Below are 106,673 nucleotides of genomic sequence, written 5' to 3'. Positions count from 1 at the left end.
GCGTCGGGCCGGAGTTCGTCGCGAAGCCCGATGATGCCGATCGGCCGGTGGTCGGCGGCCGCGAACAACAACAGCTTCCCCTCTGCGGAGAGCCGGTCCACGACGGCATCGAAGGTGGAAAAGCCGATGCCGTGATGGTCCTCCAGAAAGTGCCGGCTGCCGATCAAAACCTCTTTCGTGTCCACCGTCGTCTTCAGGCCGTGGGCGAGCTCCACGTCGATGTCGCCATGGCTGATGTGGCCCACGTGGCGGCGATGGGCTTCCTCCACGATCGCCCTGGCGATCGGATGGCGGGTGTGCTCCTCGACCGAGGCGGCGAGCGTGAACAGCCGCTCTTCCGGCCAGTCGTCGGGGCTCAGCGGCACCATGTCGGTAACGGTGAGGGTGCCGCGCGTGAGCGTGCCGGTCTTGTCGAACACGAAGGTGTCGGCCTTCGAAAGCTGTTCGATGCTGGGACCGCCCTTGATCAGGACGCCGCGCTTGGCGCCCTGGGCCATCGTGGAGCGGATCGCCACCGGTGCGCTCAGCTTGATGGCGCAGGCGTAATCGATCAGGAACACCGACACGAGACGGTTGATATCGCGGGTCAGGAGAAAGGTGATCACACCGAGCCCGACGGTGAAGGCGACGCGCTTGTCGGCATATTTCTCCGCGACGCGCTCCGTTTCCGTCGAGGCGGTGAGGGAGTCGCGGATGAAGGAGGCGATGCGAGCCGTGGTCGTCGCATCGCCGACCTGCTCGGCTTTGAGCCGTAGCCGTCCGCTCTCCAGCACGCTGCCGGCAATCACCTGTGCGCCGGCTTCCTTGCGGACGGGGACGCTTTCGCCGGTGACGGAAGCCTGATTGACCAGCGCGGTGCCGTCGAGGACCGTTCCGTCGACCGCGACCAGTTCACCCGCTGTGACCAGCACGACGTCGCCCTCCGCCACCGTTTCGAACGGCACCTCGCAGGCGCTTCCGTCCCGTTCGACCCAGACGGCATGTGGATGCGGGGTAAGCAGATCCTCCAGGATCTCTTCGGAGTGGCGCTCCGTGGTCGCCTCGAGATATTCGCCGCCGCCCATCAAAGTGTCGGTCATCACCGCCGTGACGGCCTGTCCGCGGGCGGCGCCGAGGCCGACGGCAAGCGCGTCCAGAACCTCCACGGTCAGGCCCCTGGTCACCAACGCGTGCGCGCCGCGCAGGACCCGTGGGCCGACCGTCACCCAGGTGAGTGCGAGGCGCAGCGGTGGCGGCAGTACCACCAGCGCTGCCAGGATCGCTGGTCGCATTGCCAGGGCGACCAGGCCTTTCGGCCCGGCGCGGGTGGATTGGCGCGCGGGCAGCGTGGCGTCGTCGAACCGGCTAAGGCGATCCAGGATTGTCTGCCGTGTTGCCGCCCGGCCGTCGTGCTCGATCGCAACGCTGGCCGCCTTTGCGTTGATACGAACGGAGCGCACGCCGTCGATCGCCGACAGGGCGCGCTCGAGCGGTGTTGTGTCCACGGCGTGCCGACGGAGAGCTGGAAGCTTGACGCGGAGGCGGCGCGGCAACTCGTGCGCGACAGTGACGGGAGACGGGGCAGGATCAGGACTCATCAGCGTCTATTGTCGCGGTCTTTAGCGGACTTGGCTACTCCGATATCGGCGGGGCGCGATGGCGATTAAGCTTTTGAATCGCTACAGTCGCGCGCCCGGTGACCCGAAGCTCCAACCTCGGTCGCCGGCCAATCAGAACGCACCAATGATAAAGGCAGAGGCTTATGAAGCTCGTTTCGTACAGCTGGAAGGGAAGATCCGGCTACGGCATCGTGAAGGAGGATGCGATCATTGACCTTGCCAGTCGCGTCGACGATGCGCCGACCCTGAAGGCGCTGCTGGCGACCGACGGCCTGGATCCGATCACCACGGTTGCCGAATACGCCTCGCCCGACGTGCGGCTCTCCGACGTCAGCTTCGAGCCGGTGATCACCGATCCGGGCAAGATCATCTGCGTCGGTCTTAACTATCACGACCACGTGGCGGAGACCGGCCGTAGCGTGACCGCCCATCCCACGCTGTTCACGCGCTATCCGGAAAGCCAGATCGGCCACGGCGAGCCGTTGGTGAAGCCACGGGAATCCGACAAGTTCGACTATGAGGGCGAACTCGCCGTTATCATCGGCAAGGCCGGCCGCCGGATCGCGGAGGCCGATGCGCTAAGCCATGTCGCCGGCTATTCCTGCTACAATGACGGCAGCATCCGCGATTGGCAGGGCCACACCAGCCAGTTCTTCCCGGGCAAGAATTTCGTCGCGACCGGCGGCTTCGGGCCGTGGATGGTGACGGCCGACGAGATCCCCGATCCCGCCGCGCTCACGCTCACGACCCGGCTCAACGGGACCGTCATGCAGCAGGCGACGACGGACCTTCTGATCACTCCGATTCCGGCGCTGATCTCCTATATCTCCACCGTGCTGCCGCTGGAGCCCGGCGACGTCATCGTGACCGGTACGCCGGGCGGCGTCGGCTTCAAGCGCCAACCGCCGGTCTATATGAAGGACGGCGACGTCGTGGAGGTCGAGATCTCCGGCGTCGGAACGCTGCGCAATCCGGTGGTTGCCGAAGCGTAGAGGCATCTTGGAGAGGACTGGGACAAAAAGCCGATTCCCATTCGTCTGGCGGAGCTGCACGGGGTGCGAGCGGGCGTGAGCGCGAAATCCTTCCCGTGAACCCGCTCACAGCGCCCGGTAGCCACGGTCCAGATAGAGCAGGGCAGGAGTCTCGCCGCCGAAATGCAGCGCGATGACCTGCCCGAAGAACACGCGGTGGGTGCCGGAATCGATCCGGTCGACGACTTTGCAATCGAGGGTCACGCGGGAACCGTGCAAGACCGGCGCGCCGGTTCCCTCGATGTGATCGCACCACTCGCCCTGGGCGAAGCGCTCCTCGATGGCGTAGCCATGCCGCCCCGCAAAGGCGTTCGACAGCGTTTCGCTGCCGGCGCCCAGCACGTTGACGGCGAACACGCTATTCCGGGTCAGGATCTCGCAGGTCCGGGCGTTTTGGTTGATGCAGGTCAGCACGATCGGCGGATGGTCGGAGACCGATGTCACCGACGAGACCGTGAGGCCGCAGCGCCCCGCCGGCCCGTCGGTCGTCACGATCGAGACAGCCGCGCCGAGCCGGCTCATCGCCTCGTGATAAGTCTCGGTCGTCACCGTCTCGTGGTAAGGCTGCCGCAGGATCGGCTCGCGTTCAGTGCCCATCGATACCCCCTTGCCCCGGCCGCCGTGTGATGCCGCGCGCTTTAGGCCGCTCATCTTGCCTTCACATTCCGCCCCGCGTTCCGTCACGACAGCCATTTTTCAGTGTTGGTGCGTCCGCATGCGGCCGAACCCTCGCGATGTTTTATAGATTCTAATTTAGAATAAGTATAAAATAAGATCACGAATTTCTAATAAACGCGCATCTCTAAGCGACGTCGCTAGAGATTCTCTCTTTCATCGGCAACCCGAGAAATTTTGGGATTGTTTTACTGGAATGTGCGGGTCTATCAACCTTGGCAGGGGTGACGGTGCCGAATTGGCGCCGACAGATGTCAGGCAAGTGACGAGGCGTGGGCGGCAGCATCCTTGAGGGATGCCCGCCGCACGTGTGTTTGCGTCTGCTTGTCCCGGCGAAAAGGGGTGATCCGATGGTGTTTTCCTGGAAGGCCGTGCCGATCGTCTGCGTTGCGGTGGTCGCGAGCGGGCCGGTGCTCGCTCAAGAGGCGGCGAGCGTGAAGGTGACGGATGCGACGTGGGATACGGCGGCGGGAATGTTCGCCTATACCGAGTTCGAGCTGTCCGGCGAGCCGCTTGCCGAAGGGCTCGGTCTCAATCTCGACGTGCTCGATCCCGACCAGGCCAATAAGCCCGATCCGTTCGACTTTGCCGCCGGTATCGACTCCTACGAGCTTTCCGAGGAGGCGATGTATGCGGTGAACTACCAGTCGGGAATGGGGCCGCACATCGCCAACGGGCCGGTGAACAAGGCGCGCGCCGGCTCCGGCAACGTGATGGAAGCTCTCGGCAAGCGGGTAGTCGGGCTTGCGACTGCCGCCGGGCAGACGCCGGACGACCTGCCGCAGAATTTCTATCCGATCTCGTTTCCCCTTGCGGGCGGCAAGCCGGAATTTGCCGCGCCGGTCGATATCGCGACCCAGGCCACGACGCCGATGGAGATTCTCACCGACACCGGCGAGCAGAAGTCGATCCAGGCGGTGCTGCCGGCCTACTTTCGCGACTACGCCTCTCTGCGCTGGCCCAGCGACGGGTTCCAGAACGCCTTTACGCCTCAGGCCGCGGGCATGGAGCTTCTGAAAGACGTTCTGTGGGCACAGGATTATCTGCGCCAGATGCACAAGGTCGACGGCGACGAGCCGGTCGATGCGACCAGCGTGGACATGGACAAGGGATCCGACATCGGCCTTGGGGATGTCGGAGCCGACGGCTTCAATGGGCTGATGCTGACGGAGATCTCATGGGACAAGCTGACCATGATCCGCGACCAGTTTGCCTATGACGGCAAGACGCTCGGCGCGAAGATCCCGGACGACTACGACGCTTCCAAGACCCCGATTTGGCTGCCGAACAGGGTGTCCGTCACGCTCGATCAGCAAAATGGGGTGACCGCGCTTGCCGATCCCAAGGTCGATGACGGGGGCTCCAGTCTGCGCACCCAGTGGGTGATGCTGTGGCCGCTTGCCGAGTTTTACGGCTTTTCCGACCAGCGGCCGGCCAACACGAACCAGAAGGCCGATTTTCTGGCCGTGTTCGACGGCGATCCGTTCCCGTCCGCGCCGAAGGCGAACCTCGAAGGTGATCCGCTCGGCAGCGTGGCGGCCGACGATCCGTTCTCCCTGGTTCAGCTTCTGACGCGGCTGACGACGCAGAATCTGATGGTGCTGCATTTCGACAAGGATGCCGGAACCCTGGTCGATACCTGGTCAGACGGCAAGGCGGGCGACACCGTCACCACGCTGGATGCCGCCTATACCTTGGCTGCGCTGCAGATCTATCAGCGCGCCATCGATGCGCTGCCGGTCGGTTACGCCTCCGCCACCAGCGGCAAGCCGCTCGGCACCGACGAGGGCAAGGCGGCTCTGTCCCTGATCAAGACCCAGGCCGACTTCCTGATCGACAAGGTCAAGGGGGCGGACGGGCTCTATGCCGACAGCTATACGATCGGAACGGGGGCGGGTGCGAGCCATTCGGTTGCGACGCAGTTCGCGGTGATCCGCGGCTTCGATGCGGCCTTCCTGGCGACCGGCGACAGCAAGTACCGCGACGCGGCTCGCGACGCCTTCCTCGCCGCGGAAGCACACCTGTTCGATTCCGCGCTCGGCATCTACAACGACGAGCCCGGCAAGCCGTTCGAGGTGACGCCTTGGGAGGCGGGGACCGTGTCCGGCGGCATCCGGGTGATGATGCTGGATCTGGTCTCGCGCACTGGCGAGAGCAATCAGGCCCTGACGCTGGCCCATCTCGCCGAGCGCTACACCGCCTGGTTCCGCACCGTTGGGCGCGGCATGCAGCTTGCCGAATGGCTCAACGACACCGGCGAGCACATGGTCGCAACGGACTATGACGGTGACATTAACCAGAACGGCATCAAGTCGATCACCCATGCCGGCGGCGCGCATGGCCGGGCTGCCGTGATGGCGTCCAAGGCCGTCGTCTCCGCGGCCAAGTGAGGCCGGACGTCGCGCGCCGTCCATGAGTGAGATCGAGCAACCCGACGGCCAATCCGAGCGCCCGGCAGCCGCCGGGCGTCCGGAAGGCGGTCGTGAGCGCCCGGCGCGCACGCGCAGCGCGTCGGGACGCGACGGCAAAGGGCGGGATGGGAAGGGGCGCGAACGGCGGAAATTGACGCCGTTTCAGAAGAAGGTGCGCCAGTTTCGCACCCGCTACGCTCGCAAGCTGATGACGCCGGTGGAGCTCTGCCTCTACCTGCTGCTTGCCACCGGACTGATGATTACCGAGTACACCCAGGTGCCCTGGTCGGTGAAACGATGGGCGCTTGAGGTGCACATCGTCGCGGCGGTGATCCTGTTTCCGCTCGTCATCATGCTGTTCTGGGGGCTGCACCGGGGCAATCTGGAGTGGAGTCGGCGATCCTTCAACCGACGGACCGGCCGCCTGATCGAGATTTGTCTGACGGTCATGTTCCTGTGTGGGCTGTGGCTGTTGGTGATCGGTGAGGATCGCACCCAGGTGGGAGAGGTCGCTCATCTGGTGCATCTGGCGACCGCGATCCCGCTGGTGGCGGCTATGCTGTGGCACGCCTGGCGCCAAAGCTTGGTGCGGCGTCTGATCGGGGTCGCGTTCGCCGTCGGCGGGATCGCGCTGATCGGGGCCTTCGCATTCGCGCCGGCGCCTGGTGCTTCCGCCGCCAACCAACCGAAACCGGCCGCAGTAACCAGTGGATCGCTGATCCTCTCCAACGACAAAAGCGCGCTCTACAGCGCAAATTTCGAGGGCGGATCGGTTTCGCGGATCGACCGCAAGACCGGTGAGCGCACCGACGAGGTGATGCTCGGCACGGAGATCCGCACGCTCGCCCTCAACGGTGACGAGACGCTGCTGGCCGCCACCGACCATGCCGGCGACGCGCTCTATCTGGTCGATACCAAGACCTTCAAGGTGACAGCGAAGCGGCCGCTGGCCGGCCGGCCTTACGGCGTCGTCTATGACGCCCGCAATCGGCTGTTCTGGGTCACCATGAGCGAGGCCGGCCTCCTTTACGGCATCGGCGAAGACGGCTCGGTCCGCATCCGCCAGGAGGTGGCGGCGACGCCGCGCGGCCTGGCGCTGATGCCCGACGGCCGCCTGCTGGTCACGCATGCCCTGATCGGAACCGTGTCGATCTACGACACCACCTCGCTGCCGGCGAAGCTGGTCAAGACGATCAAGCTCGCCGAGAGCCAGGACCCGGACGAAACCGTCTCGCAAGGCCTTCCCCGCGTGCTCGACCGGATCGTGATCTCTCCCGATCTGAAGCAGGCCTGGCTGCCGCATCATCTGTGGAATTTCGACCACCCGTTCCAGTTCCAGTCGATCGTTTTTCCCGTGGTCTCGGTGCTGTGGCTGGGCGAGGGCGACGAGCACGAGGTGGTCAACCGGCGCAAGCAGCTTTTCAAACAGATCAACATCGTGGAGAGCGGCAACGTCCAGCGCATCGTTTCCAATCCGTACGATGCCGCTTTCTCCGACGATGGCAGCAAGGTCTACGTGACCATGGCCGGCAGCGAGGACCTGGTGGTCTTCGATCTGTCGCGGGCGCCGCCGGTCACGGGCGACGAGGGCGCGGGCGGCACCAGCGGCGCGAACGCTTCGCAGATCCTGGCGTTGCCGGGCGAGAACCCGCGCGGGATCGCGATGACGGGCGAGGACATCTACGTCCAGAACGCCATGAGCCTGGATGTGACCTCGCTCTCCACCGGGGGCGGCGGGCCGTTCGCTCAGCTCGGCGTTGCGAAGCCGAGCTTTGCCAAGCTGGTGGCCTCCGACCCGCTTGCGCCGAAGATGCGGCGCGGATTGCGGCTCTTCCATCTGGCCAGGACGGCGGCGTTTCCGAAGGCGCCGATGGCGGGCGACAACTGGATGAGCTGCGCCAGCTGCCATCTGGACGGCTTCAACTACACCAACGGCTTCCTGTTCCGGGACACCAAGCTCGACGTCGAAAAGGATGCCGTGCCCGGCCATTTCAGCCTGAAGACCTTCGTCACGGGCGACTTCGTGGCCGAATATATCCGGATGATCCGCCAAACCCAGGGCGGCATGGGCTTCGACACCCGCTTCCCGACGCCGAACACGGACCCGGAGAAGCCGACGCCCGAGGTCTCGGCGATGATGCACGACCTGCACGCCTACGTGACGTCGCCGGGCAATCTGCCGCTTCTGTCCACCTGGCTGCGCGCCGATGGTGGCAAGGGCGAGGTCGACCATTCCCAGTGGGTCAATTCCGCGCTCTGCGGCAACTGCCACACCCAGATTTTCGAGGAATGGTCGGGCTCGATGCATCGGCTGATGGGGGAATCCAACCCCTATTACCAGACGCTGGAGGACATGGCGGCGGCGGCCGTGGGCGAGGATTTCCGTGCCTGGTGCATGGGCTGCCACATGCCCCAGTCGCTTTTGGCCGGACAGCGCAAGACAGAGGGCGTATCCCACCTCCACGACCAGAACGGCCAGTCGCTTTATGACGAGCTCAAGGAGCGGACCTGGGCGCTGGACGAGGGCACAGGATGCCTGTTCTGCCACCGCGTCGACAAGGTCGAGGCGGTCGGCGAGCAGGGTGGCGGCAACTCCAGTTCGACCCTGAACCTTGCCGATCGCGCCCGCTATCCCGGCGAGGAGTCCGATTGGCCGCTGGTGCGCTGGGTCGCGCACCGCGCGATCCGGGCCGAACCGGAGGTGCACTATGAGGAGTTCTCTCCGGCAGCCCTGAAGGACCCGATTTTCTGTTCCACCTGCCACAACGAGTTCACGCCCGGCGTCGGCGCGATGACCACCAACACCTACACCGAGTGGCTGAACTCGCCCTACGCCAACCCGAAGAACCCGGCCGATCGGCGCACCTGCTTCGACTGCCATATGCATGCCGACGTCGCTAAGATCGGGACGCCGATTGCCGGCCGGGTGACGGATAACGGCCCGGTGCAGCCGAACTATTTCGCCCACAATTTCCCCGGCGGGCAGTATTTCCTTCCCGGCCTGCGCGATCCCAAGCGCCGGCAGATGTCGATTGCGCTCCTTAAGCGCGCCGCCACCGTGGATGCCTCCGTCCAGGCCGGTGATAAGGGCGGCAACGATCTGGTGGTGCGCGTGACCAATGTCGGCGCCGGCCACAAGCTGCCGACCGGCGTCGCCGACTTCCGCGAGCTCTGGCTCGACGTCACCGTCACGGACGCGGACGGCAAGACGGTGCTTGCTTCCGGCAAGCTCGACAAGGACGGCCATCTCGACCCGGACGCCCGCATGTTTGGAGACAAATTCGGCGACGGCACCGGCCACGTCGTCGGGGTCGACTTCTGGAACTACCGCCGGATGGAGGCCGACACGCGGATCCCGCCGAAAGGCCACCGCGACGAGCGTTTCGCGCTGCCGGCCGGCGCGAAGGGGCCATTTCAGGTCGACGTCAAGCTGATGTTCCGCGTCTTCCCCCAGGCGGTCACCGACCTCGTTCAGAAGAATTATCCGGATCTGCCCGATCCGGAGGCCGTCGAACTGACCCACATCACCCGCACGATCGGGAGTTCCTGACCATGTTCGTCACCTTTCTCATCGCCTTTCGCGAAAGCCTGGAAGCCTTCCTGCTCGTCGGGATCCTGCTCGCCTATCTGCGCGAGCTGGAAGCCATGCGCTATGCCGTCTGGATCTTCGTCGGCGTGGTCGCAGGCCTTTTGGCGGCGGTCGCGGCCGCCTTCGTGCTGCAGTTCGTGGTCGACCAGTTCCACTCCGACGCCTACCGGCTGATCCTGACGGCGACGATCATGGTGCTTGCCGCTGCCGTCCTCTCCTACATGGCGATCTGGATGCAGAAGCAGGCCAAGGAGGCGACCGGGGCGGCGAAACAGCAGCTCAAGATGCACGTCTCCACTGGCAACATCTTCGGCATTGCTTTCCTCGCGTTCATCTCGGTCTGGCGAGAAGCGATGGAAACGATCCTCTTCTTCTCCGCACTGGTCTATGGCGGCAGCGTGATTTCGCCGATCGGCGGCCTTCTCGGCTTTGCGCTGGCAATCGTGTTCGTCTGGCTTCTCCTGCGTGGCACCCGCGGCGTGCCGATCCGCGAATTCTTCAAATGGTCCAGCCTGCTTCTGATCGTGATCGCCGCCGGGCTCCTGGCGTCGGCCACGAACATTCTGCAGGGGCTCAGCTATCTGCCGGGGCCGACGGCGGCGCTGTTCAACCTGACGCCGGTCCTGCCGGACACCGGCGGCGTCGGCGAGTTCCTGCGCGGGTTGTTCGGCTATTCGGCAACTCCCACGCCATTGCAATTCGGCGTCTGGCTCGCCTTCCTGCTGATTGCCGGCTCGCTTTGGTACCGGGCCTATGCCCCTGCGCCGAAGCCGAAGCAGGCGTGAGGCGATCATGACCTACGCCGCCGAGCCGAAGCGCTTCCGGTCTTCGCGCCGTCCGCGCCACGTGGTGGTGATCGGGGCGGGGCCGGCCGGGCTCGTGGCGGCGCACGAGCTGGTGCGTGACGGTGTTGCCGTCACCATCTTGGAGCGGCGATCGGCGCTCGGCGGGCTTGGCGGAACCACCGCGTTCGAAGGGCGGGCCGGGACCTATCTGTTCGATTTCGGCGGTCACCGCTTCATCACCCACAATGCCGAGCTTCTGGCGCTGGTGGAGGGGCTCGTCGGCGACGATCTCCTGACCGCGGAACGCCGCTCGGTGATCCGACTGGCGGGACGCACCTACGAATACCCGCTGGCGATCGGCAATCTTTTGGCGAACGCACCGCCCTCGCTGCTCGCAAGCGCCGCTCGGGACCTTGCGTGGACCGCGATCCGTCGACCGTCCGTCGACCCGGAGGCGGATTTCGCGACCTGGACCCGTGCCCGGTTCGGCCCGACGCTCTATCGCACCTTCTTCGAGGGCTACACGCGCAAGCTCTGGGGGATCGAGCCGAGCGCACTTTCCGGCGATTGGGCGGAGCAGCGCATCAGCCTGGTCGACCTCAAGGATGTCGCCCGCCGCCTGCTGCCGGGACGCCACAGCGGGGTCCGGACCTATGCCCGCGCCTACCGTTATCCGCGCCTTGGCTTCGGCATGATCTTCGACCGCCTCGCGGAGCGCGTGATGGCGGAGGGGGCGCAGTTGCGCACCGGCGTCACGGTGACCGGGCTTCGGGTTTCGGGCAGCGCGATCTCGCGGGTGGAAACCGACGCCGGCGCTTTCCCCTGCGATGCCGTAGTCTCCACCATGCCGTTGCCAGACATGGTACGGCTGACCGGCGGCACGTGTTCGCTCCGATTCCGGGGCTTGCGCTTCTTCAACGTGACGATGGACGTGGCCGACGTCTCGCCCTTCACCTGGCAATATCTTTCAGATCCCGGGATCATGGCGACGCGGCTGCAGGAGCCGAAGCGGCGCTCGCCGGAGATGGCGCCGGCCGGGCGCTCGTCGCTGATGCTGGAGATCCCGTGCGATCCGGGCGACCCGCTCTGGGGGGCGGAGGACGAGGTACTGCTTCCCCGTATCCGTCATGATCTTTCGCGCTTGGGCATCGACCCCGCCGCCATGACAGGCGAGTTCTTTTCCACCCGCGCCGCCACCGCCTATCCGCTGATGGTCAAGGGATATGAGCGCGCGCGGGAGGCGGCGTTCCGGCGCCTGGAGGCGATCGACAATCTGGTCCAGTGCGGGCGGCAGGGCAGCTTTCGTTACGTCTTCACCGACACGGCGATGGAGATGGGCCAGCTTGCCGCGCGCAGTCTGTTGGAGGGCGCCGACCGGCGCCGTGCGATCCGCGATCATCGCAACGAACGGGTCGTCATCGAAACCGAGAGCATTGCTTGAGCAAGCATAGGAGGGGCGTCTGATGCGCAACAAAGGGATCGTCGCCGCGCTGATCGCAGTGGCCGTTGTCGCGGGGGCAGGCGAGGGGCAAGCCTACACCTACGCCTCGCCGCAATCCGATCCGCTGATTAAGGGGCGTGAAGCCTATCTCGCCGCCGTAAACAAGGGCGATTGGGCCGCTGTCGAAACCGCCTATAAGGGCTTTACCTCCGACATTACCCAACTCTCGCAGAAGGATGTCGGCTATGCCGGCGATCCCGATCTCGACAAGGCCTTTACCGACGCGATTGCCAACAAGGATGCCGATGCGGCCAAAGCGGCGTTGCGACGGGCGACCGTGGACCAGATCGACCGACGGCTGAGCGGTGCCCAAGCGAACGTCAAGACCTATCAGACCTGCTCGACCTTGGTGGTAACCGCCGAAGCCTTCTCCTCGGCGATGGCGGGCGATCTGTCTTCCGACGATCAGAAGACGGTGTCGGGGGCCATGCAGTCTGCACTCGATGCTTGCGGAAAGCCCGGCGTGTTCGGCTACGGCGCCAAACCGGCTGACCCGGACGCCTTGAAGAACAGTACGCAGACCATCATGACGATGCTGAAAGGCTCCGATGCCGGCGCGACGGCGGCTCCTTCAGCCGCTCCCACAAACGGGGACGGTGCGGGGCAGTAGCAGCAAGGCCTCTGCCTTTGCGCGGGTTGAGCATCTCGCCGTTCACGCCCGCGAAAAGGGCGTGGAATCGCACGAAAAAGAGCTCAGACCGGGCTGCCGGTATCGTTGATCCGCATATATTCCTCCTGAAGCCGAAGGCGCAGCGCGTCGCGGTGGCGCTGGATCATGCCCGGAATCAGGAAGGCGTCGACGACCCACCAGACCACGCCGACCACGATGAAATAGCTTAGGATCTGGAGAATGGCCGTCCCCGGCTTGCCCAGATAGAAGCGGTGGGCGGAGAAGGCGCCGAGCACGAACCAGAGAACGTACGCGAGCACGACGTTCTTCTGTTCGTTTGCAATCCGCGACTCGATGAGAATCTGCTGGTCAGTGCTGAGCGGCATCGCCCCCTCCCGAATGTGGCGTGACCCTATCGGCTGGATGCGGCACCGGCAAGCTTCGGCGGCTGTGATGACGCTGGTTGCGACCACCGTTTTGGGGCGCTTTTGTGAAGCGCGGTGGACAGAGGCCCGGTCGCAGCTATAAATCGCGGAAAACGATCATCCGGCGAAGACCGCCGGCACCAACAGGCGAGTTTATGAGCGGCGTCAACGACATCCGGTCCCAATTCCTGGACTATTTTGCGCGCGAGGGGCACGAAATCGTGCCGTCCAGCCCGCTCGTGCCGCGCAACGACCCGACGTTGATGTTCACCAACGCGGGCATGGTTCAGTTCAAGAACGTCTTCACCGGGCTTGAGCATCGTGATCCGCCACGCGCGGTCACCTCGCAGAAGTGCGTCCGGGCGGGCGGAAAGCATAACGATCTCGACAATGTGGGCTATACGGCCCGCCACCACACCTTCTTCGAGATGCTGGGCAACTTCTCCTTCGGCGACTACTTCAAGGATCGCGCGATCGAGTTGGCCTGGAACTTGGTGACCAAGGAGTTCGGGCTGCCGGCGCACCGGCTGGTGGCGACGGTCTATGCCGAGGACGACGAGGCCTTCGACCTCTGGAAGAAGATCGCGGGCCTGCCGGAAGACCGCATCATCCGGATCGGGACCTCAGACAATTTCTGGCAGATGGGCGATACCGGCCCGTGCGGTCCGTGCTCGGAAATCTTTTTCGATCACGGCCCGGAAATCCCCGGCGGCCCGCCCGGTTCGCCCGACGAAGATGGCGACCGCTTCATCGAGATCTGGAATCTCGTGTTCATGCAGTTCGAGCAGCAGCCGGGCGGCGAGCGCATCCCGCTGCCCAGGCCGTCGATCGACACCGGCATGGGGTTGGAGCGGATCGCGGCGGTGCTGCAGGGCGTCCACGACAACTACGAGATCGACCTGTTCGGGGCATTGATCGCCGCCTCCGAGGAGGTGACCGGCGTTGCGGCCGAAGGTGGCCAGCGCGTTAGCCACAAGGTCATCGCCGACCATCTGCGCGCCTCCAGCTTTCTGATTGCCGATGGCGTGATGCCATCGAACGAGGGCCGCGGCTATGTCCTGCGCCGGATCATGCGCCGGGCCATGCGCCACGCCCACATGCTGGGCGCGCGCGACCCGGTGATGTGCCGTCTGGTGCCGGCGCTGGTGCGCGAGATGGGCCGGGCCTATCCGGAACTGGTGCGGGCCGAAGATCTGATCGCCGAGACGCTGGAGCTGGAAGAGGACCGCTTCCGCCGCACCCTCGATCGCGGTCTGACGCTGCTCGACGAGGCGACCACCTCGCTGACCCAGGGCGCGACGCTCGACGGCGAGACCGCTTTCAAGCTTTACGATACCTACGGCTTTCCGCTCGACCTCACCCAGGACGCCTTGCGTAGCCGGGGGCTGACGGTCGACGTGGAGGGCTTCAACGCTGCCATGGAGCGCCAGCGCGAAGAGGCGCGCAAGGCGTGGTCCGGGTCCGGCGAGGCCGCTGTCGAGGCCGTCTGGTACGCCGTGAAGGACAAGGTCGGCGCGACCGACTTCCTGGGCTACGAAACCGACACGGCGGAGGCGATCGTGACCGCTCTGGTCGCGGAGGGGGCCGAAGTGGACCGCCTGGAAGCCGGCCAGACCGGCGCGGTGGTTTTGAACCAGACGCCGTTTTACGGCGAATCCGGTGGCCAGGTCGGCGACACGGGCGTGATCTCCGCGCCCGGCATGCGCTTCGTCGTGGCCGACACCCAGAAGAAGGCGGAGGGCGTGTTCGTTCATCTGGGGACGGTGGAGGAGGGCGTGCTTTCGCACGACATGGCGGTCGATCTGGCGATCGATTCCGCGCGTCGCACCGCCATTCGCGCCAACCATTCGGCGACCCATCTGGTCCACGAGGCACTGCGCCAGGTGCTCGGCACCCATGTCGCTCAGAAGGGCTCTCTGGTGGCGCCGGAGCGGCTGCGGTTCGACTTCTCCCACAACAAGCCGATGACGGCCGACGAGATCGCCGCCGTTGAGGATATCGCCAACCGGATCGTGCTGCAGAACGATCGCGTGACCACGCGCTTGATGGGGCGCGAGGAGGCGGTCGAAGCCGGGGCCATGGCGCTCTTCGGCGAGAAATATGCCGACGAGGTCAGGGTCGTTTCCATGGGCTTCGAGCGCGAGGGCAACGCCCGCGAGCGCATTTTCTCCATGGAATTGTGCGGCGGCACCCATGTCGCCCGCACCGGCGATATCGGGCTGGTGACGGTGCTGTCGGAAAGCGCCGTCTCCGCCGGCGTGCGCCGCATCGAAGCGCTGACGGCCGACACCGCCCGCCATTATCTGCAGGGCCAGGACCGGCGGCTGCGCGAGGTTGCCGGTGTGCTCAAGGTCGCGGCCAGCGATGTGGTCGATCGCGTGGCGGCGCTTGCCGAAGATCGCCGCAAGCTGGAGCGGGAGCTGACCGAGGCGCGCCGCAAGTTGGCGCTGGCGGGTCCCTCCGGCGCCGGCGCGGGTGCCGGCGACGTGAAAGAGGTCGGCTCGGTGAAGTTCCTCGGCCGTGCCGTCGATGGCATTGGCGGCAAGGATCTAAAGGGCCTCGTGGACGACGCCAAGAAGAAGCTCGGCAGCGGGGTCGCCGTCATCGTCGGCCGGTCGGACGACGGCAAGGCTGGCATCGTGGTTGGCGTGACCGGCGATCTGACGGGAACCTTCAACGCTGTCGATCTGGTCCGGACTGGAGCCGAGGCGCTCGGCGGCAAGGGCGGTGGCGGACGGCCGGACCTCGCCCAGGCCGGTGGACCGAACGGCGTCGACGCCGACAAAGCGATTGCGGCGATCGAGACGATGATTGCGGCCTCGGCCTAAGATGGCGGTTGCCTCGGCTGGTGCGCCGGCCGGGGCGGTCTTGCCGTTTGCGGTCCGGTGCCGGCTACGGGAAGGGCGCAGGCGGTGACCGAAGGAGCGCACCAGGCCAAGGGACCCGGCCGACAGGTGCCGGCAGCGCATCCTCATCCGAGGACGCCGTGGGAGCGGCTTCGCCGCCGCACCTATCTGCTGCTTGAAAGCGACGGCTCGCCGGACCCCTGGGCGATCGCGATTCGCTACTCGCTGATGGCGCTCGTCCTCGTCAACGTGGCCTTCTCGCTGGCGGCGACGGAGCCCGCGCTTCGGGCCGACTATGGCGGGTTGCTTGTCACCGTCGAAGTGGCGACGCTGGTGATCTTCGCCATCGAATATTGGGCGCGGGTGTGGTCTTGCGTGGAGCATCCCCGCTACCGTCTGCTGTCGCAATGGAAAGCACGGCTTCGCTACATGCTCACGCCGGCCGCGCTGATCGATGCGCTGGTGATCCTGCCGCTTGCGGCGGCACCGTTCGTGACGCTCGACTTGTCCTCGTTTGTATTCCTCCGGATCGTTCGGTTGTTGAAGCTGTTTCGCTATTCCGGCGGCATGGAAGCGCTGGCGGAGGCGATTTTTGCGGAACGGCGTGCGCTGACCGCCTGCGCGGTGATCCTGGCGACGATCGTGCTCATTTCGGCAACCAGCATCACCCATGCGGAAGGGGCCGCCCAGCCGCACGATTTCGGCAGCGTGCTCCACTCGCTCTGGTGGGCGATCGTGACCATCACGACGGTCGGCTACGGCGATGCGGTTCCTATTACCCCGCTCGGCCGGATGATCGCGGTCGTCACCATGGTGGTGGGCTTCGCCTTCATCGCGTTGCCGACAGCGATCCTGTCCTCCGCCTTTGCCGAAGTGATCCGTCGGCGCGACTTCACCGTGACGTGGGGCATGATCGGTCGGGTGCCGGCCTTCGCCCGGCTCGATGCGGCAACCGTCGTGCGGATTATGCCGCGGCTGGTGGCCCGCTCCTTTCAGCCGGGCGATATCGTGGTGCACTCCCACGAGGAGCCGGCCGACCTCTTCATCGTCGTGTTCGGCACCTTGGAGGGCCCGGGGCGTCCTCTGCCTCCGCCTTCGGACGATCCGCAGGCGACCGTGGAGGAGGGAGAGGGAGTGGGTGGGGGTGCCTCCGCCCCGCAACCGGATCCCGATCCGGTCCTGTTGGGGGAGGGCGACATGTTCGGAGGGCCACTGTCGGTCGCCGATCTTGGGACCGAAGGCCCGCTGGTTGCGACCACGACCACCCGCATTCTGATCCTGCCCGAGGACGATCTGAAGGTGATCGCGCGGCGCCGACCGGACCTTTACGCAGCCTTGGTGCGCAGTGCGCGCAGCGCGCAGTAATGCGCAATGGCGCTGCTTGCGCCGATTCCTCTTTCACGTGTCGGCTGACCAACGCTCGGGCCAACCCGTTTCTGCCACGAAACGGCATTTGCGCAGTGCGGGCTGCGCAGGACGTTGCGTCGCGGTGCGCAGTCCGATCGGCTATTTCGATCCCGACGGCCAAAGGGCGTGGAAGTGGTGGACCGGTCCACGGCCTTTCCCGATCGTCAGCGTGTCGGCGGCCGCGAGGGCTTCGGTCAGATAGGTCTTGGCGGCGGCCACCGCGTCGGCAAGCGGCAGGCCCTTGGCGAGGCCGGCGGCGATCGCCGACGACAGCGTGCAGCCGGTGCCGTGGGTGTTCTTGGTGGCGATCCGGTCGGCGACGAACCAGCGGGGCGCTCCACCATCGCGGCTGACGAGCAGATCGGCGGACTGGGCGCCGCTGCCGTGCCCGCCCTTCAGGAGGACGGCGGCCGGCCCGAGCGCGAGCAGCCGTTCCGCCTGAGCCTCCATGGCCTCCGGCGTCTCGGCGGTTTCCGTGTCCAGCAACGTGGCCGCCTCGGGCAGGTTCGGCGTGATCAGATGGGCGCGGGGCAGCAGCACGTCGCGCACGTGTCCGATGGCGTCCTCGTCGAGCAACGGATCGCCGGAAGCGGCGATCATCACCGGGTCGAGCACGATCTGGCCGGCGCCGTGGGCATCCAGCGCGTCGGCGACCGTTTGGATCACGGCGGGTTTCGACAGCATCCCGATCTTCACCGCGTCGACGATGAGGTCGTCGAACACGGAATCGATCTCGGCGCGGATGAAGTCGACCGGCACGTCATGGATCGCACGCACGCCCTGGGTGTTTTGGGCCACCAGCGCCGTGATGACAGAGGCCCCATAGACGCCGAGAGCGGCGAACGTCTTCAGGTCCGCCTGGATGCCGGCGCCGCCGGAGGGGTCGGTTCCGGCGATGGTCAGCGCGATCGGGGTGGTCATGGTTTCCGTATCTCCTGACGGCAAAATCACGCCTCAACCCCGGCTGATCAGGGCGTGGCGCTCGAGCGTGGGGGTGTCCATCGCGCCGATCTCGTCGATCACGCGGACGGCGAAGCTGCCCGGTCCGGCGACACCGATGGCGGCCCGCTCCGCGGCCACGCCCCAGGCGACCGTCGCGGCGGCAGCGGCCAGCAGCGAATCGCTTTCGACGGCCCGGCAGGCGGCGATCAGCCCGGAAAGCGCGCAGCCGGTCGCCACCATCCGGGCCAGCATCGGGTGGCCGTTGTCGACAAGAACCGTGCGGGTACCGTCCGAGAGGCTGTCGCGGGCGCCGGTGACGGCGAAGGCGGTGCCGGTTGCCGCCGCGATCGCCGGGAAGAGGGCGGTCATCTCGCCGGAGTTTCCACGCACGATCGCGGGCGCTTGCTTGATCAGCGTGAGCGCGAACGCTCGGCGCAAAGGGACCCGGTCGACCTTGACCGGGTCGAGGACCCATGCCTTGCCGTTGGCGCGAGCCGCCTGGACGGCGGCCTCGATCCCGGCGCGCCGTTCCGGATCGAGGGTACCGAGATTGATCAGTACGCCGTCGGCGCTCTCCACCAGCGAAGCGACCTCGTCGGCATGGACCGTCATCGAAGGCACCGCGCCAATCGCGGCGAGCACGTTGGCGGTGAAATTCTGGGCGACGGTGTTGGTGATGCAATGGACGCGCGGCGCCCAATCGCGCACCCGCGCTATGACGCGGGCAACGGCGAAGGCATCGATGCGATTAGGAGCGGACGTGATATCCGTCATCTCAATCCCTCCGCCGGCACGATCCGGATCAGGTTTCTAAGGGTTAGCGTCTAGCGCCTCTCAGCCCGCTCGGGCACCCCTTTGAGACAGTTCACTCGACTTAGTCGGCTTGCAAACCCGACGCAAGGGATGGCGCCCAACGCTGCGGCGTTGCCCACCGGTTCTGACAGAAACGAACGGCCAGACATGAAAAAGGCCGCCCCGAGGGGCGGCCCGAAATTCGTTGGAAGGCGCGACAATCAGCGCGAATAGAACTCGACCACCAGGTTCGGTTCCATGTGCACCGGGTAGGGCACGTCGGTGAGACCCGGCACGCGCGAGAAGGTTGCGCTCATCTTGGAGTGGTCGGCCTCGACATAGTCCGGCACGTCGCGCTCGGCGAGACCGACGGCCTCCAGCACCAGCACCATCTCCTTGGAGCGCTGGCGCACCTCGATCACGTCGCCGACCTTGCAACGATAGCTCGGGATGTTGACTTTGCGGCCGTTCACCATGACGTGGCCATGGTTCACGAACTGGCGGGCGGCGAACACGGTCGGCACGAACTTGGCGCGGTAGACCAGGGTGTCGAGACGGCTCTCCAGCAGGCCGATCAGGCGCTCGGAGGTGTCGCCCTTCAGGCGGACGGCCTCGTCGTAGATCCGGCGGAACTGCTTCTCGGAGATGTTGCCGTAGTAGCCCTTCAGCTTCTGCTTGGCGCGCAGCTGCACGCCATAGTCGGAAAGCTTGCCGCGGCGGCGCTGGCCGTGCTGGCCGGGGCCGTACTCGCGCTTGTTAACCGGGCTCTTCGGGCGACCCCAGATGTTTTCGCCCATCCGGCGGTCAATTTTATACTTCTGCGAATGGCGCTTCGACATGAAAGCGGTGTCCTTCGTGTGATGACTGTTCTTGAGAACGGAGGTTCTTTTCGAACGATGGACACGCCCCCTCCTTTGCTCCGAAAGGCCGCAACGACCAAAGAGCCGACAGGGACGAAACGAGGCGCCCGCTCGTCCCACGGGTGCGTGAAAAAATCGCCGGCGTTGCCACCAGCGAAGGCGCGTGACATAGGCGATCGCGCTCGCTAAGTCAAATGGCGTCGGGGTGAGCCGATCGGCGGCCGGGCTTGTCTGCCTCGACGCCGAGCGCTTTGATGCCATCATGTTCACTTCTACACCAAACGACGATGTCCGGCGCCGGCTTCTTCAGGCCCTGCAGCCTTGGGCCGCGACCGACACCCGACATCTGATCGACGGCCATGACCACTCGGTGTTGACCGCGTTCGTGACCCGCACCCGCGAGGCGGTGGGCGAACTCACGATGCCATCGGCCGCACTGGTCGTGGTGGTGGAGGGGACGAAGGAGGTCATTGCGGGCGCCGAACGGCGAGCCTATTGCGCCGGAGAGGCGATCGCGCTGCCGGCCGGGGCCCATGTCGACGTGGTCAACGTGCCCGACGCGGTAAGCGGCGTCTATCGGGCGCTGTGCATCACGTTCGCCCGCAAGCTGGTGATCGAGGCGGCCCGGCTCTGGCCAAGCCTCACGGCTTCCAGGCCGCCGCTCGGGACGACTGTGTTTCTCGACGATGCGCTGTGCTCCGCGATCGTGCATGCCGGCGAGGCGCTTGCGGGGACCGCGGATGTTTCCCGCCGTCTGGTGGATCATCGCATTCTGGAGATCCTGCTTGTGCTGGCCGAACGCGGCGTGTTGCCGATCGCGCCGAAATATGTGGATCGCTCGGTGGCCGAGGCCGTCCAGCTTTTGATCCGTCACCGGCTCGACCACGCTTGGACGCCGGCCGCCGTGGCCGAGCGGCTTTCCATGTCGGAGGCGACGCTGCGCCGGCGGCTGAAAGGGGAGGGCGCGACGCTGCGCGATATCCTGCTTTCGGAACGCATGCAGGCGGCGCGCCTGATTCTGGCGGAGCGCGATGCGGATGTCGCCGAGGCGATCGCGGCCACCGGCTATACCTCGCGCTCGCACTTTTCCCGCCACTTCCAGCAGGCCTTCGGCGTGCCGCCATCGGCGATGCGTGCCCGTCGATCCTCCGGGGTTTGATCGTAGCCGGCGCATTCCTGATCGCAACCGGCACCTTCGCCGATCGTCGCACTCCTATCGTCGTGCCCAGTTGGCGCGATGAAAAGGAGACGGACGATGACACATGCCAAATCGATGCACGGGCCGGCCCTGGCGGTGGCCATGCTTCTGCTGGCGAACGCAGGAGCGCTCGCCGACGGCCTCGACGTGACGATCGAAGGTCTGACGCAGGCCAGCCGCTTTCCCGATAGCGCCGCCTTTTGCCCGCCGCCGGAGGCTCAGGAGGCGAATGTCAGCCCCGCCGTCCACTGGTCCGAAGGGCCGGACGGGACCCGCTCCTATGCCGTCCTGATGACCGATCCGGACGTGCCAAAGGACATGTCACTGATCAACAAGCCCGGAACCGTCATTGCCGAGCACGCGCCGCGGATCACCATCCATCATTGGGTACTGGTCGACGTGCCGGCGGAGACGACGGCACTTGCACGTGGCGCGGAAAGCGAGGGCGTGGTTGCCGGCGGTAAGCCGATCGGTGCCACCGACCACGGCGTGCGCGGGGCGAACGTCTTCACCTCCTTCCTCGCCGGCAACCCAGACATGGCCGGCACATACGGCGGCTATGACGGGCCTTGCCCGCCAATGAACGATGAACGGGTGCACGACTACCAGGTCGAGATCTTCGCCCTCGATGTGCCGTCGCTGGGCCTCTCCGGTCCCTTCACCGGGGCGGATGCGGAAGCGGCAATGAAGGGCCACGTTCTCGCCTCGGGTTCGGCGCATGCCAGCTACACTTTGAATCCCGATCTGAGGGCCAATTGAGCTAAGAGAGTGCGCGTTCGGCCCGTCGATCGATCGGCTCCTGCCGGAGCGCAGAAATCGGCAACGGCGCAGCCCTATTCGAAGTTCATAACTGCCTCTGTGTTTCGATGGAGTGTCCGATGACCGTGACCGCACCCCACACCGTGTTCAGCCGCACCGCCGACGACTATGACGGCATGCGCCGGGGCCTCGTTCCCAGCTTCGATGCGTTCTACGGCAATGCCCTGGACGTCATCGACATTTGGCGGCGCGAGCGTGGCGAGGGGGTGGACGGTGGGTCGCCTTTGCGCCTGGTCGATCTCGGGATTGGGACGGGTCTCTTCTCCGCCATGGTGCTGGAGCGCAACCCGGATGCCAGGATTGCCGGTCTCGACTTCTCCGAAGGCATGCTGGCGGAGGCGGCGAAACGGTTCGACGGCGACGACCGGGTGACGCTTGCCAAGGCGGACCTGGCGACCGACGATATCGGCGGCCCGTGGGACCTCGCGCTCTCGGCGCTCGCGATCCATCATCTGGAGCACGAGGCGCAACGGTCGCTCTATGCCCGCGTCCGCAAGGCGCTCGCCCCCGGCGGTCTGTTCATCAACGCGGAAATGGTGCTCGGCCCGAGCGCGGAGGCGGAAGCGCGCTACGATCGGATCTGGCTCGACGACGTGACTGGGGCCGGCGTACCGGCCGAAGCGCTGGCCAAGGCGCGCCAGCGCATGGCGTTCGACCGCTGCGCCCATATCGAAGATCAGTTCGCCTGGCTACGCGCGGCAGGCTTTTCGGAGATCGATGTCACCTTCAAACGTTGGCGTTTCGCGGTGCTGACCGCGCGGGTCTAAAGCAATTTCAGGAAAAGTGGGAACCGGTTTTCCGTCCGAAATTGCGTCTTAACAATGGTTGGGCGCTGTCTGGCGAAGACGTGAATGACCGGACAGCGCCCATCAACCATCTGACGAGGTCAGCAGCCCGTCCGGATCGATGCCGAGCGTCACCTCGTCGCCGGGGGCGTAGGGCCGCGCCCCCGGTGCGTAGGCGACGAGGCGTTCGCCGGCCGGCCCCTCAAGGTCCAGGCGTTGGCGAACGCCTTCGAACAGGCTTGTGGCCACCTGGAATCGCAACCCGCCGCCGCCCACGATCGCCGCCTCCGGCCTGAAGGCGAGGGTGGTTGCCCCGTCCGGCTGGCCCGGAACGGGCGTGGTGCCGGTTGCCGTCGCAAAGATCCCGTCTTCGATCGTCCCGGAAAGCCGGTTCACCGGTCCGAAGAAGCCGGCGATATAGTCGCTCGCCGGGCGGTAGTAGACCTCGCGGGGGGTACCGATCTGGGCGATCGTGCCCCGGTTCATCACCACCAGCCGGTCGGCGAGGGTCAGGGCCTCGGCCTGATCGTGGGTGACGTAGACGGCGGTGGCGCCCTGGTCGCGGATCATGGCGGCGATCTCGGCGCGCAGGCCTTCCCGCAAGCCGGCATCGAGCGCCGTCAGCGGCTCGTCCAGAAGGATCATGCCGGAGCGTGGCGCGAGGGCGCGGGCGAGCGCGACGCGCTGGCGCTGACCGCCGGAGAGCTGGTCGACCCGTCGTCCGGCAAGTTCGGTCAGGCGCGCGGTGGCGAGAAGCTCGTCCACCCGTGCCTTTCGCTTCGCCCGAGACCAGCCCTGGACGCGGAGCCCATAGCCGATGTTGCCGGCGACCGACATGTGCGGAAACAGGGCGTAGGACTGGAACACCATGCCGACGCCGCGCTTTTCGATCGGGTGGGCGGTGACGTCGAGGCCGTCGAGGACGACCCGGCCGCCGGCGTCCGGCCGGTCGAGCCCGGCCACCAGCCGCAACAGCGTGGTCTTGCCGCACCCGGAGGGGCCGAGCAGCACGACCACCTCGCCGGCGGCGATGGTGAGGTCCACCGGCTCCAGCGCGCGGGTGCCGTCCGGATAGGTTTTGCTGCACCGGGTCAGTTGAAGCGTCTTGCCGGTCATGCCGCCGCCCTTACGCGCGGGCGAACCAGCTCGGCGATCGCCATTACCGTGCAGGCAAGTGCGATCAGCACCAGCGACATGGCGGCGGCGGAGGGCAGGTCGGCGCCACTATCGGAAATCTTGGAATAAAGCACCATGGGAAGAATCGGGATCTGGGTACCGGAAAGCGCCAGCGCGGTGCCGTAGGCGCCGAGCGCAACGGCGGCGCACAGCGCAAACGCGACCAGGCAGGCGGGCGCGACCTGGGGCAACAGGATGTCGATGAAGGCGCGAGCGGGCGAGGCACCCAGCGCCCGGGCGGCGTGGAGCTGCTCGGTCTCGAAATTCGCCACCACGGGGAAGATCACCAGCACGGCGCGCGGGATCAGATAGTAGCAGTAGGCGATGGCGAGGCCGGCTGGGGTGTAGATCAGCCCGCCGACGACGGCCGGGTCGGCGCCGAGATCGGCCAGCAGCATGGTGACGAAGCCGGATCGGCCGAACACCAGGATGAAGCCGTAGGCGACCACCAGCCCGGAGAAGGACAGCGGCACCGCGATCACGGTGAGCAGCGCGGTCCGCTTGGCGGGGGGGAGCGTGGCCAGATGCAGCGAGACGGCAAGCCCCACCACGGTGGAGGCGAACGGCGCCAGCGTGCCGAGCACGGCGGATCCGACGAGCCCGCGCCAGAACACCGGATCGTCGGCCATGGCGGCGAAGGCGCGGCCGCCGCCGCTCACCGCTTCGCCGACCACGCCGGCGAGCGGCCAGGCCAGAAAGAGGACGAGAAAGGCGCCGGCGGGGACCGCCAGCGCCCATTTCAGGATGGATGCGCGCATGAAGCCTCCGGCGCGCTGTCTCGGTCGGGCGACCTCATTGGCCGAGGACGGCCTTCTGCCAGGCGCTGTCGATTTTCGACTTCATGGCCTTCGCCTTGGCGACGTCCAGCGGCTGAAGCTGCGGTGCGGCCGGCATCATCTCGGCGACTTCGGCGGGAAGCTCCACGCCCGGCACGGAGGGGCGCACATAGCCGTCGGCGAAGCGGGCCTGGCCTTCGTCGGACATGATGAAGTTGAGCCAGAGCTTGCCGGCGGCCGGGTTCGGGCCGTCCTTCACCAGGCTGATGGCGTAGGGGGCGGCGGCGGAGGCTTCCTCCGGGATCACCACCTCGACGGCGTCGCCCATGCCGTCCTTGTACTTCGCCTTCAGGCCGTCATTCTCGTAGCCGACATAGATCGGGATCTCACCCTTGAGGAACTGCGCGTAAGGCGTGGTGCCGACGGTGCGCAGCACGTTGCCGGAGTCGTGCAGCTTCTTCAGATAGTCGATGCCGGGCTGCACGTTGTCCATCGTGCCGCCATTGCCCAGCGCTGCGGCGAACACGACCACCTGGCCCTGGCCCGTGGAGCGTGGATCCAGATAGACGATCGAGTTCTTGTACTTGGGATCGGCGAGATCGGCCCAGCTCTGGGGCACGTCGTCGACCAGGTTCTTGTTCACCAGGAAGGCGACGTTGAGGGTGTGAATGGTGAACCACTTGCCGTCGGCGGCCTTGAACGGCTCCGGCAGCTTTTCGAAATTCACCGGTTCGAACGGCGCGACCACGTCCTTGTCGGCGGCATCCAGCGCGGAGCCGGCGAAATAGTAGGCGGTGTCGGCCTGGGGGCGGTTCTTGGATTTCTCCAGCGCGACCACGGTCGCGGCCGAGCCGAGGTCGTTGTAGACCATCTCGACTTCCGGATAGCGCTCTTTGAACGCCTTGAACTGGGCGGCCCAGTTGGCCCATGTCGGGCCGGTGTCGAACGACACGACCATGCCCTGTTCGGCGGCCTGATCGTAGAGCGACTGCTCGCCGTCGTAGAGTTCCGGCCCGTCGAACGCGTGCGCGGTTGTCGCGAACGCGACGGCGGCCACCGCGGTGGCTACGAACATTTTCATGAAGCGGACTCCCTTTTGGTGGCCGCCGACAGCGTCGCCGCGGCCGTTCCGGTGAGAAGCGAAAGCACGAGCAGGATCACGGTCGCCGCACACGCGAACCCGGTGGCGCCGTAAAAGGCCTGCAGAAGGACGATCGGGTAGGTTCGATCGAGAAAGCCGGCGATCAGATTGGAGAGCTGGAACTCGCCGATGGAAATCGCCGCAACGGTGACGAGACCGGTCAGAAGGCTCGTCGCCGAAACCGGGACCACGATGTCGATCAGCCGCCGCCAGAAACCCGCCCCGAGCGACCCCGCGGCGGCCTCCAGTTCGCCGAGCTTCAGCGCCGCCATGTCGTTCATCAAGGTGGCGACCAGGTAAGGCAGCGTCAGCAGGACGTGACCGGCGACCAGCAGGAAGAACGAACCGAGCCAAGGCGTCGTCGCCGTGGAGAAGGCGATGATGAAGCCGAAGCCGAGGGTGATTTCCGGCGCGGCGACCGGCACCAGCATGACGAGACGAACCAGGCGCGAGGCACTGCGGCGCCCCGAGGTGACGGCGGCATAGGCGAGCGGAAGCCCGATCAGGGCGGCGACGATGCAGGTCGCACCGGTCACCCGAAGGCTGGTCCAGAACGCCCTGACGAAGCTCGGGTCGTCGAGGACGGCCCGGTACCATTCGCCGGTGAGGCCCGATGGCAACAGCGTATTGGTCCAGCTCTCGCCGAGCGAGCCGATGCCGAGCAGAGCGATCGGCAACGCCAGATAGACGAGATAGGCCCAGGTCACGAGCGCCATCGATCCCCCCTTCGTGATCGAGATTTTACATATCTTGTCGGAATGTAAGTTTTATGACGTCACGGTGAGGGCGGCGTCGCTGCCCGGATTGTCGAGGCTCGGCCGCTCTTCGAGGCGGAGCAGGTGGCCGGCGAGCCGGTCGATGGCGGCGTCGGCATCGCTGCAGGTGACCGCGCCGGGCACTTCCGGGGCGCCCTCGAGGGTCAGCACCAGCCGGTCCCAATGCAGGCCGAAGGCCATCTCTGACAGCGTGCCGTAGCCGCCGCCGACAGCGATCAGGGCGGTGCAGGCACGGGCGAGGATGGCGTTGCGGGCGGTGCCGATGCCGGTCGCGATCGGGATCGCGACATAAGGGTTGGCGCCGGTCCATTCCTCGTCCGGCAGAAAGCCCATCGGGGCGCCGCCGGCCTCCAGGTGGCCCTGACAGGCGGCTTCCATGACGCCGCCCTTGCCGCCGCAGGCCATCTGGAGGCCGAGGGTGGCGAGCGTGTAGCCGACCTCGTAGGCGATTGCCTCCTGGCGCGGCTTGGGTTCGCGCGGGCCGATCACGCCGACGGGCACGCGCCGCACGCGCTTGCCGCTCATTGCCAGCCTTAGCGCCTCGCGAGCCCCGACGCGGGTGAGGCTTGACGGCGCGGCGTCTTCGACCCAGTCGAGAAGCCAGGGATCGAATCGCATCTCTCCCCGCCAGATCGTGCCGTCGGCGCTACGCTTGAGAACTGGCATGCATGATCTCTCTTGTGATAGGCCGAAGCCGGATGAACGAAATCTTACATGATCCTGGAGCCATGGGCGAGCGGCGTGAGCGGATTCTTTCAGTCGTCCATGATGTCGGCTTCGTAACGATCGACCGGCTCGCCCAGGAGTTCGGCTGCTCGGCGCAGACGGTGCGGCGCGACCTGATCGCGATGGAAAGTGCCGGACTTCTGAAGCGGTTTCATGGCGGCGCTGGGCTGCCGGGATCGGTCGCCCGGCCGACCTATTCGGCCAAGCAGGTCACCAACACCGACGCCAAGGATCTGATCGGCGCAGCCGCCGCGCGCATCGTCGCCTCTGGCGATACCGTCTTCTTCGATGTCGGCACCACGGTCGAGGCGGCGGCACTGGGCCTGTGCGCGGTTCTGGGCGAAGGCCGTGTCGGCGACGTGCGCGCGGTCTGCGCGGGGCTTGCCACGGCTTCGCTGCTGGCCGGTGCCTCAGGGCTGACGGTCGAAGTGCTGCCCGGCGAGGTGCGCACCCCGGACGGCGCGATCACCGGGGCGAACACGGTCGCCGCTCTTGCCGACCTCCGGCTGGATCATGCCTTTCTCGGCGTTTCCGCCTTCGATGCCGACGGCAGCGCCTGGGATTTCGATCCGGCGAAGATCGCGGTGAAGCGCGCCGCCCTCGACGCCGCCAAGGACGGATGGGTGTTGGCCGACGCCACCAAATTCGCCCGCACGGCGGCACGGCGGGTCTGTCTGGCGCGGCATTTGCGGGGGGTGATTACCGACGTCGCGCCGCCGCCCGGCCCGGCGGAAGCGTTCGCGCTCGCCGACTGCGCGATCGTGGTGGGCGACTAAGCGGGAGCTGGTGCCCGCAGGAGCCGGCCGACTACTCCGGCTCGCCGTTGGCGCCGAATGTGGTCTTCGCGCAGACGACCAGGATGCGGGCCGGCTCCGCTCCGGCGGAGGCGTAGAGATGGCCGCGCCGGCTGTCGAAATAGGTGCTGTCGCCGGTCTCCAGCGTCAGCGGCTCGCGGTCCTCGAACGTGACCGTCAGCCGGCCGGCAAGCACCATCACGAATTCTTCGCCGGCGTGGCTGACGAACCGGTCGAAGCTCATCTTCTCGTGCGGCTGCAGGGTGCCCAGCATCGGCACCATCGCCTTGTTCCAGACCTCCGAGAACAGCATCTCGTAGACGTAGTTCTCGGTGACGTGGAGCGCGAACTCGCCCTTGCGCGCCACCGCGACCTGGCCGGGCTGGAAGCGCTCGCCCTCGGCGGAGAACAGCTCCGCCATGTCGACCCCGAGCCCGTCCGCAAGCTGGCCGAACCGGTCGTAGGTCAACGCCATTCGGCCGCGCTCCACCTTGGAGACGGTGGAAACGGCAAGTCCGGAGCGCGCCGCCACCTCCGCAAGCGTGAGCCCTTTGGAATGGCGGATCGCGCGTAGCCGCTCCCCCATCCGGATGCGGCGGTCGTCGGGCGCGGCTTTGGCGTCGAGCATCTTCTCCATCCTCCGGAATCTAAGCGCGTGGAGGAGGGGCGTCCATCGCGATTTTCCAATCGGAAAAATTCCGTTTTCCGATCGGAAAATCTCTGTTAGCGTTTTCGGATGATCTCAGCTTTGTCCCATTTCGATATCGTCATCATTGGAGCCGGTATCGCCGGCGCCTCGGTCGCGGCGGAGCTTGCCGACGGCCGCAGCGTGCTGCTGGTGGAGCGGGAAGCCCAGCCCGGTTACCACACCACCGGTCGCTCCGCGGCGCTGTTCACCGAGACCTATGGTCCGCCGGCGATCCGAGCGCTTTCGCGGGCATCGGCCCCGTTCTTCGTTGCGCCGCCGAGCGGCTTCTGCGCCAATCCGCTGCTGTCGCCGCGTGGCGTGTTGATGGTCGCGCGGGCCGACCAGGTTCCGGCGCTCGAGGCACTGGTGTCGGAGGTGGCGCCCCATGGCGGCGTGCGGATGCTGGATGGGGCCGAGGTGCGTCGGCTGGCGCCGCTTTTGCGCCCGGGCTACGCGGTCGCCGGCATGGCGGAGCCCGGCGGGCGCGACATCGACGTTCATGGTCTGCACCAGGGCTACCTGAAGCGGTTTCGCGCGGCAGGCGGTGAGATCCTGACGGGAGCCGATGTCCAGTCGCTGGTCCGTGCGGGCGATGGCTGGCGGATCGAGGCCGGTAAGACCATGGTCACGGCCGATGTGGTGGTGAATGCGGCCGGCGCCTGGGCCGACGAGATCGCGCGGCTTGCCGGCGCGGCACCGATCGGGCTGGTGCCGAAGCGGCGCACGGCCATGGTGGTGGCGGCGCCGGAGGGTGTCGATCCCGACAAGTGGCCGATGGTCGTCGACATCGACGAGCAATTCTACATGAAGCCGGATGCTGGCCGGCTTCTGATCTCGCCCGCCGACGAGACCCCGTCGCTGCCGTGCGACGCGCAGCCGGACGAATATGATGTCGCGCTTTGCGTCGACCGCATTGAGCGCGCGTTCGATCTCTCCGTCCGGCGCATCGAAAACAAGTGGGCGGGGCTCAGAAGCTTCGTGGCCGACAAAACCCCGGTTGCCGGCTACGATCCGGCCGTGCCCGGCTTCTTCTGGCTCGCCGGGCAGGGCGGTTACGGCATCCAGTCCGCGCCGGCGCTCGCTCGGGCCGCGGCCGCGCTGGTGCTGGGTCGGGCATTGCCGTTCGATATCGCCGGCGAGGGCGTCGCGGAAAGCGATCTCAGCCCCCAGCGTCTGGATCTCGCCGCATGATCGCGCTGGTCCCGATCGCGGCGGTCGTCTTCCTCGCGTCGGGCCTTGCGCTCGCCTACATCATCGGCGGTTCGGCGGTGCTCGCCTTTTTGGCGACCGACAACGGCCGCTATCTGGCGATCCTGCCGCAGCAGATCTTTTCCAAGATCGACGTCTTCGCCCTGATGGCGATGCCTTTGTTCATCCTGGCCGGCGAGGTCATGAATCGCGGCGGCGTCACCCGCGCGCTGATCGACCTTTCCATGTCCCTGGTCGGACGGCTGCGCGGTGGGCTCGGCCACGTCAATATCATGACCAGCGTGTTCTTTGCCGGGATCTCGGGTTCGGCGGTCGCCGATGCGGCCGCGCTGTCGAACACGCTGGTGCCGGCCATGCGCGAGCGCGGCTACTCCGACAATTATGCGTCGGCGGTGACGGCGGCCTCGTCGATCATCGGGCCGATCGTGCCGCCGTCGATCATCCTGATTTTCTATGGCGCGCTGATGCAGACCTCGGTGACGGCGCTGTTCCTTGCCGGCATCCTGCCGGGGCTGCTCCTCGCCGCCGCTCTGTTTGCCGTCAACGCATTCTTCGCCTGGCGCGAGGGCCATCCCCGCATGGAGCGCGGCGAGGCGCCGCCGCTGTTGCCGACGCTCGTTCGCTCCGCGCCGGCGCTGGTCCTGCCGGTCATCATCGTCGGTGGCATCGTGCTCGGCTGGATGACGCCGACGGAGGCGGCGGCCGTTGCCGTGTTCGTCGCGCTGGTGGCTGCGAACTTCTATGACGGACTGAAGCTGGGCGATCTCGCTGCCGGTCTGAAACGCACGGTCACGCTCTCCGGCTCGATCTTCATGATTCTGACGGCGATCGCCGCCCTCGGCCATTTGGGCGCGCTGGAGCGGTTGCCTCAGGCGATCTCGTCCGGGGTGGAAGGGCTCGGCCTCGGCCCGGTCGAGTACATGATCCTGTTGAACGTCCTTTTCCTGTTCGCGGGCATGCTTTTGGACGTACCGGTCGCGCTGGCGCTGCTGGTGCCGCTTCTGGCGCCGGTCGCGCTCGCCCAGGGCGCCGATCCCGTCCATCTCGGTATCGTGCTGTGCTTCAATCTGTGCATCGGCCTGGTGTCCCCGCCGCTCGGCGGCTGCCTGCTGGTGGTCTCGACCGTGACCAAGACGAACTACTGGCGACTCGCGCGCGCCGTGATTCCGTTCGTCGCCGTCGAGATCGTCGTGCTCGGGATTCTGGTTGCGGTGCCGGAGATCAGCCTGGCGATACCGCGCGCGTTCGGAGTGGTTGGCGGCGGATAGGGGACGCAGGTCTTCGGCCGCTGTTGAGACCTCAACAATCCAAAGGGGAAGCGGAGGACTATCGGATGTCTATCAAACACATGGCCGCGGCAGCGGCGCTCGTTTCCGCCGTCGCGCTCGCCGCGCCGGCCTCTGCACAGGTCAAGATCGCGCTCGACAGTCCGCCGAACGTGACGGAGTCCGGCAGCTATGCCTGGGCGCACGCCTTCAGCGAATATCTGAACGCCAACGGCATGGAGGCGGAAGAATATCAGCGTGGCGCGCTTGGCGGCGACGACGAGCTGTTCGATCAGGTCTCGCAAGGGCTTCTGGAGGTGGCGATGGAGCCGCTCGGCATCACGGCCTCGGTGGACAACCTGATCTACGGGCTGCGGCTGCCTTACTTCTTCAGCGGCATGGAGGAGATCGACAAGACGCTCTACGAGGGCGGCATGCTGGAGAAGATCAACGAGAAGCTGACGTCCTCCGGCGTGCGCGTGCTGGCCGTCGACACCGTCGGCCAAGGCATCGGCATCTTCAACACCAAGCATCCGGTCAAGACCATGGCCGACATGTCGGACCTGCGGATGCGCGCCCTCGACGAAAGCCAGATCGAGCTGTTCAAGGCTTGGGGCACCACCGGCACCATCGTGAGCTGGGCGGAGGTTCCGAACGCGCTGCAGACCGGCGTGGCCGACGGCTATCTGAACCCGCCGATCGTGCCGCTGCTGTTCGGCCACACCGACTTCATCAAATACTTCACCAATGCCGATATCGCGCCTTCGCTGCGCATCGCGATCGCCTCGGAGGACTGGTACCAGGGTCTGTCCGACGACGAGCGCAAGACGGTCGACGCCGCGGTCGAGGCGGCCAACAAGGCCAACCGCCAGTGGCTGAAGGAGCAGGGCGGCGTATTCGACCGGCTGAAGGAGGCCGGCGTCGAGATCACCGAGCTTTCGCCGGAGGCGCGCGCCGAATTCGAGAAGGCGTCCCAGACGACCTACACCAGCGGGCTTTTGAGCGCTGAGCAGGTCGAGATGTGGCAAAAGGCGAAGGGCGAGTAGTCCCGTGCGGGCGGTCGCGGCGCTTGGTCGGCTTTCCGATGGCCTCAACCGGCTCGCGCTGGTGGTGGCCATCATCGCGCTGATCGTGATGGCGGGTTCGGCCGGCTATCAGGTGATCGCCCGCTATATCTTCGATTCGCCTCCGATCTGGACCGAGGAGCTCGCTCGCCGCGCCATGGTGTGGGCGGGCATGCTGGGCGCTTCGGTCGCCTTCCACGAACGCTCCGACCCGACGCTGTTTCCGGGGGCGACCCGCACCAGCGGCGGTCTCGGCCGCCTGCTCGCGGCGATCCGGGCGGCCGGCGTCACCATTTTCGCGATTCCGGTCCTCTACTACTCCCTGTTCGGCCCGAACTGGACGCTGGCCCGCGGCTTCCTCGGACGCAGCCTGGGCCGCGAGGCGGAAATGCTGTCCGTTCCGATGATCTGGTTCACCGCCGCCGTCCCGGTCGCCTTCCTGATCATCATGGTCCACGTGGCCGCCTCGCTCGCGCGCTATCTCGCGACCGGCACGCCCCCTCCCGAGCACCATCACGCAGAAGACGAACCAGCATGAAGATTTTCATCGCTAGCATCTCCACGGAGACCAACTCGTTCTCGCCGCTTCCGACCGGCACCTTGACGTTCGAGGAGGGCGGGATCGCCCATGGCGACGCCTCGCAAAAGCCGATCCAGTACTGGTCCGGCCCGCTGAAGATCTGGCGCGAGGCCGGAGAGGCGGATGGAGCCACCGTGGTGGAAAGCCTGACGGCGCATGCCCAGCCGGCCGGCATTACGGTGCGCTCGGTCTATGAAGGCTTCCGCGACGAGATCCTGGTCGATCTCAAGGCCGCGCTGCCGGTGGACGTGGTGCTTCTGTCGCTGCACGGCGCCATGATCGCCGACGGCTACGACGATTGCGAGGGCGACCTGATCGCCCAGTGCCGCGCCGTGGCGGGCCCCGACACGGTGATCGGCGGCCTGCTGGATCCGCACTGCCACCTGACCGAGACCATGCTGGGCGAGGCCGACCTTCTGGTCGCCTACAAGGAATATCCCCACGTCGATATCCCCGACCGGGCACGCGACCTCTACCGTCTGGCGGTCGATGCCGCCTCCGGGCGCACCAAGCCGGTGATGCGCGATTTCGATTGCCGCATGATCGTGGCCATGCATACCCCGTTCGAGCCGATGCGCAGCTTCGTCGACGGGCTGTTGGAGCGCGAGCTGGAGCCGGGGGTGCTGTCGTTGTCGCTCGCTCATGGCTTTCCCTGGGGCGATCATCCCCGTGTCGGCGCGCGCATGCTGGCGATCACCGACGGGGATGCGGACAAGGCGAGCGCGCTTGCGTCCGAGCTGGGCATGAAGCTGTTTTCCCTGCGCAACGAGATCCTGCGGCCCTATCCCGATATTGAGGGCGCGCTCGACCGGGTTCAGGCGGCGACAGCCGGGCCGGTGGTGCTGGCCGACACGGCCGACAATGCCGGCGGCGGCGCGCCGGCCGATGCCACCTTTCTTCTGAAGGCGATCCTCGATCGCGGCATGCGCGATATCGCGACCGGCATCTATTGGGATCCGGTTGCCGTTCGCATCTGCCGCGAGGCGGGGGAGGGCGCCACCTTGAACCTCAGGCTCGGCGGCAAGTGCGGGCCGATGTCCGGCGATCCGCTCGACCTGGTGGTGACGGTGAAGAAGCTCGCCAGCGGGCTGACCCAGCGCTTCGGCACGCTCGATTCCAAGCTGGACGAAATGGTCTGGCTGGAAGCGAACGGCGTCGACATCGTCGTCAACGATCTGCGCACCCAGACCTTCCATCCCGACGCCTTCACCGGCCTCGGGATCGATCTGTCGGCGAAGAAGGCCGTTTGCGTGAAGTCGTCCCAGCACTTTTATGCCGGCTTTTCGCCGATCGCCTCGGAGGTGATCCACGTGGCGACGCCGGGCGCGATCACCCCGGACTACGCCAACATTCCCTACACCAAGCGTGCGCCGACCTACTGGCCGAAAGTGGAGAACCCGTTCGCATGAGCAATCCTCTGATCGCCGATCGCGACGCGTTCGCCGCCGCCCATCCCGAACAGCGCGTCACGCTCAATGGCCGGGAATGGGGCGTGATCGAGGCCGGCGATCAGGGGCCGGTGCTGCTCCTGGTGCCGGGCACGCTTGGGCGGGGCGACATTTTCTGGCAGCAGATCCGGGCGCTGAAGGACCGCGCGCGCATCCTCGCCGTGACCTATCCGGCGTCCGGCGGGGTTTCGGAATGGACGGATGACCTGAAGGCGCTGCTCGACCTGCGCGGCGTGGATCGGGCGACGGTGCTCGGCTCGTCGCTCGGCGGCTATCTGGTCCAGTATTTCGCGGCGCGCTATCCCGACAAGGTCGCGCGCCTGTTGCCGGCAAATACGCTGGTCTCCACCGAGGCCTCGCGGTCGCGTCCGCCCTACACCTCCGATCTCGACGCCGCGCCGATCGAGGAGCTCCGCGCCGGCTTTGCCATGGGGCTCGGCGCTTGGCGCGAGGCGCATCCCGACCAGGCCGACCTGGTGGACCTTTTGTTGGCCGAAGTCGGCGGGCGCATTCCGGAAATTGAGCTGCGGTCGCGGCTGAACGGCATCAAGAAGGCGCCGCCGCTGCCGAAGCTCGATTTTACTAAGGACCGGATTGCGACCATCGAGGGCGACGACGACCCGCTGATCACCAAGGAAATGCGGGAGGAGGCGCGCGCATTGCTTCAGCCGGGCACGGCCTATCGTTTCGCCTGGGGCGGTCATTTTCCCTATGTGGTGCGACCGGAACCCTACGTCTCGTTGCTTGAAACCGAGCTCGGCCTGCCGGTCACCGGCGAGGGCTGGGGCATGGATGCGGTGCGAGTGAAATGATCGTTCTGTCGGAAAAGGACGTCGAGGCGCTGCTTCCTATGGAAACGGCGATCGAGGTGGTTGCGGCCACCATGGCGTCGGTCTCCAAGGGCGGGGCGACGCTGCCGCTGCGCTCCATCATGTCGGTCGGCGGACCCAACATGCTGGGCATGATGCCCGGCGCGATCGAGGCGCCCGGGTGCTACGGCGTCAAGCTGATCAGCCTGTTTCCGGAGAACCCGGCCTTCGGCTACTCCTCCCATCAAGGGGCGATGGTGCTGTTCGAGCCGGTCCATGGCGGCGTTCTCGCGATGATGAATGCCGGCCGGCTGACGGCTGTGCGCACGGCGGCGGCGAGTGCGGTGGCGACGCGAGCGCTGGCGGAGGAAGAGGCGAGCGTGCTGGCGATCATCGGCACCGGCGAGCAGGCGGAGCATCATCTGGATGCGATGCTCGCGGTGCGGCCGATCCGACGCGTGCGTGTGGCCGGACGGCGCGCGGAGCGGGCCGAGGCGTTCGTGGCGCTGGCCCGCGGGCGCTATCCGGATGTGACGTTCGAGGCGGGCACCGACGTGAAGGCCGCGGTGATCGGCGCCGGCATCGTCTGTACCGTCACGGCGGCGGCGGAGCCGGTGCTGTTCGGGGCCTGGATCGCGCCGGGAACGCACGTCAACGCCGTCGGTGCTTCGGTGCCGACCAAGACCGAGATCGATCAGGACCTGGTCGTGCGCTCCGCGCTGTTTGCCGACTATCGCCCCTCCATCTTCGCACAGGCCGGCGAGTTGATCGCCGCACTCGAAGCCGGGCGGGTCGGCGAGGACCACGTCCTGGCGGAGATTGGCGAGGTGGTGGCCGGCGGTCATCCCGGTCGCACCGATCCCTCTCAGATCACGCTCTATCGCTCCCTCGGCATTGCCGCTCAGGATCTCGCCTGCGCCTACCATTGCTGGGAAACGGCCAAGGCCAAAGGGGTCGGCATCGAGGCCTCGATCGAATAGGTTTTGCACGCTTCGGGCCGATCGTTCGAAAGCCCGAGGGCGAGACCTATTCGACGAAAAGGGAGCGGCGATCGGGCCGAGCGTGCCCGAAAAGGTCTGCCGCTCCAACGGAGGACCAAGATGAGCATGAGCGATCGCATTCGCGTGACGCATGTTGGCAGCCTGGTGCGCCCGCCGGAAATCGCTGAGCTGGCGACGGCGATCGAAAACGGCGAGCCCGTCGACCAGACCCGATTCGATCAGGTCGTCGGGTCGGCGATCAAGGACGTGGTGCGCCACCAGAAAGATGTCGGTGTCGACATCGTCTCCGATGGCGAGTTCGGCAAAGTCCGTAGCTGGGCGCACTACGTGGTCGACCGGCTGGACGGGTTCGAAGAGCGCGACGTGGAGACCGCTGCCGGTCTCGGCAAGGATGCGCGGCTATTCCCGGAATTCTACGAGGAATATTTCCCGACCCAGAAGCTGCCGAAGCGCGGCGTCATGGCTGCCGTCGCGCCGATCCGCTATATCGGCTACGACGCTGTGCGCGCCGATATCGCCCGCTTCAAGGCCGCGCTCGAAGGCGTCGACGGAATCGAAGGCTTCCTGCCGGTGGTTGCGCCCACCAGCGCCGTGCCGCGCCATGCCAACGACTACTATGCGAGCGAAGAAGAGTTCCTGTTCGCCGTCGCCGACGCCATGCACGAGGAATATAAGGAGATTGTCGACGCCGGGCTGATCGTTCAGGTCGACGACGCCTTTATTCCGTACATGTATGACATCGCCTTCGCCGACAAGCCGATGTCGGATTATCTCGCCTGGGCGGAGATGCAGGTTGCCGCCGTCAATCGTGCGCTCGAAGGGCTGCCGGAAGACCGGGTCCGCTATCACATCTGCTGGGGCAGCTTTAATACGCCGCACACCACCGACGTCGCCCTTGCCGATATCGTCAACCTGGTCACCCAGGTGAAGGCGGGCGCCTACTGCATCGAGATGGCGAACCCGCGCCATGCCCATGAATGGAAGGTGTGGGAGACGGCGAAACTGCCGGCCGGGCGAAAGCTCGTCCCCGGTTGCGTCTCGCACTCCACGAACGTGGTGGAACATCCCGAGCTGGTCGCCGAACGTCTGGTGCGCCTGGCGAAGCTGGTCGGCCGGGAGAACCTCATGGCCGGCACCGATTGCGGCTTTTCCCAGAGCCCGCGCTCGCGACGGGTGCACGAGTCGATCCAGTGGGCGAAGCTGAAGGCCTTGGCCGACGGCGCTCGCATCGCCTCCGAAGAGCTTTGGGGAAAGAAGGCAGCTTAGAGCATGCCACGTTCAAATTGCCTCAATTTGAACGCCAGACCGGTTCGGCTTTTCGCCGGAAGAGGTGCGACGGGCGGCGAAGGAGATCTCTCCTTCGCCGAATCGGGCCGGATCAGTAGCGCAGGCCGGCGGTCGCCAGGGCGTTGGCCGTCTCCCAATCCACGGCGGAGACCCGGTTGCGGCCGGAATTCTTCGAGATGTAGAGCGCGTTGTCGGCCGCCGTCATGACCGTCTCCAAGGACATGCCCATACCGTGATTTGAGCTGATGCCAAGGCTCACCGTGAACGACAGCGTTTCGTCCCGAGTCTCGATCTTTTCGCTCGCAACCGCGCTCCGAATCCGTTCGGCCAGGTTCACGCCGTCGCCCGCCGAGGTGTTGGTGAGCAGGACGGCGAATTCCTCACCCCCGATTCGGGCCGGCACGTCGGTCTCGCGGCAAGTCCGGCGCAGAACCTCCGCCAGGCGGCGGATGACCTCGTCGCCGGTCGGATGGCCATGGGTGTCGTTGATGGACTTGAAGCGGTCGATGTCCAGAATGATCACGCAATAGGGCTCGTTGAACCGGCGCGATCGCTCGATCTGGCGCTGAAGGGCAGAATAGAAGGCGCGGCGATTGGCAAGCCCGCAGAGCTCATCCGTGCCGGCGAGTTCCGCGATCCGTTGCTCCGCCTGTCGACGGGCGCGCTCGTGTATCAGGATCGTTCCGAGCAGCAGAACCCCGGCCACACGCACGATGCTGGAGGGAATGAACGTGTCCTCCAACACGCGCAGCGCAATGGTCCATGGCAGTAGGAAGGCCGCGAACGTGGTGAAGGGCGACAGCAGCGCTATGATCGTTAGGATTTTGAAATCCACGGCTTTTTCGCCATTTCGGCGCAGGACATAATAGCCGAACAGGCTGATGAGCGCGCTGAGGACGATGACCAAGCTTCCGGGATAGGCGCCGACGCCACCCAAATAGAGACGGTACGCGATCGCGAGTGCCGCACTGATGGCGGCTGCCACCGGACCGCCGAACAGGCCGGCGAGAATCACTAAGGTGGTTCGCGAATCGACAATCAGACCCGGCCGCAAATGGACGGGATCGACCATGGCCAGAACGGCGCCGAGGCCGAACAGGACCCCGAGAATGACGGCTTCGATGGCGTTGTCTTTCAGCCGTTGCGGTACGACCGAATAGGCCACGGCGACGACCGCGATCAGGCCGGCATTGCGAAGAAGCGCGATCGAGAGGTCGAACATGGCCAGCTCCTACACGCTCCCGCCAGGCCCCGGCCACATCGAAGTCGATGACGGGACGACAATGATTTCAGGACCGCGTCGCGTGCGCAATTGGAACGTTGGTGACGGCTCGCGATCGCGTTCCGTCCGAACGTCTATCGCTGACATCCGTGGTCACGAGGATCAATAAATTCGGAGGCGCGTTCGCGGAAAGCCGTGAAACCCGGTTCGCCGTGCGCAAACGCGTCAGAACAACGCATTAAAAGGATCCTCCGGTTCGCTGGAAGACGGACAACTTCTACGACTGTAAACTTGTTTCCGGCTTGCACACATCCCGTTCGCGAAAATGTGCGCGTTTCCGATCGAGCCGGGAATCAGCGGCGAAAAAGCGCGCGTGAAGAAGGCGCCTGCCGGTCGGGTGCAAATCGCGAAAATGGGAGGAAAGTGAGCCTTTGTCGGTGCGCCATCGTGCGGCGCAGTCAGCGGCCCGAAGAACCTGCCGGGAACAGGTTTTGTGGATGGTCGGAGTGGCAGGATTTGAACCTGCGACCCCCTCGTCCCGAACGCGTGTCGCCTATTGTTTGATGGCGGATTTTGGCGGTTTTCCGATGTCGAAGGCGGTCAACGTTCGGTCAATGTTCCGCTCTTTCTGTGCTAATCCTGTGCTAGCGGCCTGAGGCTTCTTTCGCCGCACCAAGCTCTCGCGCGCGCTGGCGGAATGATCCGGGTGGTGGTGCGCATAGTGGTTTTCCAGGGTCTCCATGGACATGCCCAGATAGCCGCATGCCTCCCATTTGTCGGAGCCGCCTTGCATCATCCAAGTCGCGGCCGTGTGGCGCAGCGTGTGCGGCGTGACGTCCGGCATGCCGGACGCATCGGCCGTGCGGGCGAAGGCTTTGGCGATCCGCGTGACCGGCGAGCCATTCCACTCGATCACGAATCGCCGGGAGATCCCGAGCCGGTGCCAGCGGCGAATGTGGACAAGCAGCCGATCGGGAATGCGAATCGGCGGCTTGCGTTTCTTGGTCTCCCGCTCGCCCTCGGGGCGGCGGTAGAACATTCCGCTCTCCAGATCGATCCAGCCGTGACCCGGTGTCGGCGTAAGCGCGGCCTGGCAAATCGCGCCCGCGCGCGAGCCGGTATAAAGGGCCACCAAAATGAAGCGGGCCACATGGCGGCGGCTATAACGCCCGGTCGGCTTGCCCTTCTGGACCTCGCGATAGCGCCAGGCGGTGCGCACGAGGTGGGCGGCCTCCTCGACGGTCAGCCACCGTTCGCGCCTGGGTGCGGCTTCCGGCAGCGTCACGGCGGTCAGCGTTGCGGAATGGCCTTCCTTGTGGTGATAGACAATCGCAGCGCGCAGATCTTCCAGCTCGCGGCGGGCGGCGGACTTGCTGCCGCGATTGGCGGCATAGTCGCGACAAGCCTGGCCGGTCACCTCCGACAGCATGCGCTCGCCCCACCAGTCGAGAAGCCGGTTCGCCCGCGCCGTGGTTTCCCAAGGCCGGGCGTGGGAGGGGGCGATGTCCTGGAGGTAAAGCGCGATCGCGTCGGCGATCGGAATCAGATCGGGATGACGCGGGCCTTGCGCGCGGGCTTCGTCGACGTGCTTTTGCGCGATGTAGTCCGCGAGCGCGCGCTCAGCTCCGTCGCGATCGTCCTCGCCGCAGCCAGTGCGGATTGAGCGGCTTCCGTCCCGGATGATCCAGCCGCCGCTTTCGACGATCCAGCCCTTGGCGTTGCGCTTCGGGGCGCGCCAGGTGAGCCTCGGCCCTTTCGATCGTCGCGGCATCTTGCCCTCCAAGCCTCGATTTCGCGAATGGTGACAAAATCCTTGCGGCCAAGCCGCTCCAGCACCAGTTCGCCACGGCTCGCGGCGGCGCGCAAGGTCGCCGGGGAGATCTGCCCGCGAAACATCAGGCGACAGGCCTCCGACAAAGTCAGCGGATCGTCGTCGCCAATCGCGGAACGGTCGAGGTCTGTGATCATCGGTCAGGCCTCCAGCGCTTCGCGGATTTCGCCGACGGTGGTGTCGGCCTCGATCTCGTCGAGAAAAGCCATCAGCGACCTGCGGGTGAGCGCGATGGCGTTCCTCGAAGGGCCGGCGGCGTCGCTCCTGCGCCCATAGCTGGTGTCACGCGGCGCGGCGGCCCACAGCGCGTCCTGGATCTCGTCAGGGGTGCTGGGCATCGTCGGTGTCCCGCCGGGAAAGGCGCGTGCGCAGGCCGGTCTTTTCGCTCGTGAGGTTGAACTTCGTCGGAACGGCATCGCCCATCAGGTCGATGCCTGCTTGCATGGCGATCAGGTCGGCGCAGATGACGACGTCGGCCAGCTCCTCGGCGAGCTGCGCAATGCTCGCGCGCGATCCGGCAATGCCGAGACGCTCGCGCTCGAGCTTTTTGATGACGTTGCAGGCCTCGCCGACTTCGCCGGCCATTTCGTTGCCCCGATAGGCAAGGCTGATCGCGTTGCCCGGGTCCCATTCGGTCTGACGGGCCATGTTGGCGGCGCGCAGATCGGAGTGGATATCGGCTCCCGGTTCGATCGGATCGGCCGCCTGGCCGGCAAGCCATGTCTCCGCCTGACAAATCTCGCGGTCTGCAATGGCCGGGTTGTGGGGAAACGCGAGAAGGTCAGATTCAGCGTCGCCGGTATGCCGTTCGCAGAAGGTGAAGCTTTCGCCCTCCGAGTCGCTGAAAGTCACACTGCGATCATCGATCCCGATTGTCGTGCCGCAGGTTTCGCAGCGCGGCCAATCGTTCTCGAAATCCTTGTCGAGCATGCCGATCATGCCGAGGATCTGACGGACACGGTCTCTCGCGAGCGCCGGAAGGTGCTCGGGCGGCGCATCGGCCAGATAACGCGCCTGTGTCAAAGCCGCAGCAAGTTCCTGCCGCAGGTACTCCGCCTGATCGGCGGAAATCGTATGCCGAATACGGGGCATTGTGCGTCACTCCTCAGTTCGCGCGCGGCGCGTAGCTGCCGGCCAAGGCCTTCAAGCGGGTGATGTCGCGGTCGAGACGGTGGGACATGGCTTGCATGTCGGCGACGGTCTCGCTCAGCTCGGCGTGGGTGGCGCGGTCGCGGATTTCCCGCCCGATGGACGCGAGGTCGGAAAGTGGGGAGGCCTCGCCGCCGCGCCGGGCGATGAAATCCCGCGCGCGGGCCGCATAGCGGCCGATCTCGTCGTCGGAGAATCCGGCCTGGCGCAGGTCCGTCTCGGTGCATGCGCCGGCGGCGGTCCAGCGCTCCTGCATGATGGCGGCCATCAGCCGGACAAGGGCGGTCTCGCCGTTGGCGCGGGCGGATTTCAGGTCGCGGGCGGGGTCGATGAGCATGGGGCGTCTCCCAGGGTTAAGCGGGGTCGCGGCAGACACATATGTCCTCGCCGCAGTCATGATCGTCGGGCCCGTCTCCGACTGGTGACGGGCGTGCGTCGGTCTCCGGCACCATTTTCAGGAGCACGTCGCGCAACAGCTGGGCATCGCGGCGGGGAAGCCGGATCTTGATCAACGGGTCGCCGCCGTCATCCGGCCAGAAGCCGAGCGATATGGTCCCGTCGGCCAGATGGCCGGCCGACGACAGCCGGACCGGGCGCAGGGAGGGGCGGTCGGTCATGGGCGTGCCTCGGCAGGAACAGGATCGGGCCGCCCGTTGTGATTGGGGGCTGGCGTCCAGGCGATGACGGCGGCGACGACGGCGAGCGTGGCCGCCAGGGAGGCGAGATCGCGGATCATCGTCCGGCCCTCCGCGGCTTGGCGCGCGGCGGTGGTCGGCGTCTGAGATGGCGGATCTCTCCAAGCGCTCATGTCGGGTCTCCCTGTTCGACTTAGAAAATATTTCGAACTCTGTAGGGAGTCAATCGATGTTGGAAAAAAAATCTAATCAAGGTGCGGCGCAATGATTCGGGGGCGGCGCCTCTGCTTGCGGCAATTGGTGGCTGCGATAAAGTGGTCGAAAGCGTGTTGGGGTAGGGCCGTTCGCGGCCTGGGGAGATCGAAAATGGACCTGCTGTCGCCGCCTTATGTGTATTTGATAGCGGTCGGTTTCGGCTTTGCGGCTCGAAACCTGGCGGCCTATTGGGGCTATGGCTGGGGTCGAAGCATGGCGTGGGGGGTGGTCGGTTTTCTGACCGGCCCGATCGGCCTGGCGACGCTTTTCTTGGTCCAACTCGCCTGGCTGATGCGCGGCCGCGCATCGTCCTGACCTATATATTACGGAGGGGGCGATGCAGAATTTTAATCTGTCCAACGCGGATCCGGCGACGGAGCGGCAGCTCGACTATCTCCGGAAATTGGGGGTCGAGGTCAGCGACGAGATCGCAAAGGCCGAGGCCAGCGATCTTATCGACAACGCATTGGAAAAGCGGGAGCCCGGGGGCGAGCGAGACTTTGCTCTGGCCCGCGCATTCGATGTTCCCTATACGCGCTTTTCAAGCAAGAAAAGCGTGTTTACGTCAATTGTTTCCACGCTTTACCGACAAGATCGAACCGAAGATTTAGCGCTCTGGTACGTTTACCGCGTCTACAGGGATATCGTTGATCGAAGGAAAGTTCCGACGCCTCCGGCATTGGAGGCATTCCGACCGATTGCGCAAGACTTGCTTTTGGATGAAAAATTTGTGTCGTCGCTAAAAAAAGCGGCTTCGCGAGACGGGGTCGACTTCCGATGGTTTGGCGAATACACGACGACTGACGGATGGGTGCATACCGGAGAGAGCCGCCGGACACATGCTTATATCGCAGCGTCGGCGCGGCTTCGCGACATGGAGGGGTGCGGCGGGCCGCGTCGAAAGCACGTGGCGGACGCTCGCCAGTCAATCGACAAAACGGATCAGGCAGCGCTCGGCGGCGGGTTCGTTGAATGGATTAAAAAAGCGGCGCTTTATGTTTTTACATTTGTGATGTCGATAATTGTTATTTTCGCACTGATTGTTTTGTCGAAATATTTGTTTTGAATTACCCCGAATAGCGCCGGATGATGTGAGCGATCGGCGCGACCCATGCCAGTGCCACATCTTCGATATCGTCAAATGCGGGGTTGTAGGATCGCAGGCGGAAGCGCCCGGGCGTCGATCCCTTCTGGAGGATCTTCACGTACCGCTCTCCCTCGGCCGTCTCGATGATGCAATCGTGGCGGAGGGCGGATTGCAGGTCTAGGCCGCGGTCGCGGTATCCGATCAGGATGTCGCGATTGCGGTAGACCGGTTCCATGGAGGGGCCGTTGACGGCGATCGCCACCGGGTCGGCGTCATCGATGGCCAGTTCGATCGTTTCGGGGACACCGGCATCCGAGGCCGCTGCAATCCATGTCTCGCCCGCGCCGGCATATCCGATCAGCGGCACCTTGTTGAGCATTTCGTCGCGGCCGTAAAGCAACTCGAGCTCGGTTAGCCCCACCGCAGCGGCGATGTTTTCGAGGGTTTGTCCCCTCGGCTGTTTCACCTTGCCTTCAAGATATTTGTAGACCTTGGGCGCGGGTTCTCCTGATCGGCGGGAGAGCTCCGCGCCGGTCCAGCCAAGCTCGCGCACGCGGCGTCTGAGGCGGGCATCCCATCGCATAGGGACAGGATAGAGACGCGAGAAATTTTCGCGTTCGAATTTGGAGATCTTGTTTTTAGAAATTAATTCGAATATCTCTGGTGCTCGTTGGTGTTCCACGGAAGCGTTTTCATGACCCTCGCATCTGCCACCGATCCCGTCTCTTCCCTTGCTGCCGCGTCCGTCTCCGTTGCCGACCTGATTGAGGCGGCAGGCGGAGCCGGGTCTGTCAGTCAAGAGATCGCGTTGCGGACCGGGCGAGAGCTGGGTGTGTCGGCCGTTCACAAGTGGAAACAGAACGGTATTCCGGATCGGTATTGGTCCGTCGTCATGACGCTCGCCCGATGTTCGACCGACGAGCTGTTCGCGGCCAATGAAGCGGCGAGGGCACGATCATGACCTTTCTCGCCGTCGCCGTCCTGTTTTTCGGTTTTCTCGCGGCCGCGCTTGCCGGCGCGCTCGCGGGTCACCTGCTCCTGGTGGCGGTCGCCGCCCGGAGGCCCTCTCTACCTGGAGGTCCCGGTTCTGCCCTGTCGGGCAGGCCGCGCCTCTTGGTGGGCGTTTCCTCCCTAAACTTCCTTGGAGCGGCCTTGCCGGGCTGGCTCCAGGGTTTTTTCGGGGATCCATCATGAGTTCCTCAGCCCTTGCACTCGACTGTCATGACGATCTTCGCCGTTGCCGCGATGAAGACCGCCAAACCGCTCCAACACAATGGAGTGGGCAATTGCGAAATTCCTCGAAAGCGTCCGGAGAATTTTCCGAGCCGTCCGGAGATTTCTCCAGCGGGAAAGAGACTTCTCTGAAGGGTCATTTTTCGTCCCGGTCGGACCTGCGGTCCTCCACGCCGGAGTCTCTTCCGTCCCGGTCGGCGCAAAGCGCCTCCGCGCCTCTTGATCCCTCCCGGTCGGCGCAAAGCGCCTTTTCGCCTCTTGATCCATCCCGGTCGCTTCGCTCCTCGCCTCTTGGGGGCGAAAATTCTCTCCACCCGGTGGATTACGACGCCATCGCGACCTTTCTGCGCGGCCGCGCGCCGGCCGGCACGGCCGAGGTGGTCGCCGCCGAAACCGGGCTGCCGGAGGGCCGCGTCCAGAAATGGATCGACGGCGCCAACGGCATGCATGCCGACAGCTTCGGCGTGCTTTTCGCCACTTACGGGCTTTCCTTTTTGCGGGCCGCCTTCCCCTGGCTGCCGGATCTGGCGCACGCGCTCGACGCGGAGCGGCAGCAACGCGAGCTGGAGCTCAAGCGCGCCGAAATCGAGCGCGAAATGCGGAGGCTCCGGCCATGGTGATGGTGGCGCAGGTGGCCCGTGGCATGGCGTGGCTCGGCTGGGCGGCGGCGTGGCTCGTGGCGCAGCTTTTCTATTCCGTCGGCGACGGATTCCGCTGGATCGCGCGCCACTGCCGCCGCGGCTCGGAAGCGTGCCGGCGCGTGGCCCAATCAAGAGAAAACCCAAGAGGCGCGGAGCGCGGAACGCGCGACCGGGACCCGAATAACAGGACAAAATCATGAGCAAGCGGGACACGACGCCCCGGCGTTTCGCGCAGGCGGATCGGTGGTCGGCGATGACGCCGGACGAAAAGATCGCGGCCGTGCGGCCGCTGTTTCGCCAGGGCTGGTCGAGCGGCCGGATCGCGGCGGAGCTGTCGGCCACGCTCGACAGCAAAATCTCGCGCGGCGCCGTGGTCGGCCTGATCTCCCGTAACCGGAGCGTTTTCGGTGGGGGCGCGCGAGGGGGAAATCGCCGGAGCGCGGCACCCAAGAAATCCGCCGCCCGTTCAGCTATCTTGAAATCGCGTTCTGTCGCGGCCGATCGTCAGCCCCCCAAGCCCCCGGCCGCGACGGAAGCCCCCACCCCGCACGGCGAGGTCGCGCGGGGTGGGGTATCCGGGCTCCGCACGTCGGGTTCTTCTTCGTCCCGGTCGGATCTGCCGTCCTCCGCGCCGGATTTTTGTTCGTCCCGGTCGGACCTGCGGTCCTCCGCGCCGGATTTTTGTTCGTCCCGGTCGGATCTGCCGTCCTCCGCGCCTCTTGATGGGTCCCGGTCCGGGCTTTGCCCGTCGTCGCCTCTTGGCGGGGTCTCTTTCTTCGATCTCACGCACGCCATGTGCCGGTTTCCGCTGTGGGGCGACGGGCCGACGCCACCGCTGGCCGACATGCGCTTTTGCGGGGCGCCGACTCAGAATTCCAAGCTGTCATGGTGCACGGAGCATCTGGCCGTCGTCGCGGGCAAGGAAAACCCGGCAAGGGCCGACATGCGCAAGCGCAACGGCGCCATCCGACGGGCCTTTGCCCAGGGCGTGTCCGTCGCGTCGCTTGCCGCCCGTCACGATCTGCCGCAGCCCGCGATCAGGGGGATTTTGGAAGCCCGCGCGCCGGCGGCGATCGTCGGCGGGCTGGGCGTGGCCTTCGGGACGCTGAAATGACCGGCGCGTGGGCGACGTGGTCGCCGGCGGAAAAGCGTGCCGCCGTCGCCCGGCTGCGCGGGCAGGGCCTGACCCAAAGCGCGGCGGCGGAGCGGCTGGGCGTGACGCGCCTGACGGTCACGAAATTCGACGTGATGGGGCAGAGCGCGGAGGGCTGCAAGCTGCGCATCGCGCTGACGAACGCCTTGAAAACGAAGCTCGATCGCCTGGCCGACGCGCGCGGGATCCTGCCCGACACGCTCGCCTCGCGGATCGTGACAACGGCGCTGCGGGACGATCTCGTCGACGCCGTGCTGGACGACAACCCGACCCATCAGGAGTGAGGCGATGAGCGAAGACGCATTCGAAGGGTGGGCGCTCGTGGAGCTGATGGGGCATCGCCGCCGGGTTGGCTATGTGCGCCAGGTGGAAAGCTTCGGCGCCAAGCTTCTCCGGATCGACATTCCCGCCGAGGGCGACGACGTGACCGAATTCTACGGCGGCGGCGCGATCTATGCGCTGAGGCCGTGTTCGGAGGAGATCGCCCGCGCCCAGGCGGCGCAAATGGGCGACCCGCGGCCCGTGCGTCCGCTGGAATTTAGGATCGAAGCCCCGCGCGACGCCGACGATGACGACGACTATAGCGACGTTGGGCTGTGAGGGGCGGGCGATGAGCGGTCCCGACATCCCCGTTTGCCTGTCGGCCTGGCAGCCGTGGGCATGGCTGATCGTGCAAGGCTTCAAGCCGATCGAAAATCGGTCTTGGCGCACCTGGCGGCGGGGGCGGGTGCTGATCCATGCCTCGAAAAAGGTCGACCGGGCGGCCATGGCCGCCGTTCAGGCGGACCGGCATCCGGTGACCGGAAAGCCGATGGCGTTCGGCGCGCCGGCGGTGTTCGAGACCGGCGGCATCGTCGGCGAGGCCGCGATCGTCAATTGCGTGAGTGAAAGCGACAGCGACTGGTTCGTCGGGCCCTACGGGTTCGTGTTGCGCAGTCCTCGGCCGCTTCCCTTCACGCCCTGCCGGGGCGCGCTCGGCATTTTCAAGCTGCCGGGAGGGCTGATCCTGTGAGCGATCATTCCCCCATCGAATGGACCGACGCGACCTGGAACATCGTCACCGGGTGCACGCTGGTCTCCGACGGCTGCCGGCACTGCTACGCCGCCCGGCTGGCCGCGTCGCGGCTGAAAAACCATCCCAGCCGCAAGGGGCTGGCCCGCCTCAACGCGAGCGGCGAGGCGAAATTCACCGGCGAGGTGCGGTTCAACGAGCAATGGCTTGACCAGCCCCTCCGGTGGAAGCGGCCGCGCCGGATCTTCGTCTGCGCCCACGGCGACCTGTTTCACGAAGCGGTGCCGGACGCCTGGATCGACCGGGTGTTCGCGGTGATGGCGCTATCGCCCCATCACACGTTCCAGGTGCTGACGAAGCGCGCGGCGCGGATGCGCGATTACTTTACCGGCAACGGGGCTTACCTGCGCGTGCTTGGTGACGGTGTCGTCGACGAGCTCGCAAGAGCCGGCATCTCGTGGAATGGGAATGGCCTCGATCGGCACTCTCAGGCAATTGCCGGCGCGACCAGATGGCCGCTGCCGAACGTCTGGATGGGCGTGTCGGCCGAAGACCAACGCCGGGCCGACGAGCGGGTGCCGGACCTTCTGGCGACGCCGGCGGCGGTGCGTTTCGTCTCCGCCGAGCCGTTGTTCGGCCCGATCGATTTCACCAATGTCGGGTCGGCCACCGACGTTTCCGCGCGGCTGGGCATCAATGCCTTGACGGGCGATGTCGGCCGGCCCGGCTTGACGATGGGCGCCGGGGTTTGGCCGCCGCTCGACTGGATCATCGTCGGCGGCGAGAGCGGTCCTGGCGCCCGTCCGATGCACCCGGATTGGGTGCGCAGGATCCGGGACGACTGCGCCCAAGCGGCGCGGAGTGCCGAAGGCGCGACCGGGGTGGAATATCAAGCGGCGCGGAGTGCCGAAGGCGCGACCGGGGTGGAATATCAAGCGGCGCGGAGTGCCGAAGGCGCGACCGGGGTGGAATATCAAGCGGCGCGGAGTGCCGGAGGCGCGACCGGGGTGGAATATCAAGCGGCGCGGAGTGCCGAAGGCGCGACCGGGGTGGAATATCAAGCGGCGCGGAGTGCCGAAGGCGCGACCGGGGTGGAATATCAAGCGGCGCGGAGTGCCGGAGGCACGACCGGGGCCAAACAAAACGGTGTCGCCTTCCACTTCAAGCAGTGGGGCGCGTGGGCGCCTTTCGAGGCGGACGACGTCGCCGCCGAACAGCTTGAGAGCGACGAGCTCGAAGGCCGGATTGACGGATGGTTTGACCAGGCGATGCGCTGCGTCGGCAAGACCGCCGCCGGTCGCACGCTCGACGGCGTCGAGCACAACGGATTCCCCCACATCGAAACGAGGGCAACGCCATGACCCGCATTCGCGATGCGCAGACGATTATCGGCTCTCTGGAGCGCGGCGAGCTCGCCGCGACGCTCTCCGAAGAGATCTCCGGCACGCTGGCCGAAATGAAAGATCGCTCCGACCAGGCGCCGAAAGAGAAGGTCAAGGGCGAGATCACGCTCAAGCTCAAGCTGTCAATGGAAATGGGCGCCGTCACCATCACGGCGGACGTCGCCTCGAAGCGGCCGAAGGCGCCGCGCGGATCGTCGTTCTTCTGGGTCACCGACAGCGGCGAGCTGACCACCGAGCACCCGCAGCAACACGACATGTTCAAGCTGCGCGACGCGACCGCCGATTAGGCGGCCAAGGGCGCTGACCGGGCCGAACAACGGCCGGCGAGAAGGCGCGCACTCTCGATTTGAACGACACCAACCAAGAGGCGAGGACGGCCGGAGGCCGGACCGGGACCTAAAAAAACGGAGATTGAAGATGTCCGACACCCATGGCGCCTTGCCGGCGCTGATCGACACCCGCCACGTGGCGTCGCTTGCCGTCGACGCGAGCGCGCTCAAGCAATTCTCGATCCTGACCGAAGGGCTGGGCGAGGGGCTGCCGGCGACGGTCCCGCTGCTGTGGGATCCCAAGCACGGCCAGGTCGTGTCCGTCTACACGGAAATCGAGCGCTTCCGGCTTCACCCGCGCCGGCGCAAGGGCACGGCCACCGCGCTGACGCTGGAGTCGTTCTGCGAGCTGGTGAACCGGCACTCGGATCTGCATTCGGCGATTTTCGCCGACACCGACTGGCGGGCGCCGGGCTTCACGGCGGTGATCAACTACCACGAGTCCGTGCCGGACGGTGACGCCGACGACAGCGACGCCCAGGCCCGCCACGGCGACCACCGGATCGCCTATGCCTTCCCGCTGACGGAGGAATGGCAGGCCTGGATCGCCGCCAACGGCGAGCGGATGCCGCAGGACGATTTCGCCGCCTTCCTCGAGGAGCGCATCGCCGAGCTGGCAACGCCCAGCGAGGACGAACGGCGCGAATTCGAGCCGCTGTTCGGCACCAAGTTCGCCACGCCGGCGGAGCTGGTCCAGCTTTCGCGCGGGCTGCAGGTGCACGTCGGCCAGAAGATCAAGAATTCGCGGATCCTGCAGTCGGGCGAGGCAGAGGTGGTGTTTGAGGAAACCCACACCGACGCCAGCGGCGAGCGGCTGGTGGTGCCGGGGCTGTTCATGCTGTCGGTGCCGGTGTTTGTCCGCGGCCAATCGGTGCGCATTCCCGTGCGACTGCGCTACCGGGCGCATGGCGGCGCGATCAGCTGGTTTTTCCAGATGTACCGGCCCGACATCGTCATCACCGGCCGCGTTCTGGAAGACCTCGCCAAGGCGGCGGAGGCGACCGGCCTGCCCGCCTACGAGGGCCAGCCGGAAAGCTGATCGGGATGGCACCTTCCACGCGGGAAAAGCTGCCGAGCCGCCGCGCGCACGAGACGGTCACGTTTGCCGTCGGCAACGTGACCTATCACGCCGCGATCGGGCGTCCGTTCGACGCGGGCACCGGCGCACTCGGCCCGGCGCTGGAGCTTTTCCTCACTGCCGGCAAGCCGGGCTCGCCCGTGGAAGCGACGGCGCGGGACGCCGGCGTCATCGCCTCGCTGGCGCTGCAATACGGCGTGCCGGCGGCGGAGATCGGCCGCGCGCTGACCCGCGACGAAGCCGGCGCACCGGCCGGCCCGTTGGGCGTCGTTTTCGATGAGATCGTTTCAAGAGGCGAGACTGCGGAGCAAGCGCGTGAGCGATAGCCCGTTTCTTCTGCCGGACGGAAACGTCCAGATCAGTTTCAGTGGCGGCCGCACCTCCGCCTACATGCTGCATGAGATCCTGAAGGCAAATGATGGCCTGCCGGATCGCGCGCGTGTCGTGTTCGCCAACACCGGTCGCGAGATGCCTGCGACCCTTGACTTTGTTCGGGATTGCGGCGAGCGGTGGGGCGTGCCGATCACCTGGGTAGAATGGCGGCCGGGTCCGGCGGGCGAGCGCTTCGAGGTCGTGGGGCACAACTCGGCCGCCCGAAACGGCGAGCCGTTTGAGGCGCTTGTGAGAGAGCGCCAGTTTCTGCCGAATCTCGCGGCGCGATTTTGCACAGCCGAACTGAAAGTGCGGGCGGCGCGCGACTATCTCCGTTCGATCGGATGGGAGCATTGGACGGCTGCTGTTGGCATCCGAAAGGATGAGCCGAAGCGCCATGCCGGCAAGGCGGACCTGCGCGAGCGATGGGTTCGATGGCTGCCCTTGGTGGATGCCGGTGTCGGAAGGTTCGACGTCGGCTCTTTCTGGAATTGCCAGTCATTCGATCTGAATTTGAAGACGATCCGCGGGAAGTGCGCCTTAGGAAATTGCGACGGATGCTTCCTTAAATCCGAGGAATTTCTTGCGGCGCTCTCTCGGGACTATCCCGATCGCGCCTTCTGGTGGGAGCGCCTGGAAGCTGAAATATCTGCTCTGTGGGAAGCGCTATCCGACGAGGAACGGCTTGAGCGGATTGAACGACGGTTCCATGAAGAGTTGGAAGATCTCGCGCTTTCCTACGCGGATGGTGTCGTTCCGAATTCGGTGGTCATCTCGCTTGCAAAGAATTTCGCAAGCGGAGCGAAGTTTTCCAAAAGATATACCCGTCGAGAACTTCGAGAGTGGATTGAGAAGCAAGGCGACATTTTGCTCTCGACAGAGGGGGTGCTGTGCCAGGCGGATGAAGGGGAGTGCGTCGAATGACGTCCGAATCCTTCCTCGATGGGCGGGTGACGCTGCATTCGGGCGATTGCCTGGACGTGCTGGCCGCACTCGAGCCGGAGAGCATCGACGCCGTCGTGACCGACCCGCCCTATCACTTCACGTCGATCGTGAAGCGGTTCGGCGGGGAGGGGGCGGCGGCTGCAAAACCGGGGGCCGCCGCGCACCACACCGGCGCCTATGCGCGCGCCTCCCGCGGCTTCATGGGGAAGGAATGGGACGGCGGGGACATCGCCTTTCGGGCGGAGACGTGGGCGGCCCTGGCGCGCGTCATGAAGCCGGGGGCGCATCTGGTCGCGTTCGCGGCGCCGAAGAACGTCCATCACATGGCGGTTGCGATCGAGGCGGGCGGATTGGAGGTTCGCGACCGGTTTCTCCGGCTGTTCGATCAGGACGTCGCCATTCGCGCCTTTGTGGACACGCTGTCGGATGCCCAGGCCGACGCCTTCTGGCGGTGTGTCGAGGAAAGCGGCTTTTCCGGCGAGCTCGCCTGGATTTTCGGAACGGGCTTTCCGAAGTCGCACGCGGTGGCCCTGGATCTGGAGCGCAAGCTCTGCCGGGCGGAAAAGCGCGATGGGCGGACCGTGTGGGTCTATGCGAGCGACGGGGCGGAGATGCGGCGCGAGCCGCCCTTTCGCGCGCCGCTGGCTAACGCGTTTGCGGGCTACGGCACCGCCTTGAAGCCCGCCTATGAGCCGATCGTGATTGCGCGCAAGCCGCTGTCCGGCACGGTCGCCGAGACCGCCGAGTCCCACGGCACCGGGGCGCTGAATATCGACGGCTGCCGGGTGGGCTTTGCCGACGCTGCGGACAAAGCGGAAAGCATGGGCAAGAACAGGCACGCCGATTTCGGCAGCGGGCCCATGAAAAACGCGGTCTATGGCCGCTTTGAAAAGGATCGCGGGAACTACTGCGCTGTCGGTCGCTGGCCGGCGAATTTGGTGCACGATGGCAGCGATGCTGCGACAGCCGGCTTTCCGGACACGGGCAAGAGCTCCGGCGGGCAAGTCTCGCTCGGGGCGTTTCGGGCCGGGGCGATCTATGGGACTGGCCGCGACGAACGCGAGCGACGCGACCCCGGCTTTGGCGATTCCGGCTCCGCCGCCCGGTTTTTCTACGCCGACAAGGCGGACGGCGGCGACCGCTTGGGCTCCCGTCACCCGACCGTCAAGCCGCTCGACCTGATGCAATGGCTGGTGCGGCTGGTGACGCCGCCAACAGGCGAGGACGGCGGAATGCCGGACCGGGAGGCAACAAGAGGCGCGGACGGGCGAAGCCCGGACAGGGAGCGAGCAAAAAGACCAGTCGTGCTCGATCCTTTCGCGGGCACGGGCACCACCGGCGAGGCGGCGTTCCGGGAAGGGATGAGCGCGGTCCTGATCGAGCGGGAGTCGGAATATCAGGCCGATATCCGCCGCCGCATGGCGCTCGCGCTGGCCGGCCCGGAAGAGCGGCGGCGGGCGACCGCCAAGGCCAAGGGCGAGGCGCCAGCGCCGGAGGGGCTGTTTGCTTGGCAGGAGGCGCAGAGCGAAGCAACCGGGACTGATAAGGGCGGTCAGGAGGCGGCGGAATGAGCCGGCGCATGCCTCACTTCTTCAGTCCGAGCGCCTTGCGAAGGGTGGCGTTCGCACGGGTCTGCCAGCCGGGGCCGTCTTCTTTCAGCCGAGCGACCACGTCTGAATCGAGCCGCATGGTGACCCGTGTTTTCGGGTGTTCCGAACGCGGGCGGCCGCCCTTCGCGCGGACGAAGCCCTCCAGGCTCTCCAGCGGCGGATTGTCGGGGTCGGCTTCGGCGGCGGCAGTTAGCGCGGCAGCTTCCTCCTCGCTGATCTCCTCAAGGCTTTCGCGGGCGATCCGCTTGGCCTCGGCCATTTTGGCGTCAAGCCGCGCCTGCTCGCTCGCGTCGGCCGACTGCCGGTGGCTGCGGGACGGGCGGGTCATGAAGCTTAAAGTCCGGGAAGGCACCCTTTCGGCAGCCTTACGGACGCGCTTGGTCATAAAGCTTGATTTCCCTCAGATTGGCTTTGCGCAGCGAAATAGCCCGAACGGTTTCGTCGCGCATTGTGAACACCAGAACATGAAGCCGCCGGCCGATCAGCCCGATCGCGATTTCGCGGCGCTCGCCGTAGTCGTGCCGGTCGTCAACGCGGACATAGGCGGTCTCGAAATCGAACCGCGCGGCCTCCGACAGGGACATGCCGTGACGCTCGCGATTGACGGTGTCCTTGGCGTCGTCGAAGGTGATCGGCTGCGGCGTGGTCATAGGGTTTATGTACATACTAAATTGACCGCTTACAAGCGGTTTTTGTGCATACATTTATCGCGATACTGCGAGGCGACGCCATGAGCGCGCGGCTTCTCGGCGACGCGATGGTGGCCGACACCGTCACACAGACGCGCAAGCTGGTGCTTTTGAAGCTCGTGGACGCGGCCGACCCGGACGGGACGAAGGTTTTCCCGGGCGTGGCCTCGATCGCGGGCGCGGCGCTGTGTAGCGAACGGCAGGTGCAGCGCGTGCTCGGCGAATTCCTGTCGGTCGGCCTCCTGATCAAGGTGCGCGACGGAGTGGGCGGACGCGGCAAGGGGCGGCCGACCGAATATCGCTTCGATCTCGACCGGCTGGCGCTTCTGGCGGGGGAAGGATGGGCGGCCCTGGAGCAAGAGGCGCCAAGTGGCGCGGAGCGACCGGACGGGCGTGACCGGGAAGGCGACGACGCCGCGACCGGGACGGAAAAAAAGGGTGACACCATGTCACCCATTTCCGGCGGCGAAAAGGGTGACATCTGCGCCCATAAAAGGGTGACATATGAGGCCGAAAAGGGTGACACAATGGTGTCACCCTACCCCTTAGACCCCTCCATAGACCCCTCCGAAGAGAGAGAGGGCGCGCAAGCGCGCGAATCCGATTTGGATCGGGAAGGGGACCAAGAGGCGCGGAGCGAAGGCGCAGCCGGAGCGACCGGGACGAAAACCGACCTGGACCACCCATCCGGCGCCGGAGCGAGCGACCGCTTATCGTCGGGGGGCAAGACGGTCTACGACATGATCGCGGCGTATCCGGCCGGTCGGCAGTATCCGATCGCCGAGGTGCGCCGGGCCTGGAACGCACTGACGCCGGAGGAACGTCAGAAGGCGCTCGACGGGCTTCCCGAATGGCTGGAACAGCGCCGGGCAGCGAAGCTGCGCACCCCGATGTTCCTGCAGAGCTACCTCGATCCAGATCAGCTCAACTTGCCGAGGGGGGCGCCTGCGGCGGCCTCCGCGAAGGCGGCCAAGCCGGAAAAGGCGGCGCACGGCGTGACGCTCGTCGGCGAAAACCGGACCTTCAAGCACTGGTCGCCCGCCTGGTTCGAGCACCTGGTGAACCGGGCCAAGCGGGGATTGCCGATCAAGCTGGCCCTGCAGCAGGCGCGGCAAAATCCGTCCGGCACGTGGTCGTGCAAGCGCGAGGATCTGCCGGATCTGACCGTGTTGGAGGATCGCGCCAAGATCGCCAGCGACAGCGAAGAATGGCGGGCCTGGCGACGGTGGTTCGAGACGCGGGATCCGGGCGCGTCGTGGCCGTCGTTCGATCAGAAGCGCTGGTTTTTCCTGCCGAGCGAATGGCCGCCGGGCGCCGCTTTTGCCCACGAGAACCCCGACGAATTACCAGCGGAGGCGCGGATCTGATGTCCCAGCACGAAGGCGGTCAAGTTGGCCCGTATCGGGTTGTCCCACGTGATGACGACGCGACGGGATGGGTGGTGCGTGACGATGCCGGGCACGAAGTCTTTCGGGCCTGGAGCCGGACGGCCTGCATCAATTGGGTGGTCGATAACAACCGTCGTGCTGCCCGGTATCGTGCACGCCTGAACTGGTGTCGCGAAGCGGACAAGCCGGCGCCGGCGGCGGTTCCGGCAAAGAAGCGGCACAAAGCGAAGGGCGGCGAGGGCGCGTCGGGGCCGGGCTATGAGGGCCGGCGGGATCTGGTGACCGAGACGGTGGAAAGCCCCTATGCGGGGGAGCTGTCGCCGGAGCATCCCATGCGCTTCGAGCCGGTGACCCGCAATGCCCGGCACGATCCCATCGAGCAGCTTTTCCATCAGCGCCGAAAGGACGGCGGACGATTGATCGGCCAGGGCGAGCGCGAGGCGGGGCGAGAGGTGCGCCGGCTGGTGGAAGCCCTGGGGCTCGACGCGGTGAAGTCGATCGTGATGGACGGCGGCGGACGCGGCGGGGTGCGCGTGGAAATCGCCGATCATCGGATCGACGCCGGGCGCAAGCTGCAGCGATTGCGGGCGTTCCTCGGCGCGGACATGACGGCGCTTCTGGTGCGGGTGGCGGGCTACGGCGAGACGATTTCGATCTGCGCGAAGGATTTCGAGGAAGAGCTCGTGTTGGGGTCGGGCATTTGCTCCAGTCGGGCGCGGGATCGGACCGGCTTCATGCTGCGCCTGGCCCTGGAGCGGGCGGCGGATTTCTTCGGCTACGGCGCTGCGCGCGGCGGACATGGGCGGGGCGTGGTGTCGTGGATGGGCGAGGGGGCGCGGCCGGCGGTCGCCGAATCATATCGCGAAGGTGGGGAAAAGCAGCGCGCGGCGAAGTCCAGGGAAACTGCGGTGACTTGACACCCCATGTCATGGGGTCGCATATATTGAGCCCATAAGCGAATAGTGCGCCCGCCCGGGGAGATTCCCCGCGGCGGGCGCCGTCGTTTCAGCGTCTCTCGGGCGCGGGAGTGGGGACATGTGATGCGACAGATACGCGGCGGCCACGCTGTCTTTGATGTCGACGTCAGTCAGATCGTCGCCTTGGGCGAGGTCTACGAGCGCGCGGGCAAAGATGGGCCGAAGATTGTGGCCGCTGCCATGAACCAGCGCGGAAACGTGGCCTTTACGCAAGTCGCGCGCGCCACCGCAAAAGAGACGGGGCTGCCGGTCGGCCAGACCAAGCAGCACATGCGCAAGGTGAAAGCGCAACCAAGAGACCTCGTCTTCACAATCCGGGCGTGGGGTAAGAACTTGTCGCTCAAAAATTTCGGCGCGCGGCAGGTCCGAAAGGGCGTGTCGCATAAGGGCTGGGGCCGGCGGCAGGTCGCGAAGGGCGCCTTCATCATCGAAAAATACGATGGGGAGGTGTATCGCCGGATTTCTAAGAAGCGCCGTCCGATCACCAAGCTCTATGGCCCCTCTATTCCGGACGAAATGGTCAAAGGCGAAAGCTATCCGGCGATGCTTCGGGCATTCGACGGCCTTGCCGACCGCCTGATGCATGAGCTTGGGCGCCGGCTCGGCCGGAAGTGAACCAAACGGGTCCTTCCCGGAGAGGGTGGCGCGACGGCTGGGCGCTGCCCCGAGAATTCGTCAGAAATTCTGCGGAAAAATAAGGTTGACCGGGTTTACTCGGTTGACGGTTTCGAGGTGCCGGAGTTGACCGAATGGCGCTGATGACGCAAGCGGACTACGCGCGGCATCGCAACGTCACCAGGGCGGCCGTCGGGAAGATGGTCAAGGCGAAGAGGATCCCGTTCACGTTAGAGGGCGGCAAGATCCTGATTGATCCGGCCGAAGCCGATTTCGCTCTCGGCCAGACGATCCAGCGGGTGAACGAGCCGGCGCGGGAAACGCCGAAGACACCCGCGGCCAGCGACGACAGCGGCAGCGCCCGCCTGACCAAAGCGCGGGCCGACGATGCCGAATACTCCGCGAAGATGCGGCGGCTCGAATACGAGCGGCAGGTCGGCCTTGTGCGACCGATCGCCGAGGTCGAGCGCGCAATGCAAATCTGCGCCGAACGTCTGGTCCGGGACATTGATCAATTGCCCGCCCACGCCGACGACCTCGCCGCGGCCCTCTCCCGTGATGGCGTTGCGGGGTTGCGGCGCGAGCTCAAGAAGATCGCGCGGGGGATGCGCGAGACGCTTTCAAATTCGATGACGGCAACGATCGACGAGGAAGAGCAGGAGGATGCCGCGTGACCGGATATAAATCCGCACTCGCGATCGTCGCCGGCGCGCTGGCGGCCGTGCTTGCGCCGCCGGCGGCGATGGTGCCGTCGGCGTGGGCGGCCGAGCATCTGATCGTGCCGGACGGGCCGCGTTCGGGCTCGAAATGGGATCGTTCCCTCACTCCGTACGTGCCGGAGATTATCGACGCTTTCGGCCCGGACTCCGAAACGACCTTCGGCGTGGTGCGGAAGTCGCAGCAGACCGGTGTCAGTGTCGCCGGCATCGGTCTGCTTGGCTACTACATCGATGCCGCGCCGGCACGGCTTTCCTATGCCGCTCCGACGATCGATCAGTTGCAGGAATTCAACCGGGAAAAGCTGTCGCCGGTTCTGGAGCAGACCGACGTCCTCAGGGCCAAGGTCAAGGGGCAGACGTCGCGGAGCGCGACAGGATCGACCACCACCTCGAAGCGCTTTCCCGGCGGTTCGCTGGTCCTGATCAATGCCAACTCGACCAAGGATCTCCGGTCAAAGACGCTCAAGGTCGGCGTCGCCGACGAAATTGACGAGTGGGCCGACGATCTCGACAAGCAGGGCGACCCGCTCGACCTTTACCTCGGCCGCTTCACGGCGTTCCACGCGACCGGCGACTGGCGTCTTCTCGCGCTCTCGACACCGACGCTCACCGGCTCCTCGCGGGTGGATAGGCTCTATCTCGCCGGAGACCAGCGCCTGTGGAAGGTGCGGTGTCCGCACTGCGGCGAGGAATTCCACTTCGAGTTCAAGGGGCTCAAGTTCAACCGAAAGGCCCCGTACGAGGCGCACTATGTCGCGCCGTGCTGCGGCACGATTATCGAGCATCACGAGAAAGCGACACTGGTCCGGGCCGGGCGCTTCGTGCCGACCAATTCCGATGGTCTCTATCCGTCCTGGCATATCGATGCGCTGATTTCCCAGCTGACGACCTGGGACCACATCGCCGAGGCTTGGTGGAACGCGCAGGGAAACGACACCAATCTCAAGGCTTTCTATAATCTCTGGCTCGGCCTTTCGTTCGAGATGCGCGGTGACGCGCCCGACCATGAAAAGCTCTATGCCCGCCGCGATCAGGACCTGGAAGAAAACCGGATCCCGCCGCGCGGCTTGCTTCTGACGGCGGGAGCCGATGTCCAGCATTCGGGCATATGGGTGGAAGTCGTCGCCTGGGCACCCGATCGGCAGAGCTGGACGGTCTCGGCGCGCTGGCTTGATGGCGACACCGACGTGCCTAATGCCGGCGCATGGCTCAAGCTTGCGAGCGTCTACGACGAGCGGTTTCCGGATGCCTTTGGCCGGATGCGCGAGATCGACGCGATGGCCGTGGACGCGGGCGACGGCGGCCGCTCCAATCAGGTCTATACCTTCGCGCGCGGTCGAGCGCGCGCGTTCGCGATCTACGGTATTGATGGATGGACCCGTCCCGCGATCGGAACGCCGACCCAGGTCGACATCACCCTTGCCGGCAAGCGGATCCGTCGCGGCGCGACGCTCTGGCCGGTAGGGACCTGGCCGCTCAAGGGCGACTTCTATTCGTATTTGCGCAAGCCCGGGCGAGCGGATGGCGCGGATGCGGATCCTCCTGGCTACTGCCACTTCGGCAGGTTTCTCGATCTCAACTACTTCAAGCAGATCACCGCCGAATACCTTGGCGAAGAGAAATTCAAGGGCCGCACGCGGCGCCGTTGGATGCCGTCGCGCGAGGACAATCATTTGCTCGACTGTCGCGTCTACGCGACGGCAATGGCTGAATATCTTGGCCTCTCGCGGATGACCGCAGAACAGTGGGCGCAAGTGGCCAGCTTGCGAGGCGTTCCTGTCGAGCTCGCCGAGCCTGATCTCCTGGCGCCGGATCCGGTCAAGATCGCGGCTGCGCCCGCCCACATGCCACCGTCGGAGCCGACGGAGAACACGGACAATGCGCCGGCGCCTCAGTCCCAGCCGCAACATTCGGACGATGGCTATTTCGACGAGCGGGTTGAGGATTTCTGGTGATGGCATCGCTGCAAGAACAACTTGCTGCGCTCGACGAGGCGATCGCATCCGGCGCGCGCACCGTGAGCTACGACGGCCGATCAGTGACCTATCGCGAACTCGACGAGATGATGACCGCCAGGTCGCGCTTGGCCCGGCAGGTGTCGGGCGGAACACAGGTCAGCACCAGCTACGCCGAATTCTCGCGCGACTGATATGAATTTTCTCGATCGAGCGATCGGGGCGATCAGCCCCAAAGCGGCTGCTGAACGGCTGTACTGGCGTACAGTCATAGACGAGGCGCGCGGGTTCGACGCGGCGCGCCTCGATCGGCGCACTCGCGGATGGCAAGCGACCGGCACATCGGCAAACGCCGAAGCGGCGTCCGGCCTGGATCGACTCCGCTTTCGCTGCCGCGAACTGGAACGCAACAACGCATATGCAGCGGCGATCTTCCGGCGGTTGCCGTCCCACATGGTCGGCGGAGGGATTACGCCGCGCATCAGCGGCAAGAGGATCTCGAAACGCGTGCGCGACAACTGGTGGAAATTCGTTTCCACCAGCGACCGGCACACACGCACGAGCTTCAATGCCCAGCTTTGGCTGGCCTGCCGCGCAATCGTGCGCGACGGCGAGGTCCTGCTTGTCTGGCGGGATACGCCGGATGTCGATGCGCCGATCGCCGTCGATGTGCTCGAGGCGGACCACCTCGACACGGGGAAAACGGAAGCGCGGGGCGACGCCACGATCATCCAGGGGGTGGAATTCAACGCCGATGGCGAGCGGGTCGCCTATTGGCTGTTCGACCATCATCCTGGTGAGGTGGTGTCTAGATCGGCGACGCGTTGGCAGAGCCGTCGTGTAGACGCCACGCGTGTCGATCACGTGTTTGATGTGCTGCGACCGGGGCAGGCGCGGGGCATTCCGTGGCTTGCTCCGGTCGCGCTCAAGATGCGCGATATCGCCGAATACGAAGATGCGGAGCTGATCCGAAAGAAGATCGAAGCGTGCTTCACCGCCTTCGTCAAAAAGATCGATGAGGGGGCGGGAACGATCGCCCAATCGTCGAAGGAAAAAGAGACCGGCCGGCGGATCGAACGGATCTCGCCCGGTCTGATCCACTACCTTGGTGTCAATGAGGATGTGCAGTTCGGGTCGCCGCAGTCGTCTGCGGGGATTGGCGAATATCTGCGCGTGCAAAGCCAGTCGGCTGCCGCCGGCGCGGGCGTAACCTATTCGATGATGACCGGCGATCTGTCGCAGGCAAATTATTCATCGATGCGCGCCGGAAAACTCGATTTCTGGCTCGATCTGGACCACTGGCAATGGGACATGATCGTGCCGATGATCCTGGCGCCCGCCTGGCGGCGGGTTCACCAGGCATTCGCCCGCGTCGGCAAGGGGCCGCGCGATGTACCGCCCTGCGATTGGTCGATGCCACCGCGGCCGATGGTCGATCCGGACAAAGACGGCAAAGCGATCGAACGGGACTTGCGGCTCGGCCGAAAGACGTGGCCGCAGATGGTCGCCGAGACCGGCGAGGATCCGGAAGAGCAGGCGGAAGAAGTCGAGAAGTGGTCGCCGCGGCTCAAAGCCGCCGGGGTGGATTTCGGTGCGAAGTCCGCCGGGGATGCCACTGCGCCGGTCGATGACAATGGGGATGCCAATGACACAGCGCAGGATTGACCTGCCCCTCGAGACCCGGGCGGCGGAAACCCGCGTGGCGAGCGCGAACGACGAAGCCCGCACGATCGACGTAGTGTGGACGACGGGCGCCCGTGGCCTGCGCCGTCCGTTCTTTTCTGACCCGTTCGAGGAAGAACTCGTCGTCAGCGACAACGCGGTGCGCATGGATCGCCTTAACGCCGGTGCTCCGGTCCTGAATTCGCACAATGCCTATGACCTCGACGGGCAGATCGGGGTTGTCGAGCGGGCCTGGATTGAGGGCGGAAAGGGGATCGCGACGCTTCGCTTTTCGTCCCGTGATGAGGTCGCCCCGATCTGGACGGACGTGATGGCCGGCATCATTAGGTCCGTGTCTGTGGGGTACGCGATCTATCGCCGCGAGATCATCGAGCAAACCGACGGGCCGGACCTTCACCGCATCGTCGACTGGGAGCCGATGGAAATTTCCATGGTCTCGGTGCCGTTCGACGCGGGCGCGCAGACTCGTGCCGCCGAGCGCACGTTTCCCTGTTCTGTGATTTCGCCCGGGGCCGGCTCGATCGGTGTGCGCATGCGCATGCGATCGCGCGCGCTCGGCCTTCCGGCCTGATCCGCCAGCTTCGCGTTACGCGGACTTTGCCGCCTGCGCTCCGCCGGGGCCGCAGGACGACGGCGCTTGCCCCGGCACCAGCATGAGGAATGGACCCATGAAGTTGTCCAAGGTCATGATGGCGGCCATCGGTGTGACCGCCGTCTTTTTCGTCGTCGCTTTTGTGGTCGGCGGTGCGCTGGCGCCCGACCTGCTTTCGAGCTGGTCGATGCACCACCTCGGGATGGATCTGATCGCCGCCAACACGCCGTTGGTGGCGCTGCGCTCCCGGCGCCAGGAGCTTGAAACGCGCGCCACCGAGTTGCTCGGCCAACTGACCGACGATCTTCCCGAAGAGGACGCGCGCCAGATCGAAGCCGAGCATCAGGGAGTGCTTGCCGATCTGGAAGACGTGCGCTCGCAGATCTCCGAACGGGAGCGGGAAGAGCGCAATACCGGGCGCCGGTCCGACACTGTCGAGGCGGTACGGGCCGAACGTCGCCGGATCGCCGATATCCGAACTGCGGTTCGCGATTTCGGGTTCGAGGAAAGCGATGCCGATGGCTTCATCGACGCCGGCACCGACATCAACGAGGTGCGGGCCGACCTGCAGCGCCGACTTGCCGAACTCAATCGGAACGCTGCGCCGCGCGCCCGGGGCCACCGTGTCGAGCCGGGCGGCCAGGATGAGCGGGAGACCCGCATCGCGCTGATGTCGAATGCCTTCGAGCACCGCCTCGATCCGTCGGTCGAGCTGCAGGAGGGTGCCCGCCAGTACCGCGGTATGCGGCTGATCGAAATGGCGCGCGACTGCCTGGAACAGGAAGGCGTTCACGTTCGCGGCCTGTCGGCCGACGAGGTGGCCAAGCTGGCTCTCGGGATGGGAGACAGTCAGCTCGCTCGCCGCGCCGGGCTCCACTCGACGAGCGACTTTCCGATCGTTCTGAGCAATCAGATCAATATCTCGCTGCGCCGTGCCTACGAGCATGCCCCGCGGACCTATCGCCGGATCGCGCGCCGGACCACGGCATCGGATTTCCGCCCGATCCTTCGCGCCCAGATCGGGGACAACCCGCGTCTCCTTAAGGTCAACGAAGATGGCGAATACCAGCGCGGAACGATCGGCGAGGGCAAGGAACAATATCAGCTCGATACGTTCGGCCGCATCATCGGGGTGACCCGGCAGGTGCTGATCAACGATCAGCTGGATGTGTTCACCCGGGTGCCTCGGGCGTGGGGTGTTGCCGCCGCTGCTCTAGAGAACGAAATCGTCTGGTCGATCGTGACCGGCAATGCCGAGATGGCCGACGGCGAAAACCTGTTCTCGTCGGAGCATGGCAATCTCGCCGACACCGGTGGCGCGATCGGCGTCGATACCGTCGGCGCGGCTCGGCACGCCATGCGGCAGCAGCGCTCGGTCGACCCGGGCGGCAAGCGCGGCGAAAAGGGCTATCGCCTGTCGATCAACGCCAACCTGATCGCGGTTCCGTCCGCCCTCGAAACGGTGGTGCTGCAGTTCCTGTCCAACGAAACGGTGCCGGCATCGGCTAGTGACGCCAACCCGTTCCGTCGCTCGCTCGAGCCGCTGGTCGAGCCGTTGCTCGACGACGACAGCACCAAGGCCTGGTATCTGTTTTCCACGCCCGACCAGGGCATGATCGACACGATCGAATATGCCTATCTCGACGGCCAGGAAGGGGTCTACACCGACACCCGCATGGGCTTCGATGTCGACGGCGTGGAGTGGAAAGCCCGGCTCGACTTTGGTGCGGGCGCGATCGACTGGCGGGCGATGTACAAGAACCCCGGTCCCGGCGGCAGCTAGACGCCATTCGACATCTGACACCTGACAAAGGGCGACCCAAGCGGTCGCCCTTTGTCGTTCCAGACGCTCACAACGGAGTGAAGCCATGAAGGATTATGTGAAGCCGGGCAAAGTGATCACCATCACGGCGCCGGCCGGCGGTGTCTCGTCGGGGGACGGTGTGCTGATCGGGTCGCTTTTCGGCGTTGCCGCCTACGGTACCGCAGAAGGCGATCCGGTCGAGATCATGACCGAAGATGTGCACATGCTCGACAAGACGAGCGCGCAAGCATGGTCGGTTGGCGACCTGATCTATTGGGACGCCACCGCCGGGAAGGCGACGAAAGTTGCCGCCGGTAACTCCCTGATTGGTGCGGCCGTCGCCGACGCCGCGAACCCGACCGACTATGGAATGGTGCGCTTGAATGGAACGACGGCCGATCCGTCGGGGGCGATCACGCAAGCGGCCGCTGTCGCCGATCTGACGGAGGACGGCGGCGCGATCGGTGGCACCAACGACGGCGATCTGCCGGACGTGTCCGGGACGGCGTCCGGGACGGATGCCGCCATCGTCACCGCGCTGCAGGCGACAGTCCGCGAGCTGGCTGCAAAGCAGAACGAGCTCCAGGGCGCTTTGCGGACGGCGGGTCAGCTCGCCAGCTCTTAAGCCATGGCGATCGACTTTTCCGCCTTGGTGCTGCGGCCGGCGATGACGGCGTTCCGGCACGATGCCACCGTCACGCCGACCAAATCGCAGCCCGGTCAGCCCGCCTATCCGGCCCGGGGCGTGTTTTCAAACAGCACGATCGAGGTCGCGACGGAACAGGGTTACGTCACGTCGCGCGAGCCGGTGTTGGGAATTCGGCTTGACGAGTTCGCGGTGCCCCCGGTCCAGGACGATCGGGTGGCGCTGGCGGGCGTTTCCTACCTTGTCCATGACGTCCATCCGGACGGGCAGGGTGGAGCCGACTTGATCCTGAAAAGGGCGTGACGATGGGCGAGACGGCGAATTGGACCACGCTGCGGACCATGACGGCGCAGCGTCTGGCGGCGGCGGGCCTTGCCGAGGGTCGGGTCGAGACCTCGCGCTTCGCGCCGATCCCGGCGGACGCGTTGACCCGGGCGCGGCTTTATCTGCGCTCCGGCAGCTATCAGGTCGACGGCCATGCAGGGACCGGCGAGCCGACGTTTGGCCGCACGCGGCGCCTGGTGATCTCCATCACCCGGGCGGCCGGGGCGGCGGAAGAGCTCGACGACGACCTGGACGGCGATATCGACCTTTGCCTGTCGGCGCTGCTGACCGATGCGGATTGGGTCAAGCAGGTCGGCGGGACCGGATCGGTCGAGGTCGACTATGACGCCAAGGACACCGGCGAATTTCGCTCGATTGAAGCGGTGATCTCGATCGAGGTGATCGACTGGATCGCCTATCCGCCGGTGATCACGGACGATTTCGAGACGCTGGCCGTGCGCGCGCACGACCCGGTCGACGGCGACCCGTTCAATCCGGGCGCCGACATTCATCCGCCGCAGGATTAGGAGGTCCCGATGTGGATCAAACCCGTTCCGGGTCGCCTGGTGCGTGACCCGGTCACCGGCGAATCCGTGCCCGCAAAGGGGCGCGAGGTGCCGGACCATCACCCCTATTGGCGGCGCCGGCTCAACGACGGGGATGTTGCGCTCGGCACCAAGCCGGCCAAGGGCGCGAAGCCGGCGGCGCCCACGCCGCCGCCCGCCAAGCCCGCCGCCGCCGATCCGATCCCCGATCCGACCAAGGAGGCCTGAGATGCCGATTTCCTTCAACAGCATTCCCGCCGGCTGGCGGGTGCCGCTGTTTTACGCCGAGATCGATCCCAGCCAGGCCGGCCGGGGCACGATCGACCAGCCGGCGCTGCTTTTCGGCGTGATGCTGTCGGCCGGCACGGCGACGGCCGACGTGCCGATTCCGATCTCCTCGACCGCTGCGGCCAAGGCGGCCTTCGGCGCGGGCTCCATGCTTACGCGCATGGTCAAAACGTTCCTGGCGAACAATGTCTCGTCGGAGCTCATTTGCCTGCCGCAGACCGAGCCGTCCGGCGGCCAGAAAGCGTCGGGCACGCTGGAATTTTCCGGTCCCGCCTCGGCGGCCGGCACGCTCTCGCTCTACATCGCCGGCCAGCGGCTGCAGATCGCGGTCGCCGACGAAGATACGGCGACGGAAGTTGGCGACGCGGTCGAGGCTGCGGTGACGGCGGCGGCCGACCTGCCGGTGGCTGCGTCCAACACCGATGGCACGGTCACGCTGACGGCCAAGTGGAAGGGCGAGACGGGCAACGACATCCATGTCGGCGTCAATCTCGGCGGCGACCTTGCCGGCGAGGCGCTGCCGGCGGGCATCGGCGTGACCATCACGGCCATGACGGGCGGCACCTCGGCGCCGGATCTGGCCAATTCGATCGCCGCGCTCGGCGACGAGCCTTACGAGCACGTCGCCTTTCCCTACACCGATACCACGTCGCTCAACGCGATCGATGCGGAATTCGGCTTTGGCGATGCCGGACGCTGGGGCTGGCTGCGCCAGCTCTACGGTCACGTCTGGTCGGCCAAGCGCGGCACACAGGGCGAGCTCACCACCTTCGGCAATGCCCGCAACGATGCGGCAATTTCGGTACTCGGCTATCCCGCCGCGCGGCCGTCGCCGCCGTGGGAGATCGCCGCCGCCTATGCCGCCCAGGCGGCCAAGGGCTACGGCAACGATCCGGCGCGCCCGCTCCAGACGCTGCCACTTCTGGGCATCATGGCGGAGCCGCGGGAAAACCGCTTCAGTGGGACGGAACGCAACACGCTACTTTATGACGGGATCGCCACCAGCAAGGTGATGTCGGACGGGACGGTCCAGATCGAGCGGGCGATTTCGACCTACCAGAAAAACGCCTACGACCAGGCCGACACCGCCTATCTGGACACCACGACGCTGGCGACGCTTGCCTATGTGCTGCGCGACCTGCGCTCGGCGGTCACCAGCAAATACCCGCGCCACAAGCTCGCCGACGACGGCACCAAGTTCGGCGCCGGCCAGAAGATCGTGACGCCGTCGGTCGCCGCCGGCGAGATCGTGGCCCGCTATGCCGAGCTGGAGCTGCAAGGGCAGGTGGAAAACATGCGGTCCTTCAAGGCGAACCTGGTGGTCGAGCGCAGCGTGACCGAGCCGAACCGGCTCGACGCGCTCTATCCGCCGGATCTGGTCAATCAGCTCCGTCTTTTCGCCACGCTGGCGCAGTTCCGCCTGCAGTACGCGAACGACGTCGGGGCCTGATCGGCCGGGCCTTCCTACTCGCTTCCTTGTGCGCCTGCCGGGCCGCGCCTGATCGCGGCCACGGCGACGCTCGCTCTGGAGAACCGACATGAGCAACCTTCTTTCCGGCACCTTGTACATCAAGGTGGACGGGACCCAATATCTCGCGAAAGGGTCCTTTACGGTCAACGTCACGCCGACACAGCGCGAGGGCGTTGCTGGTCTCGACGGGACGCACGGCTTCAAGGAAACGCCGAAAGTCCCCTACATCGAAGGCACCTTCACGACGCAGCCGGGATTTTCGATCGACACGCTGCACGACCATGACGACGTGACCGTCACCGTCGAGCTCGCCAACAACACCGCCTACATGCTGCGCTCGGCGTGGTTCGCCGGCGACGGCGAGATCAACGCGGACGATGCGGAGATCACCGGCCGATTCGAGGGGATGAGCGGGGAGCAGATCAAATGAGCGCGGCGAAGGCATCCGAAGCGGCGCTGACCGCATCCGACGCGAGCGATGACGACGGACTCACGCTTCCGCTCTCCAAGCCGATCCAAGCTCATGGCGAGGAGGTGAAGCGGCTCACGCTCCGCGAGCTGGAGCCGACCGATATCCTGGCCTGCGGCAATCCCATCGTCGTGCTAGCGGAAGAGGGCGCGTTCCGCTTCGATCAGAAGGTTATGCACAGGCTGATGGCCCGGGTGTGCGGCGTCCCGCCGTCGTCGCTCGAGCGAATGGCGCTGTCCGATTACATGGCGCTGCAGAACCTGGTGAACGGTTTTTTCGGGACGGGCGAGACGTAGTCGATCCGCAAGACTTGATCGATCTCGCCTTTGACCTCGCTGATTTCTGGGACCGGAACACGGATCGCTATCTGGCGATGCCGGTGTCCCGGCTCGTGATCGAGCTGCAGCAAGCCCACCGCATCGCCAAGAGGCGCAATCGTGGCTGACACCACCCGCGAAGCAAAGATCGTCGTCAGAGCCGACGATCGCGCGACCCGCACGTTCCGGTCGATCGGTCGGAACATGCAGGCCATGGCCCGGAACACGGGCCTTTCGCGCATGGCGCGCGAGATGCGCGGGGTCGGCCGTGCCGCGCGTCCGCTGATGGGTGCGAGCGCGGGCCTGGTGCGGTCGCTCGGCGCCCTGTCGGGCATCGCCGCCGCTCTGTCATTTGCAGGTGCTGCGGCGTCCATGCGGTCATTCGCCAACGAAATGGACGGGCTCGCCAAGCTCGGCCGCCAGGTCGGCTTCACGGTGCAACAGCTCCGCGATCTGCATTACACCGGTGAGCTGATCGGGGTGTCCGGCGAGACGATCGACGCCTCGGTCCAGGCAATGACGAAGCGGATCGGCGAACTGAAGGCCGGAACGGGGTCGCTCAACACCTATCTCAAGAAGACCAACCCGGCACTTCTGGAGCAGTTGAAGAATACGACGAGCGGGGCGGAGGCCTTCGAGCTTCTGATTTCCGCAATGCGGGACCTTCCGGCGGCGGAGCGCAATGCGTTTGCGGCTGCCGCCTTTTCGCGCTCAGGGCAGAACCTGGTGCGGTTTGCCCAGGAGTCGGGCGAGGCGATCCGGAACTATATCAAGGAGGGCCGCAATCTCGGGGGCGTGGTCAGCGACGAAGACGCGGCCGCGGCCGAAGCCTTCAACGACGAGCTTTTTCGGACGAGCTACGCCCTCAAGGGGCTCAAGGTCACCATCGGCAAGGAGCTTCTGCCGCAGATCACGCCCATGATCACCTCGCTGAAAGAATGGGTGGCGACCAACAAGGAAGTCGTTTCGGGTCGCTTGCTCGGTGGTCTCGATACCATGGTCGACCTGTTCGACCGAGTGAATTGGTCCCGCGTCGGCCGCACGTTCACCGCCGTCGCCCGGGCGGGTCGCGATCTGGCGCAAAGCCTGTCGGGCTTCGTCGGCGGGCCGGAAAATCTGATCCTGGGATCGCTCGGCGCGCTGGCGGCGGCACCGTTCGCCGGCGCGATCGCAGGGCTTGCGGGCCTTGCCGTCGCCGTTGGCCGGCTCGGTGTGGCGCTGCTTGCGACGCGGATCGGACGGCTGGCGGCGATCGCGACCGCTGCGGCCAAGCTCTACGATGTGGTGTCGGGATCGAATTCGTTTGGCGAGTTCGTCGAAAACATGAAGAACTTGTCGGCGCTCGATTGGGCGATGATCGGATTTGGCGCGGCCGGTTTGGTCGGTTCGATGCGGGACATCATCAGCCTTAGCAAAAGGGCGGCAGGGGGGCTGCGCACCTATGCTGGGGCGGCAAAGGCTGCGGCCGGTGTTCCAGCGCCCGCGTCCGTGCCCGCCGCAGGGTCGGGGACGGGTGTCGTCGCGGGCGGTGCCTCGCCTGCGCCGAAGGCCGGAGGCTATGGGATCGGCTTTGGCCGAATGGCCTTCACCGTGCTTAACGTCGGCTCGCTGGTGGCCAACGAGCTGCGGATGCCGACGGAAAAAAAGGTAGAGCGCGCCAGGACCAACAGCGAGACCATGAACGAGTGGGCGAACGATTCTGTGTTCGGCCCGGTCAACAGCTTTCTGAACAACTTGGGCGATGATCTTCGCTCCGTCTTTTTCGACTACGTAAAGGCGGCGCGACAGGTCTCGCCCGTCTCTCGCTCCGATGCGCCTGCAGCAAGCCGCTCCTATCCGAGCGCGGCCGACCGCAAGGCCTTTCGCCATGGCGTGAAGCGGGATGCCGACGAGCTGCAGTCCGCACTGACCGAAGCCGGCGATAAGGGCGGGCAGGGGCTCGCCGATGGCGTGGCCGCCGGCGGGGCCGAGGCGCAAGCCTCGATTGCCCAGACCGTGCGGGCGATCTCCAACCTGTTCGCGGGCCAGGATTTCTACGCCTCCGGCCTGGCGAGCATGCGCCAGCTCGCCGCCGGCATCCGGGCCGGCCTTCCGGAGGCCAAAGGGGCGGCGAGCGACGCGGCAACTGCGGTCGCCGATCATTTTCCGCAGTCGCCGGCGAAGCTCGGCCCGCTCAAGAATCTGCCGAAAATGGGCGGCGAGATCGTGCGCCAGCTTGCCGGCGGCATGAACCCGGCGGCGGCGGGGCTTGCGGCCGCCGGGGTGGCGGCCGCCGTGCACGGCGGCCTGGCCATGCCGGCCGGCGCGCGGACGGGCACCGCGCCGGACATCGGCGCGTTGCGCGCCGAAATCGCCTCGCTCCGCGCGGAGCTCTCCGCGCCCGCGCCCCGGCGCGACGAACGGGTCGGGGTGTCGCGCCTGGAAATCGCGATCCGGGGCGCGCCGCGCGGCGCGAGCCTCGCCTATTCGGAGCCGAGCGGGCATGTCTTCGACGACGTGCGGCTGGATACCGGGCGGAGCATGCCGCGAGGGAAGGGATGAGTTGCGCTCTGTTGTCCTCACGGCGTTCGGGCCTTCGGCCCTGCCTCCGGACGGGGCGCGCCATTTCTTCGCGTCCCGGTCGTGGCACTTATTGGTCCCCGTCGCGCTCCGCGCTCCGCGCCACTTGCGCCACTCCGCGCCGCTTGAGGCGCGGCGGCCGGTCGGCCTTTGCTGGCGGTCTTCTTCGTCGCGCGGTCGCGCACTGGTGGGGGGGGCGATCATGAGTTGGCGGGATCGGCTCTTGCCGGCATCCTTTCGGGGGGTGCCGTTTCATGTCGACGACGACGAGTCTGAAGGCGGCAAGCGCGTCGCGGTGCACGAATATCCGGGCCGCGACATGCCGTCGACGGAGGAATTCGGTCGCCGTGCCCGCCGCTTCTACGTGCGCGGCTACACGATCGGCGCGGACTATGACGTCCAATTGGCGGCGCTCCGGCTGATCTGCGAGGCGCCGGGAGGCGGGCTCCTGGTGCTGCCGCAACAGGGCGCCTGGATGGTCCATTGCGTCAATATCGTCACGCGCACCACGCGCGTCGACGGCGGTTACGGCACGATCGATTTCGAAGGGGTCGAGGTGGGCGGCGCGCCGGGTCCCACGGCGCGGGCCAATCCGGCGGCTGGTCTGACGTCTGCGGTGACGGATGCCCGCGAGTCCGTCATCCTCTTGGGCGATCGATGACATCCGGATCTTTTACGGCGGCGATCCGGGGAATGCGGGAGACGTCGACCGAGCGCTCGGCGGCGGCGAGATCGAAAGCGCGCTGCAAGTCGAGCCAAAAGCGGGGACTGCTGCCAAGGGCCTTGCCCAGCCGGACGGCCATTTCGGCGGTCACGGGCTGGCGTTCGTTGATGAGGTCGTAAAGCGTCTGACGGGAGATGCCGAGGGTCCGCGCCAGCTCCGCCTTGGATACATCCAGGGCGGGCAGGACGTCTTCCCGAAGCAGCTCGCCGGGGTGCATCGGCGGAATGGAGTGGTGTCTATCCATCAGTGATAATCCTCCAAATCGATTTCGATCGCGTCCTCGCCCTCGAAGGCGAACGTGATCCGAAAGTTGGCGGTGACGCGCACCGAGTAGCGACCATCATCCCGCCCGGTCAGGCCATGAAAATAGTAGCCGGGCAGGTCCATGTCGCGCGGCTCCCTGGCGACGTCGAGGGCGCGCAGAATGCGGCTGATCCGAGAGATCCATTGCGCGTTCAGGCCCTTTGTCCGGCCCTTGGTCCAGTAGGCGGCGAGCGCTTTATGTCGGATGCTCCTGATCATGTGTGTAAGGTATCGCCTGACACTTAATGTGTCAAGCGATGGCTGACAGTTTTCGAGGATCTGAATGACCTATCTTGCCACCGAGCAAGAGGAGACGGTGCGCGCGACGGCCGCCGTGGTGGCGGCGCTCTCGCCCTCCGACGGGACCGCGCGGCCGCTCTGCGCGGCTCTCCTGGCCGAGGCCGAGACCGTGGTCGCCGGGGCGACGCTCGGCACCCGCTGGGCGGCGATCTCGGCCGCGCTCTCCGCCGACGGGCTCGACGTCAGCGCTGCGGAGCTCGCCCTTGACCGCCTTTCGGCCGTCACGGCGGCGGGCGGTGGCGCGGTCGCTGCGCGCACCGTGGCCGTCTGCGCCCTGCTCGCCACGCTCGGCGCCGCGGTGCCGGGCGAGCCGCTGCGCTCCGTCGACGAGGGCGAGGCGCTGATGGCGCGGATCTCGGACCGCTTCGCGGCGGTCGAGGATGCGATTGCCGATGTCGACGACGGTGCGCACTGGCGCGCGATGATTGGTCTGCAGGCGGCGATCACCACCTATCTGGCCGGGACGCTGCGGGTGCTGCCCAGGCGGCGGGCCCTGCGGCTCTCGGCCAATCTGCCGTCGCTCGCGGTCGCCCATCTGGTCTATCAGGACGCCGGCCGGGCGGAGGAAATCGCCACGGAAAATGGCGTGGTCCACCCGGCGTTTATGCCGAATGAGCTAAGTGTTTTGAGCGCATGAGTGTGTCCGTCGGCTTAACTCGCTCACGCCAGTGCGCTGCGCGCACGGCTCCGCGGGGGCGGCCGATTCGCAATCCCGGTCGCGGCGTTGCCGCTCCTCGGCTCTTGCCGGCCGTCGCGCCCCAAGCGGCGCGGACGGGCGCAGCCCGGACCGGGGCGTGAGGATATGGCGCGCCCTGTCCGGATGCAGGGCCGAAGGCCCGTGCGCCGTGAGGACAATCGCTAGATGACCCTTATCATCCGCATCGCGGATTTCGAATTTGGCGACTGGATTCGCTTCGAGGCGTCGCGCTCGGTGCGGGATGCGACCGCGCAATTCACCCTCGAGGTGACGGAAGCGGCGCGCGTGCCGGCGGCCTTTTCCAACCGCGTTCTGCGCTCGGGCGTCGACGCGGAGCTGGTGCTGTCCGACCTGGTGGCGATCACCGGCAAGATCGACGAGGTCGCGCGGGCATTCGATGCCGAGACGCACCAGGTCACCGCGCGGGGACGGGGATCGATGGCGGGTGCGATCGATTCCTCCGTCATCCTGCCCGATGGGGGGCAGCTCAGGGGCCGGACCCTGGATCAGGTGATCGCCACGGTGCTCTCGCCCTTCGGCCTGGCGCTCGACTTCGTGGGCGATCCGGGGCCGGCGTTTCCGTCCGTGGTCGCGCTGCCGGGCGAAAGCGCGTGGGAGCTGATCGAGCGTCTGTCGCGCCAGCGCGGACGATGGGTGCATGAAGCCGCCGACGGGCGGGTGGTCTGCGATCGGGGGATTTCCGATCGGCCGAAAGCGCAGATCGTCGAGGGCGTGCACATCAAGGCCGGCTCGTCGATCGATCGCAGCCAGGCGCGGCACTCCGAAATCGTGGTCAAGGCGCAGCGGCCGGGGCGCGACGGGGTCTCCGGCGCCGAGACGAGCGAGATCGAGGCGCGGGTGCCCGACGTCAATGTCGGCGCCTATCGCCCGCTGGTGATCGTGGCGGAGGAGCCGCTCGACCGCGCCGGCGCCCGGCTGCGCGCCGATTGGGAGGCGACGGTGCGGGCGGCGGAATCGGTGGAAATGGACGTCACGCTCCAGGGCTGGCGGCGCGACGACGGATTGCTTTGGGACGCCGGCGACCGGGTCGACGCGACCTCGCCGACACTGGCGATCGACCGGGAGATGGTGGTGCGCGACGTGCGTTGGACGCTCGACGATCAAAACGGCGAGCTGGTCGCCCTGTCGCTGGTGCCGCCGGAGGCCCTGGACGCGACCAAGCCGGCGGCAGCCGCCTCCGAAAGCGGGGATGCGGCTACGGGGGCCAGCGGCACGGCGGCGAAGCGCGGCCGCGCGGTGCCGGGGATCGCACCGGACGGCTTCGAGCCCGATCGGATTTGGTCTGAGAGCAAGCCGGCGGAATTGGCGAAGTAAAATTCTATCTCGCTCACGCCAGTTCGCTGCGCTCACGGCTGCGCGGGCGCGGCCTGACCGGCCGGCGCGCAGTCGCGCGCTGGTGGGGCGATCTCGCAAGAGGCGAGAAGGGCCGTAAGGCCCCGACCGGGAGACAAGCAATGCATCGTGGACCTCTTGGCCCGAGGGTGTTGAACGCATTCGCGCGGGGCACGCTGGTGCGCACCGACGACGGGCCGCACATGCAGGAAATGCAGGTGCGGCTGCTCTCCGGCGAGCGGCTGTCCGGCGTCGAGCGGATCGAGGGCTATGGTCTGACGACGCATCCGCCGGCCGGATCGGAGCTCGTCGTCGGCTTTGTCGGGTCCGAGCGCTCGCATCCGATGGTGCTCGGCGTCGGGCAGCGCGGGGTGCGTCCCGTCGGCGGGGCGGCGGGCGAGGTCGCGCTTTACGATGGCCAGGGCCAGGTGATCCGGCTTGCGGCGGCGCGGGTGGAGATCCTGTCGCCGCTGCCGGTCACCGTCCAGTCGGAGCAATCGGTGCTGATCGACGTCAAAGGGACGGTTTTCAAGGTCTCCGACGGTCGGATCGACATGGGCGAGGCGCCCGCGCCGTTGCGGATGATGACCGAAGCCGGACCGTCCAACGTGATCTGGGGGGTGATTTAATTTCGCTCACGCCAGTTCGCTGCGCTCACGGCTGCGCGGGCGCGGCCTGACCGGCCGGCGCGCAGTCGCGCGCTGGTGGGGCGATCTCGCAAGAGGCGTGGAGCGGGAAACCCGACAGGGAGGAAATAGATGCCTGACATCCGCGTGGCGTGGTCTGCGGGCGAGGCGCGCGCGGACGTCGTCATCGATCCCGCGACCGGGCTCTATGAGACCGGCCACGATCTGGTGACCGCGCTTGTGATTTCGCTCTTTACCGACCGTCTGGCCGAGGCCGACGACGTCATTCCGGACGGCAGCACCGACCGGCGCGGATGGTGGGCGGATCAGGACGCCGAAGAAATCTGGGGACCGGGCGCGGCGATGATCGGCTCTCGGCTGTGGCTGCTTTCCCGCGAAAAGCGGGTGCCGGCGACGCGGACGCGGGCCGAGACCTATGTGCGCGAGGCAATCGCGTGGATGGCCGATCCGGCCGTCGCCGCCGTCGCGCGCTTCGATGTCGCTTGTCTCTGGCGCGATTTGGCGAGCGGCCTGGAGACGATCGACATCGCCCAGCTCCGGGGTGCCGACGGCGTGCTGGTCGCGCGCATCGTCGCCTATCAGCGGGACGGGTCCGCCGTCGTCGCGCACTTCGCGCCGCTTTGGAGTGATTTTGCGTAGGGCCTTAGCCTCGGAAAGCGTCTGACTCACCATGGATTCCCGCTTTCGCGGGAATGAGCGGAGTGAAATTCATGGCCTTTGACATTCCAGCGCTTCCCGAGCTCCGGACGGTCGTGCGCGACCGGGTGCGCGGCGCGTCCGAAGCCGCCACGCTGCTTTTGCCCAAATCCATGACGCGGGCGCTGGCGGACGGCGTGGCGGGCCTGGCGCACTTGCATTTCCGCTATCAGGGCTGGGTCGCCCGGATGGTGATCCCCCTCACGGCCGAGGGCGCGCCGCTGCAGCGCTGGCTCGATCTTTGGCTGGCCGTGCCGCGCATTCCGGCCGCCGCCGCGACCGGGACCATCACGGTCACCGGGGCCACTGGGTCGAGCGTGGACACCGGGACGGCGCTGACCGTCATCGGCGAGACCAGCCTCGAGGTGGTGGTGACCACGGGCGGGACGATCGGCGGAGCGGGCACCCTGTCGCTGCCCGCCGCCGCCGGCGCGACCGGCACGGCCGGCAATCACGAGGCGGGCGTGGGGCTGTCGTTCGTCTCGGTGCCGGAGGGTGTCGACGCGCGGGCGGTGGTGGCTGCGCCCGGCTTTGCCGGCGGCGCGGAAGCCGAGCGCGATGCCGCGGCCAAGGGCCGGATGATCGCGCGGATCCAGGAACCGCCCCACGGCGGCAACGCTGCCGACTACGTGCAATGGGCGAAAGAGGCGTCGTCGAATGTCACGCGGGCCTGGTCGGCGGGGCAACAGCTCGGTGTGGGCACCGAGACCGTGCGCATCATGATGGACGATCTGCGCGCGAATCAGTCGGGCATTCCGACGACGGCCGACCTCGCGCTGGTGAAAGCTTATATCGACACCGTTCGGCCGGTGACGGTGCGCGACCTGTTCGTCGAGGCGCCGGCGGCCAAGGCGGTCGACGTGGAGATTTCGGACCTGGAGAGCGACACGCCGGAGGTGCGCGCCGAGATCGCCGCCAATCTCGCCGCCGCGTTTCGCGCCAAGGCGGTGCCCGGCGGCACCTTCTGGGGGGCGTGGATTTCCGAGGCGGTGTCGGCGGCGGTGGGCGAGCGCCACCACACCATTCCGGGCTTGGCGGATACGACCTGCGCGGCCGGCGAAATCGCCGTGCTGGGCGATGTGACGTACTCGTGATTTTCGCTCACGCCAGTTCGCTTCGCTCACGGCTGCGCGGGCGCGGCCTGACCGGCCGGCGCGCGGTCGCGCGCTGGTTGGAGGTCTCCAACAAAGGCCGACAGACCTAACATCATGAAGCGATTTGTTCGATGGGGCGAGGCGGCGTTTGCCGCCGCGCTGAGCCAGCTGTTGCCGCGCGGCTGGGCGTGGCCGCTCGCCGAGCGGTCGGCGATGGCCGATCTCGTGGCCGCCTATGCCGCCATCTGGGCGTGGGTGGCGCGGCGGGACGCCGACCTGTTGGAGCGGGAGTCCTATCCCGGCACGGCGATAGAGCTCCTGCCGGAATGGGAAGCGACCGCCGGATTGCCGGACCCGTGCTTTCCGACCGCGTCGCTGTCGCTGCGCGAGCGGCAACAGGCTGTGGAGGCGAAATTCGCCGCGCGCGGCGGGCAAAGCCGCGCCTACATGACGGCGCTGGCGGCCTCCCTCGGCTACGCGATCGAGATCACGGAATTCTCGCCTTTCGAATGCGGGCGGTCGGCGTGCGGCGATCCCTATTGGGAGGTCGGCGCGCCGCTCAATCGCTACACCTGGACCGTCACGGTCCCCGGTCCCCGTCTCACCTGGTTCGAGGTCGGGTTGTCCGCCTGCGGGCAGGATCCGCTCTGCCGGATCGCCCGGGCGGCGGATCTGGAGTGCGTGCTGCAGCGCGCCAAGCCCGCCCACACCACGCTCATTTTTTCCTACACCGGAGTCTAGCTGATGGACATTGTCGGCGGGTTCGACACCGCGACCAAGGCGGTCAAAGGGTACGGCACGGCGCGCGAGGCCGACTGGATCAACGCCAATCCGGACACCGGGCAGACCGGCGTCTATCCGCCGGCGGAAGCCTTCGCGCATCCCATGAAAGAGCTGGTCGCGATCGAGCGGGCTGCAGGCCTGGTGCCGTCGCACACCGATCTCAGTCAGCTCGCGCAATCGGTGCTGCGCCTCGCCAATATCCCGGTCAAGGGGTGGCAATCGTCTCCGCCTGGGTCTCCGACCGAGGGCGATATTTACATCGTGAAGCCAAGCGGATCGGGCGCCTGGGCGGGCCACGATCATGCGATCGCGCTCTATCTGGACGAGGCATGGGTCTTCGTCCCGCCTCGCGCCGGCGAGCTGGCGACCTTCGTCGATAGCGGCGCGTATACCCCGCTTTATTTCACGGGCACGGCCTGGGCGCGCGTGCCCGGCGTGCAGACGCGAATCCAGAGCTACACCGTGGGCGGAAGCTACACGTTCACAGTCCCCGACGACACGACGAGGGTCTTCCCGAAGCTTGTGGGCGGCGGCGCTGGCGGCGCCGGGAGTGCGCCCGGGCTGAATGCGGCTGGCGGCGGCGGTGGCTCCGGGGGCTACACCGAGGGCTGGATCGACGTCACACCGGGCGCCGACATCACCGTCATCGTCGGCGAGGGTGGCATCGGTGGTGAGGGCGTCGATGGATGGGTCGCCTTCGGCGGCGGCACGACCTCATTCGGGCCGTGGCTGTCGGCGACAGGCGGGTCCGGCGGTCGAGTGGGCAGCGCATCGTCTGCCGGGGGCGCCCCTGGGCTCGGTGCTGGCGGCCAGCTCAATCTCTACGGCTCCCCTGGCGGTGACGGCAATAATCAGTCGTCGCTTACGCCGGGCGGATATGGCGGCGCGTCATTTTTTGGGGGCGGGGGTCGGACGGCGACCTCGACCGATCCGGCCGTCAATGGGCTCGCTCCCGGGTCCGGCGGCGGCGGCATTTGGGCCGCAGCCACGGCGCAGGATGGCGGTCGCGGCCAAGATGGTGCCCTTTATGTCCTGTATTAGAGAGAGGTTGTCCCCATGAAGACTTGGGCGCGCATATCGCCTGACGGATACGTCATGGAAATCGTCCAGTTGGATGACATGCAAATTCCCGGCGTTACGATTTTTCATCCGAAATTTCACTTCGTCGAAGTGCCTTCCGGGGCGGATGTCCAGTGCGGGATGTCCTATCAGGACGGGGAATTCTCGGTGCCCGAAATCGAGCGGCCGAATTTCCGGCCGGAAGTCTACGCCGATTGATCGTCGGTCGCGCCCGCGCAGCGGCGTGCAACGCGAGCTGGCGCGAGCGAAAAAATCTAAGGAGGCCCTGATGGCCGAGACATGGACCTATGTGGAGCTGACCGATGGGGCGTGGACGCCGCTGACCAGCGGCGCCGCCGATGTCGTGATCCAGATGGCGACGAGTCAGGCCGTCGCGATCAAGACGGCGGACACCGAGCCGGAGATCGGCGACATGGCCTTCCTGGTGCTGGAATATCCGCACATGCCCGGTCTGCCGCGCAGCTTCGAAAAGGCGCTCTGGGCGCGGTCGCTCCTGGCGGCGGAAAACGCCGTGCGCGTGCTGGCGCAGTAAAATGACCGGCGTGCTCAATCCGTTCACGCTCAATCCGTTTGGATTGGGGGCGGGGGATGCGAGGCCGTATCCCCTCGTCCCATTCTTCGCGGCGGGGGAGGCCGGCCTCACCTATGACCACGAGTGGGTGACGTCTTTTCAGGATTACACCGCGACGATACCGGCCGGCACCGGCGATCCATCCGCTTTCTGGCTCGACCTGTCGCGCGGGGCGGGGTGGCGTGACGGGCGATTTACAGGGCTGGGGCCGGAGCTGGTAAATGATGGGGCATTTATCTTAAATGGTGCCACCGTTTCGGACGGAGAAATCCAAGCTGCCGCGCCAGCTTTTACGACTTTCGCCCGGACTGACACATATCCGCCTGGGTATTACTTAGTGACTTTCTCTGTAGAGCGTGAGAGCGGTGGGAATCTTACCTTCCGATTTAACGGCAAAATCATCGGCGCTATCCCTGAGATCTCGGGAACGTTTCGGGCAGTGCTCTATGCTGACGATGGTGCATCCGTCGGCCTTTTTTTCAGGGCGGAGGGGAGCGGGTGGACGGGGACCATCAGTGACATTTCCGTCCGTCGCCTCCCCGGCAATCACGCCACTCAGACGGTCAGCGCGTATCGCCCGACACTCGGCCTCGACAGCGCTGGGCGGCCTCGTGCGGTGTGGGATGACGACGATTTTGTCACATTCCCGCAAGCTATGCCGTCCGGCACCACGACGATGGCATTTGCCTACGATCCGGCGGATGTGCCCAATGTTACGTTGGGCCTTTCTAGCCCCACAAGTAGCACGCAATATCAAATGATAGCTATATTAGGTGATGGCAATACTAACCTTGCGACCGGTAGTGCAGGCACCCCAGAAGCTTGCTGGATAGATGGTGCTGCAATACCGTTATCTGGACTATCTCGGGACGGTTTTCGGAACGCTCTCAAAGCGGGATCATCGGTCATCTGGCAATGGGACAACCCTGTAGGGTCTACCATGACCCGTTTGGGGGCCAATCTTAATACATATGGCCCAAAATCCCTTTTCCTGACCAAGGGCTTTATGATCGACCGCGCCCTTACCCCCGCCGAGCGTGATCAGATCACCGATCTCTACAGGCTGCCGTCATGATCAGCGCATACACGCATCGCGTGACGATTGCCTGCCCCGCGTCACTGGCAGCGGCTGGCGCCCAGCTCGGTCTCCTGGTCGGCCGGACGGCGTACGACGATCAGGTATTCGACGACGTCATTTATCAAGATGGCAGCGGCGTCCGGTACGCTCGGCCGACATTTCTGGTCACGGCCGGATTCCGGGAGATTGCGGAAAGTGACCTCACACTCCTGCCCAACCCTTTCGAGGCAGATCTGAATGCGGCGCTGCGGGCACAAGCGCTGCTACGCGTCTACGACGAGCCAACACCGGCCGATCCCGCGCATATCGTGGCGATTGTCCATGACGATACCGATGAGGCGATGGCGGCCGTCGAGGGTGCGCTCGGTCTATCCCTGATCGACCCAGATCCGCTCTGATCCGCCCAGACGCCCGCTTTTCGCCCGGCCGATCCTTCCTGTCGCGCCGGATGCCTCGAAAAACCGGTTCCCACTTTTTCGCCCGGCGCTTCTGCCGGGCTTTTGATTCCTGACATCGGAGATCCTGATGATCGACCTGGGAGATTTCCGGGGCGCGGCCAAGCGCCTCGAGGATATCGATTTGCCCCGCATCGGCGCCGAAATCGGCGTCGGTGAGGACGAGATTCACGCGGTCATCGACGTTGAGACCGGCAACGGCCGCGGCTTCGACAGTGCCGGCCGGCCGAAAATGCTGTTCGAGCCGCATATTTTCTACCGCGAGCTTTCCGGGGCGGAGCGCAAGGAAGCCGTGCGCCAGGGGCTCGCCTATTCCAAATGGGGCGCGCAGCCCTATCCGAAAGACAGCTATCCGCGCCTCAGGGCGGCGATGACGATCAACGCCCGGGCGGCGCTGCGCAGCGCCTCCTGGGGGCTCGGCCAGGTGATGGGCTTCAATCACGCACTCGCCGGCTACGACAGCCCCGAGGCGATGGTGCGCGCCTTCATGGCCGACGAGGACGCGCACCTTGCCGCCATGGTGGATTTCATCCGGTCGGCGGGGCTCGACGACGAGCTGCGCCGCCACGACTGGAGCGGCTTTGCCCGTGGCTACAACGGCGCCGGCTACGCCAAGAACCGCTATCACCTGAAGCTCGCGAGCGCGTTCGCGCGGTGGCAGGGCATCCGCGACACCCCCTGGGACCCGGATCAGTCGGCCAACGACAACGCCGCGATCGAGGCGAGCACGGTCGCGCTCGGCCGGGGCGCCGCCGGTGCTCAGGTGCGGGCGCTACAGGACGATCTCGCGACGCTCGGCTTCTACACCGGCCGGATCGACGGCGATTTCGGCCCGTCGACGGAGGCGGCCGTGCGCGATTTCCAGCGCGCCGCCGGCATCACGACCGATGGCTGGGCCGGCGACGAGACCATGGCCGCGCTCGAGGCCGCGCTTGCCAAGGTGCCGTCGGCCGGCGAGGGGGCGGCTGCCCTCACGACGCTTCTGGAGCGGATTCGCGACGACGTCGAGGAAGCGCTGATCATCGCCAAGGCGGCGTGAAGCCGCTCCGGCGGCGACTGATCCCCTCCCTCATTTTCATCCCCCGATGCCGCCCGCGAGGCGGCTTTTTCATTGGAGAGACCCGATGCGCCTTCTTCTTTGCCTGATCCTCGCCGCTTGCACGCTCGCCGGCCCGGCCTTCGCCCAGGACACGAGCGTCCCGGTCGCCGGCTTCTGGGAGATCCTGCGGCCTTACGTCGTCGAGGTCGCCGGCATCCTGGTGGCGGCCGCGCTTGGCTGGCTGTCGATGCGGGTCAATAAAATGTTCGGCCTGTCGATCGAGGCGAAGCATCGCGAGGCGCTGCAATCGGCGCTTATGAATGGTGTGATGCGCGGCCTGGCCTCCGTCGACAAGGCGGCGGATCGCACGTCGATTGATCTCCGCTCCGCCGTCGTCGCGGAGGGGGTGCGCTACGTCCAGGACTATGCGCCCGATGCCGTGCGGCACTTCAAGCTGACGCCCGATCGCCTGGGCGATCTCCTGGAAGCTCGCTTGGGATCGATGCTCCAGGACGTGCCCGATGCTGCTTGAGGCTCTGTCGGCCTTTCTGACCGGCTTTCTGGCGCCGCTGATTCGGGGGCTGATCTCGGATTGGCGGGCCGCCCAGGCATTGCGCGAGGCGGGCGCGGCCGACGCCGCGCGCGAGACGTCCCACACCATCCAGGAGATTGCAGATGCGCAGCGCGCAAATGACGCTCGCGATCGCGGCGGCGCTGGCGATGTCGCTCGCCGGCTGCGCGAGCGGATCGGGGACGGCGGCTGATCGGACGGCGCTCGCCGGTCTCTGCCCCGCGCCGACGCCGCCCGATCGGCTACGGGCGATCGCGGACTATCTGGAGCGCGCCCAGCCCGATCCCGGCCTGGACGTGCTGGCGACGGAATGGGAGCGCCTGGATGATGGCGTGCGGATCTTGCGTGGGGAGGAGTGATGCCGGAAGACGGGATTGATCCGATCACGCAGCATTCTCTCGGCACGATCTCCGATCGGCTCGCGAAGCTGGAAAGCAGCCATTCCTATCAGCGTGCCAGGGTCGAGGCGGCCGAGGTCGAGCGGAACCGGCAGGGGAAAGAGCTCAGCGAATTTCGGCGCGAGACGCGAGAGCGCTTCGCGAAGCTGGAATCGATGCTCGAGCCGATCACCGTCATGAGCAAAGCGCAGAAGATGATTTTCGGGTGGGGCATTGCAGCGATCGGCGCGGCTGGCACGCTCGTGCTGATCTGGGACTATTTCCTGAAATGGGCGAGGGGCAGTTGATCGGGCTGCCCGGTATTTCGATCCGCTTCGCTCACTCCGCCCGGCTTCGGCCGGGCGGTTTTCGCGTTTCAGGGGTGGGTGAGCGGATCGTCCGACAGCCGGACGGTGTAGCCCTGACTGCGCATGCCCGGGCGATCGACGACGACGACACCCATCTGCTCCAGGCGGCGGATCGCTCCATTGACGGTGGAGCTGTTCGGGTCGCGCCCGAATTCGCTGCAAAGGGCGGCGAGCGGCACCACGCCTCTGGTCTCGAGCGCCATGATCAGCTGCGCATAGACCAGGGAGGCGTGCGGGTGGCTGGTCCTGATGCGCGTCAGCAATTTGAGGAGGTCACGCGATCGCATGTGCGTCATTCCTCAATGCCCCGCGGAGCGGTCGGGAAGGTGGACCGGAGCGCCCGGCGTCATGGACCGCAGCCGAGCGATGCGGTCGAGCGCGGCGGCTTCAGTGTCGTCGGCGTCCCATGTGTAGCGCCCGCGGGCGGCCCCGAGCTCGGCGGCGGCGGCCGGCGACAGTGTCAGGCTCACCAAGGTGATCCACGGCCAGCCTTCCGCCGGCGGCGCGTAGAGCGCCACGAAATCGTCGGCTTGGCGCACCGGCTTGCGGACGGCCGCGTCCGGTCCCGCCGCAAAATCAAGGGCCGGCCCCTTGCGCGGCACCGGCTGCGCGAGCGCCGCCGTCAGTCGCTTTGTCTCCGTCGCATTGGTGACGATCCAGGCTTTCCAGCGCTGGCCGTGCGCGCGGGCGATCGCGTCGGGCCAGCGGCCGACACACAGATCCGGCAGGCCGGAGAGATAGCCGCCGTACCAGGCGGTCGGCATCCAGTCCTGCAGCGGGGCGGAGAGGTCGATCATGTCGCGGAGCCGCTTTCATAAAGCACAATGGCCTCGATCGGGTCGGGCGGCATGGTTCCGGCGAGCATCAGGTCGACGGCGACGGACACCGGGCCGGATATCGCGTCTTTTCGCTCCCAATCGCGGACGGTCGCGCCGGGGTCGCGCCCCTGGAGCCGGAGCGCGCGCCCCATTTCGCTCATTCGGAGCGGTCGGCCGAGCCCCCACATTTCGCCCAGGCGGCGGCGGGCGTCGCGCAGCTCGTCGCCGGTCATTCGGGCGCCTTTTCCCGGATCGCCCAGCCCGGCGCCTCCGCATCGCGACGAAGATGGGCGGCCGTGTGCAGGAAGCGGCTGACGTGCCATTGCTTTGCAAAGCGGGCGTGCTCGCCTTCCGATAGCCCTTTCGGGGCTTGCGTCGTCTGTGGGGCGTAATATCCGGTCTCTTGATCCGACACCGGGTCAAAGGTGCCGCCCCGGCCATCGAAGGTCGGGATGCACGGCGCGCTGTCGCCCGTCATGCCGCGGGCAATGATCTCGATCGCCATGTCTTCGTAGCGCTTGGCCTCCGCTTCCCATTGCAGGAGCTGGGCGGCGTGTCCGAGCACCCATCCGCGGATGAGCTGCAGCGCGTCCTCGCCCGTGTGTCGCGCGGCATGGTCTTGCCGGGCCGTTTCGGTATTGTCCATTCCCGTTTCCTTTTTCGCGACCATGACGAGCTTCCATTCAATAGGAGAAGCCGATGCAGTCTTCCTCGGCCTGCCGCTCGGGATACGTGATCACCTTGACGGCGAGATAGGGGTCCTGAAGGGCGATCTGCAAATCCCGCCAGACACCATACGTGGAGAGCGAGGGCTCGGCCGTCTCGACCTTTCTGCACATCCGATCGATTCTGATCAGGATGCGGCTCAAAAAGGTCGAGACATATGCGTCGTCGTAGACGGCCAGCTTTGCTTTTGTGGCGTCAAAGTCGAGCATATAGGTCTCCGAGATCGGATCATGGACACGACTTGCCAAGTCGAGCAGGGCCGTGCGCAGCAATCCGGCGCGGGCCGCTGCCCATGTCGCCTGTCGCATGACAAAGTCAAAGTGCTCGCGCTCGGCCGCCTCGCTGGTGCCCTTCGGCATTGTCATAATCGTGGAATTCCGCCGCCCAAGTTCTTTCGGCTTAAGCGCGGCATCAATGGCTTCTAGTCCGGCCCGATAAGCGGCGGCCTTCTGCTTGATCTCGGAAAAATGGGTCATCGGCTTGTCTCCGCAGAGTGGGGCGCCGCCCCGTGGCTGATGACTGATATATACAGGCATAGCCTGTATATTACAAGAGGCGCAGAAAAATTATCGCGTTTGATAGGGCTGGGGCGGATGCAGGTGAGATTCGGCCACGCCGCCGCAGGCGGTGCACCTCAGCACAAAGCTACCCTTGAGATAGGACCGATCCGGGCCGAATCGCGCGATCAGCGCGTCGAGGTCGAGATAGCCCTGCCGGCCGCAGGCGCAGAAGCCATAGAGCCGGTGGTCGTATTCTTTGAGGTCGCCCAGGGTGGCGATCCATGTGGAGCGGGGAGGGGGCATGGGCTAAGAGCGCGGGGCCACGTGTCCCGTTTCTGCGCTAATTCCTGTGCTAACGGCCCTTCGGGGTAGGGCTAAGTATTGGTCGGAGTGGCAGGATTTGAACCTGCGACCCCCTCGTCCCGAACGAGGTGCGCTACCAGGCTGCGCTACACTCCGACAGTGGGCGGTCTTATAACGACCGACCGGGCACGCCGCAAGCCGTGCATCGCATGGCAATCGACGTTTCCACGACGATATAGGGTGAGGGACGTTTCGCCTTCAAGCCGCTCGACTTCAGAAAGGACACCGCGTTGGCCGCATTGACCCACGACCGCCAGTTCGACCCGCAACACGGGACCCCCGTCACGGTGGCGCCGGGGATCGTTCGCGTCACCGCGCACAATCCGAGCCCGATGACCTTTCACGGCACCAACACCTATCTGATCGGCGACGACGAGGTGGCGATCGTCGATCCCGGTCCCGCGCTGGACCAGCACGTGGAGGCGCTGAGGCAGGCCATCGCCGGCCGTCCGGTGAGCCATATCCTGGTCACGCATACCCACGCGGACCATTCCGGGGCCGTGCCGGCGGTTCAGCGTCTCGTCGATGCCCCCACGGTCGGCGAGGGACCGCATCGCAGCGGCCGGGCCCTTCGCGAGGGGGAGGCGAGCGGCCTCGATTCGTCGGGAGACAGATCGTTCACGCCGGACATCGTCGTCGGCCATGGCGACCGGCTGGTGGCCGGTGGGCGCACGGTGGAGGTGATTGCGACCCCCGGCCACACGGCCAACCATGTGGCGTTCGCACTTCCCGACGAGGGGCTGCTCTTCTCCGGCGATCACGTGATGATCTGGTCCACGACGATCGTGGCGCCGCCCGATGGCGTTATGGTCGACTACATGGCCTCGCTCGATCGCCTCCTGTCGCGCGGGGATCGGCGTTATCTGCCTGGGCATGGCGGGGCGGTGCACGATCCGCAGGCCTATGTGTCGGCGCTCAAGGACCACCGCCAGAAGCGGGAAGAAGCGATCGTGCGCGCCTTGTCCGACGGGCCGCTGCCGATCCCGGAGATGGTGCGCAAGATCTACGTCGCGCTCGATCCCGCCTTGCGCAGGGCGGCTGGGCTGTCGCTGTTGGCGCATCTGGAGGATCTGGTCGAACGCGGCACCGTCGAGGCCGATCCGGCGGTGACCTTCGACGCCACCTACCGCCTCGTCGGACCCTGGGCGCCGCCGAGCTCCTAAAATCAAGCACTGGGCCAAGCCCCGGCACTACTCCGCCGGGGTGTGGTTCTTGAACATGTCGCGCAGCGTCGTCTTCTTGATCTTCCCGGTCGCCGTGTGCGGGATCTCCTCCACGAACACCACCTCCTCGGGCAGCCAGAATTTGGCGACGCGGACGGACAAATGGTGCAGGATATCGGCCTTGTCCGGCGTCGATCCGGGTTTCGGCACGATCACCAGAAGCGGCCGCTCGCCCCATTTCTCGTTGGGCACGCCGATTACCGCGGCTTCGGCCACATCCGGGTGGCCGACGGCGACATTCTCCAGCTCGATCGACGAGATCCATTCGCCGCCGGACTTGATGACGTCCTTGGAACGATCGGTGATCTGCATGTAGCCGTAGCGGTCGATGTGGGCGACGTCGCCGGTGTCGAAAAAGCCTTCCTCATCCAAGATCTCGCCGCCGGCACCCTTGAAGTAGGATTTGGCCACCGCCGGTCCGCGCACCTTGAGCCGGCCGAAGGTCTTGCCGTCCCAGGGTTGCGGCTTGCCGTCGTCGTCGGTGATCTTCATCTCCACCGTGATTGGCGGATAGCCCTGCTTTTGCTGCAGGTCGAGCCGGTCGGCGCCAGTCAGATGGTCCCAGTCCGGTTTGATCGAGCAGACCGTGCCGAGCGGGCTCATCTCCGTCATGCCCCAGGCGTGCAGGACGTCGACGCCATAGCGCTCCTGGAAGGCCTCCGTCATGGCGCGCGGGCAGGCCGAACCGCCGATCAGCACGCGGTCGAGGTCGGGCAGGGCGCCGCCGTGCGCGTCGAGATGGTGAAGCAGCATCAGCCAGACCGTCGGCACCGCCGCGGTCATGGTGACCTTGAACTCGGTCAGCAGCTCGTAGATCGAACCGCCGTCCATCTGGCTGCCGGGCATGACCAAGGCGGAGCCGTTGAGCGGGGCGGAGAAGGCCAGCGACCAGCCGTTGGCGTGGAACATCGGAACCACGGGCATGACCACGTCGCGGGCGCCGATGCCGAGCATGTCCACCGCCGACATGGAGAAGGCGTGCAGCATGTTGGAGCGATGGGAGTAGAGCACACCCTTGGGCTTGCCGGTGGTGCCGGAGGTGTAGCAAAGGCCGGCCGCCGTATTCTCGTCGAAGGTCCCCCAGGCAAAGTCGTCGTCGACCTCGGCGATGAAGCTCTCATAGGGCACCGCGTTCGCGAGCCGGGTCTGAGGCATCGACGCGGCATCGGTCAGGATCACCACCGTTTCGATCGTCTCCAGCCGGTCTGCGATCTCTTCGACGATTGGAACGAAGGTCAGGTCCACGAACAGGATGCGGTCCTCCGCATCATTCAGAAGCCAGACGAGATCGTCTCGGAACAGGCGCGGATTGATGGTGTGATAGATCGCGCCCAGCCCGAGGATGCCGTACCAGACCTCCATGTGGCGGGCGGTGTTCCAGGCGAGCGTGGCGACCCGGTCGCCGAAGCGGATCCCGGCCTTCTCGAGCCGCTTGGCGACCTGGAGGCTGCGCCGGCGCATGTCGGCGTAGGTGGTGGTGACGATCGGCCCCTCGATGGAACGGCTGACCACAGGCCGCTCGGCGTGGATCGTCCCGGCATAGTCGATGATCTTGTGGCACAGGAGCGGCCACTCCTGCATCAGGCCCTGCATGCTGCATTCCTCCGGAAACGACGGTTGTTCTGTCGTTTGCTTGTTGTTGCTTCGAGTAAGGCGCATGTGGGCGGACCTGTCCACCGCCCATTCGATCCTTCGGGTGGACGAGGGACGTTGCGCCGCTATGGTTCGAGTTTGACAAAGTCGAAAGCGACAGCGCCCGCGAACGGGGAGGGGACGATGGCAAAAACGGTGTCGGGAGAGACGGTGGAACGTCCGCCCGAGGGGCCTCCGGCGATCCGAACCATCGCCATGCCGGCCGACACCAATCCGGCCGGGGACATTTTCGGCGGATGGCTGATGTCGCAGATGGATCTGGCCGCCGGCAATGTCGCCGCGCGCCGGGCGCGGGGGCGTTGCGCCACCATCTCCGTCGACGCGCTGACCTTTCTGTCGCCGGTCCATGTGGGCGATGAAGTCAGCCTTTATGCCGAAATCGTCCACACGGGCCGGACCTCGCTCGCCATTCACGTGGAAGCCTGGCGCCGTCCGCGCGACGACGAACCGACGAACAAGGTGACGGAGGCGAAATTCACCTTCGTGGCGATCGGGCCGGACGGTCGGTCGCGCCCGCTGCCGCCGCTGGAAGCGACCGAACCGGCGTAGTGCCGACCAGGGAATTTCCAAACAGGCGTTAACGCTTATCGCGAATTGTTACAGGTCGCTATCAATCGTGAGAGCGCGGGCATGGTCCGCGCAAGATTCGTCCTCCATCATGCCGTAATTGCGCACGACCTCTGGAACTGACGCGCGGGGTCGTGCGTCCCCCTTGAGAGGCTCCGTGTGAGCCGTCGCGAGGGAGCGGTCGGTCTCCCGATCCGAGCCGATGGGGGAACCGGCCGTTGCGCAATCGAAGGACCTTGGCGGGGCAAAATGACTGCCGGCGCCGGGTCGGATTAGGGACGGAAGGCCAGTCTCATGGCAACGAACAACAACGGCACTGCGAACGCGGTCCAAAGCAAGCCGACCAATCTGAGCGATCACTACAAGCCGGTCGGCATCCAGGCCGTCTCCGCTGCGGCGATCTGCCGTCCGCAGGCGCCGATCAAAGCGACCGCCAAGCGGTAGGGCCGAAGCGTTTGGGCCCTGAGCCGTTCCCGATCGGTCGTTGACGACGCGAACGGAAAGGGCTCCTGCTCACGGGCGCGAGCTTTGCGAGCTGGTGCCGATCGGTCGGGTCTCGCGCGGGACCGGTCGAGAAGGACAACCCAGGCGCAAGCCGCTCCGAAACGGTCGCGAACGTGCACCAGAAATTGTGCGCTTGAGCCAAGCGCAGCCGCTGCCCATACGCCATTTCATCGGGGTCGGGCGCGGCGGAGACCCAGCGAGTTGAAAAAAGCGGGGTCCGGCGTGAGCCGTCGGGTTCCGCTTTTCTTTTGACGGCGGCGCTTGATGCTTGACCCGGCGCGACCGGCGCCGTTCACTCCCGCCGGCCATAGGGCGACGGGAGCTCACGTTCGGCATGATCAGCTATTTCGTACCGGAAGCGACCGCGCTCGCGCGGCATGACGGTCAGGATCAGAAGGGGCCGCTGCCGCGCGGCGCCATGTGGGTGGATCTGAAGGATCCGACCGAGACCGACGTCGCCCGGGTGGAGGCGATGGTCGGCGTCCAGCTTCCCACGCGCCAGCAGATGGACGAGATCGAGAGCTCCAGCCGCTTCTACCAGGACGAGGAGGCGCTGTTCATGACCGCCTCGCTGGTGCGGGTGGTCGACAACGGCCAGCCGGCGATCGCGCCGGTTACCTTCATCCTGCGCAAGGACCGGCTCGTCACCTTACGCTTCGAATCCCCGCGCACCTTCGAAATCGTCGCCGCCAAGGTTCAGCGGGCCCATGCCAACTGCCTGACGGGCAGTGCGGTCCTGTTCGAGCTTCTGAATACCGCCGTCGACCGCACCGCCGACATTCAGGAGGTGGTGGCCTCGCGGCTGGAGGAGATCGCGCGGACCGTTTTTGAAACCGGTGTGCGCGACCGGCGGGGCGATCCGGACGTCCACGAGGCGATCAAGTCGATCGGCAGCCTCGGCATTCTCACCTTGCGCATCCAGGACAGCCTGATGAGCCTGGAGCGCATGGCGGTGTTTCTCGGTCACCATATCGGCGTTGCCGGGATTGCGCCGGAGGATCAGACCAAGCTGGACACGGTCCTGCGCGACGTGCGCTCGCTGGCCGAGCATGCCGACGCGCTCGATTCCAAGGCGAACTTCCTGCTCGACGCGACCCTTGGCCTGGTCAGCCTGCATCAGAACCAGATCGCCAAGATCTTTTCGGTGATGGCGGTGCTGTTTCTGCCGCCCACTCTCATCGCCTCCAGCTACGGCATGAACTTTGCCGATATGCCGACCTTGGATTGGCGGCTCGGCTTTCCGTTTTCGCTGATGTTGATGGTGGTCTCCGCGCTTGCCTCCTGGGCGGTGTTCCGGTGGCGGCGCTGGTTGTGATCTCCGTTTACGGATAGAGCCGGGTCTTGCTCCAGACTGCCTCCGGATTGTCGCGCCGGAACACGATCCGGTCGTGCAGGCGGAACGGGCGGTCGTGCCAGAACTCCATTTGAACAGGCTTGATGCGGAAGCCCGACCAATGCGGCGGGCGGGGGATCTCCCCCACTCCGAATTTCGCCGTGTAGCGGGCGACCGCCGTTTCCAGCGCGAACCGGCTTTCCAGCGGTGCCGATTGTTTCGAAGCCCAGGCGCCGATCCGGCTGCCGCGCGGACGCGACTGGAAATAGGCGTCGGCCTCGGCGTCGGTCACCGTCTCCACCAGGCCGCGCACCCGCACCTGGCGGCGCAGGCTCTTCCAATGGAACAAGAGGGCGGCCTTACCGGCGGCGAGGATCTCGCGGCCCTTGGCGCTCTCATGGTTGGTGTAGAACACGAAGCCGTCCCGATCGTATCCCTTCAGGAGCACCATGCGAACATTGGGCAGACCGTCTGGGTCGACGGTTGCGACCGCCATCGCGTTCGGATCGTTGGTCTCCTTGCGCTCCGCGTCCGCAAGCCAAGCGCCGAACAGGGCGAACGGATCGTCCTGATCGCTGAAGTCACCGGTCGTTAACTCCTCCGGCGGCACAGTGTGGTGATCGTTCATAAGGACGGCTCCAGTGTCGATCGGTGATCGTGCCCGTTATAATGCGCTGCGTCTTTTGCGCCATCGGGCACCCTTCGTTGTGTTGGTGTGTGCCCTCTCGCTCGGCGGCTGCGCCATGTTCGGATCGGGCGGGAAGCTGTTCGCTTCCAGCAGCGAAACGGCGTCCAACGCTCCGCTGAGCGATCCCTTGCTGGAGGGCTCCGGGCTTTCCGGCAACGATCTGATCGCGATCGGCAATGCGCTCGGGACCGATGTCGCCTCTCCGGCCGAGTCTCGTCTCTGGGAAAATCCGGCCGAGGGCACCGGCGGCAGGCTGATCGATGTCACCGATATCCCGGCGCCGGACTATGGGCTCTGCCGGTCTTTCGTCACCACGGTGAACGCGCCGACCGGGCTGTTCCTGATGTCCGGCATTGGTTGTAGGCGCCCGGACGGAAACTGGGTGGTCGACGGCATCGCGCCGGCGGAGACGACCGAAGCGGCCTAAGCCGGGTTGCTGGCGAGCGGCGCGCGAAACCCCTATATTGATGATAAGTGCAAGCGGGTCGGGATTCGGCCCGTGGCTTGCTTCGTGTGTTTCAGTCACTATCGATCCGAAGAGACCGATGAGAGATCCCTACAGCGTCTTGGGGGTGTCCAAGTCGGCGTCCGAGGCCGAAATCAAATCGGCCTACCGTCGCTTGGCCAAGGCCTACCATCCCGATCACAATGCCGAAGACCCGCGCGCCAAGGAGCGGTTCGCGGAGGTCGGTGCGGCCTACGAGATCCTTGGCGACAAGGATAAGCGGGGCCAGTACGATCGCGGCGAGATCGATGCCGACGGCCGGCCGCGAACCCATGCCTTCAGCGGCGCGGGCGGCTTCGATCCTTTCAACGGGTTCGGCGGTGCCGGACCCGGGGGCGCCGGCGGGCGCCGCAGCTACCGCTACAGTTCCGGCGGGGGCGGCGGCACGGCCGGGCCGGACATCGATGACATCCTGCGTGAATTCATGGGCGGTTTTGGCGGTAGCCGGGGGCAGCAGGGCGCTGGCCGAGCTTGGAAAACCCCGAAGGAGCCCGGCCGCGACGCGGAAGCGACCGTCACCATCACGCTGGAAGACCTGGTCGGCGGCGGCAAGGCGCGCGCCGATCTGCCCACTGGCAAGAGCGTGGCAATCTCGATCCCGCCCGGTGTCACGTCGGGCCAGCAGGTGCGCCTGCGCGGCCAGGGCTTTCCGAACCCGACCGGCGCGCAGCATGGCGATGCGATCGTCACCATCAACATTGCGCCGCACGCCCTGTTCGTGCCTTCGGGGAGCGACCTGAAGCTGGACCTGCCGGTGACGCTCTATGAGGCGGTGCTGGGCGGCAAAGTGCGGGTTCCGACCCTGGAAGGTACGGTGGAGTTGACCGTTCCGACGAATGCCTCGGGTGGCAAGGTGTTGCGTTTGCGTGGCAAGGGCTTGCCGAAGGCGAGCGGCGGGCGCGGCGACCTTCTGGTCACCCTGCGCATCGCGCTGCCGGAACAGGCCGATCCCGATCTGGAGCGGCTGATGCGCCAGTGGCGCGACCGGGCGCCCTACGAGCCGCGCAAGGACATGAAGGGCTGATCCGTCAGCCCGCTCTCAACGTGCTTTTTCCGAGGCCATCGTTCGCGTGATCTCGGCGATGGTGGCGGCGAGGTCCGCCACCCGCTGGCCCCGACGCAGGCCGGGCACCGGCACGTGCACGAACACCACTTCCGGCCGCCCGCGCCGATGGGCGGCCCAGGCGAGCGCCGTGCGATAGGCTGCGTTGCAGAGATAGCGGCCGGGATCGTCGGAGGTGGCGACGAGCGGGCCGCCTTTTCGGTGCAGTCCGGAGACGAGCCGGGTCACGTTGACGGGCGTGCGCCGGATGGCCGCGTGGGGTTCGTCCGTAGCTGACGGCAGATGTCCGCCGGCGTCCCTCAAGGTCGCGCCGAGGCCCGGATGTGCGTTTCGCTCGATCCGGAGGCTGCGGGCGGAGGCGGCCACCCCCGTCATCATGATCAGCTCGGGCCGATGCGCCGCCAGCCGGTTGGGCAGGCTCGCCAGCATACTCCATTCGGTGGGGAAAATTTCGGTCTCGACGCGGAGCGGGGCAGCGGCGCGCCGCAACAGCCGTTCGACCTCGCCGACGAGGCGTTCGGTCGGGTTCACGGGCATGCCGGGAAACGGGCCGAACCCGGTGATCAGCACCCGGAGCGGGCGGGCCGAAGACACGCGCCGCCGCATGAGCTCAGATCTCCCCCAGCCCCATCATCTGGGCGATCTCGTCGGCGGCGACCGTGGCGGCGACGGAGCCATCGGCCACGGCGGTTTCAAGCTCGCCGACGCGGGCGCGGACATCGGCGCGCAGCGACAGCGCGGCCATCAGTTGTTCGCGGATCATCGTCCACATCCAGGCGACCTGCTGGCGGCGGCGCTTGTCGTCGAAGGCACCGCTTTCTCGGCCGGCGTCGCGGTGGCGCAAAACGTCGGCCCATAGCCGGTCGAGCCCATCGCCGGTGAGGCCGGAAATGGTCATCACCGGGGGGCGCCAGCTCGCATCCGGCGCGGTCAGGATCTGCAGGGCGCTGCGATATTCAGCCGCCGCCTGGCGGGCCCGCTTGGCGGCATCGCCGTCGGCCTTGTTGACGGCGATGATGTCGGCGATTTCGATCACGCCCTTCTTGATGCCTTGAAGCTCGTCGCCGGCCCCCGGCAGACCGAGCACCAGGAAGGTGTCCACCATCTCCGCGACGGCCGTTTCCGACTGGCCGATGCCGACCGTCTCCACGATCACGACATCGTAGCCGGCGGCTTCGCACAGGAGCATGGTTTCGCGGGTGCGGGCGGCGACCCCGCCGAGCGTTCCGGCCGACGGGGAGGGGCGAATGAACGCGTTCTCGTCGTTGGCAAGCCGCGCCATCCGCGTCTTGTCGCCCAGGATGGAGCCGCCGGTGCGGGTGGAGGACGGATCGACCGCCAATACCGCCACCCGGTGACCCTGTTGCGTGAGGTAGGTGCCGAGCGCGTCGATGGTGGTCGATTTGCCGACGCCCGGCACACCGGTGATGCCCAGGCGCACGGCGTGGCCGGTGTCCGGCAACAGCGCCTGAAGGATCGCGCGGGCGTGCCGGCGATGGGCGACCTTCTTGGATTCCACCGTCGTGATGGCGCGCGCCAAGGCGGCGCGCTTGCCGGCGCGAATACCCTCCACGAGGCGTGCGACCTCCGGATCGGACGGCGCGTCGGTGGTGGGCGGGGTGGTCTCGGTCATCGTCTCTCCACCTTCCCGCAAGGGGCGCAGATCGGGCGAGATTGGCGGCCCGAAAGCGATCAAGGCCGCCAGATGATGCGCTGAAGCTCGGCTTGCTTCAGATCCTCCGCGGAGGGCAGCTCGTCGAACGGGCCACCATAGCCCGGAATCGCGAACACCAGCGTCACGTTATCGCTGCCGCGCGCCGGGCACACCGCCATGCCGCGCCAGAGGTTGCGTCCGACCCGGCAAGTCGACCGGCGCGCGCCGGCTTGGGACATGGTCATGCCGATGCGCTCGCCGTTCGGGCCGGTCAGATGCTGGGTAACGCCGTTGATTTCGTCGATCCGGCCGTCGGAGCCTTTGAAGACCTGGATCACCTGGATGCCGTCGCGGAACACGGCGAGCGTCCAACCGGTGCTGTTTTCGCGCGCCATCTGCACGGTGCGCACTTCGGCCCAGGGCAGCGCTTCCTTCAGGGCCGATTCGGAGTAGCGCGTCGTTGCGTTGATCGGCCCGGCACCGGAATCGGTGATGGTCATGTAGGTCTCGGTCGAGGGTCCTCCGCCGCCGCTTGAAACGCAGCCGGCAAGGATCACGGCGAGAATGGCGATCAACGCAAAACGCATGGGGATCTTTCCTGGAACAATGAGGAATCCGTCCGGGGACGTTCGTTACGGCAGGCCGCAAGCACGCCGAGCGGACCGGTTGGCCCCTGGCCTCGCGCCCGCGGACCCGGCCGGTTGGCGACGAGCTCGACGGCCTGCTCGGTATGGAACACACCCGTCTCTGGGAAGCGTTCCTTGTATATTTCCGTCAGCTCCGCAAGCGCCCGATGTACCGCTTGCGTGTCGGGAGAGGGAGGAACATCCATTAGAGGCTGTTGTGAACAACACAGCCTCCATTCCAGGTTCATGATGGCCTCTAGACCCGCTCCGCTTTTCTCGGGCTCGCGGAGCGCGTCTAAATTATTGTTTCGACGCGCTTCCGAACGGCCAACCGGTTTCCATTTGACCTAGTCCGGCAGCGACAGTCGGGCGAAGGCGTAGGGCAGGAGTTCGCTGATGGTGGTTTCCAGCACCGTGTCGAGCCCGCTGTCGCAGCACAGGATGCGGACATCGGCGTCGGGCTTGGTGAACTCGGCGATCATCTGCCGGCAGCGCCCGCACGGAGTGATGGGACCGCTCTTCTGGGAATGGCCGGAGGTCGGTAGCCCGACGATCGCAACGGTCTGCAGCTCGCGTTCGCCGGCCGTGTTGGCGGCGGCGAGTGCCGCAGCTTCCGCGCAGATCGTCATGCCGTAGGACGCATTCTCCAGATTGGAGCCGACAAAGACCGCGCCCGACGCGGTCGCCACGGCCGCGCCCACGGCGAAGTGGGAGTAGGGCGCATAGGCTGCGTCGGCTGCCGTCAAGGCGGCCCGGCACAGCGCCTGGTCGGCGGCCGAGAGCTCGTCGAACGGCACGCCGGCGCCGGCGTCGGACGTCTCCTCGCTCACTCTGCCGCCTGCGCCGGCCCGTAGCCGTGCGTTTCGTTGAGGACATGGATCAGGTCGACGGCGCTGTCGGCGATCACCGTGCCCGGCGGGAAGATCGCCTTGGCGCCGGCCTTGTAGAGCGCGTCATAATCCTGGGGCGGGATCACGCCGCCCACCACGATCAGGATGTCCTCGCGGCCCTCGTCGGCAAGCGCCTTCTTCAGCGCCGGCACCAGCGAGAGGTGACCGGCGGCAAGCGACGACACGCCGACCACGTGCACGTCGTTTTCCACCGCCTGGCGGGCGCATTCTTCCGGTGTGGCGAACAGAGGGCCGATGTCCACGTCGAAACCGAGATCGGCGAAGGCCGAGGCGATCACCTTCTGGCCCCGGTCGTGGCCGTCCTGGCCCATCTTGGCGATCAGGATGCGCGGCCGGCGGCCGTCATTCTCCTCGAACTGTTCGACCAGTTCCTGAACCTTCTGGATCTTGTCGGCCATGCGCCCGCTCTCCCGCTTATAGACGCCGGAGATCGTCTTGATCTCCGCCTTGTGGCGCCCGAACACGGTCTCCATGGCATCGGAGATCTCGCCCACGGTGGCCTTGGCGCGGGCGGCGTCGATCGCGAGCGCCAAAAGGTTGCCGTTGCCGGCCGCACCCTGGGTGAGGCGCTCCAGCGCCGCCTTGGTCGCGCTTTCTTCGCGCTCGGCGCGCAGCCTCTCCAGCTTTTCGATCTGGCGGGCTCGTACGGCCGCGTTGTCGACCTTCAAAACCTCGATCTCGGCTTCAGACGTGGCCCGGAACTTGTTGACGCCGACCACGGTCTGGGCGCCGGAATCGATCCGGGCTTGGGTCTTGGCGGCGGCTTCCTCGATCCGAAGCTTGGGGATGCCCTCTTCGATCGCCTTCGCCATGCCGCCGAGGCTCTCCACCTCCTCGATATGGGTCATGGCGCGTTGGGCGAGATCGGCGGTGAGCCGCTCGACATAGTAGGAGCCGCCCCAGGGATCGATCGGGGTGGTGGTGCCGCTTTCCTGAGCCAGCAGGATCTGGGTGTTGCGCGCGATCCGGGCGGAGAAATCGGTCGGCAGCGCCAGCGCTTCGTCCAGCGCGTTGGTGTGCAGCGATTGGGTATGGCCCTGGGTGGCGGCCATCGCCTCCAGGCAGGTGCGCACCACGTTGTTGTAAACGTCCTGGGCCGTCAGCGACCAGCCGGACGTCTGGCAGTGCGTCCGCAGCGAGAGCGACTTCGGCGACCGGGGCGAGAAGTTCTCGCCCATCAGCTTGGCCCACAAGAGCCGGCCGGCGCGCAGCTTGGCGATCTCCATGAACACATTCATGCCGATCGCCCAGAAGAAGGACAGCCGGGGCGCGAAGGTGTCGATCGGCAGGCCGGCGGCGACGCCGGCGCGGGCATATTCGATGCCGTCGGCGAGCGTGTAGGCAAGCTCCAGGTCCGCCGTCGCGCCGGCTTCCTGCATGTGGTAGCCGGAAATCGAGATGGAGTTGAACTTCGGCATATGCTCCGACGTGTAGGCAAAAATGTCGGAGATGATCCGCATCGATGGCTTCGGCGGATAGATGAAGGTGTTGCGGACCATGAACTCCTTCAGAATGTCGTTCTGAATGGTCCCGGTCAGCTTCTCCTGAGCGACGCCCTGTTCTTCCGCGGCGGCGATGAAGAGCGCGAGCACGGGCAGAACGGCGCCGTTCATGGTCATCGACACGCTCATCCGGTCGAGCGGGATGCCGTCGAACAGGGTGCGCATATCGTAGATGGAATCGATCGCGACGCCGGCCATTCCGACATCGCCGCCGACCCGGGGATGATCGGAATCGTAGCCGCGATGGGTGGCAAGGTCGAAGGCGACGGAGAGCCCCTTCTGGCCTGCGGCGAGGTTGCGGCGGTAGAAGGCGTTGGAATCTTCCGCCGTCGAGAAGCCGGCATATTGGCGGATGGTCCAGGGCTGCTGGACATACATGGTCGGGTAGGGGCCGCGCACAAACGGCGGCAGCCCGGGATAGGTCTCCACGAAGCCGAGCGCGGCCCGGTCGTCGGGGCCGTAGACCGGCTTCACGTCGATCTCTTCCGGGGTGCGCCAAGGTTCGGCGTCGGAGGTCGGTGCCACGGTCTTCGGAGCGGACCATGGGATCTCGGAGAAATCGGGAACGGCCGTCATGGGCGCTGTCCTTCCTGAAAAGGCCCACCGTCTCGAGCCTTTCGATATCTTATCGTCTCAAATTCGAGCGTGGCCCGCAATTCGCGGGGCGTCTCTCAAACCGTCATCCCAAACGCGCGCTGGACGTCTTCGAGAGCGGTCACGAGATCGAGACCGACATGGAGGAAACCATCCACCCCGGCGGCGCGGAGGTCGGCTTCCGCCTCGCCGGGTTTACCGGCGAGATAGATGCGCGAGATGCCGGCGGCCTTGAGGGCGCGCGCGGTATCTGCCGCCATCTCGCCATAGCGCTCATCGGAGCCGGCCAAGCAGACGAGGCGGACACCCGCGGTCGTGGCCGCTTCCGCGGCGTCGTCCGGGGTCGGCAGGGTCGCCGCTGCCGAGGTCAATAGACCGCCGGCCTCGAACACCGCTTTGACCCAGGCGGCTCGGGCGGAATTTTCCGCAAGCGGCCCGAGACCCGCGATCAGGACGGTGCGATCGATCGGCTCGCCGATTGTCTCCGCGCGGTCGCGCAGGGCCTCGAACGGTTCGGCAAGCCGCGTCGGCGAAAGGGCCGGGGCGTCGGCGATGCCGCCGGTGCCTTTCGCGCCGGCGCCGAGATCGGCAAGGCGGGCACCCTTCGTCGCGGCGGCCACCAGCGCGGCAAAAGCCTGGCCGCCGCCTTCCGCGGGCAGGTCCAGCGGCTCGGCCGGGGCCGCGTCGGGCGCCGGCCCGGGGGCGGGTAGTACCTCGACGGCGCGGTCCGGCGTCAAGGGGAACTCCGAGGTGCCGACGATCGGCACCAGGCGACGGCGGACGGCCTTCTCGCGCTGGTCGCGCTTGGCAATGATTTCGCCTTGCCACCACCCGGAGGCGAGCGCGTTCGGCAGGCCGCCCTTGCGCTCGATCTCGCGCATCAGCTCCCACGCTTTTTCCGCCAGCGCCTCGGTGCGCGTTTCCACGCCGCCGGAACCTGCCGCCGGGTCGATCACCCGGTCCACATGGCTTTCCTCAATCAGCATGGTGTGGGTATTGCGCGCGAGCCGTCGCGCGAAGCCGTCCGGCAGACCGACGGCTTGCGTGAACGGCAACACCGTCACGGAATCGGCGCCGCCCACGCCGGCGGCAAAGGCGGCGATCGTGGTACGCAGGAGGTTGGTGTAAGGGTCGTAGCGGGTCATCATCCGCCACGAGGTTTCGGCATGGATATGGGCCGGAACGGACGCAGCTCCGCACTCGGCGGCGACCTTCTCCCAAAGCTTGCGCAGCGCGCGGAGCTTGGCGATGCCGGCGAACTGGCCCTGGTCGACCGAAACCGCAAGCCCGATCCGGCTGAGAGCGGCCTCGACCGACAGTCCGCCGTCGACGAAGGCCCGGAGATAAGCGAGCGCGGAGGCAAGCGCCGAGGCGAGCTCCTGAGCGTCGCTGGCGCCGGCATTGTGGAACGGTCGGCCGTCGGCGAGAAAGACAGGGCTCTTAAAGCCACGGTTCGCCATGGCCAAGGCCGTGTCGCCGCTGCGCCGGGCGACCGCCCCCCAGGAGGCCGACAGCTTGCCGGCCGCCGCCATCGCTCCCAGCGGGTCGAGGCCGAAATGGATCTCCGCCTGGGCCGGGTCGTCGCCGCGCCGGTCGACCAGGGCGGCGGCAAGGGCGGCGAGGCCGCGCCCGGCGCCGCCGGCCTCCAGCCGGATCGGCGCCATGTCGAGATGGACGCCTTCCAGCACGCGGTCGAGATCGTCGACGGTGGCAATCCGCACGCCTGCGCCATAGGCGCCGGGCGCGCCGGGAAGGACGAGGGTCAGCCCGGACGCCCCGGTTTCCAGCTCGGCAAGCGCAAGCTCGTTGGCATCGGCCGCCTCCGCCAAATCGATCCGCTGCACGGCGGCCCAGGGCGCGGCTCCGGCGCGGCCGGCCGGGATGGAGGTTGCCGGCGGATAAAGCGGCGCCAGCGTGATGCCGTCGTCGGTGGTTTTCACGAGGCTATCGAACGGGCGGCCCTTCAAGGCCTTGTCCACCGCGGCGCGCCAGGCGGCCTCGGTCGCGTTCTCGTCGGGGCTGAACAGCTTGGTGTCGTCCACGGCGGGTCAAGGTCCTCCACGAATGTGTGCGTCTCTTATGAGGATATGCACGTCCATTCGGCAAGACCAGGATGTCGCGCCATGATCTCACTCAACCCCGCCGAGCGGAACTCGCGAGCGGGTCGTTATTGGTATCCCAGGGTCCGTGGCGTTTCGTATGCCGGCGATCTACAGCGACGCAACCACGACGACGACCATCGCGATCATGGCCACGATCTGGGTGAAGTAGAAGGCGAAGCGCACGAAGATCACCGGATCGGTCTGTTCCAGCGCGATATGAACGGCGCTTTGGGCGATGCGCGCTCCCAAGACGACGAGCGCCAGCGCGCTCAGAAGCGGCGAACCGAGCCCGATGCGATCGATCGTGTAGACGATGACGCCGAAGACCGGCAGATTCTCGATACAGTTCATGTGAGCCCGCATCGCGCGGGGATAAAGGCCCGTTCCGGCGTCGGGGTCGGCGGTCCAATGGCTGATGCGCGTGCGGCCCGTCAGGATGCGGCTCCAGCGATAGACGCCGACCGTGGCGAACAGGATGAGCAGGGTCCAGACGGCGAAGCCCAGAAGCGCCATGAGAGGGATGGTCATCGGTTTCCTGCCTGATCCTCTTTGCGGCTCGACGCGACGAAACCATTTGGTTGGAACAGGTACGATGCGTCGGTGCGAACGGTCTTGGCGCAGTCAGGGCCGCAAAGCCAAGCGGCGACCTTTCCAGACTGGAAACGTCAGGAGGACCGGACGGTGGATGATACAAGGCCCGCAACGGTCTATGACGGCGCGTTGTCGGAAGAGCTGCGCCGGACGCTGCGCGCGGACGTTCAGGAACAGATCATCGAATGCCTGAACCGGTTCTATGCGTTGGAAACCGCGATGTGGGGCAAGCCCGTCGACGCCCTGATCGTCCGCACCGTGGTACAGGGCCGGCTGCAGAACAAACTCTATGATCTCAGCGCGCTTGCCGACGTGCTGGAGCTGCCGGTGGGGACGGTCCACAGGAAGGTCGCGGACCTTGTCGAGGCCGGCTATCTGCATCGCGAACGCAAAGGGAAGTCGGTATATCTCGCCCCAACCGACGAGACGTGCGGGTCGTTCGACCGTTCCTTCGACGAAATGGTCGAGACTTTACGCCGATTATATCACGGAAGCGCGATTTAGAGGCTATCAGGGACTAACAGCCTCTAGGAGGCGGGCGGTAAGTCGGCGTGGATTTTCCGCAAAGATCGCGATGGCTGCGGGGCATCGAGACCCGAAACCACCGTGAGCTTCGTTTTGTCGAGATAGAATGCTCGGATCCGATCAGACGAACTGGGAGAGGCCCGGGAATTTCTGCACGATCTGATCGACCAGTTCGTCGCCGGCATATTTGCGCGAGAAGGCGACGAATTCTTTAACCACCGTCTGGATCTGACCCATGTCGAGGCCGGCGGCCGTCATCTGGTTGAAGGCGGCCATGGCGCCCATACCGCCGCCCATCAGGCCGCCGAGCCCGCCGAGCACGCCGCTGCCGCCGGCTTCCCCGTGTTCTTTCACCATGTGCTCGGCGCCGGGTAGCTTGTCGATCAGCTCCTTGCTTTCCTTGGGGCCCTCATTTGCCAAGAGGGTGACGACGATCGAGATCGCCTTTTCGGCGGTGCCGCGGGTCATTCCCGTCTTCTCGACGATGATATCGATCAGTTCGTCCATCTCGCCGCTCCTTCAGCGCGTGTCAGCCTCTAGGGTCAGGACCCTAAACCGGCTGCAGATAGCCACAAACACCTGGACCGGAACAAGGCCCGATCGCTCCGGTGCGGCCGAAAGTGTCGCGCAAGCCCGGCCCGGCGCAACACGCTGGCCATGAATGGCGATTGAGGCGCAGATGACCGCTCCCTATAACGTCACGACGGGGCGGGAGCCGGGACGGGACCGAGATGATTCTGCGCGATGACGGCGTTTTTCTGGGGACGAGCGTAAAGCCCGAATATCTGCTCTTGAAGCGCGCCAACCGGCACGGGCTGATCACCGGCGCCACAGGAACCGGCAAGACCGTCACGCTCCAGATCCTTGCCGAGGGCTTTTCGCGGGCCGGCGTTCCGGTGTTCTGCGCCGATATCAAGGGCGATCTTTCCGGCATCGCCGCCGCCGGAAGCCCGAAAGATTTCCTCCTGAAGCGGGCCGCCGAGATTGGCCTTGCCGATGACTATGCGTTCGCGCCGACCCCGGTCGCGTTCTGGGATCTGTTCGGCGAGCAGGGCCATCCGATCCGCACGACGGTGTCGGAGATGGGGCCGCTCCTGCTGGCGCGGTTGATGGATTTGAGCGAGGCCCAGGAAGGTGTGCTCAATATCGTCTTCCGGCTGGCCGACGATCAGGGCCTCCTGCTCCTGGATCTGAAGGATTTGCGTGCGCTGGTCGCCCATGTCGGCGAGCAGGCCAACGAGCTTTCCCGGCTTTACGGAAATGTCTCGAAGGCGTCGGTCGGCGCGATCCAGCGGCGGCTTCTGGTGCTGGAGGAGCAGGGTGGCGACGCCTTCTTCGGCGAGCCGGCGCTTGCCATTTCCGACCTGATGCGCACCGATCCGCAAACCGGTCATGGCGTCGTCAACGTGCTGGCCGCCGACAAGCTGATGACGAGCCCGCGCCTCTACGCGACGTTCCTGTTGTGGCTTCTGTCGGAGCTGTTTGAGGAGATGCCGGAGGCCGGCGATCCCGATAAGCCGAAGCTCGTGTTCTTCTTCGACGAGGCCCACCTTTTGTTCGACGAGGCGCCGAAGGCGTTGCTGCAGAAGGTGGAGCAGGTGGTCCGCCTGATTCGATCCAAGGGTGTGGGTGTCTATTTCGTCAGCCAGAGCCCGCTCGACGTGCCGGAGGAGGTGCTGGGCCAGCTTGGCAATCGGGTGCAGCATGCGCTGAGGGCGTTTACGCCCAAGGACCAGAAGGCGGTCAAGGCGGCGGCGGACACCTTTCGGCCGAATCCGGACCTCGACACGGCCCGGACCATCATGGAACTCGGCGTTGGCGAGGCGCTGGTGTCCACCCTCGACGGCAAGGGAATTCCCTCCGTGGTCGAGCGCACGCTGATTCGCCCGCCCTCGGGTCGGCTCGGTCCGATCGCCCTCGCGGAGCGTCGGACAATCCTGGCGGCAAGTTCGTTCGCGGCGAAATATGACACGGCGGTGGACCGCGTCTCGGCCTACGAGATCCTGACTCAGAAGGCGGAAGCGACGGTGAAGACCGTCGAGGAAGGAACCGTCGCACCGGAGCCGGACCAACCGGAAGGGATGCGCGAAGCCGAGGCTGGAGGGTTCTTTGGGGGCATGCTGGATTCCCTGTTTGGAACGGGATCGGAGCGCAGCGGACGGCTTACCACCTCTCAACGGGTGGCCCGTAGCGTGGCGCGCACGATTTCCAACCAGGTCGCCGGCGAGATCGGTCGCCAGATCGGCGGACGAACCGGCTCCAGCGTGTCGCGCGCCGTCGCTCGCGGGGTGTTGGGCGGCCTGTTGCGGCGGTAAGTCGCACAAGGGGCGGGGCCCCGCGTTGAAATCTAGCCCGGTACAATTCAGGGATTTGGGGCAGCAGGGAGCGGAACCTGATCGCGGCAGGCCGAGTTGACTTGGCAGTCAATGTCCCAGACCGGAGCGTAAAATGCGCACGATCCTGATGCTGTTCGTGGTGATTGCAGCCGTACTCGGCATCGTGATGCTCGGGCTCGCCATTCGCAACGGCGGTTTCGAGCAAGCCGGGCAGACGGTCGATCGCCAGGTCAGCGAGGCGGGGGACGACGCGCGCGACGCTCTGGAGCAAGCCGGCGATGCGGTGGAGCGCGCCACCGACCGAGCGACGGAGCCGGCCGCGCCCGCCGAATAGGAGGCCGGCGGCAAGCCGCTTGCATTCGCTTCAAGCCATCTCTCAAGCCACCTCGACAAAACAGGAAATTCCCGTTTCGCGACCGTGCCTGTCCGGTTGCCCTCGACGTGCATTCCGCGTCATATGGGGCGACCGATCGTGACGGACGATCGAACATCCGAACGGGATTTTCATGAGCCTCGACGCCGTCCTCGCCCGCATCGACCGCGATCTCGACCAGAGCCTGGAGCGCCTGTTCGCGCTGTTGCGAATCCCGTCGATCTCCACCGATCCCGCCTATGCCGACAATTGCCGCGCGGCGGCCGACTGGTTGGCGGCGGAGCTCTCCGGTCTCGGTTTCTCCGCAAGCGTGCGCCCGACCGAAGGGCATCCGATGGTGGTCGCGCACTATCCCGAGCGCGACGGGACGGATAACCGCGTCCTGTTCTACGGACACTATGACGTTCAGCCGGTCGATCCGCTCGAGCTTTGGCAGAGCGACCCGTTCGAGCCGCGCATCGCCACCCGCGACGACGGTTCCAAGATGATCGTTGCGCGCGGCGCGGCCGACGACAAAGGCCAGCTCATGACCTTCGTGGAGGCGGCGCGAGCCTGGATTGCGGAAACCGGCGGCCTGCCGGTGGCGGTCACGATCCTGTTCGAGGGCGAGGAGGAGTCCGGCTCCAAGAGTCTGGGACCGTTCCTGGAGGCCAATGCGGACGAGTTGAAGGCGGGTGCGGCGCTCGTCTGCGATACCGGCATGTGGGACAAGGACACTCCGGCAATCTCCACCTCGCTGCGCGGGCTCGTCACGGAAGAAGTCACCGTGACCGCCGCCGACAAGGATCTGCATTCCGGCCTCTTCGGGGGTGCGGCGCGCAACCCGAATCATGTGCTGGCGAAGATCCTCGCCGATCTGCACGACGCCGGTGGGCGGGTGACGGTCCCGGGCTTCTATGAAGGGGTGGCGGAGTTGTCCGACGAGGTTCGTCGCCAGTGGGAAGGGCTCGATTTCTCCGCCGAAGAGTTCCTGGGTCAGGTTGGGCTGAAACTTCCCGCCGGCGAGAGCGATCGTAGCGTTCTGGAGCAGATCTGGGCGCGGCCGACGGTGGAAGTGAACGGCATGATCGGCGGCTACACCGGCGCCGGCTTCAAGACCGTGATCCCGTCCAAGGCTTCGGCGAAGGTTTCGTTCCGGCTGGTCGGCGACCAGGACCCGAAGACGCTCGTCGAGGCCTTCCACGATTTCGTGCGGGCGCGCATTCCCGAAGACTGCTCGGTCGAGTTCGAAAGCCATGGCGCGAGCCCGGCGCTGCGCATACCGGCCGACAGCCCGGTGCTCGCCAAGGGAAAGACCGCGCTGCAGGACGAATGGGGTGTGGAGCCGCTGATGATCGGTATGGGCGGCTCGATCCCGATCGTCGGCGCCTTCCGCGAGCGGCTTGGCATGGACACGCTGCTGGTCGGCTTTGGGCTCGATGATGACCGCATTCATTCGCCCAACGAAAAATATGAGATGTCGAGCTTCCACAAAGGGATCCGGTCCTGGGCGCGGATCCTTGGCGAGCTGGCGAACTGATCGGTCCCACGGTCGATGCGGCCGTGAACAGGGGAGATGGGGTCATGGCGAATTTGGACGTTGAGAAGACGGCGCGCGCGGTCTTCGGAGATCTGCACCGCAAGTGGGGGTGGTTGCTCGCGCTCGGCATCCTGATGGTGGTGCTCGGCGCGGTCGGGCTGGGCATGACCTATTGGCTCACCGTGTTCGCGGTGATCTGGTTCGGCATTCTGTCGTTCATCGGCGGCATCGCTCAGCTTTTTGACGCCTTCAAGCACAAGGGCTGGAAGTCCACCGCCTGGCACGTGCTGATCGGTCTCATCTATCTCGCCGCCGGCGTGATCATGGTCGGCGACCCGGTGATCGCGGCGGGCTATCTGACGCTCTTCATCGCCGCCGCGCTGATCGTCGTGGGCGTGATGCGGATCATCATGGCGTTTCAGGTCAAAGGCGGCTGGGCCTGGCTCTGGCTCGCCTTCGCCGGGGCGATCTCGATCCTGCTCGGCGCCATGATCTACGCCCAGTGGCCGATTTCGGGCGTCTGGGTGATTGGCCTGTTCGTGGCGATCGATCTGATCTTCCACGGCTTCGCCCTGATTTCGATTGCGTTCGCGGCCCGCGCGCTGCCGGACGACACCGGGAAGGGCGGTACCCGGGCCTAAATTGGTCCACCGAGCCGCCTGCGGGCGGCTCGTTCGAGAGGGAGGTTCGGTCCATGTGGCCTGACACACGCCTTCTGGAGCGGTTGGCGATCGAGGTTCCGATCCTTCAGGCGCCGATGGCCGGCGCCAACGGGTCGGCCATGGCCGCCGCCGTCAGCGCGGCCGGCGGTCTCGGCAGCCTGCCATGCGCAATGTTGTCGCCGGAGAATATCCGGGAAGAGGTCGCCGCAATCCGGGCGATCACGGACCGGCCGTTCAACCTGAACTTCTTTTGCCATACGCCGACGCCCGCGACCGACGCGGCGCTCGCCACCTGGAAGGCGCGGCTTCGGCCCTACTATGCGGAGTTGGGGGTGGATCCGGAGGCGCCGGTTTCGGCGCCGAACCGGGCCCCTTTCGACGCGGATGCCGCGGCCCTCGTGGAAGAATTGCAGCCGGCCGTGGTGAGTTTTCACTTCGGCCTGCCGGAACCGGGGCTGCTGGACCGGGTCAAGGCGGCCGGCGCCACGGTGCTGTCGTCGGCGACAACGGTGGCCGAAGCCGCCTGGCTGCAGGCCCACGGGGCCGATGCGATCATTGCCCAGGGTGTCGAAGCCGGCGGTCATCGCGGCCTGTTTCTGGATGACGCAGTCGCCTCCCAGGTCGGCACGATTGCGCTCACGCCGCAGGTCGTGGATGCGGTCGAATTGCCGGTGATCGCGGCCGGTGGAATTGCCGACGGACGCGGGGTTGCCGCCGCCTTCATGCTGGGCGCGTCCGCTGTTCAGCTCGGCACGGCCTATCTGTTCACGCCGGAGGCGACGATATCCAGGCTGCATCGGGCCGCGCTCTCGGCGGCGTCGGCCGAGGATACCGCGCTCACCAACGTCTTTTCCGGCCGGCCGGCCCGCGGCATCGTCAATCGCGTCATGCGCGAGGTCGGGCCGCTCGCCGCCGAAGTCTCGCCGTTTCCGACCGCCGGCGGCGCGCTCGCCCCGCTGAAGGCGGCCGCCGAAGCCAATGGATCGGCTGACTTTTCGTCGCTCTGGTCGGGGCAGGGAATGGGGCTCGCCCGCGAGATGGGGTCCGGCGAGCTGACCCGCGCGCTCGCGGAGGCGGCAAAGGTCCGGCTTTCCGAGAGGGCCGTCAATTGAGCGGGATGAGGAAAAGTGGGCACCGGTTTTCCGCCCGCATCCCGCTCTCATTTGAAAGAGCGATCAACTCATCCCTT

Annotated in this window: 122 protein-coding genes, 1 tRNA gene and 1 riboswitch (1 of these 124 running past the window's edge); of the genes, 81 read left to right on the top strand and 42 right to left on the bottom strand. The window is 66.2% G+C overall.

What is annotated here, in order from left to right; translation table 11 throughout:
- A protein-coding gene (locus HNS03_RS12505) for a heavy metal translocating P-type ATPase (RefSeq protein ID WP_367195715.1) crosses the window boundary here: on the bottom strand, positions 1–1,484 show its 5' portion. It extends 556 nt beyond the left edge of the window; only the first 1,484 of its 2,040 coding nucleotides appear in the window; the start codon lies at positions 1,482–1,484; its stop codon lies beyond the left edge, outside the window.
- Between the two features lie 257 nt (positions 1,485–1,741).
- Here HNS03_RS12505 and HNS03_RS12500 point away from each other — a divergent pair, with 257 nt between their 5' ends.
- Complete coding sequence (locus tag HNS03_RS12500; RefSeq protein WP_367195713.1) at positions 1,742–2,590, top strand: fumarylacetoacetate hydrolase family protein; 849 nt, start codon at positions 1,742–1,744, stop codon at positions 2,588–2,590.
- Between the two features lie 105 nt (positions 2,591–2,695).
- Here HNS03_RS12500 and HNS03_RS12495 read toward each other — a convergent pair whose 3' ends face one another.
- On the bottom strand, positions 2,696–3,226 hold the full coding sequence (locus tag HNS03_RS12495; protein ID WP_367195711.1) for a flavin reductase family protein: 531 nt from the start codon (positions 3,224–3,226) through the stop codon (positions 2,696–2,698).
- 428 nt (positions 3,227–3,654) lie between these two features.
- On the opposite strand from HNS03_RS12495, the gene HNS03_RS12490 reads away from it, so the two are divergent.
- The 5 genes from HNS03_RS12490 to HNS03_RS12470 are packed head-to-tail and all read left to right on the top strand — an operon-like array spanning position 3,655 to position 12,200.
- The gene (locus HNS03_RS12490) at positions 3,655–5,694 is read left to right on the top strand and encodes a hypothetical protein (protein ID WP_367195709.1); all 2,040 of its coding nucleotides are present in this window, start codon (positions 3,655–3,657) and stop codon (positions 5,692–5,694) included.
- 22 nt (positions 5,695–5,716) lie between these two features.
- Positions 5,717–9,265, top strand: a complete 3,549-nt coding sequence (locus HNS03_RS12485) for a multiheme c-type cytochrome (protein WP_367195707.1) — start codon at positions 5,717–5,719, stop codon at positions 9,263–9,265.
- A gap of 2 nt (positions 9,266–9,267) precedes the next feature.
- Entirely contained in the window at positions 9,268–10,089 is an 822-nt protein-coding gene (locus HNS03_RS12480) for an FTR1 family protein (protein ID WP_367195705.1), read from the top strand.
- A 7-nt stretch (positions 10,090–10,096) separates the two neighbouring features.
- Positions 10,097–11,530, top strand: a complete 1,434-nt coding sequence (locus HNS03_RS12475) for an FAD-dependent oxidoreductase (protein WP_367195704.1) — start codon at positions 10,097–10,099, stop codon at positions 11,528–11,530.
- 22 nt (positions 11,531–11,552) lie between these two features.
- On the top strand, positions 11,553–12,200 hold the full coding sequence (locus HNS03_RS12470; RefSeq protein WP_367195702.1) for a hypothetical protein: 648 nt from the start codon (positions 11,553–11,555) through the stop codon (positions 12,198–12,200).
- Between the two features lie 83 nt (positions 12,201–12,283).
- Here the strand turns inward: HNS03_RS12470 and HNS03_RS12465 are convergent, their stop codons facing one another.
- Positions 12,284–12,586, bottom strand: a complete 303-nt coding sequence (locus tag HNS03_RS12465; RefSeq protein ID WP_367195700.1) for a TM2 domain-containing protein — start codon at positions 12,584–12,586, stop codon at positions 12,284–12,286.
- Positions 12,587–12,780: 194 nt separating this feature from the next.
- Between HNS03_RS12465 and alaS the strand changes: the two genes are divergently transcribed.
- Together alaS and HNS03_RS12455 are read left to right on the top strand one after the other, a co-directional pair.
- Positions 12,781–15,453, top strand: coding sequence for an alanine--tRNA ligase (gene alaS / locus HNS03_RS12460; protein WP_367195699.1), 2,673 nt, complete (start codon positions 12,781–12,783; stop codon positions 15,451–15,453).
- Positions 15,454–15,537: 84 nt separating this feature from the next.
- Positions 15,538–16,836 carry a cyclic nucleotide-gated ion channel gene (locus HNS03_RS12455; protein ID WP_367195697.1) on the top strand — a complete coding sequence of 433 codons (1,299 nt, stop codon included), beginning with the start codon at positions 15,538–15,540 and terminating at the stop codon, positions 16,834–16,836.
- Between the two features lie 141 nt (positions 16,837–16,977).
- On the opposite strand, the gene thiD is transcribed toward HNS03_RS12455, so the two are convergent.
- The 3 genes from thiD to rpsD all read right to left on the bottom strand — a co-directional run bounded on the left by thiD (position 16,978) and on the right by rpsD (position 19,451).
- Positions 16,978–17,799, bottom strand: coding sequence for a bifunctional hydroxymethylpyrimidine kinase/phosphomethylpyrimidine kinase (gene thiD, locus HNS03_RS12450; RefSeq protein WP_367195695.1), 822 nt, complete (start codon positions 17,797–17,799; stop codon positions 16,978–16,980).
- 33 nt (positions 17,800–17,832) lie between these two features.
- Positions 17,833–18,594 (bottom strand): hydroxyethylthiazole kinase, encoded by a 762-nt coding sequence (locus tag HNS03_RS12445; protein ID WP_367195694.1) that lies wholly within the window; start codon positions 18,592–18,594, stop codon positions 17,833–17,835.
- Positions 18,583–18,685: riboswitch (TPP riboswitch) on the bottom strand. (Overlaps the previous gene by 12 nt.)
- A 148-nt stretch (positions 18,686–18,833) precedes the next feature.
- Positions 18,834–19,451: a 30S ribosomal protein S4 gene (gene rpsD / locus HNS03_RS12440; RefSeq protein WP_367195692.1), complete on the bottom strand. Its 618-nt coding sequence runs from the start codon at positions 19,449–19,451 to the stop codon at positions 18,834–18,836.
- A 226-nt stretch (positions 19,452–19,677) separates the two neighbouring features.
- Between rpsD and HNS03_RS12435 the strand changes: the two genes are divergently transcribed.
- The 3 genes from HNS03_RS12435 (at position 19,678) to HNS03_RS12425 (ending at position 22,256) form a co-directional block, all read left to right on the top strand.
- The gene (locus HNS03_RS12435) at positions 19,678–20,631 is read left to right on the top strand and encodes a helix-turn-helix domain-containing protein (RefSeq protein WP_367195690.1); all 954 of its coding nucleotides are present in this window, start codon (positions 19,678–19,680) and stop codon (positions 20,629–20,631) included.
- Between the two features lie 96 nt (positions 20,632–20,727).
- Entirely contained in the window at positions 20,728–21,429 is a 702-nt protein-coding gene (locus tag HNS03_RS12430) for a YbhB/YbcL family Raf kinase inhibitor-like protein (protein WP_367195689.1), read from the top strand.
- Positions 21,430–21,548: 119 nt separating this feature from the next.
- The gene (locus HNS03_RS12425) at positions 21,549–22,256 is read left to right on the top strand and encodes a methyltransferase (protein WP_367195687.1); all 708 of its coding nucleotides are present in this window, start codon (positions 21,549–21,551) and stop codon (positions 22,254–22,256) included.
- 102 nt (positions 22,257–22,358) lie between these two features.
- Here HNS03_RS12425 and HNS03_RS12420 read toward each other — a convergent pair whose 3' ends face one another.
- The 5 genes from HNS03_RS12420 to HNS03_RS12400 are packed head-to-tail and all read right to left on the bottom strand — an operon-like array spanning position 22,359 to position 26,809.
- Positions 22,359–23,390, bottom strand: a complete 1,032-nt coding sequence (locus HNS03_RS12420; protein WP_367195686.1) for an ABC transporter ATP-binding protein — start codon at positions 23,388–23,390, stop codon at positions 22,359–22,361.
- The gene (locus HNS03_RS12415; protein ID WP_367195684.1) at positions 23,387–24,208 is read right to left on the bottom strand and encodes an ABC transporter permease; all 822 of its coding nucleotides are present in this window, start codon (positions 24,206–24,208) and stop codon (positions 23,387–23,389) included. The genes HNS03_RS12420 and HNS03_RS12415 overlap by 4 nt, the downstream gene beginning before the upstream one ends.
- Positions 24,209–24,242: 34 nt before the next feature.
- On the bottom strand, positions 24,243–25,307 hold the full coding sequence (locus HNS03_RS12410) for an extracellular solute-binding protein (RefSeq protein ID WP_367195682.1): 1,065 nt from the start codon (positions 25,305–25,307) through the stop codon (positions 24,243–24,245).
- A complete protein-coding gene (locus HNS03_RS12405; RefSeq protein ID WP_367195681.1) occupies positions 25,304–26,083 on the bottom strand; it encodes an ABC transporter permease in 780 nt (259 codons plus the stop codon). The genes HNS03_RS12410 and HNS03_RS12405 overlap by 4 nt, the downstream gene beginning before the upstream one ends.
- 51 nt (positions 26,084–26,134) lie before the next feature.
- Positions 26,135–26,809 carry a TIGR00725 family protein gene (locus HNS03_RS12400; protein WP_367195680.1) on the bottom strand — a complete coding sequence of 225 codons (675 nt, stop codon included), beginning with the start codon at positions 26,807–26,809 and terminating at the stop codon, positions 26,135–26,137.
- 62 nt (positions 26,810–26,871) lie between these two features.
- Here HNS03_RS12400 and HNS03_RS12395 point away from each other — a divergent pair, with 62 nt between their 5' ends.
- Positions 26,872–27,645: a DeoR/GlpR family DNA-binding transcription regulator gene (locus tag HNS03_RS12395; protein WP_367195678.1), complete on the top strand. Its 774-nt coding sequence runs from the start codon at positions 26,872–26,874 to the stop codon at positions 27,643–27,645.
- Positions 27,646–27,676: 31 nt separating this feature from the next.
- On the opposite strand, the gene HNS03_RS12390 is transcribed toward HNS03_RS12395, so the two are convergent.
- Positions 27,677–28,291, bottom strand: coding sequence for a helix-turn-helix domain-containing protein (locus HNS03_RS12390; RefSeq protein WP_367195677.1), 615 nt, complete (start codon positions 28,289–28,291; stop codon positions 27,677–27,679).
- Between the two features lie 108 nt (positions 28,292–28,399).
- On the opposite strand from HNS03_RS12390, the gene HNS03_RS12385 reads away from it, so the two are divergent.
- From HNS03_RS12385 to HNS03_RS12350, 8 genes are all read left to right on the top strand, one after another.
- Positions 28,400–29,542: an NAD(P)/FAD-dependent oxidoreductase gene (locus tag HNS03_RS12385; RefSeq protein ID WP_367195676.1), complete on the top strand. Its 1,143-nt coding sequence runs from the start codon at positions 28,400–28,402 to the stop codon at positions 29,540–29,542.
- Positions 29,539–30,828, top strand: a complete 1,290-nt coding sequence (locus HNS03_RS12380; RefSeq protein ID WP_367195675.1) for a TRAP transporter large permease — start codon at positions 29,539–29,541, stop codon at positions 30,826–30,828. Before HNS03_RS12385 ends, HNS03_RS12380 begins: the two co-directional genes overlap by 4 nt.
- Positions 30,829–30,893: 65 nt before the next feature.
- Positions 30,894–31,871 carry a TRAP transporter substrate-binding protein gene (locus HNS03_RS12375; RefSeq protein WP_367195674.1) on the top strand — a complete coding sequence of 326 codons (978 nt, stop codon included), beginning with the start codon at positions 30,894–30,896 and terminating at the stop codon, positions 31,869–31,871.
- Between the two features lie 4 nt (positions 31,872–31,875).
- Positions 31,876–32,427, top strand: a complete 552-nt coding sequence (locus HNS03_RS12370; protein WP_367195672.1) for a TRAP transporter small permease — start codon at positions 31,876–31,878, stop codon at positions 32,425–32,427.
- The gene (locus tag HNS03_RS12365; protein WP_367195671.1) at positions 32,424–33,878 is read left to right on the top strand and encodes a M81 family metallopeptidase; all 1,455 of its coding nucleotides are present in this window, start codon (positions 32,424–32,426) and stop codon (positions 33,876–33,878) included. Before HNS03_RS12370 ends, HNS03_RS12365 begins: the two co-directional genes overlap by 4 nt.
- Positions 33,875–34,729 (top strand): alpha/beta fold hydrolase, encoded by an 855-nt coding sequence (locus tag HNS03_RS12360; protein ID WP_367195669.1) that lies wholly within the window; start codon positions 33,875–33,877, stop codon positions 34,727–34,729. The genes HNS03_RS12365 and HNS03_RS12360 overlap by 4 nt, the downstream gene beginning before the upstream one ends.
- The gene (locus HNS03_RS12355; protein ID WP_367195668.1) at positions 34,726–35,706 is read left to right on the top strand and encodes an ornithine cyclodeaminase family protein; all 981 of its coding nucleotides are present in this window, start codon (positions 34,726–34,728) and stop codon (positions 35,704–35,706) included. Before HNS03_RS12360 ends, HNS03_RS12355 begins: the two co-directional genes overlap by 4 nt.
- Positions 35,707–35,826: 120 nt before the next feature.
- Positions 35,827–36,993: a cobalamin-independent methionine synthase II family protein gene (locus HNS03_RS12350; protein ID WP_367195666.1), complete on the top strand. Its 1,167-nt coding sequence runs from the start codon at positions 35,827–35,829 to the stop codon at positions 36,991–36,993.
- 112 nt (positions 36,994–37,105) lie between these two features.
- Here the strand turns inward: HNS03_RS12350 and HNS03_RS12345 are convergent, their stop codons facing one another.
- From HNS03_RS12345 to HNS03_RS12315, 7 genes are all read right to left on the bottom strand, one after another.
- Complete coding sequence (locus HNS03_RS12345) at positions 37,106–38,236, bottom strand: GGDEF domain-containing protein (RefSeq protein ID WP_367195665.1); 1,131 nt, start codon at positions 38,234–38,236, stop codon at positions 37,106–37,108.
- Between the two features lie 553 nt (positions 38,237–38,789).
- Positions 38,790–40,007 carry a site-specific integrase gene (locus HNS03_RS12340; RefSeq protein WP_367195663.1) on the bottom strand — a complete coding sequence of 406 codons (1,218 nt, stop codon included), beginning with the start codon at positions 40,005–40,007 and terminating at the stop codon, positions 38,790–38,792.
- A gap of 200 nt (positions 40,008–40,207) precedes the next feature.
- Positions 40,208–40,405 carry a hypothetical protein gene (locus tag HNS03_RS12335; RefSeq protein WP_367195662.1) on the bottom strand — a complete coding sequence of 66 codons (198 nt, stop codon included), beginning with the start codon at positions 40,403–40,405 and terminating at the stop codon, positions 40,208–40,210.
- Positions 40,389–41,006, bottom strand: coding sequence for a MazG-like family protein (locus tag HNS03_RS12330; protein ID WP_367195660.1), 618 nt, complete (start codon positions 41,004–41,006; stop codon positions 40,389–40,391). The genes HNS03_RS12335 and HNS03_RS12330 overlap by 17 nt, the downstream gene beginning before the upstream one ends.
- A gap of 166 nt (positions 41,007–41,172) precedes the next feature.
- Positions 41,173–41,553: a hypothetical protein gene (locus HNS03_RS12325; RefSeq protein WP_367195659.1), complete on the bottom strand. Its 381-nt coding sequence runs from the start codon at positions 41,551–41,553 to the stop codon at positions 41,173–41,175.
- Positions 41,554–41,569: 16 nt separating this feature from the next.
- Positions 41,570–41,833 (bottom strand): hypothetical protein, encoded by a 264-nt coding sequence (locus HNS03_RS12320; RefSeq protein ID WP_367195657.1) that lies wholly within the window; start codon positions 41,831–41,833, stop codon positions 41,570–41,572.
- On the bottom strand, positions 41,830–42,024 hold the full coding sequence (locus HNS03_RS12315; protein WP_367195655.1) for a hypothetical protein: 195 nt from the start codon (positions 42,022–42,024) through the stop codon (positions 41,830–41,832). The genes HNS03_RS12320 and HNS03_RS12315 overlap by 4 nt, the downstream gene beginning before the upstream one ends.
- A 193-nt stretch (positions 42,025–42,217) precedes the next feature.
- On the opposite strand from HNS03_RS12315, the gene HNS03_RS12310 reads away from it, so the two are divergent.
- Both HNS03_RS12310 and HNS03_RS12305 read left to right on the top strand, forming a co-directional pair.
- Positions 42,218–42,421 carry a hypothetical protein gene (locus HNS03_RS12310; RefSeq protein WP_367195654.1) on the top strand — a complete coding sequence of 68 codons (204 nt, stop codon included), beginning with the start codon at positions 42,218–42,220 and terminating at the stop codon, positions 42,419–42,421.
- Positions 42,422–42,443: 22 nt separating this feature from the next.
- Positions 42,444–43,172 (top strand): hypothetical protein, encoded by a 729-nt coding sequence (locus tag HNS03_RS12305; protein ID WP_367195653.1) that lies wholly within the window; start codon positions 42,444–42,446, stop codon positions 43,170–43,172.
- A 1-nt stretch (position 43,173) separates the two neighbouring features.
- Here the strand turns inward: HNS03_RS12305 and HNS03_RS12300 are convergent, their stop codons facing one another.
- Together HNS03_RS12300 and HNS03_RS12295 are read right to left on the bottom strand one after the other, a co-directional pair.
- Complete coding sequence (locus HNS03_RS12300; RefSeq protein WP_367195651.1) at positions 43,174–43,992, bottom strand: S24 family peptidase; 819 nt, start codon at positions 43,990–43,992, stop codon at positions 43,174–43,176.
- Between the two features lie 44 nt (positions 43,993–44,036).
- Positions 44,037–44,225 carry a hypothetical protein gene (locus HNS03_RS12295; RefSeq protein ID WP_367195649.1) on the bottom strand — a complete coding sequence of 63 codons (189 nt, stop codon included), beginning with the start codon at positions 44,223–44,225 and terminating at the stop codon, positions 44,037–44,039.
- 518 nt (positions 44,226–44,743) lie between these two features.
- Between HNS03_RS12295 and HNS03_RS12290 the strand changes: the two genes are divergently transcribed.
- From HNS03_RS12290 to HNS03_RS12235, 12 genes are all read left to right on the top strand, one after another.
- A complete protein-coding gene (locus tag HNS03_RS12290; RefSeq protein WP_367195648.1) occupies positions 44,744–45,046 on the top strand; it encodes a hypothetical protein in 303 nt (100 codons plus the stop codon).
- The gene (locus tag HNS03_RS12285; RefSeq protein WP_367195646.1) at positions 45,040–45,267 is read left to right on the top strand and encodes a hypothetical protein; all 228 of its coding nucleotides are present in this window, start codon (positions 45,040–45,042) and stop codon (positions 45,265–45,267) included. Before HNS03_RS12290 ends, HNS03_RS12285 begins: the two co-directional genes overlap by 7 nt.
- The gene (locus tag HNS03_RS12280) at positions 45,264–46,181 is read left to right on the top strand and encodes a GcrA family cell cycle regulator (RefSeq protein WP_367195645.1); all 918 of its coding nucleotides are present in this window, start codon (positions 45,264–45,266) and stop codon (positions 46,179–46,181) included. The genes HNS03_RS12285 and HNS03_RS12280 overlap by 4 nt, the downstream gene beginning before the upstream one ends.
- Entirely contained in the window at positions 46,178–46,504 is a 327-nt protein-coding gene (locus HNS03_RS12275; RefSeq protein ID WP_367195643.1) for a hypothetical protein, read from the top strand. Before HNS03_RS12280 ends, HNS03_RS12275 begins: the two co-directional genes overlap by 4 nt.
- A 4-nt stretch (positions 46,505–46,508) precedes the next feature.
- Positions 46,509–46,820, top strand: a complete 312-nt coding sequence (locus HNS03_RS12270; RefSeq protein ID WP_367195642.1) for a hypothetical protein — start codon at positions 46,509–46,511, stop codon at positions 46,818–46,820.
- Positions 46,821–46,830: 10 nt separating this feature from the next.
- A complete protein-coding gene (locus tag HNS03_RS12265) occupies positions 46,831–47,232 on the top strand; it encodes an ASCH domain-containing protein (RefSeq protein WP_367195640.1) in 402 nt (133 codons plus the stop codon).
- Positions 47,229–48,593, top strand: a complete 1,365-nt coding sequence (locus HNS03_RS12260) for a phage Gp37/Gp68 family protein (protein ID WP_367195638.1) — start codon at positions 47,229–47,231, stop codon at positions 48,591–48,593. The genes HNS03_RS12265 and HNS03_RS12260 overlap by 4 nt, the downstream gene beginning before the upstream one ends.
- Positions 48,590–48,922 carry a hypothetical protein gene (locus HNS03_RS12255; RefSeq protein WP_367195637.1) on the top strand — a complete coding sequence of 111 codons (333 nt, stop codon included), beginning with the start codon at positions 48,590–48,592 and terminating at the stop codon, positions 48,920–48,922. Before HNS03_RS12260 ends, HNS03_RS12255 begins: the two co-directional genes overlap by 4 nt.
- Positions 48,923–49,052: 130 nt before the next feature.
- Positions 49,053–50,003 (top strand): DUF2303 family protein, encoded by a 951-nt coding sequence (locus tag HNS03_RS12250; protein ID WP_367195635.1) that lies wholly within the window; start codon positions 49,053–49,055, stop codon positions 50,001–50,003.
- Between the two features lie 5 nt (positions 50,004–50,008).
- Entirely contained in the window at positions 50,009–50,368 is a 360-nt protein-coding gene (locus HNS03_RS12245; RefSeq protein WP_367195634.1) for a hypothetical protein, read from the top strand.
- On the top strand, positions 50,358–51,338 hold the full coding sequence (locus tag HNS03_RS12240; RefSeq protein ID WP_367195632.1) for a phosphoadenosine phosphosulfate reductase family protein: 981 nt from the start codon (positions 50,358–50,360) through the stop codon (positions 51,336–51,338). The genes HNS03_RS12245 and HNS03_RS12240 overlap by 11 nt, the downstream gene beginning before the upstream one ends.
- Positions 51,335–52,930, top strand: a complete 1,596-nt coding sequence (locus HNS03_RS12235; RefSeq protein ID WP_367195631.1) for a DNA methyltransferase — start codon at positions 51,335–51,337, stop codon at positions 52,928–52,930. The genes HNS03_RS12240 and HNS03_RS12235 overlap by 4 nt, the downstream gene beginning before the upstream one ends.
- Before the next feature lie 13 nt (positions 52,931–52,943).
- On the opposite strand, the gene HNS03_RS12230 is transcribed toward HNS03_RS12235, so the two are convergent.
- Complete coding sequence (locus HNS03_RS12230; protein WP_367195629.1) at positions 52,944–53,297, bottom strand: BrnA antitoxin family protein; 354 nt, start codon at positions 53,295–53,297, stop codon at positions 52,944–52,946.
- A 37-nt stretch (positions 53,298–53,334) separates the two neighbouring features.
- Positions 53,335–53,634 (bottom strand): BrnT family toxin, encoded by a 300-nt coding sequence (locus HNS03_RS12225; RefSeq protein WP_367195627.1) that lies wholly within the window; start codon positions 53,632–53,634, stop codon positions 53,335–53,337.
- Between the two features lie 65 nt (positions 53,635–53,699).
- Here HNS03_RS12225 and HNS03_RS12220 point away from each other — a divergent pair, with 65 nt between their 5' ends.
- The 19 genes from HNS03_RS12220 (at position 53,700) to HNS03_RS12130 (ending at position 70,671) form a co-directional block, all read left to right on the top strand.
- Entirely contained in the window at positions 53,700–55,025 is a 1,326-nt protein-coding gene (locus HNS03_RS12220; RefSeq protein ID WP_367195625.1) for a hypothetical protein, read from the top strand.
- Positions 55,025–55,963 (top strand): hypothetical protein, encoded by a 939-nt coding sequence (locus HNS03_RS12215; RefSeq protein WP_367195624.1) that lies wholly within the window; start codon positions 55,025–55,027, stop codon positions 55,961–55,963. Before HNS03_RS12220 ends, HNS03_RS12215 begins: the two co-directional genes overlap by 1 nt.
- A 123-nt stretch (positions 55,964–56,086) precedes the next feature.
- Entirely contained in the window at positions 56,087–56,638 is a 552-nt protein-coding gene (locus HNS03_RS12210; RefSeq protein ID WP_367195623.1) for a hypothetical protein, read from the top strand.
- A 134-nt stretch (positions 56,639–56,772) separates the two neighbouring features.
- Positions 56,773–57,312: a hypothetical protein gene (locus HNS03_RS12205; protein ID WP_367195621.1), complete on the top strand. Its 540-nt coding sequence runs from the start codon at positions 56,773–56,775 to the stop codon at positions 57,310–57,312.
- The gene (locus tag HNS03_RS12200) at positions 57,309–59,312 is read left to right on the top strand and encodes a phage terminase large subunit family protein (RefSeq protein ID WP_367195619.1); all 2,004 of its coding nucleotides are present in this window, start codon (positions 57,309–57,311) and stop codon (positions 59,310–59,312) included. The genes HNS03_RS12205 and HNS03_RS12200 overlap by 4 nt, the downstream gene beginning before the upstream one ends.
- Complete coding sequence (locus tag HNS03_RS12195; protein ID WP_367195618.1) at positions 59,312–59,506, top strand: hypothetical protein; 195 nt, start codon at positions 59,312–59,314, stop codon at positions 59,504–59,506. Before HNS03_RS12200 ends, HNS03_RS12195 begins: the two co-directional genes overlap by 1 nt.
- A gap of 1 nt (position 59,507) precedes the next feature.
- Positions 59,508–60,977 (top strand): phage portal protein, encoded by a 1,470-nt coding sequence (locus HNS03_RS12190; protein ID WP_367195616.1) that lies wholly within the window; start codon positions 59,508–59,510, stop codon positions 60,975–60,977.
- 34 nt (positions 60,978–61,011) lie between these two features.
- Complete coding sequence (locus HNS03_RS12185; RefSeq protein ID WP_367195615.1) at positions 61,012–61,566, top strand: hypothetical protein; 555 nt, start codon at positions 61,012–61,014, stop codon at positions 61,564–61,566.
- A 97-nt stretch (positions 61,567–61,663) separates the two neighbouring features.
- Positions 61,664–63,370, top strand: coding sequence for a hypothetical protein (locus tag HNS03_RS12180; RefSeq protein ID WP_367195614.1), 1,707 nt, complete (start codon positions 61,664–61,666; stop codon positions 63,368–63,370).
- An 85-nt stretch (positions 63,371–63,455) separates the two neighbouring features.
- On the top strand, positions 63,456–64,016 hold the full coding sequence (locus HNS03_RS12175) for a DUF2190 family protein (RefSeq protein ID WP_367195612.1): 561 nt from the start codon (positions 63,456–63,458) through the stop codon (positions 64,014–64,016).
- 3 nt (positions 64,017–64,019) lie between these two features.
- Positions 64,020–64,340: a hypothetical protein gene (locus HNS03_RS12170; RefSeq protein ID WP_367195610.1), complete on the top strand. Its 321-nt coding sequence runs from the start codon at positions 64,020–64,022 to the stop codon at positions 64,338–64,340.
- Positions 64,341–64,342: 2 nt separating this feature from the next.
- Positions 64,343–64,888, top strand: coding sequence for a hypothetical protein (locus HNS03_RS12165; RefSeq protein WP_367195609.1), 546 nt, complete (start codon positions 64,343–64,345; stop codon positions 64,886–64,888).
- A gap of 9 nt (positions 64,889–64,897) precedes the next feature.
- Positions 64,898–65,134, top strand: a complete 237-nt coding sequence (locus HNS03_RS12160; RefSeq protein ID WP_367195607.1) for a DUF2635 domain-containing protein — start codon at positions 64,898–64,900, stop codon at positions 65,132–65,134.
- 1 nt (position 65,135) lies between these two features.
- Positions 65,136–66,644, top strand: a complete 1,509-nt coding sequence (locus HNS03_RS12155) for a phage tail sheath subtilisin-like domain-containing protein (protein ID WP_367195605.1) — start codon at positions 65,136–65,138, stop codon at positions 66,642–66,644.
- Between the two features lie 88 nt (positions 66,645–66,732).
- Positions 66,733–67,095 (top strand): phage tail tube protein, encoded by a 363-nt coding sequence (locus HNS03_RS12150; protein WP_367195604.1) that lies wholly within the window; start codon positions 66,733–66,735, stop codon positions 67,093–67,095.
- Positions 67,092–67,430 (top strand): phage tail assembly protein, encoded by a 339-nt coding sequence (locus HNS03_RS12145; protein ID WP_367195603.1) that lies wholly within the window; start codon positions 67,092–67,094, stop codon positions 67,428–67,430. The genes HNS03_RS12150 and HNS03_RS12145 overlap by 4 nt, the downstream gene beginning before the upstream one ends.
- A gap of 14 nt (positions 67,431–67,444) precedes the next feature.
- A complete protein-coding gene (locus HNS03_RS12140) occupies positions 67,445–67,579 on the top strand; it encodes a hypothetical protein (protein ID WP_367195601.1) in 135 nt (44 codons plus the stop codon).
- On the top strand, positions 67,572–69,992 hold the full coding sequence (locus HNS03_RS12135; RefSeq protein WP_367195600.1) for a hypothetical protein: 2,421 nt from the start codon (positions 67,572–67,574) through the stop codon (positions 69,990–69,992). Before HNS03_RS12140 ends, HNS03_RS12135 begins: the two co-directional genes overlap by 8 nt.
- A 220-nt stretch (positions 69,993–70,212) precedes the next feature.
- The gene (locus tag HNS03_RS12130) at positions 70,213–70,671 is read left to right on the top strand and encodes a DNA circularization N-terminal domain-containing protein (protein ID WP_367195598.1); all 459 of its coding nucleotides are present in this window, start codon (positions 70,213–70,215) and stop codon (positions 70,669–70,671) included.
- On the opposite strand, the gene HNS03_RS12125 is transcribed toward HNS03_RS12130, so the two are convergent.
- Positions 70,649–70,978, bottom strand: coding sequence for a HigA family addiction module antitoxin (locus HNS03_RS12125; RefSeq protein WP_367195597.1), 330 nt, complete (start codon positions 70,976–70,978; stop codon positions 70,649–70,651). The genes HNS03_RS12130 and HNS03_RS12125 overlap by 23 nt on opposite strands.
- Positions 70,978–71,256, bottom strand: coding sequence for a type II toxin-antitoxin system RelE/ParE family toxin (locus HNS03_RS12120; protein WP_367195596.1), 279 nt, complete (start codon positions 71,254–71,256; stop codon positions 70,978–70,980). Before HNS03_RS12120 ends, HNS03_RS12125 begins: the two co-directional genes overlap by 1 nt.
- Before the next feature lie 64 nt (positions 71,257–71,320).
- Between HNS03_RS12120 and HNS03_RS12115 the strand changes: the two genes are divergently transcribed.
- From HNS03_RS12115 to HNS03_RS12040, 16 genes are all read left to right on the top strand, one after another.
- Positions 71,321–71,974, top strand: coding sequence for a hypothetical protein (locus HNS03_RS12115; protein WP_367195595.1), 654 nt, complete (start codon positions 71,321–71,323; stop codon positions 71,972–71,974).
- Between the two features lie 225 nt (positions 71,975–72,199).
- Positions 72,200–73,369, top strand: a complete 1,170-nt coding sequence (locus HNS03_RS12110) for a phage baseplate assembly protein (protein WP_367195593.1) — start codon at positions 72,200–72,202, stop codon at positions 73,367–73,369.
- A gap of 140 nt (positions 73,370–73,509) precedes the next feature.
- Positions 73,510–74,016: a phage baseplate assembly protein gene (locus tag HNS03_RS12105; protein ID WP_367195592.1), complete on the top strand. Its 507-nt coding sequence runs from the start codon at positions 73,510–73,512 to the stop codon at positions 74,014–74,016.
- A 129-nt stretch (positions 74,017–74,145) separates the two neighbouring features.
- On the top strand, positions 74,146–74,673 hold the full coding sequence (locus HNS03_RS12100) for a phage GP46 family protein (protein WP_367195590.1): 528 nt from the start codon (positions 74,146–74,148) through the stop codon (positions 74,671–74,673).
- Between the two features lie 71 nt (positions 74,674–74,744).
- Positions 74,745–75,824 carry a baseplate J/gp47 family protein gene (locus tag HNS03_RS12095; RefSeq protein WP_367195589.1) on the top strand — a complete coding sequence of 360 codons (1,080 nt, stop codon included), beginning with the start codon at positions 74,745–74,747 and terminating at the stop codon, positions 75,822–75,824.
- A 114-nt stretch (positions 75,825–75,938) separates the two neighbouring features.
- Positions 75,939–76,565, top strand: coding sequence for a YmfQ family protein (locus HNS03_RS12090; RefSeq protein ID WP_367195588.1), 627 nt, complete (start codon positions 75,939–75,941; stop codon positions 76,563–76,565).
- A gap of 3 nt (positions 76,566–76,568) precedes the next feature.
- Complete coding sequence (locus HNS03_RS12085; RefSeq protein WP_367195586.1) at positions 76,569–77,648, top strand: DUF2793 domain-containing protein; 1,080 nt, start codon at positions 76,569–76,571, stop codon at positions 77,646–77,648.
- 15 nt (positions 77,649–77,663) lie between these two features.
- Positions 77,664–77,885 carry a hypothetical protein gene (locus HNS03_RS12080; RefSeq protein WP_367195584.1) on the top strand — a complete coding sequence of 74 codons (222 nt, stop codon included), beginning with the start codon at positions 77,664–77,666 and terminating at the stop codon, positions 77,883–77,885.
- A 70-nt stretch (positions 77,886–77,955) separates the two neighbouring features.
- Positions 77,956–78,219, top strand: coding sequence for a hypothetical protein (locus HNS03_RS12075; RefSeq protein ID WP_367195583.1), 264 nt, complete (start codon positions 77,956–77,958; stop codon positions 78,217–78,219).
- Position 78,220: 1 nt separating this feature from the next.
- Positions 78,221–79,333 carry a hypothetical protein gene (locus HNS03_RS12070; protein WP_367195582.1) on the top strand — a complete coding sequence of 371 codons (1,113 nt, stop codon included), beginning with the start codon at positions 78,221–78,223 and terminating at the stop codon, positions 79,331–79,333.
- Entirely contained in the window at positions 79,330–79,734 is a 405-nt protein-coding gene (locus HNS03_RS12065) for a hypothetical protein (protein WP_367195581.1), read from the top strand. The genes HNS03_RS12070 and HNS03_RS12065 overlap by 4 nt, the downstream gene beginning before the upstream one ends.
- A gap of 127 nt (positions 79,735–79,861) precedes the next feature.
- Positions 79,862–80,830, top strand: coding sequence for an N-acetylmuramidase domain-containing protein (locus tag HNS03_RS12060; protein ID WP_367195579.1), 969 nt, complete (start codon positions 79,862–79,864; stop codon positions 80,828–80,830).
- 85 nt (positions 80,831–80,915) lie between these two features.
- Positions 80,916–81,362, top strand: a complete 447-nt coding sequence (locus tag HNS03_RS12055) for a hypothetical protein (protein WP_367195578.1) — start codon at positions 80,916–80,918, stop codon at positions 81,360–81,362.
- Positions 81,352–81,594: a hypothetical protein gene (locus tag HNS03_RS12050; protein WP_367195577.1), complete on the top strand. Its 243-nt coding sequence runs from the start codon at positions 81,352–81,354 to the stop codon at positions 81,592–81,594. Before HNS03_RS12055 ends, HNS03_RS12050 begins: the two co-directional genes overlap by 11 nt.
- The gene (locus HNS03_RS12045) at positions 81,506–81,760 is read left to right on the top strand and encodes a hypothetical protein (protein ID WP_367195576.1); all 255 of its coding nucleotides are present in this window, start codon (positions 81,506–81,508) and stop codon (positions 81,758–81,760) included. Before HNS03_RS12050 ends, HNS03_RS12045 begins: the two co-directional genes overlap by 89 nt.
- Entirely contained in the window at positions 81,760–82,086 is a 327-nt protein-coding gene (locus HNS03_RS12040) for a hypothetical protein (protein WP_367195575.1), read from the top strand. Before HNS03_RS12045 ends, HNS03_RS12040 begins: the two co-directional genes overlap by 1 nt.
- Before the next feature lie 68 nt (positions 82,087–82,154).
- On the opposite strand, the gene HNS03_RS12035 is transcribed toward HNS03_RS12040, so the two are convergent.
- From HNS03_RS12035 to HNS03_RS12005, 7 genes are all read right to left on the bottom strand, one after another.
- Complete coding sequence (locus tag HNS03_RS12035) at positions 82,155–82,433, bottom strand: hypothetical protein (protein WP_367195574.1); 279 nt, start codon at positions 82,431–82,433, stop codon at positions 82,155–82,157.
- A 12-nt stretch (positions 82,434–82,445) separates the two neighbouring features.
- Positions 82,446–82,943, bottom strand: a complete 498-nt coding sequence (locus tag HNS03_RS12030; protein ID WP_367195572.1) for a hypothetical protein — start codon at positions 82,941–82,943, stop codon at positions 82,446–82,448.
- Entirely contained in the window at positions 82,940–83,197 is a 258-nt protein-coding gene (locus HNS03_RS12025; RefSeq protein WP_367195570.1) for a hypothetical protein, read from the bottom strand. The genes HNS03_RS12030 and HNS03_RS12025 overlap by 4 nt, the downstream gene beginning before the upstream one ends.
- A complete protein-coding gene (locus tag HNS03_RS12020) occupies positions 83,194–83,610 on the bottom strand; it encodes a hypothetical protein (protein ID WP_367195569.1) in 417 nt (138 codons plus the stop codon). The genes HNS03_RS12025 and HNS03_RS12020 overlap by 4 nt, the downstream gene beginning before the upstream one ends.
- Positions 83,611–83,647: 37 nt before the next feature.
- Complete coding sequence (locus tag HNS03_RS12015) at positions 83,648–84,166, bottom strand: hypothetical protein (RefSeq protein ID WP_367195567.1); 519 nt, start codon at positions 84,164–84,166, stop codon at positions 83,648–83,650.
- A 90-nt stretch (positions 84,167–84,256) separates the two neighbouring features.
- Positions 84,257–84,493 carry a hypothetical protein gene (locus HNS03_RS12010; RefSeq protein ID WP_367195566.1) on the bottom strand — a complete coding sequence of 79 codons (237 nt, stop codon included), beginning with the start codon at positions 84,491–84,493 and terminating at the stop codon, positions 84,257–84,259.
- Positions 84,494–84,572: 79 nt separating this feature from the next.
- A tRNA-Pro gene (locus HNS03_RS12005) sits at positions 84,573–84,649 on the bottom strand.
- Between the two features lie 134 nt (positions 84,650–84,783).
- Here HNS03_RS12005 and HNS03_RS12000 point away from each other — a divergent pair.
- Entirely contained in the window at positions 84,784–85,716 is a 933-nt protein-coding gene (locus tag HNS03_RS12000; RefSeq protein ID WP_367195564.1) for an MBL fold metallo-hydrolase, read from the top strand.
- Between the two features lie 27 nt (positions 85,717–85,743).
- Here the strand turns inward: HNS03_RS12000 and HNS03_RS11995 are convergent, their stop codons facing one another.
- Complete coding sequence (locus HNS03_RS11995; RefSeq protein WP_367195563.1) at positions 85,744–87,369, bottom strand: long-chain-fatty-acid--CoA ligase; 1,626 nt, start codon at positions 87,367–87,369, stop codon at positions 85,744–85,746.
- 183 nt (positions 87,370–87,552) lie between these two features.
- On the opposite strand from HNS03_RS11995, the gene HNS03_RS11990 reads away from it, so the two are divergent.
- The 3 genes from HNS03_RS11990 (at position 87,553) to HNS03_RS11980 (ending at position 89,815) form a co-directional block, all read left to right on the top strand.
- The gene (locus tag HNS03_RS11990; RefSeq protein WP_367195562.1) at positions 87,553–87,978 is read left to right on the top strand and encodes an acyl-CoA thioesterase; all 426 of its coding nucleotides are present in this window, start codon (positions 87,553–87,555) and stop codon (positions 87,976–87,978) included.
- Between the two features lie 312 nt (positions 87,979–88,290).
- Positions 88,291–88,440, top strand: a complete 150-nt coding sequence (locus HNS03_RS11985; RefSeq protein ID WP_367195560.1) for a hypothetical protein — start codon at positions 88,291–88,293, stop codon at positions 88,438–88,440.
- A gap of 394 nt (positions 88,441–88,834) precedes the next feature.
- A complete protein-coding gene (locus HNS03_RS11980; protein ID WP_367195558.1) occupies positions 88,835–89,815 on the top strand; it encodes a magnesium transporter CorA family protein in 981 nt (326 codons plus the stop codon).
- Positions 89,816–89,822: 7 nt separating this feature from the next.
- On the opposite strand, the gene pdxH is transcribed toward HNS03_RS11980, so the two are convergent.
- The gene (gene pdxH / locus HNS03_RS11975; protein ID WP_367195795.1) at positions 89,823–90,443 is read right to left on the bottom strand and encodes a pyridoxamine 5'-phosphate oxidase; all 621 of its coding nucleotides are present in this window, start codon (positions 90,441–90,443) and stop codon (positions 89,823–89,825) included.
- A gap of 31 nt (positions 90,444–90,474) precedes the next feature.
- Here pdxH and HNS03_RS11970 point away from each other — a divergent pair, with 31 nt between their 5' ends.
- Both HNS03_RS11970 and HNS03_RS11965 read left to right on the top strand, forming a co-directional pair.
- Complete coding sequence (locus HNS03_RS11970; protein WP_367195557.1) at positions 90,475–90,948, top strand: RT0821/Lpp0805 family surface protein; 474 nt, start codon at positions 90,475–90,477, stop codon at positions 90,946–90,948.
- Positions 90,949–91,066: 118 nt separating this feature from the next.
- Positions 91,067–92,050 (top strand): DnaJ C-terminal domain-containing protein, encoded by a 984-nt coding sequence (locus HNS03_RS11965; RefSeq protein ID WP_367195555.1) that lies wholly within the window; start codon positions 91,067–91,069, stop codon positions 92,048–92,050.
- A gap of 15 nt (positions 92,051–92,065) precedes the next feature.
- On the opposite strand, the gene HNS03_RS11960 is transcribed toward HNS03_RS11965, so the two are convergent.
- The 7 genes from HNS03_RS11960 to HNS03_RS11930 all read right to left on the bottom strand — a co-directional run bounded on the left by HNS03_RS11960 (position 92,066) and on the right by HNS03_RS11930 (position 100,006).
- A complete protein-coding gene (locus HNS03_RS11960) occupies positions 92,066–92,695 on the bottom strand; it encodes a hypothetical protein (protein WP_367195554.1) in 630 nt (209 codons plus the stop codon).
- 4 nt (positions 92,696–92,699) lie between these two features.
- Positions 92,700–93,722, bottom strand: coding sequence for a methylmalonyl Co-A mutase-associated GTPase MeaB (gene meaB, locus HNS03_RS11955; RefSeq protein WP_367195553.1), 1,023 nt, complete (start codon positions 93,720–93,722; stop codon positions 92,700–92,702).
- Between the two features lie 59 nt (positions 93,723–93,781).
- Positions 93,782–94,330, bottom strand: coding sequence for a DUF1131 family protein (locus HNS03_RS11950; RefSeq protein WP_367195552.1), 549 nt, complete (start codon positions 94,328–94,330; stop codon positions 93,782–93,784).
- A gap of 386 nt (positions 94,331–94,716) precedes the next feature.
- Positions 94,717–95,199, bottom strand: coding sequence for a cytidine deaminase (locus tag HNS03_RS11945; protein ID WP_367195550.1), 483 nt, complete (start codon positions 95,197–95,199; stop codon positions 94,717–94,719).
- On the bottom strand, positions 95,196–97,358 hold the full coding sequence (gene scpA, locus HNS03_RS11940; protein WP_367195549.1) for a methylmalonyl-CoA mutase: 2,163 nt from the start codon (positions 97,356–97,358) through the stop codon (positions 95,196–95,198). Before scpA ends, HNS03_RS11945 begins: the two co-directional genes overlap by 4 nt.
- Positions 97,359–97,453: 95 nt before the next feature.
- Positions 97,454–99,418: a methylmalonyl-CoA mutase family protein gene (locus HNS03_RS11935; protein WP_367195548.1), complete on the bottom strand. Its 1,965-nt coding sequence runs from the start codon at positions 99,416–99,418 to the stop codon at positions 97,454–97,456.
- A 168-nt stretch (positions 99,419–99,586) separates the two neighbouring features.
- On the bottom strand, positions 99,587–100,006 hold the full coding sequence (locus tag HNS03_RS11930; protein ID WP_367195546.1) for an MAPEG family protein: 420 nt from the start codon (positions 100,004–100,006) through the stop codon (positions 99,587–99,589).
- A 153-nt stretch (positions 100,007–100,159) separates the two neighbouring features.
- Between HNS03_RS11930 and HNS03_RS11925 the strand changes: the two genes are divergently transcribed.
- Positions 100,160–100,573 carry a helix-turn-helix domain-containing protein gene (locus tag HNS03_RS11925; protein ID WP_367195545.1) on the top strand — a complete coding sequence of 138 codons (414 nt, stop codon included), beginning with the start codon at positions 100,160–100,162 and terminating at the stop codon, positions 100,571–100,573.
- A gap of 141 nt (positions 100,574–100,714) precedes the next feature.
- Here HNS03_RS11925 and HNS03_RS11920 read toward each other — a convergent pair whose 3' ends face one another.
- On the bottom strand, positions 100,715–101,101 hold the full coding sequence (locus tag HNS03_RS11920) for a DUF2267 domain-containing protein (protein ID WP_367195543.1): 387 nt from the start codon (positions 101,099–101,101) through the stop codon (positions 100,715–100,717).
- 224 nt (positions 101,102–101,325) lie between these two features.
- Here HNS03_RS11920 and HNS03_RS11915 point away from each other — a divergent pair, with 224 nt between their 5' ends.
- From HNS03_RS11915 to HNS03_RS11895, 5 genes are all read left to right on the top strand, one after another.
- Positions 101,326–102,909 carry a helicase HerA-like domain-containing protein gene (locus tag HNS03_RS11915; RefSeq protein ID WP_367195541.1) on the top strand — a complete coding sequence of 528 codons (1,584 nt, stop codon included), beginning with the start codon at positions 101,326–101,328 and terminating at the stop codon, positions 102,907–102,909.
- A gap of 133 nt (positions 102,910–103,042) precedes the next feature.
- Entirely contained in the window at positions 103,043–103,264 is a 222-nt protein-coding gene (locus HNS03_RS11910) for a hypothetical protein (RefSeq protein WP_367195540.1), read from the top strand.
- A 172-nt stretch (positions 103,265–103,436) separates the two neighbouring features.
- Positions 103,437–104,822 carry a dipeptidase gene (locus HNS03_RS11905; RefSeq protein WP_367195539.1) on the top strand — a complete coding sequence of 462 codons (1,386 nt, stop codon included), beginning with the start codon at positions 103,437–103,439 and terminating at the stop codon, positions 104,820–104,822.
- A gap of 44 nt (positions 104,823–104,866) precedes the next feature.
- Positions 104,867–105,463: an HdeD family acid-resistance protein gene (locus tag HNS03_RS11900; RefSeq protein WP_367195538.1), complete on the top strand. Its 597-nt coding sequence runs from the start codon at positions 104,867–104,869 to the stop codon at positions 105,461–105,463.
- A gap of 53 nt (positions 105,464–105,516) precedes the next feature.
- A complete protein-coding gene (locus tag HNS03_RS11895; RefSeq protein WP_367195537.1) occupies positions 105,517–106,596 on the top strand; it encodes an NAD(P)H-dependent flavin oxidoreductase in 1,080 nt (359 codons plus the stop codon).
- Positions 106,597–106,673: the final 77 nt, after the last annotated feature.

Source organism: Amorphus sp. 3PC139-8 (assembly GCF_040750475.1).
In the GTDB taxonomy this organism is placed as follows: Bacteria; Pseudomonadota; Alphaproteobacteria; order Rhizobiales; family Amorphaceae; genus Amorphus.
This window is presented reverse-complemented; position numbering and strand designations above follow the sequence as displayed.

What these genes read in the sequence shown, in the direction of transcription:
- HNS03_RS12500 (WP_367195713.1), top strand. Translation starts at nt 1,742, where the DNA reads ATGAAGCTCGTTTCGTACAGCTGGAAGGGAAGATCCGGCTACGGCATC.
- HNS03_RS12495 (WP_367195711.1), bottom strand. Translation starts at nt 3,226, where the DNA reads ATGGGCACTGAACGCGAGCCGATCCTGCGGCAGCCTTACCACGAGACG.
- HNS03_RS12490 (WP_367195709.1), top strand. Translation starts at nt 3,655, where the DNA reads ATGGTGTTTTCCTGGAAGGCCGTGCCGATCGTCTGCGTTGCGGTGGTC.
- HNS03_RS12485 (WP_367195707.1), top strand. Translation starts at nt 5,717, where the DNA reads ATGAGTGAGATCGAGCAACCCGACGGCCAATCCGAGCGCCCGGCAGCC.
- HNS03_RS12480 (WP_367195705.1), top strand. Translation starts at nt 9,268, where the DNA reads ATGTTCGTCACCTTTCTCATCGCCTTTCGCGAAAGCCTGGAAGCCTTC.
- HNS03_RS12475 (WP_367195704.1), top strand. Translation starts at nt 10,097, where the DNA reads ATGACCTACGCCGCCGAGCCGAAGCGCTTCCGGTCTTCGCGCCGTCCG.
- HNS03_RS12470 (WP_367195702.1), top strand. Translation starts at nt 11,553, where the DNA reads ATGCGCAACAAAGGGATCGTCGCCGCGCTGATCGCAGTGGCCGTTGTC.
- HNS03_RS12465 (WP_367195700.1), bottom strand. Translation starts at nt 12,586, where the DNA reads ATGCCGCTCAGCACTGACCAGCAGATTCTCATCGAGTCGCGGATTGCA.
- alaS (WP_367195699.1), top strand. Translation starts at nt 12,781, where the DNA reads ATGAGCGGCGTCAACGACATCCGGTCCCAATTCCTGGACTATTTTGCG.
- thiD (WP_367195695.1), bottom strand. Translation starts at nt 17,799, where the DNA reads ATGACCACCCCGATCGCGCTGACCATCGCCGGAACCGACCCCTCCGGC.
- HNS03_RS12445 (WP_367195694.1), bottom strand. Translation starts at nt 18,594, where the DNA reads ATGACGGATATCACGTCCGCTCCTAATCGCATCGATGCCTTCGCCGTT.
- rpsD (WP_367195692.1), bottom strand. Translation starts at nt 19,451, where the DNA reads ATGTCGAAGCGCCATTCGCAGAAGTATAAAATTGACCGCCGGATGGGC.
- HNS03_RS12430 (WP_367195689.1), top strand. Translation starts at nt 20,728, where the DNA reads ATGACACATGCCAAATCGATGCACGGGCCGGCCCTGGCGGTGGCCATG.
- HNS03_RS12425 (WP_367195687.1), top strand. Translation starts at nt 21,549, where the DNA reads ATGACCGTGACCGCACCCCACACCGTGTTCAGCCGCACCGCCGACGAC.
- HNS03_RS12420 (WP_367195686.1), bottom strand. Translation starts at nt 23,390, where the DNA reads ATGACCGGCAAGACGCTTCAACTGACCCGGTGCAGCAAAACCTATCCG.
- HNS03_RS12415 (WP_367195684.1), bottom strand. Translation starts at nt 24,208, where the DNA reads ATGCGCGCATCCATCCTGAAATGGGCGCTGGCGGTCCCCGCCGGCGCC.
- HNS03_RS12410 (WP_367195682.1), bottom strand. Translation starts at nt 25,307, where the DNA reads ATGAAAATGTTCGTAGCCACCGCGGTGGCCGCCGTCGCGTTCGCGACA.
- HNS03_RS12405 (WP_367195681.1), bottom strand. Translation starts at nt 26,083, where the DNA reads ATGGCGCTCGTGACCTGGGCCTATCTCGTCTATCTGGCGTTGCCGATC.
- HNS03_RS12400 (WP_367195680.1), bottom strand. Translation starts at nt 26,809, where the DNA reads ATGCCAGTTCTCAAGCGTAGCGCCGACGGCACGATCTGGCGGGGAGAG.
- HNS03_RS12395 (WP_367195678.1), top strand. Translation starts at nt 26,872, where the DNA reads ATGGGCGAGCGGCGTGAGCGGATTCTTTCAGTCGTCCATGATGTCGGC.
- HNS03_RS12390 (WP_367195677.1), bottom strand. Translation starts at nt 28,291, where the DNA reads ATGCTCGACGCCAAAGCCGCGCCCGACGACCGCCGCATCCGGATGGGG.
- HNS03_RS12385 (WP_367195676.1), top strand. Translation starts at nt 28,400, where the DNA reads ATGATCTCAGCTTTGTCCCATTTCGATATCGTCATCATTGGAGCCGGT.
- HNS03_RS12380 (WP_367195675.1), top strand. Translation starts at nt 29,539, where the DNA reads ATGATCGCGCTGGTCCCGATCGCGGCGGTCGTCTTCCTCGCGTCGGGC.
- HNS03_RS12375 (WP_367195674.1), top strand. Translation starts at nt 30,894, where the DNA reads ATGTCTATCAAACACATGGCCGCGGCAGCGGCGCTCGTTTCCGCCGTC.
- HNS03_RS12365 (WP_367195671.1), top strand. Translation starts at nt 32,424, where the DNA reads ATGAAGATTTTCATCGCTAGCATCTCCACGGAGACCAACTCGTTCTCG.
- HNS03_RS12360 (WP_367195669.1), top strand. Translation starts at nt 33,875, where the DNA reads ATGAGCAATCCTCTGATCGCCGATCGCGACGCGTTCGCCGCCGCCCAT.
- HNS03_RS12355 (WP_367195668.1), top strand. Translation starts at nt 34,726, where the DNA reads ATGATCGTTCTGTCGGAAAAGGACGTCGAGGCGCTGCTTCCTATGGAA.
- HNS03_RS12350 (WP_367195666.1), top strand. Translation starts at nt 35,827, where the DNA reads ATGAGCATGAGCGATCGCATTCGCGTGACGCATGTTGGCAGCCTGGTG.
- HNS03_RS12345 (WP_367195665.1), bottom strand. Translation starts at nt 38,236, where the DNA reads ATGTTCGACCTCTCGATCGCGCTTCTTCGCAATGCCGGCCTGATCGCG.
- HNS03_RS12340 (WP_367195663.1), bottom strand. Translation starts at nt 40,007, where the DNA reads ATGCCGCGACGATCGAAAGGGCCGAGGCTCACCTGGCGCGCCCCGAAG.
- HNS03_RS12335 (WP_367195662.1), bottom strand. Translation starts at nt 40,405, where the DNA reads ATGCCCAGCACCCCTGACGAGATCCAGGACGCGCTGTGGGCCGCCGCG.
- HNS03_RS12330 (WP_367195660.1), bottom strand. Translation starts at nt 41,006, where the DNA reads ATGATCGGCATGCTCGACAAGGATTTCGAGAACGATTGGCCGCGCTGC.
- HNS03_RS12325 (WP_367195659.1), bottom strand. Translation starts at nt 41,553, where the DNA reads ATGCTCATCGACCCCGCCCGCGACCTGAAATCCGCCCGCGCCAACGGC.
- HNS03_RS12320 (WP_367195657.1), bottom strand. Translation starts at nt 41,833, where the DNA reads ATGACCGACCGCCCCTCCCTGCGCCCGGTCCGGCTGTCGTCGGCCGGC.
- HNS03_RS12315 (WP_367195655.1), bottom strand. Translation starts at nt 42,024, where the DNA reads ATGAGCGCTTGGAGAGATCCGCCATCTCAGACGCCGACCACCGCCGCG.
- HNS03_RS12310 (WP_367195654.1), top strand. Translation starts at nt 42,218, where the DNA reads ATGGACCTGCTGTCGCCGCCTTATGTGTATTTGATAGCGGTCGGTTTC.
- HNS03_RS12305 (WP_367195653.1), top strand. Translation starts at nt 42,444, where the DNA reads ATGCAGAATTTTAATCTGTCCAACGCGGATCCGGCGACGGAGCGGCAG.
- HNS03_RS12285 (WP_367195646.1), top strand. Translation starts at nt 45,040, where the DNA reads ATGGTGATGGTGGCGCAGGTGGCCCGTGGCATGGCGTGGCTCGGCTGG.
- HNS03_RS12280 (WP_367195645.1), top strand. Translation starts at nt 45,264, where the DNA reads ATGAGCAAGCGGGACACGACGCCCCGGCGTTTCGCGCAGGCGGATCGG.
- HNS03_RS12275 (WP_367195643.1), top strand. Translation starts at nt 46,178, where the DNA reads ATGACCGGCGCGTGGGCGACGTGGTCGCCGGCGGAAAAGCGTGCCGCC.
- HNS03_RS12270 (WP_367195642.1), top strand. Translation starts at nt 46,509, where the DNA reads ATGAGCGAAGACGCATTCGAAGGGTGGGCGCTCGTGGAGCTGATGGGG.
- HNS03_RS12265 (WP_367195640.1), top strand. Translation starts at nt 46,831, where the DNA reads ATGAGCGGTCCCGACATCCCCGTTTGCCTGTCGGCCTGGCAGCCGTGG.
- HNS03_RS12255 (WP_367195637.1), top strand. Translation starts at nt 48,590, where the DNA reads ATGACCCGCATTCGCGATGCGCAGACGATTATCGGCTCTCTGGAGCGC.
- HNS03_RS12250 (WP_367195635.1), top strand. Translation starts at nt 49,053, where the DNA reads ATGTCCGACACCCATGGCGCCTTGCCGGCGCTGATCGACACCCGCCAC.
- HNS03_RS12245 (WP_367195634.1), top strand. Translation starts at nt 50,009, where the DNA reads ATGGCACCTTCCACGCGGGAAAAGCTGCCGAGCCGCCGCGCGCACGAG.
- HNS03_RS12235 (WP_367195631.1), top strand. Translation starts at nt 51,335, where the DNA reads ATGACGTCCGAATCCTTCCTCGATGGGCGGGTGACGCTGCATTCGGGC.
- HNS03_RS12230 (WP_367195629.1), bottom strand. Translation starts at nt 53,297, where the DNA reads ATGACCCGCCCGTCCCGCAGCCACCGGCAGTCGGCCGACGCGAGCGAG.
- HNS03_RS12225 (WP_367195627.1), bottom strand. Translation starts at nt 53,634, where the DNA reads ATGTACATAAACCCTATGACCACGCCGCAGCCGATCACCTTCGACGAC.
- HNS03_RS12220 (WP_367195625.1), top strand. Translation starts at nt 53,700, where the DNA reads ATGAGCGCGCGGCTTCTCGGCGACGCGATGGTGGCCGACACCGTCACA.
- HNS03_RS12215 (WP_367195624.1), top strand. Translation starts at nt 55,025, where the DNA reads ATGTCCCAGCACGAAGGCGGTCAAGTTGGCCCGTATCGGGTTGTCCCA.
- HNS03_RS12210 (WP_367195623.1), top strand. Translation starts at nt 56,087, where the DNA reads ATGCGACAGATACGCGGCGGCCACGCTGTCTTTGATGTCGACGTCAGT.
- HNS03_RS12205 (WP_367195621.1), top strand. Translation starts at nt 56,773, where the DNA reads ATGGCGCTGATGACGCAAGCGGACTACGCGCGGCATCGCAACGTCACC.
- HNS03_RS12195 (WP_367195618.1), top strand. Translation starts at nt 59,312, where the DNA reads ATGGCATCGCTGCAAGAACAACTTGCTGCGCTCGACGAGGCGATCGCA.
- HNS03_RS12190 (WP_367195616.1), top strand. Translation starts at nt 59,508, where the DNA reads ATGAATTTTCTCGATCGAGCGATCGGGGCGATCAGCCCCAAAGCGGCT.
- HNS03_RS12180 (WP_367195614.1), top strand. Translation starts at nt 61,664, where the DNA reads ATGAAGTTGTCCAAGGTCATGATGGCGGCCATCGGTGTGACCGCCGTC.
- HNS03_RS12175 (WP_367195612.1), top strand. Translation starts at nt 63,456, where the DNA reads ATGAAGGATTATGTGAAGCCGGGCAAAGTGATCACCATCACGGCGCCG.
- HNS03_RS12170 (WP_367195610.1), top strand. Translation starts at nt 64,020, where the DNA reads ATGGCGATCGACTTTTCCGCCTTGGTGCTGCGGCCGGCGATGACGGCG.
- HNS03_RS12165 (WP_367195609.1), top strand. Translation starts at nt 64,343, where the DNA reads ATGGGCGAGACGGCGAATTGGACCACGCTGCGGACCATGACGGCGCAG.
- HNS03_RS12160 (WP_367195607.1), top strand. Translation starts at nt 64,898, where the DNA reads ATGTGGATCAAACCCGTTCCGGGTCGCCTGGTGCGTGACCCGGTCACC.
- HNS03_RS12155 (WP_367195605.1), top strand. Translation starts at nt 65,136, where the DNA reads ATGCCGATTTCCTTCAACAGCATTCCCGCCGGCTGGCGGGTGCCGCTG.
- HNS03_RS12150 (WP_367195604.1), top strand. Translation starts at nt 66,733, where the DNA reads ATGAGCAACCTTCTTTCCGGCACCTTGTACATCAAGGTGGACGGGACC.
- HNS03_RS12145 (WP_367195603.1), top strand. Translation starts at nt 67,092, where the DNA reads ATGAGCGCGGCGAAGGCATCCGAAGCGGCGCTGACCGCATCCGACGCG.
- HNS03_RS12130 (WP_367195598.1), top strand. Translation starts at nt 70,213, where the DNA reads ATGAGTTGGCGGGATCGGCTCTTGCCGGCATCCTTTCGGGGGGTGCCG.
- HNS03_RS12125 (WP_367195597.1), bottom strand. Translation starts at nt 70,978, where the DNA reads ATGGATAGACACCACTCCATTCCGCCGATGCACCCCGGCGAGCTGCTT.
- HNS03_RS12120 (WP_367195596.1), bottom strand. Translation starts at nt 71,256, where the DNA reads ATGATCAGGAGCATCCGACATAAAGCGCTCGCCGCCTACTGGACCAAG.
- HNS03_RS12115 (WP_367195595.1), top strand. Translation starts at nt 71,321, where the DNA reads ATGACCTATCTTGCCACCGAGCAAGAGGAGACGGTGCGCGCGACGGCC.
- HNS03_RS12110 (WP_367195593.1), top strand. Translation starts at nt 72,200, where the DNA reads ATGACCCTTATCATCCGCATCGCGGATTTCGAATTTGGCGACTGGATT.
- HNS03_RS12105 (WP_367195592.1), top strand. Translation starts at nt 73,510, where the DNA reads ATGCATCGTGGACCTCTTGGCCCGAGGGTGTTGAACGCATTCGCGCGG.
- HNS03_RS12100 (WP_367195590.1), top strand. Translation starts at nt 74,146, where the DNA reads ATGCCTGACATCCGCGTGGCGTGGTCTGCGGGCGAGGCGCGCGCGGAC.
- HNS03_RS12095 (WP_367195589.1), top strand. Translation starts at nt 74,745, where the DNA reads ATGGCCTTTGACATTCCAGCGCTTCCCGAGCTCCGGACGGTCGTGCGC.
- HNS03_RS12090 (WP_367195588.1), top strand. Translation starts at nt 75,939, where the DNA reads ATGAAGCGATTTGTTCGATGGGGCGAGGCGGCGTTTGCCGCCGCGCTG.
- HNS03_RS12085 (WP_367195586.1), top strand. Translation starts at nt 76,569, where the DNA reads ATGGACATTGTCGGCGGGTTCGACACCGCGACCAAGGCGGTCAAAGGG.
- HNS03_RS12080 (WP_367195584.1), top strand. Translation starts at nt 77,664, where the DNA reads ATGAAGACTTGGGCGCGCATATCGCCTGACGGATACGTCATGGAAATC.
- HNS03_RS12075 (WP_367195583.1), top strand. Translation starts at nt 77,956, where the DNA reads ATGGCCGAGACATGGACCTATGTGGAGCTGACCGATGGGGCGTGGACG.
- HNS03_RS12070 (WP_367195582.1), top strand. Translation starts at nt 78,221, where the DNA reads ATGACCGGCGTGCTCAATCCGTTCACGCTCAATCCGTTTGGATTGGGG.
- HNS03_RS12065 (WP_367195581.1), top strand. Translation starts at nt 79,330, where the DNA reads ATGATCAGCGCATACACGCATCGCGTGACGATTGCCTGCCCCGCGTCA.
- HNS03_RS12060 (WP_367195579.1), top strand. Translation starts at nt 79,862, where the DNA reads ATGATCGACCTGGGAGATTTCCGGGGCGCGGCCAAGCGCCTCGAGGAT.
- HNS03_RS12055 (WP_367195578.1), top strand. Translation starts at nt 80,916, where the DNA reads ATGCGCCTTCTTCTTTGCCTGATCCTCGCCGCTTGCACGCTCGCCGGC.
- HNS03_RS12050 (WP_367195577.1), top strand. Translation starts at nt 81,352, where the DNA reads ATGCTGCTTGAGGCTCTGTCGGCCTTTCTGACCGGCTTTCTGGCGCCG.
- HNS03_RS12045 (WP_367195576.1), top strand. Translation starts at nt 81,506, where the DNA reads ATGCGCAGCGCGCAAATGACGCTCGCGATCGCGGCGGCGCTGGCGATG.
- HNS03_RS12040 (WP_367195575.1), top strand. Translation starts at nt 81,760, where the DNA reads ATGCCGGAAGACGGGATTGATCCGATCACGCAGCATTCTCTCGGCACG.
- HNS03_RS12035 (WP_367195574.1), bottom strand. Translation starts at nt 82,433, where the DNA reads ATGCGATCGCGTGACCTCCTCAAATTGCTGACGCGCATCAGGACCAGC.
- HNS03_RS12030 (WP_367195572.1), bottom strand. Translation starts at nt 82,943, where the DNA reads ATGATCGACCTCTCCGCCCCGCTGCAGGACTGGATGCCGACCGCCTGG.
- HNS03_RS12025 (WP_367195570.1), bottom strand. Translation starts at nt 83,197, where the DNA reads ATGACCGGCGACGAGCTGCGCGACGCCCGCCGCCGCCTGGGCGAAATG.
- HNS03_RS12020 (WP_367195569.1), bottom strand. Translation starts at nt 83,610, where the DNA reads ATGGACAATACCGAAACGGCCCGGCAAGACCATGCCGCGCGACACACG.
- HNS03_RS12015 (WP_367195567.1), bottom strand. Translation starts at nt 84,166, where the DNA reads ATGACCCATTTTTCCGAGATCAAGCAGAAGGCCGCCGCTTATCGGGCC.
- HNS03_RS12010 (WP_367195566.1), bottom strand. Translation starts at nt 84,493, where the DNA reads ATGCCCCCTCCCCGCTCCACATGGATCGCCACCCTGGGCGACCTCAAA.
- HNS03_RS11995 (WP_367195563.1), bottom strand. Translation starts at nt 87,369, where the DNA reads ATGCAGGGCCTGATGCAGGAGTGGCCGCTCCTGTGCCACAAGATCATC.
- HNS03_RS11990 (WP_367195562.1), top strand. Translation starts at nt 87,553, where the DNA reads ATGGCAAAAACGGTGTCGGGAGAGACGGTGGAACGTCCGCCCGAGGGG.
- HNS03_RS11985 (WP_367195560.1), top strand. Translation starts at nt 88,291, where the DNA reads ATGGCAACGAACAACAACGGCACTGCGAACGCGGTCCAAAGCAAGCCG.
- HNS03_RS11980 (WP_367195558.1), top strand. Translation starts at nt 88,835, where the DNA reads ATGATCAGCTATTTCGTACCGGAAGCGACCGCGCTCGCGCGGCATGAC.
- HNS03_RS11965 (WP_367195555.1), top strand. Translation starts at nt 91,067, where the DNA reads ATGAGAGATCCCTACAGCGTCTTGGGGGTGTCCAAGTCGGCGTCCGAG.
- HNS03_RS11960 (WP_367195554.1), bottom strand. Translation starts at nt 92,695, where the DNA reads ATGCGGCGGCGCGTGTCTTCGGCCCGCCCGCTCCGGGTGCTGATCACC.
- meaB (WP_367195553.1), bottom strand. Translation starts at nt 93,722, where the DNA reads ATGACCGAGACCACCCCGCCCACCACCGACGCGCCGTCCGATCCGGAG.
- HNS03_RS11950 (WP_367195552.1), bottom strand. Translation starts at nt 94,330, where the DNA reads ATGCGTTTTGCGTTGATCGCCATTCTCGCCGTGATCCTTGCCGGCTGC.
- scpA (WP_367195549.1), bottom strand. Translation starts at nt 97,358, where the DNA reads ATGACGGCCGTTCCCGATTTCTCCGAGATCCCATGGTCCGCTCCGAAG.
- HNS03_RS11930 (WP_367195546.1), bottom strand. Translation starts at nt 100,006, where the DNA reads ATGACCATCCCTCTCATGGCGCTTCTGGGCTTCGCCGTCTGGACCCTG.
- HNS03_RS11920 (WP_367195543.1), bottom strand. Translation starts at nt 101,101, where the DNA reads ATGGACGAACTGATCGATATCATCGTCGAGAAGACGGGAATGACCCGC.
- HNS03_RS11915 (WP_367195541.1), top strand. Translation starts at nt 101,326, where the DNA reads ATGATTCTGCGCGATGACGGCGTTTTTCTGGGGACGAGCGTAAAGCCC.
- HNS03_RS11910 (WP_367195540.1), top strand. Translation starts at nt 103,043, where the DNA reads ATGCGCACGATCCTGATGCTGTTCGTGGTGATTGCAGCCGTACTCGGC.
- HNS03_RS11905 (WP_367195539.1), top strand. Translation starts at nt 103,437, where the DNA reads ATGAGCCTCGACGCCGTCCTCGCCCGCATCGACCGCGATCTCGACCAG.
- HNS03_RS11900 (WP_367195538.1), top strand. Translation starts at nt 104,867, where the DNA reads ATGGCGAATTTGGACGTTGAGAAGACGGCGCGCGCGGTCTTCGGAGAT.
- HNS03_RS11895 (WP_367195537.1), top strand. Translation starts at nt 105,517, where the DNA reads ATGTGGCCTGACACACGCCTTCTGGAGCGGTTGGCGATCGAGGTTCCG.